Origin of the sequence: Petropleomorpha daqingensis (genome assembly GCF_013408985.1) — a bacterium.
Lineage (GTDB): Bacteria > Actinomycetota > Actinomycetes > Mycobacteriales > Geodermatophilaceae > Petropleomorpha > Petropleomorpha daqingensis.
This window is the reverse complement of sequence record NZ_JACBZT010000001.1, coordinates 4,845,995-4,960,283: the sequence shown is the minus strand read 5'-3', so window position 1 is coordinate 4,960,283 and position 114,289 is coordinate 4,845,995. Positions and strand designations below refer to the sequence as shown.

Below are 114,289 nucleotides of genomic sequence, written 5' to 3'. Positions count from 1 at the left end.
CGACGCCGAGGGTGCGGCCGCGGCGCCGCTCTGGGCGCTGCTGGTCGACGTCCACCTGGCCGCCGGCCGCGTCGAGGCCGCCGCCGACGCAGCCGAGCGGGTGGCCCGTTGCGCGGAGCGGGTGCCGCGGCCGCACCTCACGGCGCTGGCCGCGCTCGCCCGCGGGCAGCTCTGCGTGGCCGAGGGCACCGATCCGTCGGTCTGCCTGCGCGAGGCCCTGACCGGCTTCGCCGCGGCGGGGATGCCGATGGAGCTGGCCCGGGCCCGCCTCGCGCTCGCCCGCGCGGTGCACGCCGAGCGTCCGGCGGTCGCCCGCGCCGAGGCACGGGCGGCGCTGGAGGCGTTCCAGCGGCTGCCGGCGGCCCGGGACGCCGACGCGGCCGCGGCGTTCCTCCGCGAGCTGGGCGTGCGGGCACCGGTCGCCCGCCGGACCGAGGGCGTGCTCACCGCCCGTGAGGAGGAGGTGCTCGGGCTGCTCGGTGCGGGCCTGACCAACCCGGAGATCGCCGCCCGGCTGTTCATCAGCCGCAAGACCGTCGAGCACCACGTCGCCAACGTGCTGGCGAAGCTCGCCCTGCGCAGCCGCGCCGAGGCCGCCGGCTACGCGGCCCGCACCGGTTCAGCCGCCAGATAGGGGAGCTCACCGATCCCTCGGACGGTGGCGGGCGGGAGCGTGGCGCCGTCCACCCTCGGATCGGAGGAACCATGTACGACGCGATCGTCGTCGGCGCGCGGTGCGCCGGCGCCCCCACCGCGATGCTGCTCGCCCGCGCCGGCCACCGCGTGCTGCTGGTCGACCGCGCCGAGTTCCCCAGCGACACGCTGTCCACCCACGCGATCCACGCCCCCGGCATCGCCGCGCTGCGGCGCTGGGGTCTGCTCGACGCCGTCCTGGCCACCGGCTGCCCGCCGATCGACGTCTACTCCTTCGACTTCGGCCTGTTCACCCTGCGCGGGACACCCCGGCCGTGCGACGGCAGCTCCGCCGCCTACGCGCCGCGCCGGTACCTGCTCGACGCGATCCTGGTCGAGGCCGCCGCCGCGGCCGGCGCGGAGGTGCGCGAGCACTTCTCCGTCTCCGACCTGGTCGTCGAGGACGGCGCCGTCGTCGGCGTCCGCGGGCACGACGAGACGGGCGCAGCCGTGACCGAGCGGGCCCGGGTCGTGGTCGGCGCCGACGGCCGCAACTCGCGGGTGGCCCTGCTGGCCGGTGCCCAGGCGTATGCGGAGAAGCCGCGCCAGCAGTACGCGTACTACACCTACTGGCAGGACCTGCCCGTCGACACCTTCGCGACCTACATCCGCCCCGACCGCGGCTGGGGTGCCTTCCGCACCAACGACGACCTGACCCTGCTCGTCCTCGGCTGGCCGTACGCGGAGGCGGCCGCCTACAAGGCCGACGTGGAGGGCAACTACCTGGCCACCCTCGAGCTGGCACCGGAGTTCGCCGAGCGCGTGCGGTCAGCCACCCGCGTGGCCCCGTTCCTCGGCGGCGCGGTGCCGAACTTCCTGCGCACGCCGTTCGGCCCGGGGTGGGTGCTGGTCGGCGACGCCGGGCTGACCATGGACCCGATCACCGCGCAGGGCATGACCGACGCCTTCTTCGACGCCGAGCGCTGTGCGGCCGCCCTCGACCGGGTGTTCCGGGGCGAGACGCCGTTCGAGCAGGCGATGGCCGCCGTCCAGCAGGAGCGGGACGTGCGGGTGCGCCCGATGTGGGAGTTCACCTCGGACATGGCAGCCCTGGCACCCCCGCCGCCCGAGCTCGCCGGGCTGCTGTTCGCCGCGCAGGGCGACCAGGCGGCGATGGACGGCTTCGCCTCGGTGATCGCCGGCACGCTCGGCCCGGCCGAGTTCTTCGCCGGCGCGGCCACCCCCGCCTAGCGCTGGGGGAGGGACTCGATCGCGAACCCGGACACGCGCTCCTTGTCGCCGATGATCTCGATCCCGGTGACCAGGTCGTCGTCGATGGTGAACGCGAAGACCACCTGGGGCTCGCCGCGCAGCGACCACACCCAGCCGGGCGCGCCGTCGACGAGGACGAGCCGCGCGGCCCGCGCCTTGCCGGAGAGGAAGCGTGCGACCGCGTCGGCCCCGCGGAGGTCCTCCGCGGAGCCCATCTGCGCGGCCGCGGTGTCGTAGCGCAGCACCGCTTCGGGGTGCAGCAGCTCGAGCAGCGCACCGAAGTCGCCGTCCTTGGAGGCGGCCAGGAACGCGGTCACCACCTCCCGCTTGCGCGCGGTGTCGTCCTTGGGCTCGGCCCCGCGCACCCGGCGCCGCGCGCGGCTGGCGAGCTGCCGCGCGGCGGCGGGGGAGCGGTCGACGATCGGGGCGATCTCCTCGAACGGAACGTCGAACAGGTCGTGCAGCACGAACGCCAGCCGCTCGGCCGGGGTCAGGGTGTCCAGGACGGCGAGCAGCGCCAGCCCGACCGAGTCGGCCAGCACGGCCTCGTCGGCCGGATCCGGGACGGCGTGCAGGTGGGGTCCGTCGTCCAGCGGCTCCTCGCGGCGGGTGGTCCGGCTGCGCAGCTGGTTGAGCGAGACGCGGGCGACGATCGTGGTCAGCCAGCCGGCGAAGTTGTCGACCTCGCTGCTGTCGGCCCGGGACACCCGCAGCCAGGCCTCCTGGACCGCGTCCTCCGCCTCGGCCCGCGAACCCAGCAGCCGGTGCGCCACAGCGGTCAGCCGCTCGCGGTGCTCCTCGAACTCGGCGGCGAGCAGATCCTCTGCGTCCACGTCGTCACATCCCTCGGTCGGTGCGTGTCAGGAAGGTGAGGACCTGTCGCACACCCGCACACCGAGGAGCACATCATGACCGCAGGAATCCGCACCGTCATCTACCCGGTGGACGATCTCGACCGCGCCAGGCAGTTCTTCGCCGTCCTGACCGGCGGCGAGCCCGTCGTGGACGCGCCGTACTACGTGCAGTTCGACGCCGAAGGCCAGAACATCGGCCTCGACCCGCACGGGCACCGGTTCGGGCAGCACGGCCCGGTCGCCTACTGGCACGTCGACGACGTCGCCAAGAGCCTGGCCGCGCTGGTCGAGGCCGGCGCGGAGGTCGTGCAGGAGCCGACCGACGTCGGCGGCGGCATGCAGATCGCCGTCGCCAGGGACGCCGACGGCAACCTGATCGGCCTGCGCCCCGGCGCCTGAGGCGGCGCGTCGCGGCACTCTGGCGGTTTCGCGCGCCTAACCGCACGCGGTTAAGCACGCGAAACCGCAGGACGGCGCGCTTTATCGCGATACAGCGCGCCGGGTCGGGTCAGCGGACGGGGCGGCGGAGCAGGACGGCGGCGAGCTCGGCGTTGCGCTGGACGAACTCGCCCCACGTCCCGGCCGTGTTCCCGGCCGGGCGCGCTGCCTGCCGCTGCTCCCAGCCGCACAGCCGGCCGGCGCGGATGCTCAACCGGACGAGGACGTCGTCGGCCCACCCGGCGACGTCCTCGTCGTGCCCGGCCGCCGCCGTGACCCGCTGCGGGGCGACCACCCAGTCCAGCGCCGCGATCTCCTCCTGCAGCCGGGCGGCGGCCTCGAAGGCCAGCGCCTCGGCGGCCGCGTCCCGCCGGGCGGCGAGCGTGGCCCGCGCCGCCGCGACCGCCGACGGGTCGCGGTCGAGCACCGCGGTGATCGCACCCGACAGCTCCCGGACGTCGGCCCGCCCGGCACCGCGCAGCCGGGCCAGCTCCCGCTGGGCCGCGCTCGCCGAGGTCGCCGCGTACGGCAGCGGGTGCACCCGCTGCAGCCCCGAGACGGCGGCGCGCACCTTCCGGCTGCCCAGGTACGGGCCGAAGATCCGCGTTCCGGGCGACGGCCGCACCGAGTGGACGACGTCGAGCCTCGGTGCCGCCGCGGAGGTGTCCAGCCGGATCGACACCGGCACCTCGAGGCCGCCGGCGATCCGGTTCCACGGCGGCAGCGACCGCTCGAGCAGGTTGCGCTCGGCCCACGCCGCCTCGTGCACCGAGTCGCAGACCAGGGCCTCGATGCGGGCGATCCGCGGGATCATCCGCCGCAGGTGGCGGCGCTCGCGCAGGTCGCCCCAGTAGGAGCCGACCCGGCTGCGCAGCTCGGTCGCGCGGCCCAGGTAGAGCACTCGCCCACGGTCGTCCCGGAACCGGTAGATCCCGGGCTCCGCCGGCAGGGCGCGCACGGCGGCCGGTCGAGCTGGCACCTCGTCATCGTGCGCGCGGCGGCGGCCCGAGAGGCTGTGACACGCGGGAGGTCACGGTGGAACGCGCGACCGCACGCCCCGCAGCGGAAGGGACTTCCGGCCCTTTATCGTTCCGGACGGGCGCGTCACGGTTCGCTCATGAGTTCGGAAGCGGCTGATCGCTCGGCGGAGCAGCCCGGGCAGCCGGTGGGTCCGCCCGCGTGCGTGCACTGCCGCAGCGGCGGCTGGGCCGCCGGTGCGGAGGCCGTCGAGCCGGCGACCTGGGCCGGACGCGCCGTCGTCCTGCCGGTGGGACGGCTGCACGCCGTCGCGGACGACGGCGTCCTCACCGGGCAGGCGCGGTGCGGTGCGCCGGTCGCCCTGCTGGACCCGTCGGTGTTCGGCTGGCCCGACGCCGGGACGGTGCAGTGGCCGCTGTGCTGGAACTGCCTGGCGCTGACGCGCTGAGCCACTCGCCTCAGCGGAAGGCCAGCTCGACCGCCAGGCCCAGCCCGAGCGCGGCCACGGCCACCCGCACGACCGTCGCCGGCAGGTGCCGGACGACGACCGGCCCGAGGAGGGCGCCGGCGAACAGCCCCGCGGCCAGCGGCACCACCGCCGCCCAGTCGACCGGCCCGGCGACCACGAGCACCACCGCGGCGGCCACCGTCGCCGCCCCGTTGAGCATGTTCTTGACCGCGTTCGCCTCCGGCAGCCGCTCGTCGACGAGCACGAGCAGCGTCGCGAGCAGCAGCACGCCCGCGCCGGCGCCGAAGTAACCCGAGTAGACCGAGACGGCGGTGACGATCGGCAGCGCCAGCGCCTGGCCGCGGCGGGCGTGCCACCGCCGGGTCAGCACGGGCTGAGCGAGCAGTGCCAGCGAGCCGACCGCCAGCAGGAACGGGACCAGCCGCTCGAACAGCCCCGACGGCGTCGTGAGCAGCAGCACCGCCCCGCCGGCGGCCCCCACCGCGGCCAGCGGCAGCCCGCGGGCGAGCCACCGGCCGCTGCCGGCCAGCTCCCGCCGCGAGGTCAGCGCCGAACCCGGCCAGCACGCGACCAGCGCGACGAGGTTCGCGACGTCGGCGGTCAGCGGCGGCAGGCCGACCGCCAGCAGCGCCGGGTAGGAGACCAGCGAGGTGATGCCGCCGCCGGTGCCGAGCACCCCGGCGACCAGCCCCGCGACGACCAGGAACGCGAGTTCGGCGGCTGCCACCGTCAATCGACCGGCAGCAGGCCGTGCTGGACGGCGAACAGGCTCGCCGCGACCCGGTTGACCGCCCCGGTCTTCGCGTAGATGTGCTCGGTGTGGTTGCGGACGGTCTTGGGGGAGAGCACGAGCCGGTCGGCGATCTGCCGGCTGGACAGCCCCTGTGCCACCAGGCGCAGCACCTCGATCTCCCGCGCCGAGAGCCCGGCCGGGCGGCTGTGCCGGGCGGTCGCACGGTGCCCGGCGGCGGTGAGGGTCGCCTCGACCGCGTCGGCGTCGAGCCGCCCCTCGCGGGCGTCCCGGCTCAGCCGGACCGCCACGGCGTCGGCGGTGAGCGCCTCGCGGTGCGGCCGCGGTTCGCGCAGCGTCCGGTAGGTGTCGGCCACGGCAAGGAATCGTGCCTGCGGCGAGATCGCGCCGCCACGCAGGCCGCGCGGGTAGCCCGAGCCGTCGAGCCGCTCGTGGTGCTGGACGGCGACGGCGCCCAGCGGGGCCAGCGCGGGCGACTGGCAGAGGATCCGCTCGGTGAAGTAGGGGTGCAGCCGGATCCGCTCCCACTCCCCGGCGCCGAGCGGGCCCGGCTTGTCCCAGATGGCGTTGGACACCCCGAGCCGGCCGAGGTCGTGCACCAGCCCGGCGCGGCGCAGGTCGGTGACCTCGTCGTCCGCCATGCCCGCGAGGCGCGCGGCGTCGGCGGCGAGGTCGGCCACGGCGCGCGAGTGGCCCAGGGTGTACGGGGACTTGAGGTCGACGAAGTCCGCGACCGTCGCGAGGGCCTCGTCGACGGCGTCGCCGCGCAGGCGCCGGCGCAACGCCGGCTCGGCCTCGAGCACGACGTCCCAGGAGCGCGCGGTGTCCAGCCCGGCGAGCAGACCGTCGGGATCCCCGGTCAGCGTGGCGGCCAGGTGGGGGTCGAACTGCCGGCCGGCGCGCTCGCGGGCCAGCGCCGTCGCCGCCTCGGGGCCGCCCACGCGCTGCGCGACCTCGATGTACTCGGCGAACTGGGAGATCCGCGCCGCGAGCGGGATCTGGTCGCCGCGCAGCCCAGCGGGCCACCCGCGCCCGTCCCACCGCTCGTAGGAGGCCGCGACGGCCCGCTGGGTCGCGTCGTCGAGCCCGAGCTCGGCGGCCAGACCGCGGGCCAGCGCGGCGTGCCGCTCGATCATCGCGTCGACCTCGCGGAACCCGCCCAGCGCGAACTCCAGGCCGATCCGCAGCCGGTCCCACGGCGGGTGGCCGGCGCCGATCGTCCGGAGGCCCGCCGCGAGACCCCGCAGGCTCCGGCCGTCGTGCCGGTACTTCCCCGCCTTCATCGCGATGTCGTCGCCGAACCACTTGGCCTGCTCGTGGGCGTCCGAGTGGCAGGCGACGTTCACCATGAGCGCCGTGTAGTAGAGCGTCGAGCGCTCGTCCTCACCGAGCTGGAGGCGGTCGGCCAGCCGCAGCGAGATCACGCACTGGCGCAGCACGTGCTCCATCGGCTGGTCGAAGCCCAGGTCCACGCCGAGCGAGAGCGCGGCCACCAGCTCGGCCAGCCGCAGCTCCCGGCACGGGTTGCGAACTGTCACCGGTCACCCCCAGCGCGACCCCGTGCGCGCGGAGGCTACGCCGGGCGGCACGTGCTCAGGCGCCCTGCAGCGCCGCCAGGTTGCGCTTGATGGCCTCGTCGGTCGCCTGCACGTCCTCCGTCGGGCTGAACATGATCAGCTGGGTGCCGACCTCGAACGCGGGGACGTGCCCGGGCGGCATGTAGTAGACGTCGCCGGTGCGAGCGGTCTCCTCGTGGTCGGCGTAGCGGACCGTCATGGCGCCGCGGGTCACCACACCCCAGTGCGGGCAGTGGCACTGGTCGCCCGGCAGGCCCCTGAGCATGTCGGACATGTCGAACTGCTGCTTGATCGTCAGGAAGTCCACGGTGTAGCCGCCGAGCTCGGCCGTGCGGACCTCGACGATGCCCTCGTCGACCAGCTCCGGCGTGTCCGGAGAGATGCGTGCCATGGTGCGCTCCTCGCGTCCCTGTCCCCGTGCGGGAGCGACGCTAGGAAGAGCGGCACGCGCCGCGCGTGGGGCAATTGCCCCAACTTCACCGACGGTCGTAGCGTCAGCCCTCCCACGGGGGCCCGAAGCGCCGAGACGGCTGGAGGCTCGCCATGTTCGCTCAGGTCATCCAGGGCAGGACGTCGGACCTGGAGGGGATCAAGAGGGCCAGCGACCGGTGGGTGGCGGAGCTGGCGCCCGGCGCGACCGGCTGGCTCGGCAGCACGGCCGGGACGACCGACGACGGCCGGTTCGTCGTCGTCGCGCGGTTCGAGTCGGCCGAGGCGGCGCGGCGCAACTCCGACCGGCCCGAGCAGGGCCGGTGGTGGGAGGAGACCAGCCGCTCGCTGGAGGACGTCACCTTCATGGACAGCGAGGACGTCCTCGTCGAGCTGGCGGGCGACCCCGCGCAGGCAGGGTTCGTGCAGGTGATGCAGGGCCGGGTCACCGACGCCGACCGCGCCCGCAAGATCATGGCCGAGCTGCCGCCGGACCTGATGGCGAAGTACCGCCCGGACGTGCTCGGCTCGGTGATGATCGGCGCCCCCGACGGCCGGTGGACCCAGGTCGTCTACTTCACCTCCGAGGAGGAGGCGCGCGCCGCCGAGGGCCAGGAGCCGCCGGCGGAGTTCGCCGAGGCCATGCAGGAGATGGGCTCGCTCAGCGTGGGGGAGACCCAGTTCTTCGACCTGCGCCGGCCGGTGCTGCACTCACCCCGCTGAGCCCTCCCGGCCGTGGAGGGCCGTGAAGACGTCGAGCAACCTCTCCCGGGCCGCCGGAGGCAACGTCGGCTCCGGCAGGGTGCGCAGCGCCCGGGCGGTGCTGCGCACCTGTTCCAGGTAGACGACGCAGGGCTCGCACAGCTCGAGGTGCTCGGCGATCGCCTGCTCGACGGCGTCCGGCAGGGTGCCCTCGAGGTGCTCGGTGACCAGTTCGACGAACTCGCGGCAGGCGATGGTGAGGACGTCGTGGTCCCCGGGCCGGGGCGTCGGCAGGTCAGCCACGACGCGCTCCTTCCCCCGAGGCGCTGCGGTACACGTCCTCCAGCCGGGCCCGGAGCCGGGCACGTCCCCGGTGCAGGAGTATCCGCTGGTTGCCGGGACTGAGGCCCAGCGTCGCGCAGATCTCCTCGGACGACAGGCCGTGCACGTCGCGCAGCTCGACCACGGTGCGCTGACGCTCGGGCAGCTCGTCGAGGGCCGCCCGGAGCTCGCGGCGGATCTCGGCCGCCACGGCGGCGTCCTCCGGGGGCGGCTCCCAGCCGGCCGGTCGCCCCGCGGGCGTCCAGCCGCCGGGCCAGCGGTCGTCGGGGCCGCGGAAGCGCCGCGGGTCCACGGTGGGGCCGGTGTCCTCCGCCTGATCGGGGAAGGCCGACGACCACGGCACGGCCCGCGCCTCGCGGACCCCCCGCGTGCGGGCCTGGTTCTCCAGGATCCGGAAGACCCACGTCCGCAGGGAGGAGCGCCCTTCGAACCGGTCCAGCTGGCCGATCACGGCCAGCCACGTGTCCTGCACGACCTCTTCGGCGGAGGCGCGGGTCGAGACGTGCAGCAGGGCGACGCGGAGGAGCACCGGCGACCAGGCGTCCACCAGCTCGGCGAAGGCGGTGCGGTCCCCGGCGCGCAACCGCTCGAGCAGCACCGCCTGCCCGGGGCTACCGCCCTCGAGCAGGGCCGCGGCGACCGCCGGCGCACTCGGCTCGGGCTGCCGCATGCTGCTGCTCCTCGCCACGGAGGGGACGGCGGATGGCACCCGACATCCTGGGCGGTGGCACGAGGACGCGTCAGGGACCGAGGTCCCGGATCGGCGGTCATCGCCCGGACCGCTCGGCCTGGTCGATCGCCCACGCGGCGTTCACCAGCCCGATGTGGCTGAACGCCTGCGGGACGTTGCCCAGGAGCTCGCCGCTTTCCGGGTCGACCTCCTCGGACAGCAGGCCGAGATCGTTGGCGAAGGACGCCGCGCCCTCGAACACCGCGCGGGCGCGCTCGACCTGCCCGGCCAGCGCCAGCGCCTGGGCCAGCCAGAACGTGCAGAGCAGGAAGGTGCCCTCCTCGCCGGCCAGCCCGTCGACGCCCTCCTCGGTGCGGTAGCGGTAGACGAGGCCGCGCTCGTCGGTCAGCCGGTCGGCGATCGCGTCGATCGTGGCCAGCATCCGGGGGTCGTCGGCCGGCAGGAAGCCGACGATCGGCATCATCAGGTTCGACGCGTCCAGCGCCGTCGAGCCGAAGTACTGGGTGAAGGCGCCGGCCTCCTCGCTCCAGCCCTGCTGCAGGACGGCGTCGGCGATCTCCTCCCGGACCTTCTGCCACTCGTCGACCCGGTGCTCGCAGCGCAGCTGCGGGGCCAGCGCGATCGCCCGGTCCAGCGCCACCCAGCACATGACCTTGGAGTAGAGGAAGTGCTGCGGCTCGCCGCGCACCTCCCAGATGCCCTGGTCGCGGTCGCGCCAGCGGACAGCCGCGGTGTCGGCGCACGAGGCGAGGAACCAGCGGGTCTCCTCGTCCAGCGCGGGCAGCTGGTCGGCCAGCCGCGCGGCCGCGCCGAGCAGCTCGCCGTAGACGTCGACCTGCCGCTGGGCCCACGCGCCGTTGCCCACGCGGACCGGCCGGCTGTCCCGCCAGCCGCGCAGGTGGTCCAGGGTGCGCTCGCTCAGGTCATGCTCTCCGCCGACGCCGAACATGATCTGCAGCGACTCGTCCGGGCCGATGCCCCCGGCGCCGGCCGTCGTCATGAAGCCGAAGAAGTCCTCGGCCTCGTCCGGGCAGGCCGCCACCCAGAGCGCCTCCATCGTGAAGCTGGCGTCGCGCACCCAGGCGTAGCGGTAGTCCCAGTTCCGCTCGCCGCCGACGCCTTCGGGCAGGGACGTCGTCCCGGCGGCGACGACGGCGCCGCTGGGCTGGTACGACAGGCCCTGCAGCACCCGTCCGGAGAGGTGGACGAGGTCGGCCCAGGGCCCGTCGTAGGACTGGTGCAGGCTGCACCAGGACTCCCACGAGGCGAGCGTGCGGTCGAGCAGCGCGGCGAGCTCGTCCTGCGCCCACACGTGGGCGGGTACCGCGTCGCCGAGGGTGCTGCGCTGCAGCGCCAGGTGGACGACGTCGCCGGCCTCCAGGTGGATCCGCGCGGTGGCCCGGCCGTCGTGGAGATCCGCCGCCACGGGCAGGGTGAGGACCAGCCAGTCGGCGCCACCGCGGGCGGCGACTCCGCCGTCGAGGTGCGAGAGCAGAGGGACGATCAGCCCGTACTCGGGGCGCGGCCGGTAGTCGACCAGCACGTCGACCGCCCCGGACGTGCAGGACAGGCGGCGGACCAGCACGTGCGGCACGTCGGTGCCCAGGCGGTGGCCGTCGTTGTCCGGACCGAGGCCCAGGGCGTCGGTGAGCACGAACTCGCCCTCCGCGGTGCGGAACGTCGTCTCCAGCGCCAGCGAGCGCCCGGCGTAGCGGCGGGTCGTCGTCCCCTCGGCTTCCGGACGCACCGACCAGTGCCCGGCGTCGTCGTCCAGCAGGTGGGCGAACACGGCCGGGCCGTCGAAGCGGGGGAAGCAGAGCCACTCGACCGTGCCGGCCCGGTCGACCAGCGCGCAGGAGTGCCGGTCGGAGAGGAAGGCGAGGTCGGCGATGGGGGTGGCGCTCATGGGGACTCCCGGGGTCGGCGGTCGTGCCTCTGCAGTCGTCGCGGCGCGGCTGCCGTTACGCGCGTAACGCTGCTGCGGGCGGGGGGACAGCGGGAGCAGCGACTGCCGAGGAGGTCCCGTGTCCGCTTCCGAATCCGCCGAGCTCGAGGTCGACGTCGTCGTGGTCGGTGGTGGCCCCGCCGGGGAGGTGGCGGCCGGCCGCTGCGCCGATCGCGGGCTGTCCGTCGTCCTGGTGGAGGCGGAGCTGGTGGGCGGCGAGTGCTCCTACTGGGGCTGCATCCCCAGCAAGACCCTGCTGCGGCCCGGCGACGTGCTGGCCGCCGCCCGACGGGTCCCGGGCGCCGCCGCGGCGGCGGACGGACCCGTCGACGTCGCGGCCGCGTTCGCGCGGCGCGACTACATGACCTCCTCCTGGGACGACGGCGGGCAGGAGCGCTGGCTCGCCGAGCACGGGATCGGGCTGCTGCGCGGTTCCGGCCGGCTGGCCGGTCCGCGCCGCGCCGCGGTGGACGGCGGACCGGCGGTGAGCGCGCGCCGCGCGGTGGTGCTCGCCACCGGCTCGAGCGCGGTGCTGCCTCCGGTTCCGGGGCTGGCGGAGGTCCACCCGTGGGACAACCGGACGGCGACCGCGGCCAAGGAGGTGCCGGCGCGGCTGCTCGTCCTGGGCGGCGGTGCGGTGGGCCTCGAGCTGGCCCAGGCGTTCCGCCGGCTGGGCGCCGCGGAGGTGACGGTGGTCGAGGGCGCCCCCCGGCTGCTGGCCCGGGAGGAGCCCTTCGCCGGCGAGGAGGTGCTCGCCGCGTTCGAGCGGGAGGGCATCGCCGTCCGGCTGGGCACCCGGCTGGCCGCCGCCCGCCGGGACGGCACCGACGGTCCGGTGCGGGCGACGCTCGACAGCGGCGAGGAGGTGGTCGCCGACGAGGTGCTCGTCGCGGCCGGCCGCCGCCCCCGGACGGCGGACGTGGGGCTGGAGACGGTCGGGCTGGAGCCCGGACGGCCGGTCGCGGTGGACGACCGGCTGCGCGCGGTCGGCGTCCCCGACGGCTGGTTGTTCGCCGTCGGGGACTGCACCGGCCTCGCGCCCCTGACGCACATGGGCAAGTACCAGGCGCGGGTCGCCGCCGACGTGATCACCGGGCGCGACGTGCGCGACCGGGCCAGCCGGGACGTCGTCTCCCGCGTCACCTTCACCGATCCGCAGGTGTGCGCGGTCGGGCTCACCGCTTCCGAGGCCCGCGCGCGGGGCGTGGCCGTCCGGGTGATCGACGTCGGCACCGGCGACGTACCCGGGTCCTACGTGCTCGGCGAGGGGCTGGCCGGCACCACGCGGCTGGTCGTCGACGAGGACGCCGGGGTGCTGGTCGGCGCCACGATCACCGGCAGCGGCGTCCAGGAGCTGCTGCACTCGGCGACCGTTGCCGTGGCCGCCCGCGTGCCGCTCGACGAGCTGCGGCACGCCGTTCCCGCGTTCCCCACGGTCGCCGAGGTGTGGTTGCACGCCCTCGAGGCGGCCGGGCTCTGACAGGAGACCGCCGTGCCCCACGTGTCGTTCACGAACCTGCTGATCATCGCCGTCGTCGCCGCTGCCGTTCCGCTGGCACTGGGCTGGGCGCCGCGGCTGCGCATCCCGTCGGTGGTCCTGGAGATCATCGCCGGGGTGCTGCTCGGCCCGTCCGTGCTCGGGTGGGTGGAGGTCGACCTGCCGGTCCAGGTGCTCTCCCTGTTCGGCCTGGCGTTCCTGCTTCTGCTCGCCGGGCTGGAGATCGATCTACGGGGGCTGCGCGGGCACCTGCTCCGGTTGACCGGGCTCGGGTACGTGGCCAGCCTCGGCCTGGCGGTGCTCGCCGGGCTCGGCGCGCAGGCGGCCGGGTGGACGTCGGCGCCGCTGTTCCTCGCCGTGGCGCTGACCGCCACCTCGCTCGGCCTGGTGGTCCCGGTGCTCAAGGACGCCGGGCGGGCCGGGGACGGCGTCGGGCAGACCACGATCGCCGGGGCGTCGGTGGCCGACTTCGCCGCCATCGTGCTGCTGACCCTGCTCTTCTCGACCGCCGGCGGCGGTGCGGGGACCACCGCGGTGTTCCTCGTCCTGTTCGGCGTGCTCGTCGTGGTGCTGGCCGTGGGGCTGGGCCGCGCGCGGATGTCGATGCGGCTGGGGGAGGTGCTGGTGCGCCTGCAGGACACGACGGCGGAGATCCGCGTGCGGCTGGTCGTCCTGCTGCTGGTGGCGTTCGTGGCACTGGCCGAGCGCCTGGGGCTCGAGACGATCCTCGGCGCGTTCCTGGCCGGGGCGCTGGTGGGGCTGGTCGACCGCGACTCGGCCAGCCACCCGAGGTTCCGGGCCAAGCTCGACGCCATCGGCTACGGGTTCCTCATCCCGGTGTTCTTCGTCAGCAGCGGCGTCCGCCTGGACCTGCGCGGGCTGGTCGAGCAGCCGTCGGCGCTGGTGCAGGTACCGGTGTTCCTGGTGGCGCTGCTCGTCGTCCGTGGCGTCCCCGCTGTGCTCTACCGCCGGTCCCTGGGCACCGCCGGGGCCGTGGCGGCCGGGTTGCTGCAGGCGACGTCGCTGCCGTTCCTGGTCACCGCCGCGCAGATCGGCACGGTCACTGGCCGGCTCACGCCGACCACCGCGGCGGCGCTGGTCTGCGCCGGGCTGCTGTCCGTGCTGATCTTCCCCGCCACCGCACTCGGCGTCCTCGGCCGCGCGAAGACCGCGAAGCAGCCGGCGCAGGTGGTGCAGGTGCCCATCGAGTGACAGCCTCCACCGCACCGAAGGTCCTGCGGGACAGCCCTTGTGGAGCGGCGACGTCGACCTCGGACATGACGACGCCGAGCGCCGACTGTCGGATGGGACGGCATGACCTGACAGTCAGCGCACTCCGTCGCCGTGGAGCCTCGCGAGCGTCTGGCTCGTCGTGCGCACCCGCGTCCCTAAGGGCGGCCTTAGAGACATTCGCCTGGCTCAGGGCGCGCGCCCTCCGGCGGGCCCGCGCCATCGTCGGGGTCTTCAGCTCGCCAAGAGCGCGGATTGAGGATGAAGAGGGGGGTGCCGATGTAGACACGTCATACGCAGTCTGGGAGCAAGAGGCCCGGCCAGGGCGAGATGGGAGACACCAGGTTGGCTACGTCGATTCCAGAAGGCACCGCCTTCTTCGTCGAGGAGGAGGGCGAGCGTCTGGCCTTCGGTGTCGTCGCCCGCCGTCAGCCGCGGGGTCACTGCATCGCTCTGTACCTGTTTTGGCCACCTGCCATCGACCTAACGGAATGGCCCGATGACCTGCCCGATCCAGCGAGTGCCTCCTTCCGGGGCCGGTTCGCTGATCGCGCTCTCCGAGACGGCGTTTGGTCCTCCATGGGAGTCCATCCCGGATTCCGCCGGGAACAGTGGCCGTTCGACCGCATCCTGCATCGTGAATTCATTACCGGCCGTTGCACGTTGATCGCCCTCGACGACCGCAACCCCCTCAAGATGATCGGGAGCGAACCGGTTGAGTGCGACACGGCAACCGGTCTTCCTTCGGACACCCTGTATGCCGCCTACCACCTCAAGGAAGCGATCCTGGAGCGGGGTGGCAAGTGGTTGGCCTAGCACTGAACTGTCACTAAATGGGCCGCTCAGAGCGACTCCAAAAGCGGCTGCTTGGACCGTTGCCTGGCAACTACTCTGCCGACTGCAGCCACACCGTCAAGGGCCTATGGGAACGAAGGTACTGATTCTCCGCTAGGAGGCAGTAGCCCCTTAAGGGGACGAGCCGGTTCGAGTCCGGTAGTCGGTGTGGCTGCCTCATAGTTGGCGTCGTCGGGAAGTGCTTGCCTCAAGTCTCACCTGATGGTGCCGATGACGAGACGTGTCCGAGTACGCGCATGTGTGGCGAGCGCCCGTGGGCTATCGCTTCTTCTTCAGTCTGGTCGCCGCCGTGATGATCATCGGGGCCTTGCTGCCGTGGAACAACGGCGTACTGACATTTCCGTTGGACGGCTCCGGGGACTACCGACAGGACCTCGGGTATCGCCTCCTCGCGGTCGCCCTCGCCGGCGTCTTCCTGGCGTGGGTATTCCGGGCACGCATGGACCTTCGCCAGGACTTCATCGTCATGCGTTACATGCTGCGGAGCCGTCACATCTCCCTGGCAGAGGTCACAAGCGTGACGACGGGTCGAGAAGGTCTCAGCGTCGAGACTCGCGACGGCTCGAGGTACTCCTCGCCCATGTTCATCGGACAGAAGGCCCCTCTTGCTTCCTGGCTGCATCGCCGAACGCGAGCTGACGAGATCGCGGAAACGATCATGAAGGCTCGCCCGTAGGGCGCAATTTCGGAGTCGCCCTGAGTCGGCCGCTCTGGGACACCCGCCTGACCCCCTGCGGGTGGCCCGGCATCGCGACCTCGCAGCTCAGCGTCAAGTCGCGAAGTGATCTTGCATGACCGAAGCTGACGTCATGGCGGACGAGGGGCGACTGGTCATCGAGAGGTCTGGCGGCAAGTACCGGGACAGCCTGCGGTCCTACGAGATCCGTGTGGATGGTGTGCCCGTCGGGCAAGTCGGCCCTGGATCGTTACTCGACCTGCCCGTGACTGTTGGCGGTCATCAGGTCAGCGCACACATCGACTGGACAGGCAGCGACCCGGTGAACGTGGACATCGCCACGGGTCAGGCAGTTCGGCTTCGTGTCGAGCCGACCGGGGCATCCGGCCTTGCGACCCTGTTCAAGAAGAAGGCCTACCTCCGCCTGACTCCGACGAGAGGCGCGGCCCAGGCCTCGTGACGAGCTGTCCCTAGGTCGGCCGCTCAGGGACACACCCGTGACGGCCCTCGTGATCGGTTGCCGCCCGGCTCTGGGCTGCGCAAACTCCCAGGGTGAGCCGATTTCTGATCATCGCCCTCAGCGGCCTGGCGGTTGTGCTGGGCGTCATCGGCTTGCTGGAGGTTGCAGGTCCTGCCTTCGGTGACGGGCGGTGGATCAAGGGCGGTGCGGTCGGCGTCGCGTCGCTCGTCCTCATCTTCGGGGGATCGTTCATGGGTGCTCGCCAGGTCAAGCGCAGCGGATGGGTCCGCTGACCCGCCCTTCTGTCCCTTAGTGGGCCGCTCTGAGACACTTGCGGGCGCTCAGTCCACTGATGCGAACAGCGACGCAGCGAGCTCCGGACCCAGCCGAAGTTCTCGCCACTCCGTGACCTCTGCCAGCTCTCCATCGACGAACTTGCTCGCGCGGACGATCACCCCCGTGCTGGCGTCGACGGCGAGCCGGAACTCCTCCCCGCCGGTGATCATGCCGAACGGCTCTCCGGGCCAGTCCCAGCGCTCGTCATCGGAGACGTCCGTGCGGGGCCGGGCGGTCACCTCCACGCAGGTGCGACCGGCGAGCTGAGTGGTGCCGTGTGGCGTGAGCGAGAAGAGCGCCGGCACATAGCTCGGACACAGCAGTTGGTCGATGATCTCGGCACCGCCGTGGCTGTGGTCCGGGTTGCCGTGGTTGGTGAGGACGTCGCCGCCCGTCCGCGCCCAGAACGTGTCCCCGTCAAGCACCAGCAGATCCGCGCGAAGTTCGGCGCCACGGGCAGCCACGAGTTCGGCCCGTCGCCGCCGAAGCGGACGGTCGGCAGCAACGGCGAGCACCGTCTCGATCACCTCATCCGCCGGGTCGTCCGCCGCGTTGTCCGGGCTTCCGAGCGCTGTCAAGTGGGCCACCGAGCCGGCCGGGGCCTGCCGGCTCAGCTCCTCGAAGTAGCGATTGAACGCGCGGACGACCAGGTCCTGGCGACGCCAGTGCCGTGTCACGCCCTCGGCCGTCGTCCAAGAGGTAGCGGCTGCACGCATCAGCTTGGTCAATCCCGCCGTGGTCATCGCGCCGGCTATCACGTCGTCGCCGGGTTTCCCGTTCTCGATGGTCACCGGACCAGGATGCCGAGTCAGGCAACCCGTACACGCGGCTCGGACAGGGGCCTGACTCGCATGAGCGACCTGTCCCTAGGTGGGCCGCTCAAGGGCATTCGCCCACCGGCACCGGGACACGTTCCCGCGGGAACGTCGTCAAGCCAGGAACCTTGACCACGTTCCCGCGGGAACGTGACTTCCGGCTGGGAGATGGCCACAGTCGGCCGCTCGGGGCACGGGCAGCACGTCTCCGTGTCGACTCATCTCCGTGTCGACTCATCGACGGCGGCCACGGCCGCGGCGCCGGTGGAACAGGCGGTGCCGTGCGGTCAGCGGCGGGGCAGCCCCACCAGGAATCCGGTGCCGGGGACGCTGTCGTCGTCTTCGTCCGCGGGGGCCGAGCTGATCCGCCGGACGTCCCGCCAGTGGCCCGGTGCCCACGCCCGCAACAGCAGACCGTCGTCGGTCAGGGCGACCAGGGCCCCGCCCTCGGTCGCGACCAGCCCGGCCTCGATCGTCTCGTCAACGCCCTGGGTGTCCTGCACGCTCCAGATCGGCATCCCACGCTCCGTGGTCGCGGCACCGCCGCTCGGCGCCCGCACCCGCAGACAAACCGGGCGAGGGCGGAGGTGGCAAGCGGTCCACCCGACCGTCCGCGCGCGTCATCGCTCTATGTCAACGGAACGGTGTGGGCCGGAATCACCCGCCCGGTCAGACGACGGCCCGCACCCCGGGCTCGGGCCGGGGCTGCGGGATCTGCGCGGCAGGGGCGCCGAGGCGCTCGGCGACGGTGTCCGCGACTCGCAGGGCGTTGGCGATGATCGTCAGCGTCGGGTTCACCGCGGTGCTGGACACGAAGAAGCTCGAGTCGGCGACGTAGAGGTTGTCGACCTCGTGCATCCGGCAGTCCACGTCCAAGGGCGCCGTCGTCGGGTCCGGCCCGAACCGGATGGTGCCGTTCTGGTGAGCAACACCGCCGATGCCCAGCTGGCCGCCGGCGTACTGCCGCTGTAGGTCCTCGTAGACGTCCTGCTCGCAGCGGATGGCCTCGAGCAGGCCTTGCAGCCGCTGCCGCAGCCGGTCGTGCTCGGCGGCGTTGGTGCGGGTGTAGTGCAACGAGATGGCGCCGTCGCGATCGACGGTGACCCGGTTCTCGTCGAGCGGCAGGTCCTCGGTGGTCAGCCAGAAGTCGATGGAGTGACGCGCCAGGTCGGCCGGGTCGCGCGCCTCGGGGACGTCGAAGCCGATCAGCACCGACTCGCTCTTGCCGTTCATCTGGATCGACCCGACCGGGAACCCCCAGTCCGGGTCGAACGGGTCGGACCAGTAGAAGTCGTTGACCCCGAGGGTCTTCTGGAACTTCGTCGGGTTCGGCGTCTTGGAGAACGCGGTCAGCCCGGAGTTGTTGTGCAGCATGAGGTGCCGGCCGACGTGGCCCGAGCCGTTGCCCAGGCCGGCCGGGTGCCGCTCGCCTGCCGAGGCCAGCAGCAGGGCCGCGGAGTTGATCGCCCCGGCGGCCAGGACGACGACGTCGGCGGTGTACTCCTCGCGCTCGCCGTCCCGGTCCACCACGACCCGGCTCACGCTGCGCCCGGTCGGGTCGGTCTCCAGCCGCACCACCCGGGAACGGGTGCGCAGCGTCACGTTCGGGTACCGCAGCGCCGGCTCCACGCACATCACGGCGGAGTCGGCCTTGCCGTTGACCAGGCACGGGTAGCCGTCGCAGGTGGCGCACCGGACGCACGCGGACAGGTGCGGACGGCCCTCGTCGAGCAGGATCCCGTTGGGCAGGGAGAAGGGGTGCAGCCCGGCGGCGCGCAGGTCCTCGCGCAGCTGCGCGATCCGCGGCTCGTCGCTGATCGCCGGCCAGGGATACGGGCCGGAGGCCGGCGGTTCGTCGGGGTCCTCACCGCGGGTGCCGTGCACCTGGTAGAGCCGCTCGGCGCGGTCGTAGTAGGGCGCGAGGTCCGCGTAGCTGATCGGCCAGGCGGGGGCGGTGCCGTCGACGTGCTGCACGGGCCCGAAGTCGCGCTCCCGGAAGCGGTAGAGGATCGCGCCGTAGAACTTGGTGTTGCCGCCCACGTAGTAGTTCTGCTTGGGGGCGAAGCTGCTGCCGTCGGCGCCGTCGGTCCACTCGCCGCTGTTGTGGTAGCGGCCCTCGGCCCAGACGGCGGTCGGGCTCCAGTTCTCGATCTCCCGGGGCAGCCAGTCGCCGCGCTCGAGCAGCAGGATCTTCTTGCCGGTGGGCGCGAGGGCCCAGGTGACGGTGCCGCCCCCCGCGCCGGATCCGATGACGATGACGTCGACGTGCTCGGGCATGGTTGCTCCTGGTCAGGTGATGGCGAGCGGGGTGATCCAGGCGCCGGTGGCGCCGCGCAGCTTGGCGTGGCTGACGACGAGCAGGAACTCGCGCAGCCCGGCGTCGGCCGCCTCGGCCAGGCGGAGGTTCTCCAGCACGACGACGCCGTGGCGGACGTTGAGCGTCTGCGGGACGACGAACGGCTCGGCCGGGTCCTCGGCCGGAACGGGGCCGTAGCTCCAGGTGTCGCAGCCGGTGAGCGCCACCCGGTGATCGGCCAGCCAGGCGGCCAGCGCCAGGCCGGGGCCCGGCTCGCCGCCGGCGTACCGGTCGTCGTCGGCGCCCCACAGGCGGCCCCAGCCGGTGTGGAACAGGACGGCGTCGCCCGGTCGCACCGACAGCCCGCCGAGCGCGGCCTCGGTGTCGGCGACGGTGACGACGTCGCCGGGCTCGAGGCACGTGACGCCGCGGACCGCCGCCACGTCCAGCAGCAGCCCTCGCGTGACGACCTGCGGCAGGGTGTCCACGCCGAGCCGGTTGGTGCCGTGCTCCTCGGCGATGTCGGCCAGCCGGTGCCCGTTGTAGGTGCGGTCGCCGACCTGCAGGTGGTTGAGCGCGTCGAGGTGGGTGCCCATCTGCTGGGTGGCGGTGATCTGCTCGACCACCCAGTTCACGGCGTTGCGGCCCCAGCCGTCGGGGCCGGCGTCCGGACGGCGGCGGTTGACGTGGTGGGCGTTCGTGGTCAGGTACGAGCGGTACGTCCGCCCCGGGAAGGCCGGGACGTCGGCGTGCAGCACGTGCGCCAGGTCGAGCACCCGCCCGGTTCGCACCAGCGAGACCGCGGCCAGCACCGAGGCCGGCGTGATCTCGTTGAGCGCGCCCGCCTCGTCGTCCGGACCCCACCGCGAGGGGAACCACCCCGCCGTCCGCTCCAGGACGGACGGCGGGCTGTCGGTCTGCGTCACTCCGAGGACCACGTGGTCTCGAACGACGGGTACAGGGTCAGCCCGCCGTCGACGAAGAGCGTCTGGCCGGTGATGTAGGCGGCCTCGTCGGAGAGCAGGAACGCGGTGACCGCGGCCATCTCCTCGGCGTCGCCGGCCCGGCGCATGGGGATGTGGCTCTCGACCATCTCGCGCTTGACCGGGTCGTCGATCCACGAGCGGTTGATCGGGGTGACCGTGGCCCCGGGGCCGATGCCGTTGACCCGGATGCCCCGGGCGGCGTACTCGAGCGCCAGCGTGTGGGTGAGGTTCTGCATCCCGCCCTTGGAGACCGAGTAGCCGACGAACCGCGGCTTGGGGATCACCTGGTGCACGCTGGACACGTTCACCAGCGCCCCAGGGATCCCGGCGCCGAGCCAGTGCCGGATCGCCTGCTGCGCGCACAGGAAGGCGCCACGGAGGTTGACGGCGAGCACCTTGTCGAACGCGGCGACCGGTAGTTCCTCGGTGTCCGCGGCGATCTGGATGCCCGCGTTGTTGACCAGGAAGTCCACCCGGCCGTACTCGCCGAGCACCTGGTCGAACATCGCGCCGACCTGGTCCTCCTGGGAAACGTCCGCGCCGACCAGGATCGGGTGGGTCCCGGCGGCCGACATCTCCTTCATGCAGATCTCGACGCCGTGCTCGATGGCGTCCTTGGTCTCCTCGGCGCCCTCGGGCGGCCCGACGTAGTTGATGGCGACGTCGACGCCCTCCTCGCCCAGCCGGATGGCGATCGCCTGCCCGATCCCGGAGCTGCCGCCGGTGACCAGCGCCTTCTTGCCCTGCAGACCCTTCACGTCGTGCTCCTGTCGATGCGTATCCGGTTCCGCCCCTCCCAGCAGAAGGCGACGGCGTGGTCGGTGGTGGGGATCCGGTGGGCCGGTACGGCCGCGCCGAAGGGGGTGTTCCAGAAGTCGTGCATGGAGGTCGGCCCCTCGTGCGGGCCGACGTAGAAATACGGGTCGTCGAACGCGGAGTCGCCGGGCGAGGCGCCGTAGTTGGTCGCGTCGACGGTGATCCCGAGGTCGAAGTGCTCCGGCCAGAGGATCGGGTCCGCCGGTTCACCGAGGTCCTCGGCGAACCGGCGCAGCGCCGCGTCGGCGAGGGCGTACCAATCGGCCAGCACGCGGGCCGCGCCCCGGTCGATGCGCAGCGGTGCGTCGGGGTCTGCCGACGTCGCCGGGGGATAGGAGCCGCGCAGGCCCGGTTCGACGCCGGCGAACCGCGCGGCGTCGCCCACGGTGGTCAGCGGGTGGTACCGGGTCGTATCACCGTCGAGCACGGCGAGCTCGTCGCCCACCACGGCGATCTGGCGACCGTCGACGCCGTCGACGGTGGAGAACCCGCTGGGGTAGGGCCGCAGCCGGATCTCACCCGTGCTGGCGAACTGACCGGCGGCGAGGACGTGCTCGGCGACCCGGTGCCAGGCGGCCCGGGTCTCCAGCAGCGCCGGGGTCGTGCTGAGCGTCATGCCCTCGTGGTCTGCCGGGAGTCCCGGTCGTTACAGCCGAACCGGTCGCCGGATCACGCCTCTCCCGGGCGGGGCACGGCGCGGTCCAGCCACACCTGGTCGAGCAGCGGGATGCCGTCGACCTCCAGTCCGGGCGGGTAGCCGGCCGCCTCGGTGAACACGTCCCGCTCGACGGCGCGGAACCGGAAGCCCTGCCGCTGGTAGAAGCGCAGGTTGCCGACGTCGGCGGCGCCGGTGGCGACCAGCAGCAGGGTGGCGTCCTCGCTGGCGAGCAGCTCGACGGCGGCCTCGACCAGCCGCGCGCCCACACCCCGGCCGCGCAGGTCGGCGCGCACGGCCATGTTCTTCAGCTCGCGGACCGCGGGGTCCTCGGTCCCGACCAGCTGCAGGTGGCCGACGACGTCCCCGCCGCCGGTCACCGCCACCAGCACGAGACCGGCGTCGAGGTAGGAGTCGAGCTGCTCGGCCGAGTCCTCGGCGAGCTCGAAGGACCACCGCAGATCGGCCCGCGGACCGTCGTGGAGCTCGACGTGGAGCACGGACTCGGCGCGGTCGGCCGCGGCGAGCACCACCCGGTAGCCGTCGGGGTCCAGGAACGTGCGGCCCCAGCGGTCCCAGTACGGGTTGGCCGCCGGCACGGCCGTGACGCCCGCCGTCCCCAGGCGGTCGGCCGCCTCGCGGACGGCGTCGGCCGTGCCCAGGTAGAGGACGAGCAGGTCCTCCTCCGTGCCCGGCCGGGGCCGCGCCGGACCGGTGGTCAGCTCCAGCTCGGTGCCGCCGGGCAGCTCGAAGAAGACGCCGTCGTACCCGTCGTGGCCGGTGAACCCGCCGCGCCGGGGGAGCCCGAGCAGCTCGCCGTAGAACGCCGTGGACCGCTGCAGGTCGGCGACCGGGTGCGCCACGCGGGCCGCCGTCCAGCGCGCTGCCGACGTCATGGCCAGCACTCTGGCACCGGCTCGTGCCGGATGGCAGCGTGCCCGGCATGCCGAAGCAGATCGCGCCCTTCCTGATGTTCCAGGAGCGCAACGCCGAGGAGGCGATGACCTTCTACACGGCGCTGTTCGACGACGGCCGGGTGCTCGACGTGAGCCGCTACGGGCCGGACGGCCCCGGGCCGGAGGGGACCGTGCAGGTCGCCCGGTTCGCGCTGGCCGGGCAGGAGTTCTTCTGCTCCGACAGCTTCGTCCGGCACGGCTTCTCGTTCACCCCGTCGTTCTCGGTCTGGATCGAGACCGAGTCCGAGGACGAGCTCGAGCGCCTCTACGCGGCGCTAGCCGAGGGTGGCGGGGTGCTGATGCCCCTGGGCGACTACGGCTTCAGCCGCCGCTTCGGCTGGGTGAACGACCGCTTCGGCGTCTCCTGGCAGCTCAACCTCGGCTAGCCGCCGGGCTGCGCTCCTCGGCGACCGTGGTGGGCAGGGTGCCGCGGCCGGTGACGACGTCGAGCACCGCGTCGGCGTCGGCGTCCGCCGGCCCGCGCCAGGCCACGTGCTGGTCGGGGCGGACCAGCAGCAGGTCCGCGTCGTACCGGGCGCGCAGCTCCGGCAGGTGCACCAGGTCCAGCAGCCGGACCGGCACCCCGGCGCGGGCGGCCGCGTCGACGAAGGGACCGGCGTCGGCGGCCGGGGCCAGCCTGATCAAGGTGAAGCCGTCGCCGAGCAGGTCGTAGACCGACGTCCCGTCGGGCAGCCAGGCGTGCGGCAGCCGCGCGCCGGGGTGGGCGGACGGCGTGTACGTGACCACCTCGGGTGCCGGGCGCGACCCGGCGTCCGGGACGACGACCGGCGAGTCCGGGTAGTCGTAGCCGAGCACCAGACCGAGCGCGTGGAACTCCGGGTCCTTGGCCTGCAGCGCCCGGGCGACGTCGGCCCGCAGCGCCTCGCCGGCCGGGCTGTCCGCGTCCAGGTCGGCGGCGGCGAACGACGGAGCGAGGAACGCCTCCTGGCTGCCGGCCGCGTCGATGGTGCGCAGGGCGACCGGACGCCGTTCGGGCTCGTAGCTGTCCAGCAGCGACTCCGGCGCCCAGCCCTGCAGCACCGCGGCCAGCTTCCAGCCGAGGTTGACCGCGTCGCCGACGCAGGTGTTGAAGCCGTGCCCGCCCCACGGCGGGTTCAGGTGCGCGGCGTCGCCGACCAGGAAGACCCGCTCTCCGCGGTACTTGTTGGTCAGCAGCATCCGCGCCGACCACGGGTCGGTGGCCAGGACGTCGACGTCGATCTCGGTGCCGACCAGGTCGCGGACCAGCGCCTCCGGGTCGACGTCGCGGGTGTTCTCGTCGATCCCCTGGACGATCGCCCACCAGGTGCCGTCGAGGTCGAGCCGGCCCATGAGGCCGCCGCGCTTGGCGCCGATCACCCAGTAGTGGATGCCATCTGCGCACAGTGGGCGCTCCTCCAGCGCCTTGCTGCGGAAGGTGATCGACATGTTCGGCAGGGTTCCCGAGGAGCCCTCGTAGCGGGCGCCGATCGCGGCGCGGCTGATGCCCCCGCTGCCGTCGGCCCCGAGCAGGTACTCGGCGCTGACCTCGTGCCGGCCGCCGTCGGGCGCCTCGAGCCCGGCGCGGGCCTCGCGCGGCCCGTCGACCACCGACATCACCCGCCAGCCGACCAGCAGCGTGACGCTCGGCAGCTCGGCGGCGGCCTCGCGCAGCACCTCCTCGACCAGCGGCTGCGGCGCCTGCTGGCCGACCTCGGCGAGCTCCTCGACCCGCCCGGGGAACAGCGCGAAGGCGTTGCGGAAGCGGGTGATCTCGTGGCCGAACAGGCCCGTGCAGAAGACGACGTCCTGCGCGTACCCCACCGGCAGCGGGGCGGCCGCGCGCAGCCGGTCGGCGATGCCCCAGCGGCGCAGGTGCTCCATCGTCCGGGCGCTGGTCGTCTTCGCCCGGGGCCGCAGCGGGTCGAGCTCGGTGCGCGGTTCGACGACGAGCACCTCGACGCCGCGGCGGCCGAGCTCGATCGCGGCGGCGAGACCGCTCGGGCCGCCGCCGACGATCAGCACCGGCACGCGGGCGGGCACGTCGGTCATCGGTTCTCCTGTGTTCGGGGGAGGCTGCGCCGGGACCGGATCGGTCGCGCTCGACGCCTGTTCAGGATGGGTGGCCGGGCTCACCCTCCCGTAGGCCGTTGCCATTGGCCGGAAGGGGAACGAGGTCTTCTCGGACCGGCTGGTTCCGCTCCCGCCACTGCCGGACCCACGCCCGGCCGTAGTCGTTGCCGTGCGGGGTGCGCAGCACGGTGTGGACGTGGAAGGGCTGCGGGGTGTCGTAGTCGAGGAAGACGCCGCAGTGGTGGTCCAGCTCGGCGATCAGCACCGGCGACTGCAGCCGGTAGTAGAAGACGTCGCCGGGCCGCGAGCCGCCGATCCAGGAGAACCAGGTCTCGTCCAGGTGCGCCTCGATCTCGCGCATCCGCGCCTTCCGCGGACCCTCCGGCAGCAGCCGCACGAACGACTCGGCGATGCCACGCGCGGCCCGCTGTGCCGCCTCGGCGAGGCCGGTGACGCGGACGCCCTCGAACGGGATCACCCGGTTGTCCTGGAAGGCGCCGGCGAGGTGACGCTCGTCGCCGGGGTGCACGCGGCCCTCGGGCATGGCCGGGTCGACCATCTGCGCGTAGACCGTGGCTGCGGCCCGCTGCTCGTCGGTGAGGGCAGCCATCAGGTCGAGGCCGAGCTGCACGCGGTCGGCGAACAGGTCGCGCAGACCGGCGTGCGGGCCCGCGTCGATCTCGTCGGGCTCGGCGCCGAGGAAGACGGGGGAGAGGCTCATCCGGCCCTCGACGACCAGGCAGTTGAGCGCCGCGTGGTGGCCGTACAGCTGCCAGCCCCAGGGCGCCCGCAGGTCGGGCTCGCCGTAGAGGGCGATGTTGTAGGACCACTCGTTGAGCACGCTCTCGAGGTCGACGACCTCGCCGAGGAAGCCGTTGACCAGCATCATCGCGTGCGCCTGCGCGAACCCCTCGGGCGACAGCGAGGCGCGGACCAGGTCCAGCGCCTTCTCCCGCACGATCTCGGGCTGGCGGTCCAGGCGCAGGCCGGTGTCGAACTGCAGGAACTCCGGGTTGGCCCAGGTCTGCCACTCCACGGCGTCCACCGGGTGCAGAAGTCGCGACTTCTGCTGCTCGTCGAGCACGGACAGCAGGTCGGTGGCGGCCTCCACCATGGCGGCGACCGGCGCCTCCTCACCCGGCTCGGCGGGCGTCAGCTGGTAGAGCCCTTCGCGGAGGACGCCGTCCTCGGTGACCCCGCGGAAGTCGTTCCGGTACAGCGGCGTCCAGCCCTCGACCAGCCCGCCGGTGAACGTGCCGGGCTTCCGGGCGAACTCGCCGTAGCTGTAGGGGTCCAGGCCCCGGACCTCGGCCAGCCGCGGGTGGTCGTGGCCGAACAGGTACCGGCGGTACTCACCGGCCACGACGGGCCCCGTTCCCGACCACGGTGTTGGTCAGCACGCCGAGGCGCTCGACCTCGACCTCGACGGTGTCGCCGGGGTGCAGCAGCCACTGCGGGTCGCGGGCGTAGCCGACTCCGGACGGCGTGCCGGTGGCCAGCAGGTCGCCCGGGCGCAGCGTGAACGTGTGGCTGATCAGCGACAGCGTGTCGCCGACGGGATAGACCATCTCGTCGGTGCAGCCGTCCTGGACGATCTCGCCGTTGACGCGGGTCTGCACCCGCAGCCCGTCGCGCAGGTCGCCGACCTCGCCCGCCGGCACCAGCGGGCCGAGCGGGCCGGAGTCGTCCCCGTTCTTGCCGAGGATCCACTGGCTCGTGAGCTTCTGCGCCCGGCGCGAGGTCAGGTCGTTGAAGGTCGAGTAGCCGACGACGGCGGCCAGCGCCTCGTCCGGGGTGGCGTCGACCAGGGTGCTGCCGACGTAGGCCATGACCTCGCCCTCCCAGTCGATGCCGTCCTCGTTCGACGGCACCGGGACCTCCGCGCCGCCCACGGTGAGCGACTGGGTCCAGCGGGCGAACAGCGTCGGGTGCGGGGGCACGCCCTCGCCGGCGAACGACCCCTCGGCGACGTGCTTGAGGTAGTTCAGCCCGATGCAGATCACCCGGGCGCCGGGCAGCACCGGCGGCACGAACCGCACGTCGGCCGCGGCGACGGTCTCGCCGTCCGGGGTGCGCGCCAGGTGGCCGGCGGCGTCGGCCCAGAACTCCTCGAGCCCCGCGACCACGGTCACCGACGCGCCGTCGTCCGACAGCGACGCGACCTGCACCGGCCCGCCGTCCCGGCGGATGCCCACGAACCTCATGACTGCCCTCTCTTCAGGCCGAACCGGCGGCGCAGCACGTCGATCGTGCGGTCGAGCGCCTGCACCGGGGCCTCGGTCGAGCCGAACCACATGTGGTCGGCGCCTTCGTACAGATCGAGCTCCGCCTCGACGCCGCCCTCGACCAGCGCGCTGTAGAGCCGCTCGCTCTGCACGCACGGGATGAGCTGATCGGCCGCGCCGTGCAGCAGCAGGAACGGCGGGGCGTCGGGGGAGACGTGGGTGACCGGGCTGGCCTGCGCGGCGAGCTCCGGGACGTCGACCGCCGGGGCGCCGAGCAGCAGCGCCTCGCGGGTGGTCGCGTCGTGCGGGTCGACGCCGAGGTCGGCCGCGACGGCGGCGAGGTCGGTCGGCGGGTACCAGGCCGCGACGGCGGAGACGGCGCTCGACAGCCCGGTGATCCCGACGGCCCCTTCCAGCGACTCGTCGCGGACCAGCCCGAGCAGCGCGGCGAGGTGGCCGCCGGCCGACTCGCCCCACGCGGCGATGCGCTCGGGATCGATGCCGAGCTCGCCGGCGCGAGCGCGCAGCCAGCGGACCGCGGCCTTGGCGTCGTGCAGCTGGGCCGGGAACGTCGCCTCGCCGGAGAGCCGGTAGTCGACGCTGGCGACGGCGACGCCGGCCTGCGCGACCCGCTCGAACGGCGTCGGCGTCTGCCCGCGGTACGCCGGGCCGGCCAGGTGCCGGCTGCCGATCCGCCAGCCGCCGCCGTGCAGGAAGACGACGACCGGCACCGGGCCGTCGGACCCGGCCGGCAGGTACAGGTCCAGCTCGAGCGGCCGGAGACCCGGGATCGCGGCGTACGGCACGCCGAGCAGCCGGCGCACGCCGGCGGCGCCGTCGACCGGAGCCGGCAGCGGCTGCTCGTGCGCAGGCGGGGGCAGGGGGAGGGGCACGGTTCTCCTCGTGAACGGAGGCTGAGAGTGCAGGAATCCTGCGCTCTCAGCCTCCGTTCGGACGACGGGCTAGGCGTTCGGCCAGGTGTAGTCCGGCAGAAACTGCATGTTGTGCTGCTGCGCGGCGGCCTGCATGCGCGGGAAGTCCGGGATGAACGGCGGCTGGTCCGTGGTGGCGTGGTCGGTCGGCGTGCCCATGTGCTGGAAGAACCGCTCGAAGCCGCCGGAGAGGGTGCCCATCATCCGGGCGTCCTCGACGATCTGGTAGGCGTGCGCGAAGCCGGCCGGCACGAAGCCGAAGTCACCGGGAGCGAGCAGCGACGACTGCTTCTGCCCCTCCTCGTCCTCGAAGAACAGCCGGACCTTGCCCTCGATCACGTAGAAGGTCTCGTGCGTCTCGTTGTGCGAGTGCGTGGGGATGACGTCGCCGGCGGGGGAGTCGGCGGTGATGATGCCGAACTGGTTCTCGGTCTCGTCGCCGGAGAGCAGCACGGTGAACAGGTCGCCGAAGAGCATCGCGGTCTCACCCTCGCCACGGCGCAGCACGTACGGCTTGGGCGCGCCGGGCAGCCGGCCCGTCCACTGCGGGCCCTTCGCGGGGTCGATCAGGTACTCGAAGCTCATGCGCGTTCTCCCGGTGCGGGTCGACGGTGACGTCTCCGAAGCATCGGTGAGCGGCGTCACGGGTCCCACGCGGGTGCCATTGAGCGGCAACGATCCTGCTGGGACGGCGCCGCGCCCGACAGAGTCAGCGGTCGTGACTCCGCCGCAGCTGCGCCTCGCCGTCCAGAGCCGGGTGATCGTCGACAACGACTGGTCCGGAGACCCCGACGGGCTGGTCGCGCTGGCCCACCACCTGCTGTCGCCGACCAACCGGGTCGTCGCGGTGACCAGCTCGATGATCAACCCGGTGTTCGGCCAGCCGGAGGGCGCCGTCGCCGGCGCTGCGCTGGCCCGGGAGCTCGTCGACCTGGTCGCGCTGCCGGAGCCGCCGCCGGTGCACGCCGGCAGCAACGGCCCGTTCGGCGACTCCGCCTCGGTCGCGGCGGACGCGATCGTCGCCGAGGCCCTCCGGGACGACGAGCTGCCGCTGCTCCTCGTCTGCGGCGGCCCCCTGACCAACGTCGCGCAGGCCCTGCAGCAGGCTCCGGAGATCGCCTCCCGGCTGACCCTCGTCTGGATCGGCGGCGCGCTGGACCCCGCCGCGGACGAGTACAACCGCGACACCGACCCGGTGGCGGCCGAGTACGTCTTCGGCACGCCCGGACTGGCGATCTGGCAGTTCCCCCTCGAGACCTACCGCAGCTGCGCCTACTCGGTGGCCGAGCTCGAGGCCGACCTCGGGGGCAGCGGCCGGGTCGGGGAGTGGCTGTGGACCCGGTTCACCGAGCTGCCGCTGCCCGACTTCGTCCAGCTCGGAGGGGTCTGGCCGCTGGGCGACAGCCCGCCGGTGCTGGTCACCGCCCTGGCCGACGAGTCCAGCACCTACCGCGAGACCCCGAACGGGCGCGTCTACACCGCCGTCGACGTCCGGCTGCTGTTCGCCGACCTGCTGGCCCGGCTGCGCCTGCACGAGCGTCGCCGTTGACGGTCGCTCAGGGCAGGATGCGGGCATGCCCCTGTTCACCGGAGTCGGCGTCGCCCTGGTCACCCTCTTCCGCCCGGACGGCGCCCTCGACGCGCCGGCCACCGCGGACCTCGCCGCACAGCTCGCCGGCCTCGGCGTGCGCTGCATCCTCGCGGCGGGGACGACGGGGGAGGCCGCCACGCTCACCGCGGCGGAGCGCGACGAGCTGATCGCCGCCGTCCGCGCCGCCGTCCCCGCCGACGTCCCGGTGCTCGCCGGCACCGGCGCCGTCACCGGGCGGCAGGCCGCCGAGTTCACCGAGCGCGCCTTCGCCAACGGCGCCGACGCCGTCCTCGCGCTGTCGCCGCCCCGGGTCGCCGACCCGCGGGCCTACTTCGAGGTGATCGCCAAGGCGGCCACCGGCCCGCTGCTGGCCTACAACTTCCCGGGTGCGTCGCTGCCCGGCATCCCGGTCGACCTGCTGTCGGAGCTGCCGATCTCCGGGCTCAAGGACTCCTCGGGAGACGCCGCCCGGTTCCTGCACGAGCGCGAGATCTTCCGCGGCGACCTCTACACCGGAGCCGCCAGCCTGCTCGCCCTCGCCGGCCTGGTCGGCGCGGACGGTGGCCTGCTCGCGGTCGCCAACAGCCTCCCCGAGCACTGCATCGCCGCCCTGGCCGGCGACGTCGAGGCCCAGATCCGGATCGCGGCCGCCGACCGGACCGCGTCCGCCGACTTCCCGGCCGGGCACAAGCGCGCGACGGCGGCGCGCTTCGGCACCTCCCCGGTGACCCGGGTGGGCTCCTGACCACCATGCGGGCCGTCGTCCTGAGCGGCCCTGAGAGCTGCTCGGTCGAGGAGGTGCCGGTCCCGGAGGCGGCACCGGGCGAGGTCGTCGTCGAGGTCGAGCGGGTCGGCGTCTGCGGCACCGACGTCGAGCTGTTCACCGGCGAGCTGTCCTACCTGCAGACCGGGCACTCGACCTACCCCCTGCGGCCGGGCCACGAGTGGTGCGGCCGGGTCCGCGAGATCGGCGACGGCGTCGACCCCGCCTGGCTGGGCCGACGGGTCATGGGCGACACGATGCTGGGCGACCAGACGTGCCGGCGCTGCCGGCGGGGCCGCCAGCACGTGTGCGAGCACCGGCAGGAGGTCGGCATCCGCGGCGGCCGCGACGGCGCCCTGGCCGAGCGGCTCGCCGTCCCGGCGTGGTCGCTGCACGAGCTGCCCGACAGCGTGGACGAGGTGCTCGGCGCGCTGGTCGAGCCGGGTGGCAACGCGTGGCGCGCCGCGCAGGCCACCGGGCTGGAGGACGGCGACCGCGCCCTGGTGATCGGGCCGGGGACGATCGGGCTGCTCACGGCCATGTTCCTGCGCGCGGCCGGGGTCGAGGTGCACCTGCTGGGCGTCACCGACGCGTCGCTGGCGTTCGCCCGCGGGCTCGGCTTCGACTCCGCGTGGACCCGCGACTCCCTGCCCGAGCTGCCCTACGACGCCGTCGTGGACGCCTCGACGCACGTCGCCTCGCCCGCCTACGCCCTGGACCGGGTGGAACCCGGCGGCCGGGTCGTCTACATCGGGATCTCCGGCACCCCGAGCACGATCGACACCCGCACGCTGCTGCTCCGGGACGTCACGGCGGTCGGGATCCTGTCCGCCTCCCCGGGGCTGGCGGCGACGATCGCCGCCTACGCGAGCGGCGCGGTCGACCCGCGGCCCCTCGTGGCCGCGACGGTCGGGTTGGACCAGGTGGGGGGCGTGCTGGCGGGGCGGCGGCCGGAGGGCGGCGGGCCGAAGATCCACGTCGATCCGAGCGTCGTCCGCGGGGGATGAGGACGGCGCTCGTGTCCGGCGGGATCTTGCCGCCATGGTCGCGAACACGTCCGCCGCGCAGGGCATGCTCCAGCAGAAGGCCGCCCGGTGGTGGTGGGTACCGCTGATCGCCGCCGGCCTCTGGGTGGTCATCGCCTGGATGGTCCTGCGCGCCGACTACAAGTCGCTGGTCGCGGTCGGCGTGCTCGTCGGCGTCGCCTTCCTGGTCGCGGCGATCAACGAGGGGGCTCTGGCGGCCGCGGTCGGCGGCGGCTGGGCGGTGCTGCACATCGCGCTGGCGGTGTTCTTCGGGCTCGGCGCGATCTGGGCGTTCGTCCGGCCGGTCAACACCTTCTTCGCCCTCGCGTCGGTCCTCGGGCTGCTGCTGTTCCTCCAGGGGATCGTCACGCTCGCGAGGGGGATCGCGCTCAACGGCGAGACCCCGCACTGGTGGCTCGACCTGGTCACCGGCGGCCTGCTCATCCTGCTGGCGATCTGGGTCTCGTCCTCCGACCGCATCTGGGACCTCGCCGGCCGTGCGTCCTTCATCTTCCTGTGGGTCGGCTTCATGTCGGTCTTCCGGGCGATCTCCGACGTCATGCTGGCGTTCTCGCTGCGCCGGCTGCGCGACGGAGGGGTGCCCCCGCAGGCGCCGCCGGTCGTCCCGCGCCAGGAGCAGCGGACGGCCGACGTCCCGCAGACCGCGGCGCCGTAGCGATTCCTGTCGGACCCCGCCCGTACGGTGCGGGCGTGTCGAGCGAGCTGCGGTGGGCGGTCACCGACGGGCCGGCGGGCACGCATGCCGTCGAGCTGCCCGCCGACCCCGCCGGTGCGCGGCTGGTCGTCACGCACTACCGCGGCCGGTTCTGGTGCTCCACGCACGCCGGGGGGTGCGGCGAGCGGCTCGTCGCCGGTGCGCGCGGCTTCCGGCACGCCGACACGGCAGCCTGGTGCCGGTTCGCCGAGGCCGATGCCGGACCGGCGTACGAGCACCTGCGCTACGAGCCCGCTTTGACGGCGTGGCTCGCCGAGCAGGGGTTCGGTCCGCGGACGCGCACCCTGCAGGCGCCGGACGGCGCGGTCGACCTGCAGATCGTGGTCGACGAGGTCGACGCCGTCCTGGAGGTGCAGCTCGCGCCGCTGCCGGACGTCGCCTGGCGGGAGCGGGACGACGCCGACCGCGCCCAGCACCGGCACGTCACCTGGCTCTACGGCCCCGGCGCGGAATCGGCCGCGGTCACCGAGGCCGCCGTGCGCGGGCTCGCGCTGGAGCTGCGCCGGCAGAACCGGGGGCTGATCGTCGGCGTGCGCGACGTCGACGAGCGGGTCCGCTGGGTCCCGCTGAGCTCCTGCCGGCTGACCCCGGACGGGTTCGCGGCGCCGGGTGTCGAGCAGGCCCGCGCGGTGCACCGCCGGCGGACCACCGAGCGGCGGACGGCGGCGCGGCGGGTCGCGGGGCACGCGCCGACCGGGCCCGAGCAGCTGACCTTCCCGGTCTGACCTCGGTCTTCCTTACGATTCGGCGGTGCGCGTCCCGATCTTCCAGCTCGACGCCTTCGCCACCCGGCGCTTCACCGGCAACCCGGCCGCGGTGGTGGTGCTGGAGCGGTTCCCCGACGACGCGCTCCTGCAGGCCGTGGCCGCGGAGAACAACCTCGCCGAGACGGCGTTCCTCGTGCGGTCCACCGATGCGGACCGGCTGCGCTGGTTCACGCCCACGGTGGAGGTGCCGTTGTGCGGGCACGCCACGCTGGCTGCCGGCGCCGTCGTCCTCGAGCGCCTGGAGCCCGGCCGCGATCGCGTCGTCTTCGACACCGCCAGCGGGCCGCTGACCGTCGAGCGCGACGGCTCGGTCTACCGGATCGACCTGCCGGCCCGCACCGTGCGCAGCGTGCCGCTGCCACCGGCCCTCGCGCACGCGCTCGGCGTCACACCGGAGGAGACGGCGGTCGACGGGAGCAACTACCTCGCCCTGCTGCCCACCGCCGACGACGTCCGGTCGCTCGAACCGGATCTCGCGGCGATCGCCCGGCTCGACCGCACCGGGGTCGTGGTGACCGCCGCCGGGGACGGCGCCCACGACGTCGTCAGCCGGTACTTCGCGCCGGCGAAGGGGATCCCCGAGGACCCGGTGACCGGCGGAGCGCACTGCGCGCTCGTGCCGTTCTGGTCCGCCCGCACCGGCAAGGACACCTTCCTCGCCCACCAGGCGTCCCGGCGCGGGGGTGAGCTGAGCTGCCGGCTCGTCGGCGACCGGGTGCACCTGTCCGGCGGGTGCGCCTTCTACCTCGAGGGCTGCATCGAGCTCTGACGCCCGGTCAGCAGTCGAACGCGCCCCAGCAGATGTCGTTGCGCCGCCGCTGGTCGTCGAGCACGAGGTCCCGAACGGGATCGGGCAGCTGGTCCCGCTGCCACCGGCACTCGAGCCGCCCCGCGTCGTCCCCGTCGGCCGCCCGCACCGCCTTGATCGCGTAGGCGGCGGCCCCCAGGTCGTGCTCGGCGACGTGCGCCACCACCGCGGCCTGGCCGGCGGCGTAGGCGGCGAAGCGTGGGGCGCCGCGAAGGTCCCGGGCCGCGCCCATGGCATGGCCGCCCGCCGCGCGGGTCTGCATCATCGGCAGCTCGCCGCGCACCCAGGCGCGGGCGGCCTCGATCGCCTGCCGGGGGCGGTCGTCGTCCGGCCGGACCGCCTCGAACAGCGGCAGCACGTGCTCGGCGCACGCGGCCGCCCACAGCGCCAGGAGGTGGTGCTCGGCGTCGGTCAGGCTTCCGCCGCGCCGGACCGTGATCAGCCGCGGGTTCCGCTCCTTCGGCAGGATCACGGGGCGCGGTCCTCGTCGGCTCGGTCACGGGAGGCGTGCTCGCGGTCGGCGCGGTCGTGCTCGCGGTCCTGCTGCGCCGCGACGCGGTCCTGCTCCGCGGCGAGGCGGTCCTGCTCGGCGGCGAGGCGATCGGCCGCGTCGGCCGCCCGATCGGCCAGGGTCCGCGCACGGTCCTCGTCGGCCCAGGCCTGGTAGGTCTCGTCGACCTCGGCATCGATGGCCCCCTGCTGCTTCCCGTCGTCGGGCGGCCGGTCCGCCGACCGCGCGCGCTGTGCCGAGCGCTCGTCGGCCGCCGCGTCGCGCTGCCCCGCGGCCGTGGCCCGCTCGCCGGCCCGCCGGTCCCGTTCGGCGGCCGCCTCGTCGCGCAGCTGCGCGGCGATCTCACGGCTCAGGGCCGCCTCGTCCCGCCGGTGGCCGGCCTGCTCCCGCCGCCGGGCCGCGTCGTCCCGGGCGCGGTCGGCGGCGAGCCGCCGCCGCTCGATCCGTGCTGCTTCGGCGGGATCCGGGCCTGGCCAGAGATCCGCGCGGAGATGCTCGTGCTCGACGGCCCGGAGTGCCGTCGCCGCCTCGCGGAGCAGCCCCTGCGCGTCCTCGAGGCGGCCTTCCCGCAGGGCCCGCTCGGCCAGGGTGAGGTTGGTGGCGGCGACGCGGCCCTCGGTCGCGGCCACCGCCTCGGCGCCCCGGCTCAGGCGCTGCTGCAGTCGGCGGATGTCCTCCTGGAGGCGCTCGGACGTCTGCTCGGCGCGACGGCTCTGCTGCGCGCGTCGGTCATCGGACCCGTCCATGCGCCGAGCGTTCCCCTGCTGGAACTCCCGGACAAGGGCTGGTCAGGCAGGGGAGAGCCTCACACCAGGCCGTTGCGGCGGGCGACCTCGCCGAGCCAGGCGAGGCTGGGCTTCGGCGTCCGGGCGAACGTCGTCCGGTCGACCGAGACGAGACCGAAGGTGGGCCGGTAGCCGAGCATCCACTCGAAGTTGTCCAGCAGGCTCCAGTGCACGTAGCCCCGGACGTCGGCGCCGCCCTCGATCGCGGCGGCCAGGCCGGTCAGCGCATCGGTGGTGAACCGGATCCGGTCCTCGTCGTCCGCGGTGGCGATGCCGTTCTCGGTGACCAGGATCGGCGTGTTGCCGCCGAGCACCTCGGCCGCCCGGGTGACCGCCGCGCCCAGCGCCTCCGGCCGGCGCTCCATGCCGTGGGCCAGCGTGTGCAGCTCCGGCGCCGGCGCGACCAGGCCGTCCGGGCCGAAGCGGGCGCAGGTGTAGATCTGCTGCCCGACCCAGTCGTCGCCGCGCGCCACCTCGAGGAACTGGTCCTCGAACGCCGCCCGCTCGGCGCGCATCACGTCCTCGCCGCCGTCCTCGGCGATGTTCTCCCGGCCGATCAGCGTCCAGCCCACCGGCGGGCGCACGCCGCGCAGCGCGTCGGTCATCCGGCCGTGCAGGCCGATGAGCGCGTCGGCGACCTCCTGGTCGGGGCGCGGCAGACCCTTGATCTCCTGACCGCTCATGGCCATCCGGGCCATCACCGGCTGGGTGGCCATGAGGTTGGGCTCGTTGATGGTGGCGACGTACGCGGCGTCGTCCAGGATCGGCGCGACGAACTCGGTGTAGCGGGCGATCCGGTCGCCGGTCTTGGCGCCGGTCCAGCCGCCGTCGTGCAGCAGCCAGCGCGGCTGGGTGAAGTGCACCAGCGTGACCAGCGGGTTCAGACCCCGCTCGCGGCAGCCGTCGACCATCCGCCGGTAGTGGTCCAGCGCGGCGCGGGAGAACTCGCCCTCCTCCGGCTCGATCCGGCTCCACTCGAGGCTGAACCGGTAGGTGTTGAGCCCGGCGCCGGCCACGAGGTCGAGGTCCTCGCGCCAGCGGTGGTAGGAGTCGCAGGCGTCGCCGCTGGGCTCGACGAACGGCGTGTGCGGCGCGTGCTCCATCTCCCAGTGGTCGTTGTTGACGTTGCCGCCCTCGACCTGGTGCGCGGCGGTCGCGGCACCCCAGAGGAAGCCGTCGGGGAACGTGGTGCTCATCGGTGCATCTCCTGGGGGACGTCGTCGGTGCCGCGGTAGCGGAGGTCGGAGAAGGTCACGGTGCCCTCGGCGGCGTAGACGCCGAGCACCCGGCCGGTGAAGGACTTGGCCACCTCGAAGGACCAGTAGCGGCCGTCGAACTCGGCGAGCACGCGGTTCCCGGCGACGAGCCGCACGGTGCCGCCGCCCGCGGCGGCCGGGACGAAGCCGGTCGGCGGCCGCTGCAGCTCGATCCGCAGCTCGACCTCACCGGGCGGCACCTCGGCGGACCAGCTGCGCTCGAATCCGGCGAGCGAGGCGCGGGCGGTGACGATGCCGTCCTCCGCCTCGATGGCGAACCAGTGGACCTCGTCGTGCCGGGCGGCCAGGCCGCCGCGGCCGGCCGAGGCGTCGACGCGGGCGGACAGGGTGGCGGTCATGTGCCGCTGCCGGCGGCCGAGGAACCAGGGGCGCGGGTCGTCGAGGTCGCTGCCGTCGCCGGTGATCACCAGGCTCCCCGCGCGCACGTCGGCGACCTCGACCGGGGTGCGGCGGACGGACAGCCACGCCGGGTCGTGCAGGTCGGGGGTGAGGACGACGTCCTCGTCGGGCGTGCCGGTCGGCGTCACCAGATCGGCGCGCGGCCAGCCGTCGACCCACTGCACCGGGGCGAGGAAGGTCTCGCGGCCCAGCGGTGAGAAGGCGTGCCCGAAGCCCACCGGGCGCACGCCGAGCAGCACCAGGGCGGTGCCGCCGTCCGGCGTCTCGACCAGGTCGGCGTGGCCGAGGTTCTGCACCTCGTTCTCGGTGCCGGAGGCGGTGATCACCGGGTTGGCCGGGTTGGTCTCCCACGGGCCTTCAGGCGATGGCCCCCGGGCGATGCTCACCGCGTGCCCGCGGTCGGTGCCGCCCTCGGCGATCAGGAGGTACCAGTGCTCGCCGTGGCGGTACAGGTGCGGGCCTTCGGGGGCGAACCGGCCGCTGCCCGCCCACAGCGGGCGGACCTCCTCGAGCGCCTCACCGGTGGCCAGGTCGACCGTGACCTGCCGGATCGGGTGCGGGAAGCCGGCGAAGGTGACGTATGCGGTGCCATCGTCGTCCCACGTCAGGTCGGGGTCGATGCCGTCGACGGCCGGGATCGGGGTGCCGTCGCTCCACGGCCCGGCCGGGTCGGTCGCGGTGAAGACGACGCAGCCCCGGCCGCCGAGGAACACCGTGACGATCACGTAGAAGACGCCGTCGCGGTGGCGGATGGTCGGCGCCCAGACCCCACCCGGCGTCGGCACGTGCTCGAGGCCCAGCTGCTCCGGCCGCGTGGCGACGTTGCCGATCTGCTCCCAGGTCCGCAGGTCGGTGCTGCGGTGGACCGGCAGACCGGGCAGGTACTCGAAGGACGACGTCACCAGGTAGTAGGTGCCGTCGACGAGGACGACGCTCGGGTCCGGGTTGAACCCCGGGAGGATCGGGTTCACCCGCGAACGACCTGCGCCATCAGGTCGAGCGCCCGCCCGACCGGCTCGATGTCGGGGCGGGTGTTGAGGAAGCCGTGCAGCATGCCGACGGCGGTCACCTGCCGGACGTCGACACCCGCCAGGGCGCACTGCGCGACGAAGGCCTCGCCGGAGGAGCGCAGGTCGTCGTACTCGGCGTTGATCACCAGCGTCGGGCACAGCCCCTCGAGGACGGCGTGCGCGCCGAAGGCGTACCCGTCGGCGGTCGACAGCGGGCCGCCGAGGTAGTTCTCGTTGAGCCACCGCATCTGCGGCGGGAAGAACCGCAGCAGGTTCGGCACCTCGGCCATCCGCGCGGCCAGGGACGCCGACGCCGGCGGGACGACCGCGTGCGCGACGGGGTAGATCGGCAGCAGCGCCGCCGGCGGCCGCCCGTCCTCGTCACGGAGCTTGAGGGCCACGCCGATCGACAGGTTGCCGCCCGCGCTGGCGCCGCCGAGCGAGATGCGCTCGGGGTCGACGCCGAGCTCGTTCGCGCCGTCCCGCACCCAGCGGTAGGCGGCGAGGACGTCGTCGTGGGGGACCGGGTAGTGGATCCCGTCCAGGCAGAGCCGGTAGTCGACGCTGACGACGACGGCGCCGGCGCGCTCGCAGATCTGCCGGGCGGTCCAGTCGGCCTCGGGCATCTCGAGGTCGCCGCCGACGAACGCGCCTCCGTGCACCCAGACCAGGGCGGGGCGGTCGCCGGTGTCGCCGGCGGGGAGGTAGACGCGGACCGGCACCGGTCCGTGGGGACCGGGGGCCGTCTCGTCCCGGGTCTCGACCTGGGGCGGCAGCGGGGCGCCGGTGATCGACATGAACTCGTCGAGCAACGCCTTCTGCGCCGGGTCGGCCATGGCCTCCTCGAACGAGGTGACGCCCTCGAGCAGGGAGAGCCTCTCGGCGATGCGCGGGTGGATCGGCACGGCGCGATGGTCACGGAATCCCCGTGCACCGTCCCAGGGGCGTGCCATTGAGCGGCACGGTGAAGTCAGGACGCCGAGGCAGAGGCCCCGATCGAGCGGCGGGCACCGAGGCCTCGGGAGATGGAGCGGGCCGCCGTCCGCACGGCCGGCCCGAGCAGTCGCGGCTCGGCGTTCTCGCGAGGGACCACCACCGACAGCGCCGCGACGGCCGTGTCGTCTGCCCCGAAGATCGGCGCGGCCACGCTCACCAGCGGCTGCGGCGCGCGGCGGCGGATGGTCACCAGGCCCTCGCGGCGGGCCTCGGCCAGGGTGCGGCGCAGCGCGGCGGGGGAGACGGCGACGTTCTCCGGCTGGTGCATGAGCGGCTGGGCGAGCATGTGCTCCTGGAAGGCCGACTCGGCGAAGGCGAGCAGCACCAGCCCGACGCCGGTGGAGTGCAGCGGTAGCCGCCCGCCGACCCGGTAGAGCACCGGCATCGCCTGGTGCGCCGAGAGCCGCTCGACCAGCAGCGCGTCCTCGCCGTCGCGGACGGCGAGCAGCACGTGCTGGCGGGTGACCTCTTCCAGGTCGCCCATGAACGGCAGGGCGACCTGCTTGAGCCCCTGGCTGCGCGGGGCGAGCGAGGCGACCTCCCACAGCCGCAGCCCGACGGTGAACCGCCCGTCCGTGCCGCGTTCGAGCGCGCCCCAGGCCTGCAGCCGCCCCGCCAGCCGCAGGGTCGAGCTGGTCGGGATGCCGCTGCGCCGGCTCAGTTCGCCCAGGGTCAGCGACCGGTGGCCGGCGTCGAAGGCGGCCAGGAGGGCGAACGCCCGGTCGACGACCGGGTCCCCCTGGGGAGGACGGCGACCGCGGACCCGGGACGGCGCAGGAGACGGCTCGGTCACGGTTCGGTCACCCCCTGTTCACGATGAGGCGGGGACCACAGTTGTTTTCCATTGAGCGGCATTGTGCCTGACGCCCTTGTGACGCCGACCGCATCGTTGCCACTCAAGTCGGGCCGCGCGCCTCGACCCGGCCGTCCGGCCCTCACACGACCCCTCCGTTTCAGGCGAAGGAGCCAGAACCGACATGAATCGATTCACGACCCGCACCGGCGTGGCGGTGACCGCGGCGCTCGCGCTCGGCTCGCTCGCCGCGTGCAGTGGGGGCAGCGGCGGCAGCAGCAGCCAGAGCGCCAGCGACACCGTGACCATCGCCCTGAACGCCGACGCCGCGCCGAACGGCTACGACGCGCTGCTCTACTCGCAGGGCCAGTACACGTTCTTCGGCGCCCTCTACGACGCGCTGTTCGTCACGGACAAGGACGGCAAGGCGCAGCCCGACCTGGTCAGCGACTTCTCCAACAGCGCCGACAACCTCACGACGACGCTGCACCTGAAGAGCGACATCACCTTCACCGACGGCAAGAAGCTCGACTCGAGCGTCGTCAAGGCCAACCTCGACCGGCGCAGCGACAGCGATCTGGTCGCCTACGGCTCGATCGCGCCCGGCGGCGCCAGCGAGATCACCGACGTCGCGGCGCCCGACGCGCAGACCGTCGTCATCACCTGGAAGTCCGCGCAGGCGACGCCGGAGAACAACCTGGCCGACACCGCGGGCATCATCGTGGGGCCCGACGGCATCGCGAACCCGGACTCGCTGCAGACCACGCCCGACGGCTCGGGCGCCTACGAGATCAACGACGGCAAGACCACCAAGGCCAGCACGTACACGCTGGACAAGCAGTCCGACGCCCACGACGCCGACCAGTGGTCCTACGACCACATCGTCTTCAAGGTCATCCTCGACGCGCAGTCGCTGGCCAACGCCGTCATCTCCGGCCAGGCCGACGTCGGCGGCACCCTCGACCCGAGCGTCATCGACCAGGTGAACTCGCGGCAGGCGACGGTCAAGGTCGGCGGCACGATCGTCGGCTTCCCGGTCTTCGACAAGACCGGCGCGACCAACCCGGCGTTCGGCGACCCGAACGTCCGGCTCGCGCTGCTGTACGCGATCGACGACGAGACGATCGTGAAGACGCTGCACCAGGGCTCCCAGGGCACCAAGCAGCTGTTCCCGGCCGACGCCCAGGGCTTCGATGCGACGCTGAACGACACCTACGCCTACGACCAGGCCAAGGCCAAGCAGCTGCTGGCCGACGCCGGCTACGCGAACGGCTTCTCGTTCGACATCACCATCGGCGGTCAGCCCACCGAGGACATGCTCGCGGTGCAGAAGCAGTGGTCGGAGATCGGCGTGACGATGAACATCGTGACGGCGACCTCGACGGACCAGATCTTCGCCGCGGCCGCGACCCAGCCGCTCGGGTTCGGGCCGTTCTCGATCGGCAGCAACCCGGCAGGCTTCGTGGCCGGCGTCGTCTACGGCGGCTTCATGAACCTGCAGAAGGCGACCAACCCGGACATCGAGCAGTCGCTCGGTGCCGCCCTCGGTGCCACCGGCGACGCCCAGAACCAGGCGCTGACCGCTCTCAACGCGGCGATCACCAACGACGGCTGGTACCTGCCGATCTACGAGGACTACACGTACTTCGGCTACAACACGAGCAAGGTGGCCGAGCCGGCCTTCGCCGGCACGAACAACTTCCTCGTGCTGTCCAGCATCACCCCGGCGAGCTGACGCTCCGTCGCTGATCGGCCGGTGGCCGCGGCACCGCCCGCGGCCACCGGCCCCGCACCCATCCCACTTCGGTACCGAGGGACCTTCAGATGCTCGCCTACGTCGCGAAGCGGCTGGCCCTGGCGGTCGGCACGGTGTTCGCCGCCGTCCTGATCACCTTCCTGCTGGTCCACGCCGGCGGCGGCAGCCCCGGCGCCGTCAAGGCGGGCCCGGGCGGCACCGCGGCCGAGATCGCTGCCTACAACCACCAGCTGGGCTGGGACCGCCCGCTCTGGGTCCAGTTCGGCGACACGCTGGGACAGCTCGTGCGCCTCGACTTCGGGACGTCGCTCATCGACGGCCGCGACCTGGGCGCCGACCTGTCGTCGCGGCTCCCCGTGACCGGCTCGATCGCGCTGCTGGCGACGCTGCTCTCCGGCGTCCTGGGCGTCCTGCTCGGCGTGACCGCCGCTGTCCGCGGCGGCCGGCTGGGCCGGTTCATCAACTCCGGCGCGGGCATCGCGCTCTCCCTCCCGGCCTTCTGGGTCGGTGTGCTGCTGGTCTACGTGCTCTCCATCCAGACCGGGTGGCTGCCGGCGACCGGCTACGTGAACGTCACCGACGACCCGGTCGGCTGGCTGCAGAGCCTGCTCATCCCGATCCTCACGCTGACCGTGGGCGGCGCGGCGATCATCGCCCGCACCGCCTCGGCCGGGATGCGGGAGGCGCTGGGGCAGGAGCACATCCGCACGCTGCGCGCCATGGGCACCCCGGCCTGGCGGATCCGCTACGTGCACGCGCTGCGCTTCGCCAGCGTCCCGGTGGTCTCGGTGCTCGGCATCCAGTTCATCGCGCTGTTCGGCGGCTCGGTGATCATCGAGAACCTGTTCGCGCTGCCCGGGCTCGGGCAGGCCGGCCAGGCCGCCGCCTCCTCGCACGACATCCCGGCGCTGATCAGCGTCGTCGTCGTCGCGACCGTGGTCGTCGTCGTCGTCAACCTGGTGCTCGACCTCGTGGTCGCCGCCCTGGACCCGAAGGTGCGCACCGCATGAGCGTGCTTCCTCTCGACGCGGCCGACCAGGTCGCGACGACCGAGCCCGTCCCGCCGACCCGGCGCCGCCGTGGCCTGCCCTACTTCCTCCGCCGGCCGGGCGGCGTGTTCGGCGCCGTCTGGCTGGTCTTCGTCCTGGTCGCCTCGCTGACCGCCGCGCTCTGGCGGCCCTACGCGGTCGACGAGCAGGACCTCGCCAACCGGCTCCAGGGACCGTCGAGCGCGCACCTGCTGGGCACCGACCCGCTCGGCCGCGACATCCTCAGCCGGATCTTCACCGCCGGCGCCCTGCCGCTGCTCTCGTCGCTGCTCATGCTGGTCGTGGCGTTCGGCATCGGTCTGCCGCTCGCGCTCATCGCCGCCGAGCGCGGCCGCCGGACCGAGCAGGTGATCAGCCGGCTCACCGAGATCCTCATGGCGCTGCCGCTGATCATCCTGCTGCTGGCGGTCATCGGGGTGATCGGCAACAAGCTCTACCCGGTCATGGCGATCCTCGGCGTGCTGATCTCCGCCGCCGTCTACCGCGTGATGCTCGGGGTCGCCCAGTCGGTGCGCCAGCGGCTCTACGTCGATGCCGCGCGGGTGAACGGGCTCGGCTCGCTGCGGGTCAACCTGATGCACGTGCTGCCGTCGATGGCCACGGTCGTCGCGGTGCAGGCCGCTCAGCTGTTCGGCATCGGCCTGCTGATCAACGCCGGCCTCGCGTTCCTGGGCTTCGGCCCGGCGGAGCCGAACCCCAGCTGGGGCTTCATGATCCAGGACGCCTCGAAGCACCTGTTCGACGATCCCTGGCTGATGGTGCCGACCGGTCTGATGCTCGCGATCACCGTCGTCGCGGCCAACGAGCTGGCCGACGCGATCGCGTCCAAGGGCAAGGCCGAGAAGCGGGGACGGCGGCGTCGTCCGCTGGCCCGCGCCGTCGCCGCAGCCACCACTTCTGCTCGGCTGGCCACCCCCGGCGCCGTCCTCGAGGTGCGCGACCTGACCATCTCCGTCGACGACGGCCCGGACCTGGTCACCGGAGTGGGCTTCGCGCTGCGGCCGGGCACCGTGCTCGGCCTGGTCGGCGAGTCCGGCTGCGGCAAGACGATGACGGCGCGGTCGCTCATGGGTCTGCTCCCGGACGGCGTCGCGATCTCCGGCGGCTCGATCCGCTGGACCGACCGCGAGCTGGTCGGGCTCTCCGAGACGCAGCTCAACGAGGTCCGCGGCCGGGAGATCGCGATGATCTCCCAGGAGCCGATGGTGGCGCTGGACCCGATGTTCTCGATCGCCTACCAGCTGATCCAGCCGATCAAGCGGTTCCGCAAGGTCTCGCGGCCGGTCGCCCGGCAGATCGCCGCCGAGCTCCTGCGCAGCGTCGGCATCGTCGACGCCGAGCGGGTGCTGAAGAGCTACCCGCACCAGCTCTCGGGTGGGATGGCGCAGCGCGTCTGCATCGCCCTGGCGCTGACCGGCGAGCCGAAGCTGCTCATCGCCGACGAGCCGACCACCGCCCTCGACGTGACCGTGCAGGCCGAGATCCTGTCGCTGCTGCGGTCGCTGGTGAAGGACACCGGCCTCTCGGTGGTCATCGTGTCCCACGACCTGGGCGTGGTCGCCGACCTGTGCGACGACGTCGCCGTCATGTATGCCGGCGAGGTCGTCGAGTCCGGCGCGGCCGCGGCCGTGCTGGACGACCCGTCGCACCCGTACACGATGGCGCTGCTGGGTGCGAACCCGCACGTGCCCGAGGGCGAGCCGGTGCCGCTGCGGCTGGCCTCGATCGCCGGAACCGTGCCGCCGCCCGGTTCGTGGCCGACCGGCTGCCGGTTCGCGACCCGCTGCCAGTTCGCCCAGGAGCAGTGCACCGTCCCGTTCGGATCGCTGCCCGCGCACGGCGACGGGTCGGTGCTGTGCATCCGCGTCGACGAGCTGGCCCGGGCGAACGTGGCCTGGGAGGTCGACGAGGTCGGCGCCGAGACCGCAGTCGAACCCGCCCCGACCGCTGGAGTGTCCTCATGACCGCCCCTGCTGACACCGTTCCCGCGTCGCAGACCACCACCCCGGCGCTCGAGGTCCGCGACCTCGTCGTCCGCTACGGCTCCGGCCGCAAGGCGCGCAACGCCCCGCCGGCCGTGGACGGCGTCAGCTTCGACATCGCGCCGGGGGAGACCCTCGGCCTGGTCGGCGAGTCCGGCTCGGGCAAGTCGACGATCGGCAAGGCCGTGCTCGGCCTGCAGCTGCCGTCGGCCGGCGCCGTGCGCGTGCACGGGCAGGACATCACCTCGATGTCGCTGAAGAAGCGCAGCACGCAGGTGGCCGACCTGCGGGTCGTGTTCCAGGACCCGTACTCCTCGCTCAACCCAGCGCGGACGATCGGCCAGACGCTGGTCGAGCCGCTGCGGCTGATGGGGATCAAGGGTTCCGAGGCTCTGCTGAAGGCCCGGAGCGGCCTCGAGTCCGTCGGTCTGCCGGGCGACGCGATCGACCGCTACCCGGCGCAGTTCTCCGGCGGTCAGCGGCAGCGGATCGCCATCGCGCGGGCGCTGGTGTGTGACCCGAAGGTCGTCGTCCTCGACGAGCCGGTGTCGGCGCTGGACCTGTCCACCCAGGCCCAGGTGCTCAACCTGCTCGCCGACCTGCGCGACCAGCGCGGGCTGTCGTTCCTGTTCATCGCGCACGACCTCGGCGTCGTGCGGTTCCTGTCGCAGCGCACCGTGGTGCTCTACCGCGGCCAGATCATGGAGACCGGCCCGGTCGAGGCGGTGAACTCCACGCCCCGGCACCCGTACACGGTGGCGCTGACCGCCGCCGCACCGGTGCCGCGACCGGCCGAGCAGGCCGCCCGCCGCGCCGCGCGCGAGGCCGCCGGCTTCGGGACCGCGGGCGCGGCGGCGCCGTCGGCGACCGGGTGCCCGTTCGTGCCCCGCTGCCCGCTGGCCACCGACGTCTGCGTGGAGCAGCGCCCGCCCCTGCGGCTGGTCGGGGACACCCGCACCGCCTGCCACCACGCCGAGCAGGTCCGCGCCCTCTAGCACCGTCCCCTCTTATGTGGTTTCGCGTGCTTAACCGCGCGCGGTTAAGCACGCGAAACCACCTCTCGTGAACTGGAGAACTGTGGCCTCGCACCTGGACGTCGATCTGGACGGACTGCTCGGCAAGCTGGATCTCGAGACGAAGGTGCGCCTGCTGTCCGGCGCCGGGGCCTGGACGCTCGAGGCGGTCCCGGAGATCGGTCTGCGCTCGATCACCGTCTCCGACGGCCCGGTCGGCGTTCGCGGCGGAACCGACACCGAGCTCGAGCCCTCCGCGGCGCTGCCGTCCGGATCGGGCATGGCGGCGAGCTGGGACGAGGACCTGCTGCGGCGGATCGGCGGGCTGCTGGCCGGCGAGGCCGTGCGCAAGGGCGTCGACGTCGTCCTCGGCCCGACGATCAACCTGCACCGGACGCCGCTCGGCGGGCGGCACTTCGAGTGCATGTCCGAGGACCCGCTGCTGTCCGGTCGGCTGGCCACCGCCTACGTGCGCGGCGTTCAGGAGCACGGGATCGGTGCCTGCCCCAAGCACTACGTGGCCAACGACGCCGAGACCGACCGGATGAGCGTCGACAACCGGGTCGACGAGCGCACGCTGCGCGAGCTGTACCTCGCGCCGTTCGAGCAGGTGGTCGAGGACGCCGACCCGTGGATGGTCATGGCGGCCTACAACGGCGTCAACGGTGCGCCGTTGACCGAGAACGACCTGCTCACCGAGCCGCTCAAGGGGGAGTGGGGCTTCGACGGCGTCGTCGTCTCCGACTGGGGCGCCACGTATCACGGCGAGCCCGCTGCCCGTGCCGCTCTCGACCTGACCATGCCCGGCCCCGAGCCGCAGTGGCGCGAGCCGCTCGTCGAGGCGGTGCGCGCCGGCCGGGTGCCGGAGGCGGCGATCGACGCCAAGGTCCGCCGGCTACTCCTGCTGGCCGCCCGTACCGGTGCGCTGGAGGGCTTCGAGACGACGAAGCCGGAGACCGGCCGGATCGAGGACGCCGCCCCGCTCGCCCGGGAGGCCGCCGCCTCGGCCGCCGTCCTGCTGCGCAACGACGGCGTGCTGCCGCTCGCGGCGGACACGCTGCACAAGGTCGCCGTGCTCGGCCCCGGCGCCAAGGACGCCCGCGCGCTCGGCGGCGGGTCGGCCAGCGTTCCGCTGCCGTACGTCGTCACCCCGTTCGCCGGCCTCCGCGACGCCCTCGCCGGGCGGGCAGAGGTGGTCACCGCCGTCGGCACCCTGCTGTCGGACAAGCTGCGCCCGGTGCGGGCCGACGAGCTGACCGGGCCCGTGCTGCTCCGCTGGGTGGACGCCGAGGGGACGACGCTCGCCGAGCAGGCGGTCGGCACCGCGATGATCATCCGGCTGCTGCACGACGTCCCCGAGGGCGCCGCAGGCCTGGAGATCCGCACCGCGTTCACGCCCGACGAGGACGGTGAGTGGCGGGTCGGCGTGGCCGGCCCCGGCCGCTGCGCCCTCGAGCTCGACGGCGTCCCGGTGCTGGACGAGACCGTCGAGCCCGCGGAGTTCGACATCCACCAGGTGTTCGCCCAGCCGCCGCAGCACGCCACCTCGCGGGAGCTGCGTGCCGGGCGGCGGGTCGACGTGGTGCTCCGCTACCGCTGGCCGGCGAACGGCTTCATCTTCCGGGTCGGCCTGGTGGTGGGCCCGCCGGTCGCCGGCCCGGACGAGGAGCTGGCCCGCGCCGTCGAGCTCGCCCGCAGCAGTGACGTCGCCGTCGTCGTGGTCGGCACCAGCGAGGACGTCGAGAGCGAAGGATTCGACCGGACGTCGCTGGCGCTGCCCGGCCGGCAGGACGAGCTGGTCCGTGCCGTCGCCGCGGTCAACCCGCGCACCGTTGTCGTGGTCAACGCCGGAGCCCCGGTCGAGCTGCCGTGGCGCGACGAGGTCGCGGCGGTGCTGGTGAGCTGGTTCCCGGGGATGGAGTTCGGCAACGCCCTGGCCGACGTGCTGCTCGGCGTGGTCGAGCCCGGCGGCCGGCTGCCCACCACCTGGCCGACCGCGCTGGCCGCCGCCCCGGTCACCACGACCACCCCGACCGAGGGCCGGCTCGAGTACACCGAGGGCCTGCACATCGGCCACCGCGCCTACCTGCGCGACGGCGCAACGCCGGCGTTCTGGTTCGGCCACGGCCTCGGCTACACCACCTGGGAATGGCAGTCGATCGAGGCCGACGCCACCACGGCCACCGTCCGGGTGAAGAACACCGGCGACCGCCGCGGCAAGCAGGTCGTGCAGGTCTACGCGTCCCGACCCGGCTCGGCGGTCGAGCGGCCGGTGCAGTGGCTGGCCGGATTCGCCGTCGTCACGGCCGACGCCGGCGAGACCGTCGACGTCCCGGTCGAGATCGCCACCCGCACCATGCGGCACTGGACGGACGACGGCTGGGCCGTCGAGCGCGGCCCGTTCGTCCTCTCGTCCGGCCCGTCAGCCGGCGAGCTGCCCGTCTCGACGACGTTCGAAGGAGAACAGGCGTGAGCACAGCGCCGTCCGGCCTGCGGGTCGAGCACCTCGACACCGCCCTCGGCATCCGGACGACGGCCCCGCGCCTGTCGTGGCGGCTGCCCGACGGCGCCGCCGAGCAGACCGCCTACCGGATCACCGCCGACAACGGCTGGGACTCCGGCTGGGTCGACAGCGACCAGAGCGTCCTCGTGGCCTACGCCGGGCCGCCGCTGACGTCGTCCGAGCGGGTCGAGTGGCGGGTGCAGGTGCGCACCGACCTCGGCGAGAGCCCGGTCTCCGAGCCGTGCTGGTTCGAGACCGGTCTGCTCTGGACCGACGACTGGCGCGCCTCCTGGGTCGAGCCCGGCACCATGCCCGAGGGCGCGAAGGGCTCCCGGCCGGCCGCGCTGCTGCGCTTCGAGTTCGACGTCGACCGCCCGGTCGTGGCCGCCCGGCTGCACGCCACCGCGCAGGGGCTCTACGAGGCGTTCCTCAACGCCGAGCGGGTCGGCGACGCCGAGCTGACCCCGGGCTACACGCAGTACGACGCCCGCCTGCAGGTGCAGGCGTTCGACGTCACCGCCTCGGTCCGCGAGGGCCGCAACGCGCTCGGGGTGGTCCTCGCCGACGGGTGGTTCCGCGGGCAGGTCGGGATCACGCGGGCAGACGAGCAGTGGGGGAGCCGGCTCGCCGTGCTCGCCCAGCTGCACCTGGTGCACGCCGACGGCGAGGTCACCGTCGTCGGCACCGGCCCCGGCTGGCGCAGCGGGTTCGGCCACGTCGTCGCCGCCGACCTCATCGAGGGGGAGCGCTGGGACCTGACCCGGCTGCCGCGCGGGTGGGACGCCCCCGGCTTCGACGACGCGAGCTGGGACGACGTCGCCGTCGTCGAGCACGGCTACGCCGGCCTGGTCGACTCGCCGGCGCCGCCGGTGCGCCGGGTCGAGGAGCTCGTCCCGCGCTCGGTCACGCAGCTGCCGGGCGGTGCGTTCCTCGTCGACCTCGGCCAGAACATCAACGGCTGGATCCGGCTCGTCGACCTCGGGCCGGCCGGGACCACGATCACGCTGACCCACGGCGAGTGGCTCGGCCCGGACGGCGACCTCACCGTCGCCAACCTCGAGCCGGACCTGCCGTTCCTGCCGCACCCGCTCGCGGCCGGCCAGGTCGACTCGGTCGTCTCCGCCGGGGTGCCCGGCGACGTCTTCGAGCCCCGCCGGACGACGCACGGCTTCCAGTACGTGCGCATCGAGGGGCACCCCGGTCCGCTGACCGCCGACGACGTCCGCGGCGTCGTCGTGCACACCGACATGCGCCGCACCGGCTGGTTCTCCTCCAGCGACGAGCGGCTCGACCGCTTCCACGAGGCCGCCGTCTGGAGCTTCCGCGACAACGCCTGCGACCTCCCCACCGACTGCCCGCACCGCGAGCGGCACGGCTGGACCGGCGACTGGCAGCTCTACGTCCCGACCGCGGCGTTCCTCTACGACGTCGCCGGGCTGTCCACCAAGTGGCTGCGCGACGTCGCCGCCGACCAGTGGCCCGACGGCACGATCGCCAACGTCAGCCCGAGCCCGCGCCACGAGGGGCGAGAAGGGCCGATCGCCTTCCTGAACGGCTCGGCCGGCTGGGGCGACGCCGCGGTGATCGTGCCGTGGCAGCTCTACCGTGCCTACGGCGACGTGCAGATCCTCGACGAGCTGTGGCCGACGATGGTCCGCTGGCTCGACCGCGCCGAGCGGATGGCGCGCGAACAGCGGCACCCGGCCCGCGCCGAGCGCCGTCCCGACCCGGCCCCGCACGAGCAGTTCCTGTGGGACAGCGGCTTCCACTGGGGCGAGTGGCTCGTGCCCGGGGAGGCCCCGAACGCCGACTTCCAGGCGTTCGTGCAGTCCGACGAGGGCGACGTCGCCACCGCGTACTTCGCGCACAGCGCCGGTCTCATGGCCCGGATCGCCCGGCTGCTCGGCAGGGACGACGACGCCGCGCGGTACGCGCTGCTCGCCGAGGACGTCCGGACGGCGTGGCAGGCGGAGTACCTCGACGCCGACGGCACGCTGACCCCGGACACCCAGGCCAACCACGTCCGCGCGCTGGCCTTCGACCTGGTGCCGGCCGAGCTGCGGCCGACCGTCGCCGAGCGGCTGGTCGAGCTGATCCGCAAGGCCGACACCCACCTGGGCACCGGCTTCCTCGCCACGCCGGACCTGCTGCCGGTGCTCGCCGACACCGGTCACCTCGACGTCGCCTACGAGCTGCTGCTCACCGACACCGAGCCCGGCTGGCTGGTCATGGTCGACCGCGGGGCCACGACCGTGTGGGAGCACTGGAACGGGGTGGACGCCGACGGCGTGCCGCACGACTCGCTCAACCACTACTCCAAGGGCGCGGTCATCTCGTTCCTGCACCGTCACACCGCCGGGATCCAACCGGTCGAGCCCGCCTACCGCCGCTTCCGCGTCGCCCCCCGCCCCGGCGGCGGGCTGACCCGCGCCGAGGCCGCCCACGAGTCGCCCTACGGGCGGGTCGAGTCCGCCTGGCGGATCGAGGACGACGTCCTGCACCTGCGCGTCGTCGTCCCCGCCGGCACGTCGGCCGAGGTCGTCCTGCCCAGCGGCACCACCGTCGCCGCCGGTCCCGGCACGCACACCTTCGAGGAGAGCGCATGACCGAGTGGGCCGGCCCCGCCCGCTACCTGCCGCCGCACGAGCCGACGACGCGGGACGACGGCGCGCTGCACTACAGCGGCCTGACCTACGCCGTCGCCTTCGGCTACCGCCCGCTGCAGCTGGACCTCTGGGTGCCGGCCGGTGACCGACCCGCGCCGCTGGTGGTGTGGGTGCACGGCGGCGGGTTCATGTTCGGCGACCGGCGGATCCTGCCCGAGACGTTCCGGCCGAACCAGGTGTTCGACGCGCTGCTCGACGCCGGCCTCGCGGTCGCCACCATCGACTACCGGCACGCGCTGGAGGCGCCGTTCCCGGCGCAGTTGCAGGACGCGAAGGCGGCGGTCCGCTACCTGCGGGAGTTCGCCGACCGGCTCGGCATCTCCACCGAGAAGATCGGCGCGATCGGCGAGTCCGCCGGCGGTCACATCGTCGCCGCGCTCGGGCTCACCGCGCACCGCGCCGACCTCGAGGGCACGCACGGCGTCGTCGGCCCGTCGTCCGCGGTGGACGCCGTCGTCGACTGGTACGGCGTGGCCGACCTGTCGGCCATGCCCCGTCAGGCGCCCCCACCGCACATCGCGGAGAAGCTCCCGCCGGAGCTGCTGGTCGCTCCCGAAGACCAGCTCACCCGGGGGCTGGAGGGTGCCGCCCTGGCCGACGCCAGCCCGATCACCCACGTCACCCCCGACGCGCCGCCGTTCCTGCTGGTGCACGGCACCGCCGACTTCCTGGTGCCCTTCTCCCAGAGCGAGGCGCTGGCCGCCGCGCTCACCGCTGCGGGAGTCGAGGCCCGGCTCGTGCCGGTCGAGGGCGCCGCCCACATCTTCGACGGTCACGACGACATCGACGGTCTCGTGCAGCTCTCCGTCGCCTACCTTCAGGAGGCCCTCCGATGAGCCACGTTCAGGTCGCCCCGGTCACGTTCGAGCACCACCGCAAGGCGCTCGGCATCGGGGAATCGACCCCGCGCCTGTCGTGGGTCGTGCGGACCGAGCTGCCGGACTGGCGGCAGGCGGCGTACGAGCTCGAGATCGGCGAGTGGTCCTCCGGCCGGGTCGACTCGGCCGGGTCGGTGCTGGTCGCCTGGGACGCCCCGCCGCTGGTCAGCCGGGAGCGGCGCAGCGTGCGGGTGCGCGTCTGGGGCGAGGCGGCGGCCGAGCCGTCGGCGTGGAGCGAGGTCGCGGTCGTCGAGGCCGGACTGCTGTCACCGGGGGACTGGACGGCGCAGCTCGCGCGGCCGGCGCTGCCCGACGACGAGGAGGAGCCGGTCGTCCTGCTCCGCCGCGAGTTCACCCTCGACAAGCCCGTCGCCCGCGCCCGCCTCTACGCGACCGCGCAGGGCGTGTACGAGGCCGAGCTCAACGGCAGCCGCGTCGGCGACCACGTGCTCGCGCCGGGCTGGACCAGCTACTCCCACCGGCTGCGCTACCAGACCTACGACGTCACCGACCTGCTCACCGAGGGAGTCAACGCGCTCGGCGCGCAGCTGGCCGACGGCTGGTTCCGCGGCTACATCGGGTTCACCGGCGGGCGCGCCTACTACGGCGAGCGCACCGGCCTGTTCGCCCAATTGGAGGTCGAGCACCCCGACGGCAGCCGGACGACGGTGACCACGGACGGCGAGTGGCGCTCGACCGCTGCCCCCACCACCCGGGCCGGGATCTACAGCGGCGAGACCTTCGACGCCCGCCGCGAGCTGCCCGGCTGGTCGTCGCCCGGCCTCGACGACGCCGCGTGGATGCCTGTCGAGCTCGGCTCGCTCGACGTGGGCACGCTGGTCGCTCCCGACGGCCCGCCGGTGCGCCGCACCCAGGTCGTGCCGGCGCAGGCGGTCACCCGCTCGCCGTCGGGCAGGGTGCTCGTCGACTTCGGGCAGAACCTGGTCGGCCGCATCCGCTTCGCGCTGCCCGACGCCCCCGCCGGCACGGAGATCACCGTCCGGCACGCCGAGGTGCTCGAGCACGGCGAGCTCGGCACCCGTCCGCTGCGCAAGGCCCGCGCCACCGATGTCGTCGTCCTCGACGGCACCGGGCCGCGGGAGTGGGAGCCGCGGTTCACCTTCCACGGCTTCCGCTACGCCGAGGTCGAGGGCTGGCCGGGGGAGCTGACGACGGCGGACCTGGAGGCGGTCGTCGTCCACACCGACCTGCGCCCGACCGGCACCTTCACCTGCTCCGACCCCGACGTGACCAAGCTCCACGAGAACGTCGTGTGGGGCATGCGCGGCAACTTCGTCGACGTCCCGACCGACTGCCCGCAGCGCGACGAGCGGCTGGGCTGGACCGGTGACCTGGAGGCGTTCGTCCCGACGGCTGCCTACCTCTACGACACCGCGGGCATGCTGCGCGGCTGGCTGGCCGACCTCGCCGTCGAGCAGCTGGAGGACTTCGACGGCATCCCGCCGCTGTACGTGCCGTTCCTGAAGCTGCTGCCGTTCCCGGTCTCGGCCGAGGCCGGCTGGGGGGATGCCGCGGTCGTCGTCCCGTGGACGCTGTACGAGCGGCACGGGGACGCGCAGCTGCTGGCCGACCAGTGGCCGTCGATGACCGCGTGGCTCGACGCGTTCACGTCCGCGGCAGGGCCGGACCTGGACTTCGCCGGGGTGCCGTTCATGCTCGGCGACTGGCTCGACCCGATCGCGCCGCCGGACGCGCCCGGGGCCGCGCGCACGCCATGGCCGCTGGTGGCCACCGCCTACCTGGCGCGCAGCGCCCGGATCATGGCGCGGGCCGCGGCGGTGCTCGGCCGCGACGGCGGTGAGTACGCCGCGCTCGCGGAGCGGGTCGCCGAGCGCTTCCGCGCCGAGTACGTGACCGCACACGGACGCGTCGCCTACCCGGCGCAGACGGCGTACGCGCTGGCGCTGGAGTGCGACCTGCTGCTGCCCGAGCAGCGCGCCCACGCGGGCCGGCTGCTGGCCGAGCAGGTGGCGGCCGACGGCTGGCACATCGCCACCGGCTTCCTCGGCACGCCGTTCGTCGCCGACGCGCTGGTGAACGCCGGCGCGGTGGCCGGCGCCTACGAGCTGCTGCTGCAGCGGGAGAACCCATCGTGGCTCTACCCGGTGACCATGGGCGCGACGACGGTCTGGGAGCGCTGGGACTCCATGCTCCCGGACGGGTCGATCAACCCCGGCGAGATGACCTCGTTCAACCACTACGCCTACGGCGCGGTGGCCGACTGGCTGCACCGGACCGTCGCCGGCCTCGCGCCCGCGGGGCCGGGCTACCGGACGCTGCGCGTCGCCCCGCGTCCCGGCCCGGGCATCACGTCGGCGGCGACCACGCACGAGACGCCGTACGGGACGGCGTCGGTGTCCTGGACGCTGGAGGGCTCGGCGTTCGCGCTCGACCTGGTCGTGCCGGCCAACTCGACGGCCCAGGTGGCGCTGCCCGACGGCAGCGAGGCGTTCGAGGTCGGCTCGGGCCGGCACCGCTTCGAGCGGACCGTCACCCCCGTTGCGCCCGTCGAGAAGCCGCAGGGCTTCAACTGGCACCCGGACGAGGACTGAGCCGATGCGCCGCACGCCGCTGATCGACGGCTGGCAGACCCGCCGGCACGCCAGCTTCTTCCTCGAGATGATCGGCGCCGCCCAGCCGTGGCAACCGGTCACGTTGCCGCACGACGCCACGCTGGCCGAGCCGCGCTCGGCGTCCTCGACGTCGCTGTCGGGCTACCACCCCGGTGGTGTGCACGAGTACCGGACGACGCTTCCCGCGCCGGCCGAGTGGCGGGACCGGGTCGTCGCCTTGGAGTTCGAGGGCGTCTACCGCTCGGCCCAGGTCTACGTGAACCAGCAGCTGGCCGGGCAGTGGGCCACCGGCTACACGCAGTTCACCGTCCCGCTCGACACGTTCCTCCGCTACGGCGAGGACAACGAGGTGCGGGTGGTCTGCCGGTCGCACGTCGATTCGCGCTGGTACGCCGGGGCAGGCATCCACCGGCCGGTGCACCTCGTCGTCGGCCCGCCGGTGCACCTGGCGCTGGACGGCGTCGTCGTCACCACCGAGCAGGTGGACGGTGACCTCGCCCTGGTGCTGGTGACGACGACCGTCGAGAACGCGAGCCGGGGGCTGGCGCAGCGGCAGCTGGTCACCGAGCTGCGCGACGCCGACGGCCGGGTCGTGGGGACGGCGAGCTCGCCGGTGACCGTGCTGCCCGGCGAGCCGGCGGTCGTCCGGCAGCGGATCGTCGTCCGCGACCCTGCGTTGTGGAGCGTCGACTCCCCGGCGCTCCACACCGCCGACGTCGTCCTCACCGACGGAGACGAGACGACCGACGGGGACACGGTGACCTTCGGGATCCGCACCCTCTCGGTCGACCCCGAGCGAGGCCTGCGGATCAACGGCGAGCCGGTGGTGCTGCGTGGCGCCTGCCTCCACGCCGACAACGGCGTGCTCGGCGCGGTCTCGATCGCGCGGGCCGAGGAGCGGCGGGTCGAGCGGCTCAAGGCGGCCGGGTTCAACGCGTTGCGGATGGCGCACCACCCGATGAGCACGGCGCTGCTCGACGCGTGCGACCGGCTCGGCGTGCTGGTCATGGACGAGCTCTCCGACATCTGGACCGAGGGCAAGACCGACTTCGACGCCGCGCTGGACTTCCCGATCTGGTGGGAGCGCGACGTCGAGGCGATGGTCCGCAAGGACCGCAACCACCCCAGCGTGATCCTCTATTCGATCGGCAACGAGATCCCCGAGCTGGCGCGGCCGCACGGGGCAGTGTGGTCGCGCCGGCTGGCGGAGAAGGTGCGCTCGCTCGACGGCACCCGGTTCGTGACCAACGGCGTCAACGCGATGCTCGCCGTGCTCGACGAGGCCCGGGCCGAGGAGGAGCGGGCCGGCATCAACACGATGCTCGCCGACATGGGCGCCTTCATGGACGAGCTGGCCGGGTCGCGGCTGGTCGCCGAGCGGACGGCGGAGTCCTTCGACGTCCTCGACGTCGCCGGCATGAACTACATGGAGGCCCGCTACGAGATCGACCGCGAGCTGTTCCCGCGGCGGGTGATCGTCGGCTCGGAGACCTTCCCGGGTCGGATCGACCTGCTCTGGCGGCTCGTGCAGGACCACCCGCACGTGATCGGCGACTTCATCTGGACCGGCTGGGACTACCTCGGTGAGGCCGGCGTCGGCCGGGTCGCCTTCGCCGATGAGCCGACGGCGGGGCAGTTCGGCGCGCCCTTTCCGTGGCTGCTGGCCCACGTCGGCGATCTCGACATCACCGGGCACCGGCGGCCGGCGTCGTACTACCGGGAGATCGTCTTCGGTCTGCGCTCGGACCCGTACGTCGCGGTGCAGCGGCCGGAGCGGCACGGGCGCGAGCTGGCCACGACGCCGTGGGCGTGGTCGGACTCGGTCGGCAGCTGGAGCTTCGCCGGTGCGGAGGGCCGGCCGGTGACCGTCGAGGTGTACAGCGACGCCGACGAGGTGGAGCTGCTGCTCGACGGGCGCTCGCTGGGGGTGGCACCGGTCGGGGAGAGAAACCGCTTCCGCGCCGAGTTCGAGGTGACGTACCAGCCCGGCGAGCTGACCGCGGTTGCGCGGACCGGCGGGGAGGAGACCGGCCGCTTCTCGCTGCGCTCGGCGGCCGGCGACATGCGGCTGACCGCCGTCCCCGACCGATCCGCAGTCCGTGCGGACGGCACCGACCTGATCTACGTCGACCTGACGCTGGCCGACGCCGACGGCACCGTGTTCCTCGGCCTCGACCGGCCGGTGACCGTCACCGTCGAGGGTCCCGGCGCGCTCGCCGGGTTCGGCAGCGCCGTGCCGGCCACCGAGGAGTCCTTCCTCGACGACGTGCACACCACCTTCGACGGCCGGGTGCTCGCCGTCGTCCGCCCCACCGGGTCGGGGGCCGTGACGGTGACCGCGACGGCCGAGGATTGCCGGCCCGTGTCGGTCAGCGTCGACGTCGGGTGACCTCTCAGGCCATGCGGTAGGAACGCTCCCATGGCGAGTGCGTACGACGAGTCGGTGTCCGCTGTCCGCTCCGGCACGGAGCCCGAGGTGGCCGCCGCCGAGCTGTACGCGCAGCTCACCGACGACGAACGGCTGGACCTGCTCGACGGCGACGACGACTTCTGGCCCGGCATGCGGGAGATGTTCGAGGAGGGCTACAACCTCCGCCCGATCGTCCACGGCGCCGTGCCGCGGCTCGGCATCCCGGGCCTGCGCTTCAGCGACGGGCCGCGCGGGGTCGTCATGGGCCGCTCGACGGCGTTCCCCGTCTCGATGGCCCGGGGCGCGACCTGGGACGTCGAGCTCGAGGAGCGCATCGGACAGGTGATCGGCGCCGAGGCCCGGGCGCAGGGCGCGAACTTCTTCGGCGGCGTGTGCATCAACCTGCCCCGCCACCCCGCGTGGGGCCGGGCGCAGGAGACCTACGGCGAGGACCCGGTCCTGCTCGGCGAGATGGGGGCGGCGCTGACCCGGGGCACCCAGCGCCACATCATGGCCTGCGCCAAGCACTACGCGCTCAACTCGATGGAGAACGCCCGCTTCACCGTCGACGTCACCTGCGACGACGCCACGCTGCACGAGGTGTTCCTGCCGCACTTCCGCCGGGTCGTCGAGGAGGGCGCGTCGGCGATCATGAGCGCCTACAACTCGGTCAACGGCGAGTGGTGCGGCCAGAACGAGCCGCTGCTCACCGGCGTGCTGCGCGAGGAGTGGGGCTTCCGCGGCGTCGTCGTCTCCGACTTCATCTGGGGCCTGCGCGACCCGGTGCTCTCGCTGCGCGCCGGGCTCGACGTGGAGGAGCCGTTCCGCCAGCAGCGGGGCGCCGTCCTGCCGCAGGCGCTCGCCGAGGGCCGGGCGAGCTGGGCCGACGTCGAGCGCGCCGGGATCCGCATCCTCGCCACCCAGCTGCGGCAGGAGGCCTCCCTCGACGGACCGGCCCCCTCGACCGACGTCGTCGCCTCGGCCGAGCACCGGGCGCTGGCACGGGAGGCGGCGGCCCTGTCCATGGTGCTGCTCCGCAACGAGCCGGTCGACGGCACGCCGGTGCTGCCGCTGCCGGGCACGGTGCGGTCCCTCGCGGTGATCGGCCGGCTGGCCGACGAGCCGGGCACCGGCGACCACGGCTCCTCCGACGTGCGCGCCCCGGAGGTGGTCACCGCGCTGGCCGGGCTGCGGGCCGCGCTGCCCGAGGTGGAGATCCGGTACAGCGGCGACGACGACCCGCAGGCCGCTGCGGCCGCCGCGGCCGGCTGCGACGCGGCCGTCGTGATCGCCGGGTTCACCGCCGAGGACGAGGGCGAGTACGTCGACCCGGTCGCGTTCGCCGCCCCCGCGCTGCGCGCGCTGTACCCGCCGCCGCCCGACCCGGCGCTCGCCGAGCGGCTGTTCGGCGAGGACGCCGCGGTGCCCGCCGGCCAGGCGGTCGGCGGCGACCGGGGCCGGCTGACCCTGCGGCCGGTGGACGAGGAGATCATCCGCGCGGTGGCGGCCGCGAACCCGCGCACGGTGGTCGCCGTCCGGGCGGCCGGCGCGGTGCTGATGGAGGGCTGGCGGACGTCGGTGCCCGCCGTGCTGATGTCCTGGTACTCCGGCATGGAGGGCGGGCACGCACTGGCCGACGTCCTGCTCGGCCGGGTGGACGCGACGGGGCGGCTGCCGTTCTCCGTCCCCACCGACGAGGCGCACCTGCCGGCCTTCGACCGGGACGCCACCGCGATCACCTACGACCGCTGGTTCGGCCAGCGGCTGCTCGACCGCCTCGGCGTGCCGGCCGCCTACCCCCTCGGTTTCGGGCTGTCGTACACCGCGTTCGCGCTCGACGGCTGCGCCGCGTCGCCGACGGGCCCGGAGTCCCTCGAGGTCCGGACGACGGTGCGCAACGGCGGGGACCGGGACGGCCGGCACGTCGTCCAGGTCTACGGCGTGCGCCTCGACGGCGACCGCGCGGGTGAGCGGGTGCTGCTCGGCTTCGCACCGGTCCGGGTGCCGGCGGGGGGCTCGGCCGACGTGACGGTGCACGCGTCGCTGCGCCCGCTGGGACGGTGGGACGCCGGTGCGCGGCAGCTGCGCGTCCCGAGCGGACCGCTGCGGGTCGAGGTGGCCGCCTGGTCCGGCGACCCCGAGCGGCAGGAGACCGAGCTGGACCTGCCGTGAGCCTCCCGCGCTGGGCGATCGTCGGCACCGGCGGCATCAGCCGGACGGTCGTCGGCGACCTGCACCTCGCCGAGAACGTCGAGCTGGTCGCGGTCGCCTCGCGGACGGCGGAGGCGGCCGAGCAGTTCGCCACCGCGCACGAGGTCCCGCGCTGGCACGGCTCCTACGAGGCGCTGTTCGCCGACGAGGACGTCGACGTCGTCTACATCGGGACGCCGATCGGCACGCACCTCGAGGTCGCCAGCGCCGCGCTGCTGGCGGGCAAGCACGTGCTGCTGGAGAAGGCGTTCGCCACCACCGCCGACGAGGCGCGCGAGCTCGCCGCGCTGGCCGCCGAGCGGGGCCGCTTCCTCATGGAGGCGATGTGGATGCGGTTCAACCCGACGATCCGCCGGCTGCTCGACGAGGTCCGCGGCGGCGCGATCGGCGAGGTGCGCACCGTCCAGGCGAGCTTCGGCTTCCCGCCGCCCCCCGACGCGATCCACTGGCGCCGGGACCTCGGCGGGGGCGCGCTGCTCGACATGGGCGTCTACCCGCTGACCTTCGCCCAGCTCCTGCTCGGCGAGCCGTCGTCGATCGAGGCGACCGGGGAGCTGCGCGAGGACGGCCTGGACCTCACCGCGTCGGTGCACCTGCGCTACGGCGACGGCCGGTTCGCCTCGCTGCTCACGTCGTTGCGCGGGTTCATCAGCCCGGCGGGGAGCGTGGGCGGCACCGACGGGCTGATCTCCGTCGGCCCGCTCTTCCTCGCCGCGGAGTCGTTCACCGTCGTTCGGCCGCCGTCCGGCGAGCCGCGCACGGTCGCCGAGTCGAGAGAGGGCCGCGGGTACGTGCCGATGTTCCGGGCGGTCGGTCAGGCGGTCGCCGACGGGCTGCTCGAGCACCCCGACCGCCCGCTGCGCGACACCATCGCCGTCCTGGAGGTCGTCGACGAGGTCCGCCGGCAGCTCTCGTCGAGCTAACCGGTGACGGCGTGCTCGGCCTTCTCGCGCGCCGTCTTCCCGGCCTTGCGCACGCGCCGGTGCCCCCGTTTCACCGCGCGCTCGGTCTTGTGCTTCATGCGCCAGAACTTCCACGCCCCGACGACGAGCAGCACCACCGCCCCCACCGGGAGCAGCACGGGGGAGAGGACGAGGCCGAGCAGCAGCAGAACCACCGCCAGGACGACGCCGACGGTCCCCACGAGGGAACGAACAGCGTTCATCGCCCGAGCATGCGCCGGGACCGCCGGGTCCGCCGGACGGCTCAGCGCCCGAGCAGCCGCCGGTGGATCCCGGCATCGGGGCTGAGCGCGAGCAGCCCGTCGGTGAGGGCGTCGGCCGCGGCGTGCGCGGCGTCGTCGGTCACCGGGTCGAGCACGTCGAGGATGAACACGGCGCTGGTGGTGCCGGTGGTCAGGCGGGTGCGCACGCCCTGGCGCCAGTTCCAGCGGCGGCAGGTGACGCCGACGTCGTCCCGCCAGACGACCTCGCCCGGCTCGGGGTGCTCGACGACGGGCTCGCCGCTCGCGGTGGTGTCGAACGGTTCGCCGCCGTCGGCGCGGACCAGCCGTGGCGGGCCGGCGTAGGCGGCGCGGTCCTCGCCGCCCAGCGGCAGCAGGTGGGCGATCGAGATCGCGTTGTAGACGTCGGTGATCCGGTCGATGCGCGGCAGCCCCTCGGGGTCGAGACGGCGGAGCAGCGCCTCGACGCTGGGGCGGGTGCGCTGCGGCTTGGCCCCGAACGCCCGGTACGCCTCCCGCCAGGCGCCGAGGTGCGGCAGCTGCTCGGGCGGCTGCCCGTCCAGGTGCGCGCGGGCGGTCGCCTCGGCGTCGGCCAGGATGCGCTCGCTGGTCTCGTCGCTGGGGCCGCCGTGCAGGCCGTCGGCGGTGACGAGCAGCGCCCGGTAGTCCGGTCGCAGCGCGAACACGGCGGCGTCGACGGTGGCGGCGGCCAGCCACTCCTGCGGATCGGTCACCCGGAGATCATCCCCACGCCGTGGCCGACGCGATTCCCGGCAGACTGGTCGGCATGAAGCTGGGTCTGACCTTGGGGTACTGGGGCGCGCGGCAGCCGGAGGGCCAGCCGGAGCTGGTCGCCCTCGCCGAACAGCTCGGCTTCGACTCCGTGTGGACCGCCGAGGCCTACGGGTCGGACGCGCTGACCCCGCTGGCCTGGCTGGGCAGCCGGACCTCCCGGCTGCGGCTCGGGACGTCGGTGGTGCAGATGTCGGCGCGCACGCCGGCCGCCACCGCGATGGCCGCGATGACGATGGACCACCTGACCGGCGGCCGGTTCGTCCTGGGCATCGGCGCCTCCGGGCCCCAGGTCGTCGAGGGCTGGTACGGCCAGCCCTATCCGAAGCCGCTGGCCCGGACCCGCGAGTACGTGACGATCCTCCGGCAGGCCTTCGCCCGCGAGGTCGTCGCCTTCGACGGGGAGCACTACCGGCTGCCCTTCCCGGGTGGCACCGGCCTGGGCAAGCCCCTGCGGTCGACGATCCACCCGGTCCGCCCCGACATCCCGATCCTGCTCGCCGCGGAGGGCCCGAAGAACGTGGCCCTGGCCGCGGAGATCGCCGACGGCTGGATCCCGCTCTTCTACTCGCCGACCGACGACGAGCACTACCGCGCGGCGCTGCAGGAGGGGTTCGCCCGGGACGGCGCGCGGCGCTCCGCGGAGGACTTCGAGGTCGCCTGCATGGTCCCCGTCGTGATCGGGGACGACGCCGACACCGCGGCCGACCAGGTGCGTCCGATGCTCGCCCTGTACATCGGGGGCATGGGCGCGCGCGGGGTCAACTTCCACTACGAGGTGTTCGCCCGGATGGGCTTCGAGGCCGAGTGCGCCGGGATCCAGGACCTCTACCTGGACGGCCGCCGCGACGAGGCGGCCGCGGCCGTGCCGCTCGCCATGGTGGAGAAGATCGCCCTGGTCGGGCCGCGGGAGAAGATCGCCGACGACCTGGCCGCCTGGAAGGGCTCGCTGCTCACCACGATGATGATCGGCGGGGACGCGAACACGCTGCGTCTGATGGCCGAGCTCGTCGCGTGAACGCCCGGGCATGGTCCGACGGCGCCTGGACGACGCCGCCGTCCGCGGTCGACCAGGACGGCGCGGATCTGCTGGTCACGGCCGTCGAGGGCAGCGACGCCTGGCGGCACACCGCCTACGGCTTCGTCCACGACGACGCGCACGCGCTGCTCGCGCCGCTGGACGATCCGGGCGCCGTCGAGGTCACCTTCGACGCCGGCTACGACCAGCAGTTCGACCAGGCCGGGCTGATGATCCGCGCGGACGGCGAGACGTGGGTCAAGACCGGGGTCGAGTTCTCCGACGGCGTGCCGCAGCTCGGCGCCGTCGTCACCCTGGGGCGGTCGGACTGGTCGGTCGCCCCGGTGCCGGAGTGGGCCGGCCGGCGGGTCACGGTGCGGGCGAGCCGGTCCGGTGACGCGGTGACCGTCCGGGCGCGGGTGGACGACGAGCCGTTCCGCCTGGTGCGGGTCTGCCCGTTCCCGGCCGAGGTCGCGGCGAGCGCCGGGCCCTACTGCTGCGCGCCGACCCGTGCCGGGCTCGTCGTCCGCTTCCGCCGCTGGGCGACCGGCCCGGCCGACACCGCCCTCCACTGACTCACAGCCGGCGCACAAGCCCGACCACGTTCCTGAGCAGGTAGGTCACCGAGGGTGGCGGCATGAGCCTCTCCGCCCCGGTCCGACCGCCGACCGCCGCGCCCGCGGCCGACGACCGCCCGGGGGAGGAGCGCCCCGCCTGGGCGCGGCCGGCGCTGGTCGCCCTGCTGCTCGGCACCGCCGCTCTCTACCTCTGGGGACTGTCGGCCAACGGCTACGCCAACGAGTTCTACGCGGCCGCCGCGCAGGCGGGCTCGCAGAGCTGGAAGGCGTGGTTCTTCGGCTCCCTGGACGCCGGCAACGCGATCACCGTCGACAAGACGCCCGCCTCGCTGTGGGTGATGGGCCTGTCGATCCGGTTGTTCGGGCTGTCGAGCTGGGCGCTGCTGGTGCCGCAGGCGCTGATGGGTGTCGGCACGGTGGCGCTCGTCGTCGCCGCGGTGCGGCGGACCGTCCGCCGTCCCGGCCCGGCGCTGCTGGCCGGCCTGGTCATGGCGCTGACGCCGGTCGCCGTCGTCATGTTCCGGTTCGACAACCCCGACGCGCTGCTCACCCTGCTGCTGACCGCGGCGGCGTACGCGGTGGTGCGGGCGCTGGAGGGTCGGCGCGCGCTGCGCTGGCTGGTGCTCGCCGGGGCGCTGGTCGGCTTCGCGTTCCTGGCCAAGATGCTGCAGGCGTTCCTCGTGCTGCCCGGCTTCGCGGTGGCCTACCTGCTCGTCGCGCACGGCCGGATCGGCCGCCGGCTGCTGCACCTTCTCGCGGCCGGGGCGGCGATGGTGGTCGCCGGCGGCTGGTGGGTGGCGATCGTGCAGCTGTGGCCGGCGTCCTCGCGGCCCTACATCGGGGGCTCCACGAACAACTCGGTGCTCGAGCTGGCGTTGGGCTACAACGGCCTGTCGCGGCTGACCGGCAGCGAGAACGGTCCGCAGTCGGGAACCCCGGGGCTGTGGCGGCTGTTCGGCTCGGAGCTCGGCGGGCAGATCGCCTGGCTGCTCCCGGCCGCCCTGATCGCGCTGGTCGCCGGGCTCGTGCTCACCGCGCGGGCGCCGCGCACCGACCCGGTCCGCGCCGGGCTGGCGGTGTGGGGCGGCTGGCTGGTCGTCACCGCGCTGACGTTCAGCCTGATGGCCGGCATCTTCCACGCCTACTACACCGTCGCGCTCGCCCCGGCCGTCGCCGCGCTGGTCGGCATCGGCGTCGGGCTGGTCTGGCCGCGCCGGGACACCCTGTCCGGCTCGGTGCTGCTCGCCTCGGCGACGCTGCTGACGACGGCGGTCTCGTTCGCGCTGCTCAGCTCCACGCCCGCGTTCCTGCCGGCGCTGCGGTGGGTCGTGGTCGTCGGCGGCCTCGTCGCCACGGTGGGGCTGACGGTGGCCGGAGCGGCCGGTCCGGCGGTGCAGCGGGCGACGGCCGCGCTCGCGATCGTCGTCGCGCTCGCCGGGCCGGCCGCGTACTCGGTCGAGAGCGTGACGACGGCGCAGAACGGCTCGATGCCGACCGCGGGCCCGGCCGTCGCCGGTTTCGGTGCCCGCGGGGGCGGGTTCGCCGGTGGCGCGCCGTCAGCCGCGGGGACGACGTCGACCGGCGACCTCGAGGCGCTGCTCGAGGAGAACGCCGCCGACTACACGTGGGTCGCGGCGACGACGGGTTCGCAGAGCGCCGCCGGCTACCAGCTGGCCACCGGCGATCCGGTGATGGCGATCGGCGGGTTCAACGGCGGCGACGACAGCCCGACGCTGGCGCAGTTCCAGCGGTACGTGGCCGAGGGGAGGATCCACTACTACCTCGCCGGCGGCGGCATGGGCGGGGGTGGCCGGGACGGGGGCCAGGGCAGCGCCGCTCAGATCGCCGAGTGGGTCGCGGCGCACTACACCGCCTCCACCGTCGGCGGGGTGACGGTCTACGACCTGACCTCCTGACCTCACCTCCGGCGCCGTGACCTCCGCCGCCGCCGGCGCACCGCCCCGACCACCACGGCAGCGAGCAGCACCACGCCGGTGACCCAGCCGGCGGCCTCGGCGCCGGTGTTCCCGACCACCGCCGACCAGAGCTCGTAGCCCGCGGCGTATCCGCCCAGGACGACGAGGAGGGCCGGGACCGCCAGCGCGAACACGAACACACCGTCCTTCCGCGGCGCTCGCCGGGCCGGATGCGCCGATTGCGCCCTTTTCGCATCGCGAAAAGGGCGCAATCGGCGGAACCGGGGGTGGTGCTACGCGGGGACGGGTGCCTCGCGCGGGTCGTCGTCCCGGTCCTCGTCGGTCAGGACGACGGGCCGGTCGAGCAGCGCCTCGGCGTCGGCCCGGGCCGCGGTGAGCCGGGCCAGCTCCTCCTCGGACTCCACGGCCTCGCCGCGGGCGACCATGCCGGCGACCTCGGCGAGCGGGATCTCCTTGAGGAACAGCGCCAGCACCAGCGCGACCGCGAGGATCGGCACGAGGTACCAGAACACCGGCGCGAGGGAGTTGGCGTAGGCGTCGACGATCGCCGTCCTCAGCGGGTCGCCGGCCGCCTTGACCGCCGCCGGGGTGAGGCTGTCCGGCGAGGTGATGCCGGCCGCCACCGCCTGCTGCCCGTGCGTGCTCACCGCGGTGAACAGGTTCTCGGCCAGCCGGCTGGTGAACAGCGTCCCGAAGATCGCGACGCCGAGGGTGGCGCCGACCTCGCGGAAGTAGTTGTTCGTCGACGTCGCCGTCCCGATCTGCTCGGCCGGCACCGCGTTCTGCGCGGCCAGGACGACGTTCTGCATGATCAGGCCGAGCCCGGCGCCGAGCACGAAGAACATCGCGCCGACCGTCCACAGCGAGGTACCGCCGGACAGCGAGGTCATCCAGACCAGCGCCGCGAGGATCACCGCGACACCGGCGACGGTGAAGATCTTGTAGCGACCGGTCCGCTGGATGAACCCGGCCGAGCTCTGGATCGTCGAGATGATGCCGGCCGTCATCGGCAGCATGAGCAGCCCGGAGGTGGTGGCCGACAGGCCCGAGCTCATCTGCAGGTAGGTCGGCATGAACGCGATCGCCGAGAACATGCCGAGCCCGACGGCCAGGCCGAGCGACGTGGCGACGACGAAGGTCGGGTTGCGGAACAGGCTCAGCGGGACGATCGGCTCGACCGCCTTGCGCTCGACGAGCACGAACGCGATCACCGAGACGACGAACGCCGCGGCCATCCACAGCGTCCTCGCCGCGCCCCAGCCGTCGCTGCCACCGAAGTCGGTGAACAGGATCAGCGAGGTCGTGGTCGCCGACAGCGTGACGATGCCGGCGTAGTCCAGCGGCGTGGTGCTGCGCTTGCGGGGCAGGGTGAGGGTGAACCAGCCGATGACGAACGCGGCGAGGCCGACCGGCACGTTGACCCAGAAGCACCACTGCCAGCCCAGCGACGAGTCGGTGAAGAAGCCGCCGACCAGCGGCCCGACGACGGCGGACAGGCCGAACAGGGCACCGATCGGCGCCATGTACTTGGCCCGCTCCCGGGCCGGGACGACGTCGGCGATGATCGCCTGCGACAGGATCATCAGCCCGCCGCCGCCGAGACCCTGCACGCCGCGGGACACGACGAACCAGGTGAAGTTCGGCGACAGCGCGGCCCCGATGCTGGCGAGGGTGAACAGGCCGATCGCGATCAGGAACAGGTTGCGGCGGCCCCACAGGTCGCCGAACTTGCCGTAGACCGGCATGACCAGGGTGGTCGCGAGCAGGTAGGCGGTGGTCACCCACGCCATGTGCGAGACGCCGCCGAGGTCACCGACGATCGTCGGCATCGAGGTCGAGACGATCGTCTGGTCGAGGCTGGCCATGAGCATCCCGGCGAGCAACGCCGAGAAGATGAGCTTGACCCGGCGCGGGGTCAGGACGATCAGCGGGGCAGAGGGATCTGCGGGCGGGGCCTGCACGAGTTCTCCATCGGTCGTACGTCGGTGCCGCGGGTGCGCGGCACCGGGGGACGGCAGAAGTCGCGACTTCTGCCGGAGGTTCAGCGGGGCGGGGCGGGCAGGCCCCTGGTCAGCACGTCCCAGGCCTCGTCGACGAGGTCGGGCAGCGACGCGGTGAAGTCGCCGGCCAGCCAGCGGTGCAGCGCGCTGCGCATCGCCGCGGCGGCGACGCCGGCGAGCAGCAGCGGGTAGAGGTCGTGCGCCGTCCCGCCGGTGCGCTCGGCGATCGCGGCTGCCATGGCCTGCTCGGCCTGCCCGAACGAGGCGGCCAGTCGCGCCAGCAGCGCCGGGTGCGCGTCGATCACCCGCAGCCGCAGCGGCCACAGCTCGGTCTCCTCGGCCATCTGCTCGGCCTGGGCCCGGGCCACCGCGCGCATCGCCTGCACCGGCGTCTCGCCTACCGGTCGGGCACGCAGCGACCCGGCCATCGCGTCGGTGGTCGCCGGGTCGAGGCCGAGGACGGCGTCGTCCTTGGTCGGGAAGTAGTTGAAGAACGTGCGGGGGGAGACGTCGGCGCGCTCGGCGATGTCGTCGACGGAGACGTGCTCCAGCCCGCGCTCGGCCACGAGCCGCAGGGCGGCCTCGTGCAGCGCGAGCCGGGTGGCGAGCTTCTTGCGCTCGCGCAGTCCTGACGTCACCGGACCATGATCGCACAAAGTTGCAGTCTCTGCAAGTTTGCAGAGACTGCACGGCGTGTCGCCGCCACTCCAGGGGAGCAGAGCGGTACGGCGGCGCCGCCATCCCCGATGCTGGACCGGTGATCGTTCCTGCCCGCGGCCTGCTGTTCGACGCCGACGGCGTCCTCGTCGACTCCGACGAGAGCATCGAGCGGGCCTGGGTCCGCTGGGCGCACCGCTGGGACCACGACCCGGCGGCGGTGCTGGCCGGCATCCACGGCCGGCGGTCCGACGACACGGTGGCGCTGCTGGTCGACCACGCCGACCGCGCCCGGGCGCTGGCCGACATCGACCGCTACGAGCTCGAGGACGTCGCCGCGGTGACCGCCTGCCCCGGCGCGGCCGAGCTGCTGGCCGCGCTGCCCGCGGGGGCCTGGGCCGTCGTCACCTCGGGCAAGCGCGGCCTCGCCTCGGCCCGGCTGACCGCCGCCGGCCTGCCGCTGCCCTCGGTGCTCGTCCCGGCCGACGAGGTGCCGCGCGGCAAGCCCGACCCGGCCGGCTACCTCGCGGGCGCGGCGGGGCTCGGGCTACCCGCCGCGGACTGTGTCGTCCTGGAGGACAGCCTGGCCGGCATCGCCGCGGGAACCGCCGCCGGCGCCGCCGTCATCGGGGTGAGCGAGCGCGCCCTGGACAGCCACGTGCCGGTCGTCGTCCGCGATCTGCGCGGGCTCACCTGGGACGGCGCCGCGCTGCACATCCCGGCCGAGGTCCTGCTCCGGGGCTGACTCCTTGCCACCGGGCGACGGCCCCGAGGACACTCGCCTACCGCTCGGTCCGCGGATCTCCCGGAAGGGGCGCTGCCATGGCGTCGGTCTCCGATTTCAAGGTCCTGGTCGACTGGTGCACCACGGTCGAGAACCCCTTCCACGGTCTGCGCCGGACCGTCGCCGTGGAGATCCTCGAGCGCGGCGGCGGCGGGACGGCGGACATCGCCACCTCGGTCGGCACCCTCGAGTTCTCGACCCGCCCGCACGGCTTCGTGGCGCTGTCGGGGGAGGTCGTCCACCAGAGCGCGACCTCCGGGAACCCGCGGGCGACCTTCGACCTCGCCATGCGCGAGGACGGCGCGCACGTCGGGTTCGTGGGCGCCCGGATCCCGGCGGAGTTCAAGGAGGACGTGCCGATCTCCGACGTCGTCGGCCAGGAGATCGGCACGCCGCTGTTCCTCCTGTTCAGCCCACCGGCGCGGGACCACTACGAGGTGCGGCTCTGGCCGACGTTCACGCCGGTGACGCCCCTGCTCTAGTGACCCAGCGGCGGACCGAGGGTCTCCTCCTCGTCGGGCACGACCTCGTTGACCATGTGCTCGATCTCCGCGGTCGGTAGCGCGACGGCCATCGCCCAGTAGTAGATGACCAGGCTGAAGACGGCGACGGTGGCGATGTCCCACCACAGCGGGATGGCCGGCTTCGCCATCGGCCCGTACGGGCTCAGGTAGGTGATCAGGCCGAGCCCGACCAGGTACACCGGCAACCACACCGCGGCCCGCCACTGCATCACCGGGTTGTGCGTGTTCAGGTGGAAGACCCGGGTCAGGCCGAGGATCACGTAGCCCAGCAGGATCGCGACGCCCAGCTTCCAGTCGGTGTCCCAGCCCGACCACAGGATGATCAGCCCCGAGACGATGAACGCCAGAGGCGAGAGGACCTCCGCCGCGGGCAGCCGGTAGGGGCGGTCGGCGTTCGGCAGCCGTCGCCGGAAGACGCCCAGGGCCAGCGGCGCGCCCGCGTACATCAGCACGCTGGCGCTCGTGATCAGCCCCACCAGCGACTGCCAGCTCGGGAACGGCAGGAAGCAGATGCAGCCCACGACGAACGAGGTGATCACACCGATCCACGGGACGGCGCGGTCGTTGAGCCGCTCGTACCAGTTGGGGAAGTAGCCGTTGCGCGACAGTCCGAAGGAGACCCGCGAGGTCGCCGCCGTGTAGATCAGGCCCGTGCCGGCCGGCGAGATGAGCGCGTCGATGTAGAGGATCGTCGCGAGCCAGCCGAGGCCGACAAGCGCCGCCAGCTGCGCCCAGGGCCCGGTGAAGGCCGTGTAGAAGGCGCTGCTCGCCGTCGACGCCCAGGTCGGGCCGATCGCGCTGCCGGGCAGCGCCATCAGGAACACCACCTGCAGCGCGATGTAGATGACCAGCCCGATCACCACCGAGCCGATGACGGCGAAGGGGATGTCCCGCTTGGGGTTCTTGCTCTCCCCGGCCAGCTGGTCGGCCTGCTCGAAGCCGAGGTAGGCGAAGATGATCCCGCTGGTCGCGACCGCGGCGAGGATGCCCTTCGCGCCGTCGGGGGAGAACCCGTCGGCGGCGGTGAAGTTTCCGGGGTGCAGGCCGCCGGCGATCGCGACGGCGAAGATCGTCAGCAGCGGGACGCCGACCTTCCACCACGTGGCGGTGCTGTTCGTGGCCGCGAGCGCGCGCACGCCGAGGAAGTTGACCGACGAGATGATCGCCATGAGGACGATCGCCACGATCAGCCCGCTGGTGGTCAGCGTCTGGTCCTTGTTCAGCCAGCCCTGCGCGAACGAGTAGTGCGTCGCGTAGTTGATCACCGCAGACACCTCGATGGGCGCCACGGTCGCCGCCTGCAGGAAGGAGAACCAGCCGAACGACGCACCGGCCGCTCCGCCGAAGGCGTAGTGGGGGAACCGCGCCGACCCGCCGGACACCGGGTACATCCCGCCGAGCTCGGCGTGCACCAGCGCGAGGAAGAGGATCGCCACCCCGCCGATGACCCAGGAGATGACCGCCGCGGGGCCCGCGGTGACCAGCCCCTTCTGGGCGCCGAAGAGCCATCCGGAGCCGATGATCGAGCCGGTCGAGGCCCACAGCAGGCCGATCAGGCCGATCTCCCGTTTGAGCGAGACGGGACGACGGACCGGCCGATCCTCACCGGTGACGGTGGCCATGGCGACCTCCAGAGACGACGGCTGCCCCCCGATTCCGCCGAGAGTGTGCGTCCGCCGCGGCCCGCGGGACCCGCCTCCGATGGAACTGGCAGCCCACTCACAGCTCACTGCCAGGTGCCTTGTCAGCGGCGCAGCGAGCCGTGCGAGAGTGCGACCGTGACGACGCGTGCGCTGGTGCTGGGAGGCGGCGGGATCGCCGGGATCGCCTGGGAGATCGGCCTGCTCGCGGGCCTGGCCGAGGAAGGCGTCGACGTCCGCGATGCCGACCTGGTGGTCGGGACGTCGGCCGGCTCGATCGTGGGCACGCTGCTGCGGACCGGCTCCGACCTCGCCGAGCTGTACGAGCGCCAGCTCGGGCCGGTGCCGCCGACCGAGAAGCGGACGGACTTCGACGCGACGGCGATGATGACGGCCATCGGCACGGCGCTGGCCGGGGTGAGCGACCAGCAGGAGGCCCGCGCCCGGGTCGGCGCCCTCGCACTGCGGGCGTCGACCGTGCCCGAGGAGGAGCGGCGGACGACGATCCGCGCCCGCATCGGCGAGCCGGCGTGGCCGGACCGCCGCCTCGTGGTGACCGCGGTGGACGCGCACGACGGCGCGTTCGCCGCCTTCGACGCCGACTCCGGCGTGCCCCTGCTGGACGCGGTCGCCGCGAGCTGCGCCGTCCCGCTGGTCTACCCGCCGATCACGATCGGCGAGCGCCGCTTCATCGACGGCGGCATGCGGTCGATCACCAACGCCGACCTGGCGGCGGGGTACGAGAAGGTGCTGATCGTCGCGCCGTTCCCCGGCACCCCGGGCAGCCCGCTCGGCCCGAGCCACGACGACGAGGTCGCGGGCCTGCGCGAGAAGGCGGAGGTGCGCGTCGTCCTCGCCGACGAGGTCGCCCTGCGGGCCTTCGGGACGAACCCGCTGGACCCGGCCACGCGCAAGCCGTCGGCGCTGGCCGGCCGGGCGCAGGTGCCGGCCGTGGTGGAGCACCTGCGCGCCTTCTGGCGCTGACCTCGACGTGCCGCGCCCCGGCACCCCGTGAGTTGAGGGAGTAAGGCAGGCTTCCGGCGTGATCCACGTCTCTCCCGACGATCTCGACGGCCTGACCCTGGAGGAGAAGGCGGCGCTGCTGTCCGGCCGCGACTTCTGGTCGACCAAGCCGGTGGACGGCCTGCCCGCGGTGGTGCTCACCGACGGCCCCCACGGCGTGCGGCGGCAGGCCGGCGACTTCGACGCCCTCGGGATCTTCGAGAACCTGCCGGCGACCTGCTTCCCGCCGGCGGTGGCGGTCGGGTCGAGCTGGGACCCGTCGGTCGCCGAGCGGATCGGGACGGCGATCGCCGTCGAGGCCCGCGCGCTCGGGGTGCACGTCGTCCTCGGGCCGGGGGTGAACATCAAGCGGTCACCGCTGTGCGGCCGCAACTTCGAGTACTACGCGGAGGACCCGCTGCTGGCCGGCGTGCTCGGCGCGGCGCACGTCCGCGGCCAGGAGGGCGGCGGCGTCGGCGCCTCGGTCAAGCACTTCGCCGCCAACAACCAGGAGACCGAGCGCATGCAGGTCTCCGCGGACGTCGACGAGCGGACGCTGCGCGAGATCTACCTCCCGGCGTTCGAGCGGGTGGTCACCGAGGCGCGGCCGGCCACGGTGATGTGCGCCTACAACAAGCTCAACGGCGTCTACGCCTCGCAGCACCGCTGGCTGCTCACCGACGTGCTGCGCACCGAGTGGGGCTTCGGCGGTGTCGTCGTCTCCGACTGGGGCGCGGTCGACGACCGGGTGGCCGCGGTCGCCGCCGGCCTGGACCTGCAGATGCCGGGCAACCACGGGGCCTCCGACCGGCAGGTGGTCGACGCGGTGCGCTCCGGCGAGCTGGACGAGTCGTTCGTCGACGTCAGCGCCGGCCGCGTCGCCGCGCTGACCCGCTACGTGACCGAGCCGACCGACGGCTTCGACGCCGAGGCGCACTCCGCGCTGGCCCGTGAGCTGGCCGCCGAGTGCGCGGTGCTGCTCAAGAACGACGGCGGCGTGCTGCCGCTGGCGCCGGGAGACCGGATCGCCGTGGTGGGGGAATTCGCCCGCACGCCGCGGTTCCAGGGCGGCGGCAGCTCCAACGTCAACGCCACGAGCGTGACCTCCGCGCTGGACGCCCTGCCGGACGACGTCGTCTTCGCCCCCGGTTTCACCCTCGACGGCTCCGGCGACGCCGCCGCGCTGCGCGAGGAGGCGGTGCGCGCGGCGTCGGGCGCGGACGTGGCGGTGGTGTTCGCCGGGCTGAGCGACCGCGAGGAGTCCGAGGGCTTCGACCGGACGACGCTCGACCTCCCGGCGGTGCAGGTGGAGCTGATCCGCGCGGTCGCCGCGGCGGCTGCGCGCACCGTCGTCGTCCTCTCCCACGGCGGCGTCGTGTCGCTGGAGCGCTGGCACGACGACGTCGACGCGATCCTCGACGGGTTCCTGCTCGGCCAGGCCGGCGGCGCCGCGCTGGCCGACCTGCTGCTCGGTGTCGCCAACCCGTCGGGTCACCTGGCCGAGACGATCCCGCTGCGGCTCGAGGACAACCCCAGCTACCTGAACTTCCCCGGCGAGCAGGGGCACGTCCGCTACGGCGAGGGCGTGATGGTCGGCTACCGGCACTACGCCACCGCCGGGGTGCCGGTCCGCTACCCGTTCGGGCACGGCCTGTCGTACACGACGTTCACCACGTCGGACCTCGCCGTCGAGGTGACCGGGGACGACGCCGCGCGGGTCACGCAGACCGTCACCAACACCGGCGAGCGGGCCGGCAAGCACGTCGTCCAGGTGTACGTGGCCACCGAGGCCGGGCCGGTGCGCCGTCCGGCCCGGGAGCTGCGCGCATTCACCAAGGTGGCGCTGGAGCCGGGGGAGTCGCAACCGGTCACCCTCGACCTCGACCGCCGGGCGTTCGCCTACTGGGACGTCCGCGAGGGCGGCTGGGTCGTGGCGGCCGGCACCTACACCGTGCAGATCGGCGCGGACTCGCTGGACGTGGTCGCCGAGGCGGCCGTCGTCCTAGCCGGCGACGGCGTCGTCCCGGAGCTGACCATGCAGTCGTCGGTGGTCGAGTGGTTCGGCCACCCGGTCGTCGGCGCGGAGTGCGTGCAGCTGTTCCTGGCCGGCATGCCGGCCGACCTCCGCGACGCCGACGCCGACGAGCAGGCCGGGATGCTGCAGATGATCGGCTCGATGCCGATGCACCGGTTCGTCACCGACTTCGGGGCGAGCATCCCGCCCGAGGAGCTCGAGCGGCTGGCCAAGGAGACCCGCGCGGCCCGCGGCTGATCAGACGCGCAGCGGCTCGGGCTCAGGCGTCGTCCGGATCCGCAGGACGGCGCGGCGACCGACCAGCGCCACCGACGGGATGCTCAGCACCACGCAGGCGACCATCGTCGGCCGGAGATCGAGCGCCTCGCCGACCAGCCCGCCGACCGCGGCGCCGAGCGGGATGGTGCCGAAGCCGATCAACCGGACCGCGGCGTTGACCCGCCCGAGGACGGCGGCCGGGGTCGGCGGGCTGTTCGTGGCGGTCAGCGCGAGCGGTCTGACCCTCTCGGGCGCCAGCGCGTGGGTCAGCCCGGTGTTCAACGGCGCCGCGCTGCTCATCGCCGTCGGGCTGTCGCACTACCTCGGCCGCAGCCGCGGCGCCCGCACCGGCTGACCCGAAGGGTCCCCGACCCCCGTGATCATGAAGTTCGGGGAGGGACACCCCGTCGACGGACGGCGTGTCCCTCCCCGAACTTCATGATCACCGCGGAAGGCGGTGGCGGTCAGGTCAGCCAGCGGCCGGGGTCGGTGAGGACGTCGGCCAGCGCGCGGAGCGCCGCCCCGGTGGCGCCCGCGGCGGGCCCGTTGCCGGCCGGTTCGATCGTCGGGCGCCGCCAGCGGGCCGACAGCACGCGGCGGGCGAGGTGCTCCTCGACCCGCGGGCCGAGCAGGTCGGCCAGCTCGCCGAGCGAACCGCCAAGCACGACGGCCGGGATGTCCAGCACGTTGACGACGCCGGCCAGCGCGACCCCGAGCGCCCACGCGGCGGTGTCGACGGCGGCGCCCGCTGCGGCGTCGCCGTCCGCCTCCCGGGCGGCCAGCTCGCGCGGACCGGCGTCCAGCGGCAACCCGGCCGCGGTGAGCAGCGCGTGCCGGCCGGCGTACTGCTCGAGGCAGCCGGTCGACCCGCAGGGGCAGGCCGGGCCGTGGGGGTCGACGCAGACGTGGCCCATCTCCCCGGCCCAGCCGTCGCTGCCGGCCATCACCCGCCCGCCGAGCACGGCTGCCCCGCCGACCCCGATCTGCCCGGACAGGTAGACGAAGTCGCGGTGCGGACCGGGCCGGCCGGGCGCCACCTCCGCGACGGTGCGGGCGGCGAGGTCGGCCTCGTTGCCCAGGACGGGGTCCAGCCCGGGCAGGAGATCGGCCGGCCGCACGTCGGACCAGCCGAGGTTGGGCGCGCGCAGGAGGAGGTCGCCGTCGACGATGCCGGGCAGCGCCAGGCCCGTGCCGACGAGCCGCAGCGTGCTCGGCAGGCCGAGGTCGGCCACCAGCGCGCCCAGCCGGACCAGCGTCGCCGCCGGGTCGCTGTCGCGGAAGTCGCCGTCCTCGACCTTCTCGGCGACGATCCGCCCCCGCAGGTCGAGCACCCGCGCAGCGAGCAGACCCGCGTCGACCTGGAGGCCCAGTGCGGCGAACCCGGAGCCGGGCAGCAGGGGGGTGGCCGGGCGGCCGCGGCGGGGCGGGGCGAGCCGCTCGCCCTGGTCCAGCAGGCCGCCGGCGACCAGCTCGTCGACCAACCGGGAGGCGGTCGCCCGGCTCATCCCCAGCGCCGAGGCGACGTCGGCCCGGGAGATCGGCGCGGCGGCCGCGCAGACCGTGCGCAGCACGAGGCCGAGGTTGCTCGCGCGCAGCGTCGACTGGCGCGCCCCGGCCGGTTCCACCTCTTGAGGCTAGCTGTGACCCACGTTATTGTTCCAGAGCAAAACAAAATCACCTCGCCCTCCTGGAGGAGCCCTCGTGAGCACGCCCCAGCCCACCCGCGACGACAAGTTCACCTTCGGCCTGTGGACCGTCGGCTGGCCCGCTCGCGACCCGTTCGGCGACGCCACCCGCCCCGACCTCGACCCGGTCGAGAGCGTGCACCGGCTCGCCGAGCTCGGCGCCTACGGCGTCACCTTCCACGACGACGACCTCATCCCGTTCGGCAGCGACGACGCCGCCCGGGAGAACCACATCAAGCGCTTCCGCGCCGCGCTGGAGGAGACCGGCCTCGTCGTCCCCATGGTGACGACGAACCTGTTCACCCACCCGGTGTTCAAGGAGGGCGCGCTCACCGCCAACGACCGCGGCGTGCGCCGGTACGCGATGCGCAAGGTCATGCGCAACATGGACCTCGCCGCCGAGCTCGGCGCGCAGACCTACGTGCTGTGGGGCGGCCGCGAGGGCTCCGAGGTCGACTCCGCCAAGGACCTCAAGGCCGCCCTCGACCGCTACCGCGAGGGGATCGACACGCTCGCCCAGTACTCGATCGACCGCGGCTACGGCCTGCGCCTGGCGCTGGAGCCCAAGCCGAACGAGCCGCGCGGCGACATCTTCCTGCCCACCATCGGCCACGCCCTCGGGTTCATCTCCAGCCTCGAGCACGCCGACATGGTCGGCCTCAACCCCGAGGTCGGGCACGAGCAGATGGCCGGCCTGAACTACACGCACGGCATCGCCCAGGCGCTGTGGCAGGGCAAGCTGTTCCACCTCGACCTCAACGGCCAGAAGGGCCCCCGGTACGACCAGGACTTCGTCTTCGGCCACGGCGACCTGCTCTCGGCGTTCGCCACCGTCGACCTGCTGGAGAACGGCTTCCCGTCGGGTGGCCCGCGCTACGAGGGCCCGCGGCACTTCGACTACAAGCCGCTGCGCACCGAGGAGATCCGGGGCGTCTGGGACTCCGCTGCGGCCAACATGCGCAGCTACCTGCTGCTCAAGGAGCGGGCGCTCGCCTTCCGCGCCGACCCCGAGGTGCAGGAGGCCCTGGCCGAGGCGGGCGTGCCCGAGTCCGCGCAGCCGACCCTGGCCGAGGGCGAGACCTACGAGGACCTGCTGCGCGACCGCTCGGCGTTCGAGGACTTCGACGCCGTGGCCGCCGGCAACCGCCGCATCGGCGCCGTCCGCCTGTCCCAGCTGGCCCTGGAGCACCTGCTCGGGGCGCGATGACCCTCGTCGCGGGGGTCGACTCGTCGACCCAGGCGTGCAAGGTCGTCGTCCGCGACGCCGACACCGGGGAGCTCGTCCGTTCCGGGCGGGCTCCCCACCCGCCGGGCACCGAGGTGGACCCGGCGGCGTGGGAGGAGGCGCTGTCGACCGCGCTGGCGGAGGCCGGCGGTCTGGACGACGTCGCCGCGATCGCCGTCGGCGGCCAGCAGCACGGGATGGTCTGCCTCGACGAGGACGGCGCCGTCGTCCGCCCGGCGCTGCTGTGGAATGACACCCGCTCCGCGCAGGCCGCCGAGGACCTCACCGCCGAGCTGGGCGGGGGAGCGGCGTGGGCCGAGGCGGTCGGGCTGGTGCCGGTCGCCTCGTTCACCGTGACCAAGCTGCGCTGGTTGGCCGAGCACGAGCCGGACAACGCGGCCCGGACGGCGGCGGTCTGCCTGCCGCACGACTGGCTGACCTGGCTGCTGGCGGGAAAGCCCGGCCTGGACGGGCTGGTCACCGACCGCGGGGACGCGTCCGGCACCGGCTACTGGTCGGCGGCGTCGGGGGAGTACCGGGCCGACCTGCTGGAGCGCGCGCTCGGGCACGGCGCGGTCGTCCCGCGGGTGCTCGGACCGGCCGAGCGGGCCGGGACCACGACCGGCGGCGCGCTGCTCGGCCCGGGGTCGGGCGACAACGCCGCCGCGGCGCTGGGCCTGGCCGCCGAGCCCGGTGACGTCGTCTGCTCGGTCGGCACCTCCGGCGTGGTGGACATGGTGACCCGCGAGCCGGTGGCCGACCCGAGCGGCACCGTCGCCGGGTTCGCCGACGCGACCGGGCACTTCCTGCCGCTGATCGCCACTCTCAACGCCGCCCAGGTGCTCGATGCGACCGCGCGGCTGCTGGGCGTCGACCACGACGAGCTGTCCCGGTTGGCGCTGTCGGCGCCGGCGGGTGCGGGTGGCCTCGTGCTCGTCCCGTACCTGGAGGGGGAGCGGACGCCGAACCGTCCCGACGCCACCGGCGCCCTGCACGGTCTGACCCAGGCGACCGCCGACCGCGCCTCCCTGGCGCGGGCCGCGGTCGAGGGCCTCCTGTGCGGTCTGGCCGACGGGCTGGACGCCGTCGCCGCCGGGGGGACGCCGGTGCGCCGGGTGTTCCTCATCGGTGGCGGAGCGCAGTCGGAGGCGGTCCGCCGGATCGCGCCGGCCGTGCTCGGCGTGCCCGTGCTCGTGCCGCCGGCCTCGGAGTACGTCGCCGACGGCGCCGCCCGGCAGGCCGCCTGGGTGCTCGCCGGCAGCGAGGCGGCCCCGGCCTGGCCGGCTCCGGGCACCGAGGTCTACGAGGCCGACCCCACGCCCGACGTCCGGAACCGGTACGCCGAGGTGCGGGAGCTGACCGCGACACGCCAGACGTCCTAGACATCTCTTGCGTGTCGCATTCCTGCGACGCATGCTGTCGCCGGACGGGGCCCCGGGGCGCCCCTCGGGTGCGCCCCGTCCGCCAACGTCCGGGACTTTGGTCCCGGTGTCGTTTCGACATGCCGGGGTCGGGCACCCCTGACGGTGACCGGCCCCGGCGTGGTCGTCGAACCCCCTCGCCGGGGCCGTGGCGTGTCCGGGCTCAGCTCTCCGCGGGCGCCGCGGCGGCCATCGCCGTCCGGACGACGTCGGCCAGCCGCCCCTTCGGGTGCTCGATCCAGTGCTGGGTGGCCACCCGCACGGTCGCCAGGAACGCCGCCGCGAGCAGGCGCGCGCGCAGCTCGACGTCCCGGCCGGACAGCCGCGGCGCGAGCGCGGCGGCCAGCTCGCCCTCGACCGCGGTGTAGGCCGCGACCTGGTGCGCGAGCAGCCCCGGGTGTCCGCGCAGCTGCCGGCGGTGGGCCAGCCACGCGGGGTCGATGTCGGAGGCCATCTGCCCGGCGACCCGGGTCAGCGCCGTCCACGGCAGCTCGTCGGCGGGCTGCTCGGCGAGCAGCTCCAGCATCCGGCGCAGCCGTTCGGCGTCGCCGTGGAAGAGCGCCTCCTCCTTGCCGGAGAAGTAGTTGGAGAACGTCCGGCGGGAGACGTTGGCGGCATCGGCGATCGCCTCGACGGTGACGTGCTCGAGCCCGTGCTCGGCGGCCAGCCGCAGCGCCGCCTCGTGCAGCGCGTGCCGGGTGGCCGCCTTCTTGCGCTCGCGCAGGCCCGTGGTCTCGTCCACGGCCCGACGGTACGGCGCGACACAGAATTTCTCAACGGGCAAACTTGCGCATCGGGCACGTTCACAGGAAGATGTGTTCCGCAACCAAATCCACAGGGGGGAGGCGACGGTGACGAATCCGACGGGCGAGCTGGCCCTGCGGCTGCGCGACCTCGGGCGGAGCATCCGGCTGCTCAAGCAGTGCCGGCCGACCGGTGCCACCGCCGTCCCGGCGGGCCTGCTCGGCGTGCTCACGCACGTCGGTGAGCACTCCGCGGGCTGCTACGCCCGCGAGCTCGCCGTCCGCGCAGGGCTCGATCCGTCCACGGTCAGCCGTGCCGTCGCCGCGCTGGTGACCCAGGGACTCGTCGAGCGGCGCGCCGACCAGAACGACGGCCGCGCCAGCGTCCTCGCGCTCACCCCGGCAGGGGAGGTCGCGCTGGACGACGCCCACCGCCGCTACGGCGAGCTGCTCGACCGAGCGCTCGCCGAGTGGACCCCCGACGAGGTCGCGGCGCTGGCCGCGGCCCTGGGCCGCTTCGTCGACGACGTCGACCGGACCCTCCGTTCCCCCGATCTCCGAACCGCATCCCTGGAGGCCGCGCGATGAGCGCACCCACACCCACCGCCGGCGCCGCGCCGATGACCCACCGGCAGACGCTCGAGGCGCTCAGCGGCCTGCTGCTGGTGCTCTTCGTGGCGCTGCTGAGCAGCACCGTCGTCTCGGTCGCGCTGCCGCAGATCATCGGCGCGCTCGACGGCTCGCAGACCCAGTACACCTGGGTGGTCACGGCCACCCTGCTCACCGCCACGGCCAGCACGCCGATCTGGGGCAAGCTCGCCGACCTGTTCAACAAGAAGGTCCTGATCCAGATCGCGATCGTGATCTTCGTGCTCGCCTCGGCGGCGGCCGGCCTGAGCCAGAGCGCCGGCCAGCTGATCGCCGCGCGCGCCGTCCAGGGCATCGGCGTCGGTGGCCTCCAGGCCCTCGTGCAGGTGGCGATCGCGGCGATGATCCCGCCGCGCGAGCGCGGCCGGTACAACGGCTACCTCGGCGGCGTGATGGCGCTGGCCACCGTCGGCGGCCCGCTGCTCGGCGGCCTGATCGTCGACACGTCGTGGCTCGGCTGGCGCTGGTGCTTCTACGTCGGCGTCCCGTTTGCCGTCGTCGCGCTGGTGCTGCTGCAGCTCACCCTGCGCCTGGTGACCTTCCGGCGGGACGACGTGAAGATCGACTACGCGGGGGCCGCGCTGATCGCGGCCGGCGTGAGCGTGCTGCTCATCTGGATCTCCTTCGTCGACAGCTCCTTCGACTGGATCTCCTGGCAGACCTTCGTGATGGTCGGCGCCTCGGTCGTCCTGCTGGCGCTGGCCGTGTGGGTCGAGTCGCGGGCCAAGGAGCCGGTCGTGCCGCTGGAGATCGTGCGCGAGCGGACCACCGCCCTGGCGATCCTCGGCAGCCTCGCGGTCGGCATGGCGATGTTCGGCGGTGCGGTCTTCCTCGGCCAGTACTTCCAGATCGGCCGCGGCTACAGCCCCACGCAGGCCGGGCTGCTGACCATCCCGATGATGGCCGGCGTCCTGCTCTCCTCGATCGTCGCCGGCCGGCTGATCACCAAGAGCGGGAAGATCAAGCCCTACATCGTGGCCGGGTCGATCGTCCTGGTCGCCGGGTTCGGCCTGCTCGCCACCATCGACCACCAGACGTCGCTGGCCTTCGTCGGCGTCGCGATGTTCCTCGTCGGCGTGGGCGTCGGCATGGTCATGCAGAACCTGGTGCTCGCGGTGCAGAACACCGTCGCGCTCAAGGACATCGGCGCGGCCAGCTCCTCGGTGGCGTTCTTCCGGTCGCTGGGCGGCACGATCGGCGTCTCGGTGCTGGGCGCCGTCCTGGCCCGGCAGGTCGCGAGCAAGATCACCGAGGGTCTGACGGCGGCCGGCATCCCCACATCGGGGAGCGGCGGCGGCAGCCTCGACCTGAACTCGCTGCCCCCGGTGGTGGTCGACATCGTGCGGGCCGCCTACGGCGACGCCACGGGCCACATCTTCCTGATCTCGGCGATCATCGCCGTCGTCGGGATCGTCGCGGCCGTGCTGCTCAAGCCGGTCACCCTGCGCACCAGCCTCGACCTGCCCGACGAGCTCAAGGCCGCCGCGGTCGCGGCCGACGCGGTCGACGGCGCGCCGGCCTTCGACGAGGTGCAGCCCGACCTCGACGACCGGGAGGCCACCGCCCGCCGGTAGACCGCCCGCTCGCTGAGAAGGCACTCCGTGCACGCGACACGCGGCAACCCGCCGCAGGGCCGTGCACGGAGTGCCTTCTCGCGTCAGTCAGTCCTCGATCAATGCGAGCTGCTTGTTGATCTCGCGGGGGTTGGAGTCGCCTGCCATCTTCTGCAGGAACGGCGTGTGGTCGAAGACGAAGTCGCGCACCGGCCGCAGCGGCGCCGGGGCGTGGTGGAAGATCTTCCCCAGCATCCGCGCCATCTGGACCTGCTGCGCCGTGTGCGGCTTGCGCGGGTCCTCGTAGGACTGCAGCGCCTGCCGGACGGCGGCGAGGTCTGTGAGGTCGACCCCGCGGAGAGCACGGCCGAAGAAGTAGCCGTCCTCGATCGACATGCCGGCGCCGTAGGCCGCGTAGGGCGAGGTGGCATGGGCGGCGTCCCCGCTGAGCGTGATCCGGCCCTTCGACCACTGCTTCAGGGGCGGGCGGTCGCGCAGCACCCAGCGCTGCACGTTCCCCGGCTCGGTCGCGGCGATGAGCCCGGGGAGCGGTGCCGGGAAGCCGGCGGCCAGGTCCGCGGCAGATGCCTTGAGGTCGGTCGGCGCCGGGGCGTCCGGATCGGTCGCGGTGAGCACCCACCACTGGTGCCCGTCACGGCCGTGGTAGCGGATGGAGCTCCAGCTGCCCTGGACCGTGCGGCTGTGGGTCAGGATGCACTTGTTCGAGACGGTGCCGTCGACCTCGGCGAAGGTGAAGCCGCCGAAGATGTGCAGCCGGTGCTCCCGCTTGGGCTCGTCCCCCCACAGCGTGCGCCGCACGAGGGAGTCGATGCCGTCGGCGCCGATCAGCACGTCGTGCTCGGCGGTGCTGCCATCGGCGAAGTGCAGCGTGACGGCGCGGTCGTCCTGCTCGATCCGGTCCACCTGGGTGTCGAAGCGGATGACGCCCTCGGACAGCGCGGCCAGCATCCGCTCGTAGAGCTCCGGGCGCAGCAGCCCGATGAACCCGCCCCCGTAGGCCTGCTTCACGTCCTCGTCGAGCTTGACGTGCACCCGCACCCGGCCGTGGACGTTGCGGAACTCCCCGTCGGTCGGCGCACCGAGGTCGTGGGTGTCGACACCGAGCGCCCGCAGCGCCTTCAGCGGCGGCGGCCACAGGTTGAGGATGTTCCCGGCCGGCCGGGCCTCGCGGTACCGCTCGTAGACGACGACGTCGTGCCCGGCCTTGAGCGCGCCGAGCGCGGCGGCCATCCCGGCGGGTCCGGCACCGAGGACGGCGACGCGGCCGCGGGGTGAGGAAAGGGTCACGGGGCACCTCGTCGGGCTCGAGCAGAACCGTAGTGAGCACTACAGTTGACGCGGAACTGTAGTGCCCGTTCCTGTTCTGTCAAGCCGCGTCGGGGAGGATGAGGCCGTGGATGCCGATCTCGAGGTGCGACCGCCCAAGCAGCGGCGCAGCCGCGAGGCGTGGAACCGCGTCCTCGACGCCGGGGTCGCGATCCTCGAGGACGGCGGCTACGACGCGTTCACGATCGCCGCCGTCTGCGAACGCGCGCAGGTGGCGCCGCCGGCCATCTACGCGCGCACGACCGGCAAGGACGCGCTGTTCCTCGCCGTCTACGAGCACGGCATCGCGGCGCTCCGCGACGAGCAGGAGGTCTTCGCCGACGACGCCCGGTGGGCCGGGCTCGCCCCGGCGGAGCTGGTGCGCGGTGCGGTCGCCGAGATGATCGGCGGCTCGCTGCGGCACGAGCGGTTCCTGCGCGCCGTCGTCCTCATCTCCGCCGCGCACCCCGAGGTGCGCCGGCGCGGCTCCCGCTACAGCCAGGAGCTGGGGGAGGGCTTCGGCCGTGTGGTGCTGCGGGCGGCCGACGCCATCCGGCACGACGACCCGGAGGCCGCCGTCCGCACCTGCTTCGGCACCGTGTTCGCCACGACGATCATCCGCGTGGCCTACGGGCCCGGCTTCGCCACACCGACGCCGGTGGACGACGACCGGTTCGTCGAGGACCTGGGGGAGACCGCGGTGCGCTACCTGCTCGCGGGCTGAGCGCGGAGGCGCCGCACGAGCGACACCACCGCCACGACGGCGGCGCCGACGACGAGGCCGAGCAGCGCGCTGCCCAGCGTGTTGACCAGCCAACCGACCAGCCCGCCGAGTGCCCCGGTCGCCTCGTGCGCCGCCTGCTCGAGGGAGTGCACCGCGCCGTACAGGGCGTGCAGGCCCAGCTCGTCGCTGCCCACCAGCAGGATGTGGCCACCGACCCAGAGCATCGCGGCGGTCCCGACCACGGTGAGGACGGCGAGCAGCCGCGGCATGGCCTTGACCAGCCCGCGGCCGAGCGCGGCGACCGCACGCGCCGGCTTCGTGGACAGGTGCAGCCCGACGTCGTCCATCTTCACGATGAGGCCGACGACGCCGTACACGAGCACGGTGATGGCCACCGCGACGACCGCGAGGATCACCGCCCGCGACCAGAAGCCCTGGTCGACCACCTCGTTCAGCGCGATCACCATGATCTCCGCCGACAGGATGAAGTCGGTCCGGACGGCGCCGGCGACGACGGTGTCCTCGTCCGGTAGCGCCTCCTCGCCCGCCGCGTGCTCCTCGTGGGACGGGCGCAGCCTGTGCCAGACCTTCTCCGCGCCCTCGTAGCAGAGGTAGGCGCCACCGACCATCAGGATCGGGGTGAGCAGCACCGGCAGGAACTGGCTGAGCAGCAGCACGGCCGGCAGCAGGACCAGCAGCTTGTTGCGCACCGAGCCGAGGGCGATCCGCCGGATGATCGGCAGCTCGCGCTCGGCGGCCAGGCCGTGCACGTACTGCGGCGTGACGGCGGTGTCGTCGACCACGACGCCGGCGGCCTTCACACCTGCCCGGCCGGCCGCCGCGCCGACGTCGTCCAGGGAGGCCGCGGCGGCCTTGGCCAGTGCCGCGACGTCGTCGAACAGAGCCACCAGTCCACCCGCCACGGGACTACCACGTCCCGACCCCGGCTGTGCGTTCCCAGGGAACGCACAGCCGCTCACCCGTCGGCGGCGATCCGTCCGGCGATCAGCGCGGCGACGTCGTCGGGCCGGGTGGCGGCCGGGCTGTGCCCGCAGGGCCACTCGACGGTGCGCGTCGCGCGGGAGGCCATCGCCCGCTGCAGTTCCGGGTGCACGGCCCGGTCGTCGGCGCAGACGGCGTAGGTCGACGGCACCGACCGCCAGGCGATCGACTCGGGAATCCCGCGGAACACGGCGCGTCCGACCGGCCGCAGCCGGGCGACGCACGCCGCGGCGATCGACGGCTCGGTGTCCCCGTACAGCAGCTCGAGGCCCAGCGACGGGTCGAGGGCGACCTCGCCGCCGGAGACGCGCATCGCCTCGGGGAGCCGGGTGTCCGGCAGCGCCCGGTCCGGCAGCGTGCGGCTCACCGACTCGCCGTCGTCGAGCTGGAACGCGGCCAGGTAGACCAGCTCGCGCACGAGCGGATGTGCGCCGGCCGCCGTGATCACCGCTCCGCCGTAGGAGTGCCCGACCAGCACGGCCGGGCGCCCGAACGCGTCGAGGGCGTCGCGCGTCACCCGGACGTCGTCGGCGAGGTCGGTCAGCGGCAGCTCGACCGCGACGCTGTCGACCCCGCGCGCGGCCAGGGCCGCGCGGACGTCGTCCCAGCACCACGCGCCGTGCCAGAGGCCGTGCACCAGCACCGCACCGGGAGCGCTCATCACCGCAGGATGGCCCTCTCGGAACGGTCAGGGAACGGCGACCGGCTCCTTGTCCGCCGGCGCGATCGAGGCCTTCTCCAGCGCGGCGCCCTCGACGTCGAGCACCGGCAGCCAGCGCAGCCAGCGGGGCAGCCACCAGGCCGCCCGCCCCATCAGCGCCAGCGCCGCCGGCACCAGCACCATCCGGACGACGAAGGCGTCGAAGAGGATGCCCGCCGCCAGCGCGAACGCGATCGACTTGATCGTCGCCTCACCGGCCGGCACGAACCCGGCGAACACCGAGAACATGATCAGCGCGGCCGCGACCACGACCGGGGCCGCCTGCCGGAAGCCGGTGCGGATCGCCTCGCGCGGCGCGGCGCCGTGGCTGTGCGCCTCGTGCATCCGGCTGACCAGGAAGATCTGGTAGTCCATCGCCAGGCCGAACAGGATCCCGATCACCAGGATCGGGGTGAGGCTGATCAGCGGTCCGGTGGTGTCGAGGTTGACGACGTCGGCCAGCCAGCCCCACTGGAACACCGCGACCGTCGCGCCCAGCGACGCCCCGATGGTGAGCAGGAACCCGAGCACGCCGGCGAGCGGCACCAGCAGCGAGCGGAAGACCAGGATCAGCAGGACCAGGGCCAGGCCGACCACCAGCGCGAGGTAGACCGGCAGCGCGTCGTCCAGGCTCTTGGCCACGTCGACGCTGACCGCGGTCTGCCCGGTCACCGACGCCGTGACGCCGCCCAGGCCGGCGAAGTCGGCCCGCAGATCGGCGACCAGCTGCTCGGTGGCGGCGTCGGTCGGGCCGGACTTCGGGATCACGGTGAGCAGCGCGGCGGTGTCGTCGCGGTTCGGGATCGGCTGGGTGACCAGCGCGACGTCGTCCAGGTTCGCCAGCGAGGCGCTGGTCTGCGCCGCCGCCTCGGCGGCGCCCTGGCCCTCGAACAGCACGGTGATCGGGCCGAGGAAGCCTGGGCCGAAGCCGTCGGACAGCAGCTGGGTCGCGCGGGCCTGCGTGCTGTCGTCGGGCGCGGACTGCACCAGCGTGGTCCGCATCGAGAAGAACGGGACGGCGATCGTCCCGAGCGCCACGACCGCCAGCAGCAGCGCGGTCACGCGGTGGCGGGTGACCACGCCGATCCAGCCGGCGAGGAAGCCGCGGCCCCGCGCGGGGACCTCCGTGCCGGCGGCCAGGGCGGCCCGCTGCTTCTTGGGCAGGGCGCGCATCCCGAAGAAGCCGAGCACGGCGGGCACGAGGGTGAGCGCGACCAGGACGGCGACGACGATCGTCGCGGCCGCCGCGATGCCCATCTGGGTCAGGAACGGGATGCCGACGACGAACAGGCCGGCGAGCGCGATGACCACCGTGAGACCGGCGGTCACCACGGCCGACCCTGCGGTGCCGACGGCGGTCGCGATCGCGGCGGCGGGTGCCGCGCCGTGGCGCAGCTCCTGCCGGTACCGGTTGACGATGAACAGCGCGTAGTCGATGCCGACGGCGAGGCCGAGCATCGCGGCCAGCGTCGGGGTGGTGGAGGACAGGTCGACGAACCCGGTGGCGACCGTGACACCGAGGACGCCGATGCCGACCCCGATCACCGCCGTCAGCAGGTTCATGCCGGCCAGCGCCAGCGAGCCGTAGGTGATCGCGAGGACGACGAGCGCGATGACGACACCGATCGCCTCGGTGGGCCCGCCGACGTGCGGCGCCGCCTGGGTGGCCTCGCCGGTCGCCTCGACGGTGAGCCCGCTGTCCCGCCCGTCGGCGAGAGCCTTCAGGAGGGCGTCCTGCTCCTCCGGCGTCACCTCGCCGGGCTTGGCCGAGTAGTTGACCGTGCTGTACGCGGTCGTCTGCTCCCGGTTGACCGTGGGCGCGTTCGGGTCCAGCGGGTTGCTGGCCGACGCGACACCGGGCAGGCCGCCGAGCTCGTCGACGAGCTTCGTCACCGCCGCGGCGTTCTCCGGCGTGGTCAGCGTCTGGCCCTCGGGGGCCTGGATGACCACCCGCGCGGTGGCACCGCCGCCGGCGCCGAACTCCTCACCGATCCGCTGCAGCGCGACGGTCGACTCCTGGCCGGGGATCGAGAAGCTGTTCGTCGTCTCCCCGGACAAGGTGACCGCACCGACGGCGCCGCCGACGAGCACGACCAGCCAGACGAGGACGACGACCCACCGCCGCCGGTGCGCCAGGGCACCGAGACGGGACAACAGCACTGCCATGGGGGATCAGGCCTCCACCTTGTCGGATCCAGGAAGGTCGGCTGCGGGAAGAACGGCGACGGGCCGGTGGTGGCCGAGCGCGTCGAAGCAGGTGGCGACGATGGCGCGCCGCCACGCGGTGGTCTGGTCCGCGGCGTGCGCGGCGAGGGTGAGGACGGCCAGCGCCGTCAGCGCGCCGGTGACCCGGACGGTCCGCTCCGTGACGGGCGCGGCCGGATCGATCCCGAAGGCGGCCAGCGCGGCCGCGCCGGCGACGTCGAGCTCCGGTGCGCCGGGCAGTCCCTGGGTCAGCGGGGCCAGCAGCAGCGCGACCAGGCCGGGATGGGCCAGCGCGACGTCGACCAGGACCTCCAGGGCCAGCCGGTCGCGCTCGGGGCCGGCCGGCTGCTCGCGGGTCAGGTCCAGCACCTGCTGCCCGAGGACGGCGGCCTGCGCGACCACGGCCTCCCACAGCGCGTCCTTGCTGGGGAAGTGGTGCAGCAGACCGGCCTTGGACAGCCCCACGGCGTCGGCGATGTCCTGCACGGAGGTCTTCGCGAGACCGCTGCGGGCGAACAGCGCCGCCGCCCGGTCGACGATGCCCTCGTCGATCTGCTGCCGGAACGGACGTGCCACGACGACGACGGTAACCCCGCGACCGACCAATCTGGTCGGTTTACCGCCCAGAAAGGTTCGTGAGCCCGCTCACCCCACGGCGGAGAGGACGGCGCTGCGGCGGAGGTCGACGGCCAGCACGCTGGGCAGCCGGTCCAGCCGGGCCTCGAGCAGCCCGGCGTCGTCGGCGTCGACGACGGTGTCGATGCTGACCCGCCAGCACCCCGCGCCGGCCTCCTCGGCCTCGAAGCGGGTGAGCGGGTAGCGGCGGCCGGTCAGCAGCGTGAGCACGCGCTGGACACCGGCCAGGTCGGGAACGGTGACGTGGACCTTGACGGGGGTCATGGGGATTCCTCGGCGGACGGGGAGGGGCTCGCTCTCGACGCCATGCCTCGGACCCGCCGGCGGAGAGTCAGGCGCCGGCGGGCCCGCAGGGAATCTGCCGGATCGCCACGAGTGGAAGGCTACGGCGTAGGCGCCCCGCGGACCAGGGTGAGGCGCACGCCACGCCGGAGGTCGGTTGTGCGCAACAACTTCGGGTAGGGCGACCTCCCGTGACGGACGTGCGGCGGCAGCAGCAGGAGGGGACGGCGGAGGCGCCGGACCCACGGCGGTGGAAGGCCCTGGCCGTCTGCCTGGTCGGCGGCTTCATGGTGCTGCTCGACGTCTCGATCGTGAACGTCGCGCTGCCCTCGATCCGCACCGGGCTGGACGCCTCGCAGAGCGAGCTGCAGTGGGTGGTCTCCGGCTACGCGCTGACGTTCGGCCTGCTGCTGGTGCCCGCCGGCCGGGTCGGTGACGTCCGCGGCCGCCGGACCATGTTCGTCGTCGCCCTCGGGCTGTTCACGCTGTCCTCGCTGGCCTGCGGGCTCGCGCCCACCGCGCTCTTCCTCGTCGTCGCCCGTCTGGTGCAGGGCCTGGCCGGCGGCCTGCTCACACCGCAGATCAGCGCGCTGATCCAGCAGCTGTTCAGCGGCCGCGAGCGCGGCACCGCCTTCGGGCTGTTCGGCACCGTCATCGGCATCTCGACCGCGATCGGCCCGCTGCTGGGCGGCGCGCTGATCCAGGCGTTCGGCACCGACACCGGCTGGCGCTGGGTCTTCTTCATCAACCTGCCGATCGGCCTGATCGCGATGCCGCTGGCCTGGCGGCTGCTGCCGGCACCGGAGAAGGGGGAGCGGCGCCGGCACGACTACGACCCGGTCGGGGTGGGTCTGCTCGGCGTCGGCATCGTGGTCCTGCTGCTCCCGCTGGTGAACGAGCAGCAGTGGAAGGGCCACGCCAAGTGGCTGCTGATCCCTGCCGCCGTCATGCTGCTGGCCGCGTTCGTCGCCTGGGAGTTCCGCTACACGCGGCGCGGCAAGGAGCCGCTGGTCGACCTCGCGCTGTTCCGGCTGCGGTCGTGGTCGTTCGGCAGCTCGATGATCACGCTGTTCTTCGCCGGGTTCACCCCGCTGTTCTTCGTCTTCACGCTCTACCTGCAGACCGGGCTGCACTACACGGCGCTGCAGGCCGGGCTGGCGATCACCCCGTTCGCGGTCGGCTCGGCGGCCTCCGCCGCGCTCGGCGGCCGGATCGTGCACCGGTTCGGCCGGGCGCTGGTCGCCGTCGGCCTGCTGCTCGTGGCGGTGGGCTTCCTTGGCGCGCTGATCGCCGTCCACGAGGTCCCCGAGAACGGCACCGGCTGGGCGACCCTCGCCCCGCTGCTGGTCGGTGGCCTGGGCGCGGGCCTGGTCATCTCGCCCAACCAGACCCTGACGCTGTCCCAGGTGCCGGTGCAGCGGGCCGGCACCGCGGGCGGGCTGCTGCAGGTGGGCCAGCGGATCGGCGCTGCGGTCGGCATCGCCGCGGTCGGCTCGGTCTTCTTCGCCCGGGTCGCCTCCAGCCACGGCGACTTCGCCGGCGCCTTCCAGCACGGCATCCTCGTCGCAGCGGCGTTCATCGTCGCCGCCTTCGTCCTCGCGGTCGTCGACGTCCTCGTCGACCGCCGCGTCCACTCCCGCCGCTGAGGGTGGTTTCGCGCGCTTAACCGCGCACGGTTAAGCGCGCGAAACCACATTCGGGGCTAGGCCGCCCAGAGGCGCACGACGTCGGCCTGGTGGCGGCGCAGCTGCTCCATGGCGTCGAGGTCGTCGTCCCAGAGGAAGCCCTCGAACTCGCTGTGGATCCGTCCGGCGTAGCCGCCGTCGCGCAGGATCGCGATGAGCTCCGCGTGGGGCACGCAGGGCTCGGTACCGGCCCCGTCGAGGGCGAAGAACTTCGCCTGCACGTGCCGCAGGTGGGGCAGGACGTCGGCCAGGCCGGCCGCCTCGCCGCGCGGGAACAGGGCGTAGGTGATGTGCGCGGCCTGCACCGCCTGGCCCCGTTCGGCGGGGGAGAGGTCCAGCGACAGGACGGCGTCCACCGCGGCGTCCACGGGCTGCCCGGCCGCCCAGGCCCCGGTCACCGCCTCCAGGGCGGCGACCGGCGCGCCGCCGGCGGCCGCGTCGGCGAGGAACGGCTGCGGCACCCGCCGCACGAAGGCGCTGAAGTCCTGGATCACCCCCAGCGCGGGGCAGGCCAGCCGGTCGAGCTCCTCGAGCAGCTCCGCCGTCCCGGGGTCGGTGCGCGGTTCCTTCGACAGCTCGACGACCAGCTCGACGCCGGTCCGGTCGGCGAGCGGGGCGAGTGCGCGCAGCACCTCCGGGGTCGCGGTGTTGAGCCGCACCATCGGGAAGCCGAGCGCGCGGGCGGTCGCGATCTCCTGCTCGAGCAGCTCGAGCGCCGCCACCGGCGACAGCGCGCGGGACCGGGAGCGCGCCCGCTCCAGGTAGGCGCAGTACGAGACCGGGACGACGCCGGTCCGCTCGACCGCTTCCCGGAAGTCCCGCACCTCGGCGGCGGAGACGTCCGGGTAGGAGCGCAGGCTCTGCGCGCCGATCAGCTCGATGCCCTGGTCGGGGCCGAGCGAGGCGACGGCCTCCAGGCACCCGGACAGCGACATCCGCCGCCGGTAGAACTCGCCGCCGAGGCTGAACAGCATCACGCCGAGGCCGGGCGCGCTCATCGGGCCACCTCGGCACGGGCGCTGTCGGCGATGACCGCGGCGGAGCCGTCCGGGGCCACCAGGTACGGGATCCGGCTGCCGAGGACGAACTCGACCTCGTGCCGGCCCGCCCCCGGCGTCCGCTCCAGCGGCACCCGGACCAGGGCGGAGTCGAGGACGTGCCACCACCTGTCGTCGGCGGCCGCCAGGTCTGCGACGCCGTAGCGGACGCCGTCGACCTCCAGCGTGGCCGGGGCGAGGGCCTCGCCGTCCAGCCGCACCCCGAGCTGCTCGACGCAGGACAGCGGCAGGCTGCGGTACCAGTTCAGCCGGACGGACAGCTCGAGCGCGTCGTCGGTCAGGGTGGCCGACTCGACGAGGTGGCGGGCGAACACCCGGTCGTTCTACACCACACTTCTTCCGATCACCAGCAAAAGATGGGGGGCTCAGCGGCAGAGTCCAGCGGCATCAGCCGGACCGATGACCGGCATCAGGATTCTTGTTCTTCCCGTGCGTTGACTTCCTCCGTTCGCGAGCAGAAGTATGTGGTTGCGCTCACGTGGTCGTGCCGTCGAGGCCGACCATCCATCCCCGCTGGAGGTCCGGTGTCCCCTCGCGTCCGTGCCGGCGTGGTCGGAGTGCGGTTCATGGGCGAGGTCCACTCCCGGGCCATCCGGCGGGCCGGCGGCACGGTGGTCGCCGCCGTGGGCTCGACGCCGGAGTCCTCCCGCGCCGCGGCCGAGACGCTCGGCGCCGAGCGGATCGCGGAGTCGGTCGAGGACCTGCTCGCCGCCGACGACGTCGACGTCGTGCACATCTGCACCCCCAACGCCACCCACGCCCCGCTCGTGCGGGCCGCGATCGCCGCCGGCAAGCACGTCGTCTGCGAGAAACCGCTGGCCGTCGACGCGGGCGAGGCCGCGGAGCTGCTGCGGCTGGCCGAGGACGCCGGCGTCACCGCCACCGTGCCGTTCGTCTACCGCTTCTACCCGACGGTCCGCGAGGCCCGCGCCCGCGTCGCCGACGGCACGACCGGTCCGCTGCGGCTGCTGCACGGCAGCTACCTGCAGGACTGGCTCGCCGGCGCCGACGACGACAACTGGCGGGTCGACGCCGCGGCCGGAGGTCCCTCTCGCGCGTTCGCCGACATCGGCGTGCACTGGTGCGACCTGGTCGAGTTCGTCTCCGGCCACCGCATCGTGCGGCTGGCCGCGCAGACGGTCATCGCCGTCCCGTCCCGGGGCGGCCGCCGGGTGGAGACCGAGGACGCCGCCGTCGTGCTGTTCGAGACCGATCGGGGCGCCTTCGGCAACGTGACGGTCAGCCAGATCACGCCCGGCCGCAAGAACCGGCTCTGGTTCTCCGTCGACGGCGCCGAGGAGAGCCTGACCTTCGACCAGGAGAACCCCGACTCGCTCTGGATCGGCGGTCGCGAGGTCAACCGGCAGCTGCTGCGCGGCACGAGCGAGGGGCCGGCCGCCGCCCGCTACACCGTGCTCCCGGCCGGGCACCCGCAGGGCTACCAGGACTGCTTCGACGCGTTCGTCGCCGACACCTACGCCGCCCTCACCGGGGAGGCCCCGGACGGGCTGCCGACGTTCGCCGACGGGCTGCGGGCGGCACGGATCACCGACGCGGTCCTGGAGTCCGCGGCGAAGCAGGCATGGGTGGAGGTGGGCTGACATGACCGGACGTCTGGCGGTGGGGGATCGCGCCCCGCTGTTCGAGCTGCCCGACGCGCACGGGGTCCCCGTCGCGCTGCGGCCGGACGAGCACGCGGCGAGCGTCGTCGTCTTCACCTCGAACGGGTGTCCCTACGCCCGCGCCTGGCACGACCGCGTCCAGCAGGTCGCCCGCGACCTCGCCGAGCGCGACGTCGTCGTCCTGCAGGTGGTGAGCAACGACGACGCCGAACACCCCGAGGACTCCGTCGACGGGATGCGCGCCCGGGTCGACGCCGGCGAGCTGGCCGGGCCGTTCCTGCGCGACGCCGACCAGGACGTGGTCCGCGCCTACGGTGCGACCGCGACCCCCGAGGTGTTCGTGATCGACCGCGACGGTGTCGTGCGCTACCACGGCGCCCCCGACGCCGACTACGACGACCCGGGCCTGGACGCCGTCTGGGTGCGCGAGGCCCTCGACGACGTGCTGGCCGGCAGCGAGGTCCGCCGGCCGACGACGCCGGCCGCCGGCTGCTCGATCAAGTGGCGGGTCGAGCTGCTGTGGTGGCAGGGTTGCCCGTCCCACGGCCAGGCCGCCGACCTGCTCCGGGAGACCCTCGCCGAGCTCGGCCGGGAGGACGTCCACGTCGTCCTGCGCGAGGTGCGCACCCGCGACGACGCGCAGCGGCTCGGCTTCCCCGGTTCGCCGACCTTCTCCGTCGGCCGCCAGGACCTGTTCCCGAGCGAGGCGCCGACCGGCCTGACCTGCCGGCTCTACGAGCGCGACGGGCGCACCTCGCCGCTGCCGTCCGCGGCCGACCTCTCCGAGCGCCTCCGCGAGGCGCTCGCCCGCCCCTGGGAGCTGCCCGGCTGGGTCGACTTCCGCAAGCCGTCCGACAAGTAGGAGCTCTCGAGATCCATGGCGTCGATCACGTACGACCAGATCGTCAAGCGGTACCCCGACGGCACCCAGGCCGTCTCCGACCTCGACCTGTCGATCCGCGACGGCGAGTTCCTCGTGCTCGTCGGCCCGTCGGGCTGTGGCAAGACGACGGCGCTGCGCATGGCGGCCGGCCTGGAGGACATCTCCGGCGGTCAGCTGCTCATCGGCGACCGCGTGGTGAACACCGTGGCGCCGGCCGACCGCGACATCGCGATGGTCTTCCAGAACTACGCGCTCTACCCGCACATGACGGTGCGGGAGAACATCGCCTTCCCGCTGGCCTGCACCGGCGTGGCCAAGCCGGAGATCAAGAGGCGCGTCGAGCGGGCCGCCGAGGCGCTCGGGCTGACCGAGTACCTGCACCGCAAGCCCAAGGCGCTCTCCGGCGGTCAGCGGCAGCGCGTGGCGATGGGCCGGGCGATCGTCCGCAAGCCGCAGGCGTTCCTCATGGACGAGCCGCTGTCCAACCTCGACGCCAAGCTCCGCGGTCAGATGCGCGCCGAGATCCGCTCGCTGCAGCGCGAGTACGAGACCACGACGCTCTACGTCACCCACGACCAGGTCGAGGCGATGACGATGGGCGACCGCATCGCCGTCCTGCGCAAGGGCGTGCTGCAGCAGCTCGGCACCCCCGAGGAGCTGTACGACTCCCCGGCCAACCTGTTCGTCGCCGAGTTCATCGGCTCGCCGCCGATGAACGTGCTGTCCGCGACCGTCGTCCGCGGCTCGGAGCTCGTCGTCGGGTCGCAGCGGATCACGCTGCCGGCCGGCACCCTCGACGCCTACCCGGAGCTGGCCGGGGCCGACGGCCGCGCCGTCGCCCTCGGCCTGCGCCCGGAGAGCCTCCGCGACGCCGCCGACGCCGACCCGTCGTGGCCGCGGCTGCGCGCCGATGTCGAACTGGTCGAGAACATCCCGCCGGAGAAGCTGGTGCACGTGCGGGTGGACGCCGAGCCGGTCGTCACCGAGGCCACGGTGGAGATCGCCAAGGACATGGACGCAGACGACCTGCAGACGCTCGGCAAGGGCACGGTGCTCAACGCCCGGCTGCACGGGACCGCCACCGTCCGCGAGGGCACGCAGGCGGAGTTCGCGATCGCGCCGTCCGCGCTGCACTTCTTCGACCCCGCCACCGGGAGCGCGCACGTCCGGGTGGGGCGATGACCATCGAGCGGGGCGTCAGCCTCTACTCGTACCAGGAGGAGTACTTCCTCCGGCAGATGTCGCTCGAGGACTGCATCGCCGCCTCGGCGAAGTTCGGTGCCAACGGCATCGAACTGATCCCCGAGCAGATGATCCCCGGCTTCCCGCACCTGTCCGACGCCTTCGTCGACGACTGGTTCTCGTGGATGGAGCAGTACGGGACGACGCCGGTCGCCACCGACCTGTTCCTCGACACCAAGCGCCACCCCGGCCGCTGGCTGACCCTCGAGGAGCAGGTCGCCTCGGTGCACCGCGACATCGACATCGCTGTGCGGCTGGGCGCCCGCATCATCCGGGCGATCATCAACACCCCGCCCGAGGTCATGGAGGGCGCGGCGCCCTACGCCGAGGAGAAGGGCGTCCGGCTTCTGCTGGAGGTGCACGCGCCCTTCCACTACGAGCACCCGTGGATCCTCGAGCACCTCGAGGTCATGCACCGGACCGGTTCGCCGGCCCTGGGCCTGATGCCCGACATGGGCACGTTCGTGAAGCGCTTCCCGCGGGTGGTCAGCGAGCGGGCCCTGCGCGAGGGCGCGGACCCGACGCTGGTGGACTACATCGTCAAGACCTACGACGACCACGGCGACACCCACGCGCTGGCCGACATCGTGAACTACCGGCACGGCGGCCCGGTGGAGTTCGGTCTCGCCCGCCAGGCCACCCACTACATCTGGTCCGACCCGCGGACGATGCTCCCGCACATGCCGCTGATCGGGCACATCCAGGCGAAGTTCTACGAGATGACCGACGACGGCACCGAGTTCTCGATCCCCTACGACGAGATCGTCCCGGTGCTCGTGGAGGGCGGCTTCGACGGCTACCTGTCCAGCGAGTACGAGGGCAACCGGCACATCCAGGACGCGTTCCCGGTCGACAGCGTCGAGCAGGTCCGCCGTCAGCACGCCCTGTTCGCCCGGCTCCTGGGGGAGGACGCCTGATGTTCGACAAGTACATCGTCTGCGAGGAGGGCTTCCGGGCCAGGGACGACGGCCGCCCCGGCGGCGTGGTCGAGGTCCGGATGCCGTACTACCGCGGCCTGGGCCTGTCGATGGTCGAGGCCGTCGACCTCACCCTCGACGGGGTCCCCGTCCCATCGTCGCGCACCACGTTCACCGTGCACGGCAACACCTATCCCTTCGACCGGCTCCCGGAGGTCTTCGACGACCGCTGGGAGATGGGGGAGCGTGCCGAGCTCGCCTTCGAGACCGACGAGCCGCTCGCCCCGGGCGAGCACGACGTCGCCGTCTCGGTGCGGCTGCGCATCTCCTACATGCCGGTGCCCGGCGGCGGCCGTGATCGCAAACTGCTCATCCTCGCAGGGAGGAACTGACCGTGGGTCCCCTCGACGACCAGGTGGTGCGCGAGGACTCGCTCACCGCCACCCCCGATGGCCTGGATGTGGCGATCTACACGCACTGGTACCGGGCGCTGCCGCTGCCCTCGTTGGCCAAGGTCGACCTGACCGTGGACGGCGAGCGGATCGACCCCGCCTCGCTGGCCGTGACGGTGAACGGCCGGCGCTTCTGCTTCGCCGAACTGGCCGTGCGGGGCGAGGAGTACTGGTTCACCACCGACCCCGCCGTCCTGCACGTCCCGGTCGAGACCGCGCCGGGCCGCACCCACCGGGTGCAGCTGCTGCTGGGCTTGTCGATCCCCTACATCCTCACCGGCCCGGACCGGGTCCCGCTCGTGGCGCCGTCCTGGACCGACAAGACCCTCACCGCCGCGGGAGCCTGACCATGACCGACACCGCACCCGGCCTGCCGCGCCTGGGCACCACCCTGTTCAGCCTCACCCTCGAGCAGCGCAAGCCCGGCCGCGACCTCGCCTACCTGGTGAAGGAGGTCGCCGCCCGCGACCTCGGCCCCGGCCTGGAGATGGTTGCGTTCCAGAGCCTGCGCGGCTGGCCCCGGCCCACCGCCGAGCAGGTCCGCGAGGTCCGCGAGGTGATCGAGTCCTCCGGGCTGACGCCGTCCTGCCTGGCGATCAACAACGACCTCGGCCTGTACCCGGGCCGGCTGCTGACCGACGACGAGTCCTACGAGTACGTCGCCGTCCAGGTCCGCGGCGCCGCGGCGCTCGGCTTCCCGGTCACCCGCGTCGGCGTGGAGACCTCCCCAGGCACCCTGGAACGGCTGCTGCCGCTGGCCGAGGAGCTCGGCGTCAAGATCGGGGTGGAGATCCACGCCCCGCTGACCATCGACGCCCCGCCGGTCGCCGCGCTCAAGGAGACCTTCACCCGGCTGGACACCCCGTGGCTGGGCTTCATCCCGGACATGAGCGCGAGCATGCGGGCCGTACCGGAGGCGGTGCACGACGCGCACCGCGCCGCCGGCATCGCTCCCGAGCTCACCGCGCTGACCGAGGAGCTGTGGGCCTCGCCCGGCCTGACCGCGGAGAAGTTCCCCGAGCTGGAGGCCCGGGCCGCCGAGGCCGGCGCGACGCCGCCGCAGATCGGCAACCTCAAGATGCTGTTCACGATGCACGGCCGGATGGATCCGGAGCGCTGGGCCGAGTTCTTCCCGCACGTGGTGCACGTGCACGGCAAGTTCTACGGCATCGTCGACGGGGAGGATCCCTCCATCGACTGGCCCGCGGTCGCCCGCGTCCTGGTCGAGCAGCGCTACGAGGGGTTCATCTCCAGCGAGTACGAGGCGCACGCCTACAGCGACCGCTGGAACGTCTTCGACCAGATCCGGGCGCAGCACGACATGCTCAAGCGGCTGCTCGAGTCCCAGCCCGCGGTCGTGCGATGAGCCGCGTCCTGATCATCGGCAGCGGGCCCACGGGCGCCACCTACGCCCGGCTGCTGATCGAGCAGACCTCCGACGTCGACGTGCTCATGGTCGAGGCCGGCCCGGTCGTCTCCACCCCGCCCGGGATGAACGCCAAGAACATCGCCGACCCGGCCGAGCAGTACCGCGCCCGAGCGGCCTCGCAGGGCCGGGGCGAGCACACCGCGGGCGCCGCGGCGCTGCCCGGCGGTACCGCCGCCGAGGGCACGATCACCGCCCGGTTCGGCACCTACCTGATCGGCCGGCCGGCAGAAGGCTCGACCGGTCTCCCCGCCGCCGCGGTCTCCGCCAACGTCGGTGGCCAGGGGGTGCACTGGACCTGCGCGACGCCGCGGCCGGTCGCCAGCGAGCGGATCGACTTCCTCGACGACCTCGACGAGCTGCTCGACGAGGCCTCGCGGCTGCTGCACGTCACCGGCAGCGCGTTCGGCGACTCGCCGCAGGCCGGCGCGATCCTCGAGCGGGTCGGTGCGGAGTTCGCCGGCGACGGGGTCACCGTGCGTCCGCTGCCGGTGGCGGCCGACCCGCGCGCCGACGGCACGCTGCGGTGGAGCGGCACCGACGTCGTCCTCGGCCCGCTGGCCGAGGGCGCGCACGCCGACCGCTTCGAGCTGCGCCCCGAGACGCTCGCCGTCCGGCTGCTCCGCGAGGACGACCGGGTCGTCGGCGCGGTGCTCCGGGACCAGCGGACCGGGGCCGAGGAGGAGGTGCGCGCCGACGCGGTCGTCGTCGCCGCCAACGCCTTCGGCACCCCGCAGCTGCTCTGGAACTCCGGCATCCGCCCGGAGGCGCTCGGCCGGTACCTGACCGAGCACCCGCTGGTGTTCGGCATCGTCGCCGTCCGCGAGGGCGTGCTGCCGCCGCCGGACCGCGACAGCCGGCTGCAGACCGACCCGATCCGCGGTGTGGTGTCGATCGCGTTCGGCGAGGGGCACCCCTTCCACGCGCAGCTGATGTACTCCCCGGTCTGCCCGGTGCCGCTGCCCGAGGGCAGCCCGTACCGGGACAACCCGGCCGGCTACGCGATGGTCGGCTACGGGGTGCGCAAGTTCCCGCGGCCGGAGGACCGGGTGACGTTCGACGAGGGCACCCCCGACGAGAACGGCCTGCCCGGCGTGGTCATCGCCTACGACCTCACCGAGCGTGAGGAGGCCGAGATCGAGGCGGCGAAGAAGTTCCAGGCCCGGGCCGCCGGCGTGCTGGGTCAGTTCGTCGAGGACCAGCCCCGGGTGATGCCCCCGGGCACCTCTCTGCACTTCATGGGCACGTTCCGGATGGGGCCCGCCGACGACGGCACGAGCGTCTGCGACGCCGACTCGCGGGTCTGGGGCGTGCCCGGCCTCGTCCTCGCGGGCAACGGCCTGATCCCCACCGCGAACTCGTGCAACCCGACCCTCACCAGCGTCGCCCTCGCCGTGCGCGGGGCGCGGGCGCTGGCCACCGACCTCGGAGCGACCCGATGAGCAGGACCTTCCCCACCCACGTCGACGTCGCCATCGTCGGCAGCGGGCCGACCGGCGCGGCCTACGCGCGGATCCTCACCGAGCAGGCGCGCGGCGCCACGATCGCGCTGTTCGAGGCCGGTCCGGTGCTCACCGACCCGCCCGGCATGCACGTGAAGAACATCGCCGACCTCGACGAGCGGCTGGTCGCGCAGCGCCGCTCCGAGGGCGTGCGGCCGCACACCGCGACCAAGGAGGAGGCGGCCTACTCCGACCCGTCCAAGCGGGTCGTCCGGCCGGGCACCTCGCTGCTGCCCGAGGGGTTCCAGGAGCCGGGGGAGGACGGCATCCCGGCGATCGCCATGTCGACCAACGTCGGCGGGATGGGCGCGCACTGGACCTGCGCCTGCCCGCGGCCGGGCGACGCCGAGCGGATCGACTTCGTGCCCGACCTGGACGAGCTGATCGGGGAGGGCGAGCGGCTGCTCGGCGTCGACCGGCACCCGTTCGACGACGCGCCCTACGCCGACGTGGTGCGGGAGCGGCTGGCCGCGGAGTTCGACCGCGGACGGCCCGAGGAGCGGCGGGTGCAGCCCATGCCGCTCGCCGTGCACCGGCGGGACGACGGCGCGCTCGTCTGGAGCGGCGCCGACATCGTCTTCGGCGACGTCACCCGGTCGAACCCGAACTTCGCGCTGTTCGCCTCGGCGCCGGTGCGGCGGGTGCTGGTCGAGGACGGCCGCGCGGTCGGCGTCGTCGTCCGCGACCTGACCGACGGCGCCGAGCACGAGGTGCGCGCCCGGTACGTCGTCGTGGCCGCGGACGCCCTGCGCACCCCGCAGGTGCTGTTCGCCTCCGGCATCCGCCCGAAGGCGCTGGGGCGCTACCTCAACGACCAGCCGCAGATGGTGTTCGCCGTCCGGCTGACCGACGTCGCCCACACCGCCGAGGAGCAGCACGACCCCCGGGGCGACACCGCGATCACCGAGCAGAGCGGTGTGCAGTGGGTGCCCTACACCGACGCCGACCCGTTCCACGGCCAGGTCATGCAGCTCGACGCCTCGCCGATCCCGCTCGTCGGCGACGACGTCCCGGCGCCGGGCAGCATCGTGGGCCTGGGCTGGTTCTGCGGCAAGGACCTGCAGGAGAGCGACCGCGTCGAGTTCTCCGACACCGAGACCGACGACTACGGGATGCCCAAGCCGCGGATCCGCTACCGGCTGACCGAGCGCGACCACGAGACGATCGCCCGGGCGCGCGAGTCGATCCTGCGCGCGGCCCGGTCGCTGGGCGAGTTCATCGGGGACGAGCCGCTGATGCTCTCGGGTGGCGCGTCGCTGCACTACCAGGGCACCACCCGGATGGGCCCGGCGGACGACGGCACCTCGGTGTGCGGCCCGACCAGCGAGGTCTGGGGCGTCGCCGGCCTGTACGTCGCCGGCAACAACGTGATCCCGACGCCGATCGCCTGCAACCCCACGCTCACCTCGGTCGCGCTCGCCGTCGGCGGCGCCCGGGACATCGCCCGGCGCCTGGCCACCGGGTCGGACACCGCGCTCGTCGCGGCCTCGGAAAGGGAGTGACAGTGCTCGAGTTCCCGGTCATACAGGGGCAGGGCTTCCGCAACGTCGTCGAGGACGGCCGGGTGACCGGCTTCTCCTTCCGGCTGCGCAACCCCAACTACCGCGGCGGCCCGGGCAGCATGCTCGACGGCGTCGAGGTCGTCGTCGACGGCGAGCGCATCCCCGACCACGTGCCGCTGTGGACGCTGCAGGGCCGCACCTTCACCCTCGACGAGCTGCGCGCCTCGACCGACGTGCGCTGGCAGCTCGACGAGCCGGCCACGATCACCGTGCCCAAGCCCGGAGGCCTGAGCACGGGCGTGCACCACATCGAGGTGACGATCTTCCTGCGCCGCTCGTACATCCCGCCGCTGATCGCCCGGACCCGCTTCCGTGCCGAGGCCCAGCGCGTGATCGTCCCGCCGGCGCCCGAGGGCGGCATCAAGTACGGCGTCTCGACCTACAGCTACACCGGCGACGTCAACACCTCGATGACGCTCGAGGACGTCTTCGCCGAGATCGCCGACCTCGGCGCGACCGGCATCGAGATCCTCGGCGAGGGCAACATCGCGAACTACCCGTCGCCGGACCCGGCGTGGGTCGACGCCTGGCACGGCCTGGTGCAGAAGTACGGGCTGACGCCGACCAACTTCGGCTCCTGGGTGGACACCACCCGGTACAACGGCCGGGACCTGACCGCGGAGGAGGGCGCCGAGCAGCTGCAGCTGGACCTGCGGCTGGCCAAGGAGCTCGGCTTCACCTCGGTCCGGCCGAAGTTCGGCGTCATCTCCTGGGACCTCGACCCGCACCCGATCTGGCAGGAGACCGTCGAGCGCTCGCTGGACCTCGCCGCCGAGCTCGACGTCGTCATCTGCCCGGAGATCCACACGCCGACGCCGATCAAGCACCCGGTGACCCAGGGCTATGTCGAGTTCATCGAGAAGAGCGGCACCGAGCACTTCAAGCTGCTCATCGACACCGGCATCTTCAACACCGAGGTCATCGTCGACACCTCCGAGGAGGTCGACGGCGACGGCGAGGAGATCCCCCCGCACCTGCGGCCGCTCGCCGTGCCGATGTCGGACTTCGTCGAGGTGCTGCCGTACACGCACTTCATCCAGGCCAAGTTCGTGGAGATCGACGACGACCTGCACGACCTGCACGTGCCGTGGGCGCAGATCATCCCGACGCTGCTGGACAACGGCTGGTCCGGCTACCTCTCCAGCGAGTACGAGGGCCGCCGAGAGCCGGGCCGCGGCCGCGACCAGGTGCGCCGCCAGCACGCCCTGATCCGCTCGCTGGTCCAGGGGAGCTGAGCGGTGCCGGTCCACCCCGACGTCGCCGCCCGGTTCCCCTTGCTCGACGGGCTGGTCTCGATGCGCGAGGCGTACTCCACGCCCGACGGGCTGGCGCAGATCCAGCGGTACGAGACCTGGGGGTCGGAGCCGCCCGAGGTGCCCACCCGGGATGACGCCGCGCCCGGGCCGCACGGCCCGGTGCCGGTGCGCATCTACGAGCCATCCGTCGACGGCGGATCGCGGCCCTGCCTGGTGTGGGCGCACGGCGGCGGCTTCGTCGGCGGCGACCTCGACATGCGCGAGGCCGACTGGACCGCCCGGGAGGTCTGCAGCCGGGCCGGCGCGGTCGTCGTCAGCGTCGACTACCGGCTCGCCGTCGACGGCGTGCACTACCCGGTGCCGCACGACGACGTGGTCGCCGCTGTCGCCTGGACCCGGGACAACGCAGCGGCCCTCGGCATCGACCCGGTCCGGATCTCGATCGGCGGCGCGAGTGCCGGCGGCAACCTGACCGCGGGCGCCGCGCTGAGGCTGCGCGACCGGGACGGCTGGGCGCCCGCCGCGCTGCTGCTGGCCTATCCGGCGCTGCACGCGGCGGTCCCCGCGCCGTCCTCGGCACTGGTGGCGAAGCTCGCCGAGCTGCCGCCGCTGTTCCGGCCGCAGGCCGGGGCGGGCCACCCGCTCTCGGAGAACTATCTCGGCGGGCCCCTGTCGACGGCGGACGGGTACGCGTTCCCGGCGAACGCCGTCCTCGAGGGGCTCGGCCCGACGGTCGTGATCAACGCCGAGTACGACGACCTGCGCGCCTCTGGCGAGGCGTTCACCGCGGCGCTCGCCCTCGCCGGGGTCGACGTCCGCCAGGTCACCGTGCCCGGTCTGCTGCACGGCTTCCTCAACCAGCCCGCCGAGCTCGAGCCGGTCGGCCGCTGCCTCGACCTGATGGCCGGCGTGGTCGCCGAGGCCGGCCGCCACCTCGCACCAGAGACGATCGGAGTCCGTTCGTGAGCGAACCAGAGCACCGCATCAAGCGCGGCGTCAGCTGCTACTCGTTCCAGGAGGAGGTCTTCCTCCGCACGCTGTCGCTCGAGGACTGCGTCCGGGTGTGCAGCGAGCTCGGCGCCTACGGGGTGGAGATCATCCCCGAGCAGTCGCTGCCCCATTTCACCGACCTGTCCGACGAGTTCGTCGCCACCTGGTTCGGCTGGATGGAGAAGTACGGGACGACGCCGACCGCCACGAACTCCTACCTCGACACGTGGCTCCACCGCGGTCGCTGGATGAGCCTCGAGGACCAGATCGCCTCCATCCGCACCGACATCGACGTGGCTGTCCGCCTCGGCTTCCCGATCGTCAAGGCCACGGTCAACACCTCGCCGGCGGTCATGGAGGGCGCCGCGCCCTACGCCGAGGAGAAGGGCGTCCAACTGCTCATCGAGGTGCACGCGCCGTTCCACTACGAGCACCCGTGGATCCTGCAGCACCTCGAGGTGATGCACCGGACGCAGTCGCCGGCGCTGGGCCTGATGCCCGACATGATGACCTTCGTCGAGCGGTTCCCGCGGGTGGTCAGCGAGCGGGCGCTGCGCGACGGGGCGAACCCGCAGATCGTCGACTACATCGTCAAGACCTACGACGACCACGGCGACACCCACGCCCTCATGGACATCACGAACTACATGGGCGGCGGCCCGCGCGAGTTCGAGCTGGCCCGGGTGGCCGCGCACTACATCTGGACGGACCCGCGGAAGATGCTCGACCACATGCCGCTCATCCGGCACATCCAGGCGAAGTTCTACGAGATGGTCGTCGACGAGACGGGCGCGGACGTCGAGTACTCGATCCCCTACGACCGGATCATCCCGATCCTGGTCGAGGGCGGGTTCGACGGCTACCTGTCGAGCGAGTACGAGGGCAACCGGCACATCCAGGACGCCTACCCGGTCGACAGCGTCGACCAGGTCCGCCGCCAGCACGCCATGTTCCGCAGGCTCCTCGGCGATCCCGTCGAGTCGACCCTCGTTCCCGCCTGAGGAGGCCCCGGTGTTCGACCAGTACATCGTCTGCGAGGAGAACTTCCGGACCCGCGACGACGGCCGCCCCGGCGGTGTCGTCGAGGTGCGGATGCCCTATTACCGCGGCCTGCGGCTGTCGATGGTCGAGGCCGTCGACCTGACCCTCGACGGGACGCCGATCCCTGCCGAGCGGACCACGTTCACCGTGCACGGCAACACCTACACGTTCGACCGGATGCCGGGCGTCGTCGACGACCGGTGGGAGTTCGGCGAGCGGGCGGAGCTGGCGTTCGAGACCGACGAGCCGCTCCCCGCAGGGGAGCACGAGGTCACCGTCGCCGTCCGGCTGCGGTTGTCCTACATGCCGGTGCCCGGCGGCGGCCGCGGCACGAAGACGCTCACTCTCGCCGCCGTCTGACCCGCCCCCGCCCACCAGAAGGGACCCCGCGATGCCGCGCCCGATCACCCTGTTCACCGGCCAGTGGGCCGACCTGCCCTTCGAGGAGGTCGCCCGGCTGGCGTCGTCCTGGGGCTACGACGGTCTGGAGATCGCCTGCTGGGGCGACCACCTCGACCCCAACCGCGGGGCGACTGACGACGCGTACCTGGACGAGAAGCGCGCCGTGCTCGACAAGTACGGGCTGAAGGTCTACGCGATCTCCAACCACCTCAAGGGTCAGGCGGTCTGCGACGACCCGATCGACGGCCGGCACCGCGACATCCTGCCCGACGAGATCTGGGGCGACGGCGACCCCGAGGGCGTGCGGCAGCGAGCGGCCGAGGAGATGAAGAACACCGCCCGCACCGCCGCCCGGCTCGGCGTGGACACGGTGGTCGGCTTCACCGGCTCGGCGATCTGGAAGTACGTGGCGATGTTCCCGCCGGTCGGCCAGGACGTGATCGACGCCGGCTACCAGGACTTCGCCGACCGGTGGAACCCGATCCTCGACGTGTTCGACGAGGTCGGCGTCCGGTTCGCGCACGAGGTGCACCCGAGCGAGATCGCCTACGACTACTGGACGACGCAGCGCACGCTGGAGGCGATCGGCCACCGCGAGGCATTCGGGCTGAACTGGGACCCGAGCCACTTCGTGTGGCAGGACCTGGACCCGGTCGCGTTCATCCTCGACTTCGCCGACCGGATCTACCACGTGGACTGCAAGGACGCGAAGAGGCAGGTCGGCAACGGCCGCAACGGCCGGCTCGGCTCGCACCTGGCGTGGGCCGACCCGCGGCGCGGCTGGGACTTCGTCTCCACCGGCCACGGCGACGTGCCCTGGGAGGCCTGCTTCCGCGCGCTGAACTCGATCGGCTACACAGGCCCCATCTCGGTCGAGTGGGAGGACGCCGGCATGGACCGGCTCGTCGGGGCTCCCGACGCGCTGGCCTTCGTCCGCTCGAAGCTGTTCGACAAGCCGGAGGCCGCCTTCGACGCCGCCTTCAGCACCCGCAGCGAGTGAGCGCGCAGCGCCCGGTCCTGCCCGGTTTCCACCCCGACCCGTCGATCTGCCGGGTCGGCAGCACCTACTACCTGGTGACCTCGAGCTTCGAGTACGCCCCGGGCGTGCCGATCTTCCGCTCGGGCGACCTGCGGTCGTGGGAGCAGATCGGAAGCGTGCTGGACCGGCCGTCGCAGCTCGACGTCTCGACGGCCGGCCCGTCGGGCGGGATCTTCGCGCCCACGCTGCGGCACCACGACGGCCGGTTCTGGATGATCACCACGAACTGGTCCGACGACGGCGGACAGCTGATCGTGCACGCCGACGACCCGGCCGGTCCGTGGTCGGAGACGGTACGGATCCCGGTCATGGGCATCGACCCCGACCTGGCCTGGGACGACGACGGCACCTGCCTCATGACGTGGACCAGCCCGGCCGAGGACGGCGTGCCGTCCGGCATCCGGTCGGCGCCGATCGACCCGTTGACCGGCGAGATCCTCGGCGAGACGCGCTGGCTGTGGGCCGGCACCGGCGGCAAGTTCCCGGAGGGCCCGCACCTCTACCGGATCGGCGAGTGGTGGTACCTGCTCATCGCCGAGGGCGGCACCGAGCGCGGGCACGCGGTCACGATCGCTCGCAGCCGGTCGGTGTCCGGCCCGTTCGAGGGCAACCCGGCCAACCCGGTCCTCACGCACCGGGGAACGGACCTGCCGGTGCAGAACACCGGGCACGCCGACCTGGTGCAGCGTCCCGACGGCAGCTGGGCGATCGTCTACCACGGCGTCCGCGCGCGGGGGTCGAGCCCGGAGTGGCACGTGCTCGGTCGCGAGACGTTCGCCGACGAGGTGAGCTGGGACGACGGCTGGCCGGTGCTCACCGCCCACCTCGAGCCCAACGCTGCGGCCGACGTCGCCGTCCGCGAGGAGCTCGCGGGGGAATCGCTGCCGTTCTCGTGGGTGGCCGCGTCCCGGTTCCCGGCCGAGATCGCCGTCCGCGAGGACGACGGCTGGCGGATCACCGCCAAGGACGGTGACCCCGTGTTCCTGGGCCGCCGCCAGGAGCACCTGTTCGCGCGGGTGCGGGCCCGGCTCGACGTGGACGGCGTCGGCGGTCTCTCGGTCCGCATCGATCCCCGGCACGCCGTCGACCTGGAGGTCTCCGGCGGCACCGTCCGCGCGGTGTGGGGGATCGGCGACGTCCGGCACGTCCTGGGCGAACGGGCGCTCGGCGCGGACGACGTCCTCGAACTGCGGTTGGAGCCGGCACCCGGCGGCGGTTGGGACCCCCGCGGACCCGACCGGATCGCGGCCGGCGTCGCCGACGGCACCGGCTTCACCGAGCTGGGCGCGGTCGACGGCCGCTATCTGTCGACGGAGGTGGCCGGCGGCATGACCGGCCGGTTGGTCGGCGTCGTCAGCGCGAGCGGCAGCGTGCTGGTCCGGTCGTTCGAGTACGTGGGTGCCGACGACCCCGAGGTGGAGGAGCTCACCCGATGACGACGAACGGACGACCCCTGCGCGTGGCGATGATCGGCCACGGGTTCATGGGTGCGGCGCACTCCCAGGCCTGGCGGACCGCGCCGCGGTTCTTCGACCTGCCCCGGCCGGTCGAGATGGCCGTGGTCACCGGGCGCAACGAGGAGACGACGCGCGCGGCCGCCGAGAAGTACGGCTGGGCCGAGACCGACACCGACTGGCGCCGGGTGGTCGAGCGCGACGACATCGACCTGGTCGACGTCGTCGCCCCCGGCAACGCCCACGCCGAGATCGCGATCGCTGCGCTCGAGGCCGGCAAGCACGTGCTCTGCGAGAAGCCGCTGGCCAACACCGTCGCCGAGGCGGAGGCCATGGCGAAGGCAGCGGCGGCGGCCGCCGAGCGCGGCGTGCTCGCCATGGTCGGGTTCACCTACCGCCGCGTGCCGGCCGTGACGCTCGCGTCGCAGCTGGTCGCCGACGGCGCGATCGGCGAGGTGCGCCAGGCGCGCGCGGTGTACCTCCAGGACTGGCTGTCCGACGCCGACGCCCCGCTGACCTGGCGGCTGGACAAGGAGCTGGCCGGCTCCGGCGCGCTCGGCGACCTCGGCGCGCACATCGTCGACGCCGTCCAGTTCGTGACGGGGGAGACGGTCACCTCGGTCAGCGGCACGCTGCGCACCTTCGTGACCGAGCGGCCGGTGATGGAGTCCTCCGTGGGCCTGTCCGGGACGGCGTCGTCGACGCAGCGCGGCCCGGTCACCGTGGACGACGCTGCGCTCTTCACCGGCACGCTCAGCGGGGGAGGGCTGGCCACGTTCGAGGCCACCCGCGTGGCTCCCGGGCGCAAGAACGCGCTGCGCTTCGAGATCAGCGGGACGACCGGCGCGGTCGCCTTCGACCTCGAGGAGCTCAACAGCCTCCAGTACTTCCGCTTCGAGGACGGGCCCACCGCCGGGTTCCGGCGCGTGATCGTCACCGAGCCCGACCACCCGTACGCCGGTGCCTGGTGGCCGGCGGGCCACATGCTCGGCTACGAGCACGGCTTCAGCCACCAGGTCGTCGACCTGGTCACCGCGATCGACGCCGGCGTGCAGCCTCGCCCTTCCTTCGAGGAGGGCCTGCACGTGCAGCGGGTGCTCGACGCGGTCGAGCGCAGCGCTGCGGCGAACGGCTGCTGGACCTCGCTCGACCGTGCCGGCGCCTGAGGAGGCCGCCCAAGCCGTCGCACATGCGCCGGCGGCGGCTCCGTCGGGCGGGCTGCCGCAGCGACCGGGCGTCGTTCTCGGGATCGCCTGCGCCGCGCAGTTCATCTGCGTGCTGGACACGTCGGTCGTCAACGTGGCCCTGGCGCCGATGCAGGAGAGCCTGGGGCTGTCGCCCACCGGCCTGCAGTGGGTGGTGAGCAGCTACACGCTCACCTTCGCCGGCTTCCTGCTGCTCGGCGGTCGCGTCGGCGACCTGTTCGGCCGCAAGCGCGCCTTCGTCGGCGGGCTGCTGGTCTTCGCCCTGTCCAGCCTGGCCGCCGGCCTCGCCCAGGAGGGCTGGCAGGTCGTCGTGGCCCGGTTCGCCCAGGGGCTCGGCGGCGCGGTGCTGGTGCCGACGACGTTGAGCCTGGTCACCACCGGGTTCCTCGAGCCTCGGGCGAGGGCCAAGGCGCTCAGCCTGCTCACCGCGGCGGCGGCGTCGGGGAGTGCGCTCGGCGGCGTCATCGGCGGGCTGCTCACCGGCCTGCTGAGCTGGCGCTGGGTGTTCTTCGTGAACGTGCCGCTGGCCGCCGTGCTCGTGGTCGCCGCGGTCTGGGCGCTGCCCGGGCGGCCGCCCGGCCACGTCCGCGGCCGGCTCGACCTGCCCGGCTCGATCTCGGTGACCGCCGGGACCGCGGCGCTGGTCGGCGCGGTGATCCTCGGCGAGGAGCGCGGCTGGCTGGCCGGCTCGACGCTGGCGGCGCTCGCGCTCGCGGTGGCGTCGTTCGCCGTCTTCGTGGTCGTGGAGCGGCACGCGGCCGATCCCGTCGTCCCGCTCGAGGTCTTCCGCGTCCGGCCGGTCACCGTCGCCAACGGGTTGTCCTTCCTGGTGAGCGGGGCGATGCCGGCGATGTTCTTCTTCCTGGCGCTGTACCTGCAGCGGGTGCTGGGCATGAACCCCCTGCAGGCCGGCCTGGCGCTGATCCCGGGGGCCCTCGGCATCGCCCTCGGGGCGCGCGGGGCCTCCCGCTGGATCGCGCGGCTCGGGCCGCGCGCGAGCTTCGCGGCCGGCACGCTGCTGGCTGCCGGCTCGCTGCTCTGGCTGTCGGGCATCGACGTCCAGGGCCGGTACGCGGTCGACGTGCTGGTCCCGCTGACGCTGGCGATGGTCGGCTTCGGGGCCGGCGGGCTGCCGCTGACCCTGACGGCCACCTCGGGCCTCGGCCCCGAGCGGGCCGGGCTGGCCTCCGGGCTGCTGAGCACGACGCGCCAGGTGGGCAGCGCGGTCAACTTCGCGGTGCTCGTCGCGATCGCCACCGCGTGGGCGGCGGGGCACGGTGGCTCGGACACGGCGGACGGGCTGACGCAGGGCTTCGGTGTCGGGTTCCTCGTGGCGGCCGGGCTGCTCGTCGTCGCGAGCGCCCTTGCCGTCCTGCTCCCGGGTCGGCGTCAGCTCGATCAGTCCGGCTGATGCCGGCCATCCAGCGGATGTGCTTGTGCGCCGAGCACGCCCGGACTACTTTTGCACGAAACCAGCAAAATTAACGAGGGAGGGCCCGTGACCTGGACGAAGTGGTCGTACATGGACCACTGGGTGACGGAGACGCCGCAGGGGCCGCAGCCCCCGTCGTTCAACCGCGCCTACATGGACCGGTACGTCAAGCAGCTGTCGGCGCTCGGCTTCACGGGCTTCGACACCTTCTTCTTCTACCTGCACCTGCTCGCCGGGATGTACGGCTCGGTGCCCGGCTTCGAGCGCTTCCTGCAGGACAACGGCTTCGAGAAGATCACCGGGATCTTCTCGGCCTATCCCTCTGCCACGAAGTGGACGGCGCCGCACGTGCGCGAGACGCACGACCGGATCGTCGCCGACTGCACCAACACGCTGCGGATGTGCGAGGGGCTGACCGGCGTCGAGAACTTCATCGTCATGCCGACGTCGACCTACTACCAGACCGAGCCGGTCACCGACGACACGATCAAGGTCGTCGCCGACCTGTGGAACCGGGTCGGCAGGCTGACCCTCGAGCACGGCATGAAGACGACGTGCCACTTCGAGTTCTGGGGCGCGATCCGCACCCGCGAGCAGCTCGACACGTTCTTCCGCTACACCGACCCCGAGTACGTCTACTTCTTCTGCGATACCGCGCAGCACACCATCGCCGGCGTCGACCCGATCCAGATGTTCCGCGACTACCGCGACCGCTGCACCGGGTTCCACTTCAAGGACACCAAGAACGTCGACCACCACGAGGCCTACCGGACCCCGCCGGACCCCGAGCTGATGGCGCCGCAGGTGACCCGCTGGTTCTACGAGATGGGGGAGGGCGGCCTCGTCGACTTCCCCGCCCTGATGAAGGAGATCGTGCGGTCGGGCTACGACGGCTGGCTGACCGTCGAGCACGACAAGGCCGAGCTGGGCGGCGGTAGCTACGCCGAGGCGACCGCCGTCGCCAAGTGGTACATCGACAACGTCCTGGCCGAGGCCCAGGCGGAGGCCGAAGCGGAGGTGGCCGCGCGATGAAGGACTCGCTGCGCTGGTCGTACGCGCTCAACCAGTGGAACCTGCGGCTCGACGCCTTCGTCCGGCACGAGGACCAGCAGCGGGCGCTGAAGACCGTCTCCGCCTGCGGCTTCGACCACATCGAGCTCGCCTCGGGCACCGGCCGCTGGGACAACATCAGCCGGCCCGAGGTCATCCTGCTCAACCACGGCTCGCACCAGGGCTTCCTCGACTTCCTGCGCACGGCGAAGGTCCAGGGCGTCTCCAGCATGTTCTGGGACCCGCAGGCCCCCGCCGAGGAGGAGGAGGGCTACGCGTTCCGGTCGACGGCGAACCCGGCCGACTCCGACGCGATCGTGGAGTGGGCGAAGCCGTTCGTCGACTTCGTCGCCGGCGTCGGGGCCGAGCAGCTCGTCGTCCGCCCGGTCGGCTCGGCCTGGATGAGCCCGCCGCTGGGCGAGGACGGCATCAAGCTCGTCGGCGAGGTGTGGAACCGGATCGGTGAGCTGACGTCGGCCGCAGGCATCGGGCTCGCCCTGCACTACGACTGCCTCGGTGCCGTGCACACGGCCGACGAGCTGCGCGGCCTGCTGTCCGCGACCGACCCGGCGACCGTCGGGTTCGCGCTGGACACCGCCGAGCTGACCGTCGGCGGCATCGACCCGGTGGCCTTCTACCGCGAGAACGCCGAGCGGGTCACCCACGTGCACCTCAAGGACACCCGCTACGCCGACACCGGCGAGGAGTACCGGATGCCGGGTGCCGAGGCGACGATGCTCAAGGGCGGCGCCGGGCGGCGGATCGAGCGCTGGTTCTTCGAGCTCGGCACCGAGGGCGGCCTGGTCGACGTCCCGGCCTTCGTGGCCGCCCTGCGCGAGAACGACTACCCGGGCTGGGTCGTGGTCGAGAGCGACCACGGCGGCAACCCGGCCGAGCTGGCCATGCTCAACAGCTGGTACCTGCAGCGCGTCCTAGGAGTGACCAAGTGAGCGAGCGGAAGATCAAGTGGTCCTACATGGACCACTGGCGCAGCAACGGCCCGTCCGGCCCGGTCGACCAGTGGCACTCGCACAAGACAATGTCGGCGTTCCTCAAGCAGGTCAAGGCCGTCGGGTTCGACGCGATCGACACCTTCGACTTCCGCATCTGGCAGATGTACGGCGATTACGGCGGCCCGGCCAAGTACCAGGAGATGGTGCAGGACCACGGGCTCGAGCGGATCGTGAACACGTTCCACGCGGCCGACTACGACCCCCGGAACTACGCGCCGCACATCCCGGAGACGCACGAGAACATCCTCGAGGACTTCCGGGTCACGATGGGCCGCTGGTCGGAGATCGAGCTGGACAACATCATCGTGATGCCGGCGACGCTCTACTACGACATGGAGCCGATCACCGAGGACAAGCTCAAGCACACCGCCGAGCTGTGGAACAAGGTCGGTGAGATCACCGCGGGCTACGGCGTGCGGCTGACCTGCCACCACGAGTTCTTCTGCGGCATCCAGAGCGAACCCGACATCGACACCTTCTACTCGTACACCGACCCGGAGGTCGTCTCGCTGTTCGTCGACACCGCGCAGCACTGCATCGCCGGTCTCGACCCGGTGGCGCTGTACAACCGGCACGCCCACCGGGTGAGCGGCTTCCACTTCAAGGACACGCACAACCGCGCGACCGGCGACGACCACCGGCACCGGCCGGACTCCGAGATCATGGCGCCGACCACCGGCAAGTGGTTCTACGAGATGGGCACCGACCAGGGCCTGGTCGACTTCCGGGCGACGATGACGGCGGTCCGCGACAACGGCTACACGGGGTGGATCTCCGTCGAGCACGACAAGGCCAACAAGGAGGGCGGCGACTACTCCGAGAGCACCGCGATCTCCCGCTGGTACGCCAAGAACGTCCTCGAGGAGATCTACCGGTGAGCATCCGTTGGGCCTACGCCATCAACCAGTGGAAGCCGCAGTTCGACGACTTCGTCCGCCGTGAGCAGCACGAGCGGGCGCTGAAGACGATCTCCATCGCGGGCTTCGAGGGCGTCGAGCTGACCGCCGGCACCGGCCGGTGGGAGCCGCTGGGCAACCCGCAGCAGCTGGCGGCCAACTTCGGCTCGGTGGCCGGCTTCGGGGAGTTCGTGCGGTCCTGCGCCCTGCAGGCCGTCTCGAGCTGGTTCTGGGACCCGCACGAGCGGTCGATGGAGCACCTGACCGGCCCGCTGTCGGGCGACGACCTCCCGGCGCTCGTCGAGCGGGCGCGCTGGTTCGCCGGCGCGCTGGCCGAGCTAGGCGGCTCGGTGCTGGTCGTCCCGGCTGCCCCGGCCGCCGGGGACGCCGAGCTGGACGACGCCGCGCTGGACCGGCTGGGCGCCACGTGGTCCGCGGTGGGAGAGGCCGTGCGGCAGGACGGCGTCCGGCTGGCCCTGCACATCGACTTCCTCTCCGCGCTGCGCCGTCCCGGCGCCCTGGACGCCCTGCTCGACCGCACGGACGTCGGGCTCGCGCTCGACACCGGTGAGCTGACCGTGGCCGGCATCGATCCGCTGGGCGTGATCGAGCGCCACGGCGACCGGATCGCGCACGTGCAGCTCAAGGACGCCCTCGCCGTCGACACCGACGAGGAGTACCTGCAGCCGGCCGCGCACTGGACCGTGCGGGTGCGCGGGGGAGCGCGCGAGGTGCCGCGCTGGTTCGCCGAGCCGGGGGCCGACGGCGGGCTGGTCGACGTCCCGGCCGTCGTCCGGGCGCTGCTGGGCACCGGCTACGACGGCTGGATCGTCGTGGAGAGCGAGCAGAGCCCGCACCCGGCGCAGAGCTGCCTGGTCAGCGGCTACCTGCTGCAGCGCGAGCTGCAGCCGCTGGTCGAGGGATCGGTCACCGTCGTCCCCTGACGGCGTGCGAGTGAGTTCTGCGATCTCGTGGCATTCCGGCACCGGATAGCCACGAGATCGCAGAACTCACGCGTCCGTCACGTGGCAGCCACCATCGAGATGCGTCTCAGGTACCGATCCCGCGGTCCTTTCCAGCACTGATGCGAATCTCGGCGGCACTCCGGCGAACGCCGGAGGCCCGCTGCTCGGCCCGTGCCAGGGCTTGTGCGGCTGGAGCTCAGGTGTGCTGCTTGATGTGCTGCCAGGCCGGTGGCGCGTGTGCTGCGAGTAGCTCATGTCGGACGAACCGCACTCGGACGACGACGTCGCGTCCGTCAGGAGACGGCTGCTGTGACCAGCTCGGCGATCCTCTTCTCCATCTCGGGCGTCCACGCGGTCAGGGCGAACCCGACCGGCCACATCTCGCCGTCGTCGAGGCGCGCCGAGTCCTGGAACTCCAGGGTCGAGTAGCGCTGGCCGAACTTGCCCGAGTTCTTGAGCGAGAGCACGACCTTGCCGTCGGCGTTCGCGTAGGCGGGCATGCCGTACCAGGTCTTGGCCGTGAGATCGGGCGCGGCGGCGGTCACCGTCACGTGGACGCGCTCGGCCAGGGCGCGGTCCTCGGGCGTCATCTTCGCGATGCTCTCGAGGAGCGCCTCCAGCCCGTCGGCCTTCTGCGCACCCTTCTTGCCTTCCGCGCGCAGTTCGGCGGCGCGCGCCTTCATCGCGGCCCGCTCGTCGGCGCTGAATCCCTGCTCGGTCATCGTCGGATGTCCTTTCGTCCTCGGTGGTCTGGGAGAACGCTAGGACGGACCCCACGGGGAGAGCTTCTCGATTCCTGACCGCTTCGACAGGAGGCCGGCCATGCAGGCAACGCTCAACTCGCTGACCGAGGCGGAGCTGCTGATCGCGCGCAGCACCGAGCCCGAGGCGCTCGCCGAGCTCGACGAGGACGCCCTGCTCGAGCTGCACGACCGGGTGCGCCGGGCCCGCAAGAAGTACCTCGGGCAGTACCGGCGCCGGGCCGCGGCCGCGGTCGAGGACGTCGGCGGCCGCGGTAAGGCCTACGCGCAGAACCAGCGGGCCCGCGACAAGGCCGAGGTGTTCGAGGACGCGTTGGCCCGGGTGAGCACGGCGGTGGCGAAGGCCGCGCGACGGTCGGCCGCGGCGCTCAAGACCGAACGCCTGGCCGCAGCCCGCACAGCCGTGCCTGCCCCGCGCTCCGCGCCCGAGCTCGCGGCCGTCGACACCTCCGCCGACCCCCGACCGCCGCGCAAGTCCAGCGGACGGGTCAAGCGCGACGCCTCGGACATCGCCGTCGGCCGGCGCAACCAGGCCCGCCGCGACAGCCGCTGACGCGGGGTCAGGCGGCCTGGAGCTCCGCGGCCGAGGCGATGGGGGAGCCGTCCCCGAGCCAGATCCGCAGCGCGGCCGGCCGGAGCAGGTTCTCGGCGGCCAGCAGGGCGGCACCCGTCGTCCCCTCGGTGTCACCCAGCGACGCGGGGCGGATGGTCAGGTTCTGGGTCGCCAGCTCGATGCCGGCGTCGAGCACGGCCTGCCGGAACTCCTCGAAGAACAGGCCGGCGCGCAGCACACCGCCACCGAGCACGAGCGTGCCGGGGTTGGCGAAGTTGACGACACCGGCGATCGTGGTGCCGGTCACCCGTGCCGACGTCGTGACCGCCGAGCGCACGATCTCGTCACCGGCCGCCGCCGCGGCGCCGACGTCCTCGGCGGTGAGGTGTCCCTGGGTGGCGAGCCGCTCGGCGAGGAACGGGACGTCGCCGGCCCGCGCCCGCTCGGTCAGCGTGCGCACCAGCGACCAGCCGCCGGCGAGCACCTCGAGACAACCGGTCTTGCCGCACCGGCACAGCGCATCCGGGTCGTCGGTGACGCGCACGTGGCCGATGTCGCCGGCCGCTCCGCTGTCGCCGCGGTGCAGCCGCCCGTCGGTCACCAGGCCGCTGCTGATCCCGGTGGCCACCTTCACGTAGAGCAGGTCCCGGCGCTCCTGCGGCTCCCCGCGCTCCCACTCTCCGAGCGCCCGGAGGTTGACCTCGTTGTCGACCCAGACGGGGGCCTCGTAGCGGGCGGCGAACCAGGACCGGACGTCGAAGCCGGCCCAACCCGGGATCGTCGGCGGCGTGACGACCCGGCCGGTGGCGTAGTCCGTCGGGCTCGGCAGCCCCACCCCGATGGCCCAGACCGGCGCCGGGCTCCCGAGCTTCTTGACCAGCCGGCGGAAGGACGCGTGGACGGCGGCCAGCACCTCCTCCGGCCCGTCCTGCA

109 protein-coding genes (2 of these 109 cut by a window edge) are annotated in these 114,289 nt (G+C 73.4%); 64 read left to right on the top strand and 45 right to left on the bottom strand.

What is annotated here, in order from left to right:
* Window positions 1–634 carry the 3' portion of a LuxR C-terminal-related transcriptional regulator gene (locus GGQ55_RS28660; RefSeq protein WP_179721285.1) on the top strand. The gene continues 1,013 nt to the left of window position 1, outside the view, so only the last 634 of its 1,647 coding nucleotides appear in the window; its start codon lies off the left edge, out of view; the stop codon is at window positions 632–634.
* Window positions 635–705: 71 nt separating this feature from the next.
* Window positions 706–1,884 (top strand): FAD-dependent oxidoreductase, encoded by a 1,179-nt coding sequence (locus GGQ55_RS24430; RefSeq protein ID WP_179721283.1) that lies wholly within the window; start codon window positions 706–708, stop codon window positions 1,882–1,884.
* Here GGQ55_RS24430 and GGQ55_RS24425 read toward each other — a convergent pair.
* Window positions 1,881–2,738 (bottom strand): sigma-70 family RNA polymerase sigma factor, encoded by an 858-nt coding sequence (locus tag GGQ55_RS24425; protein WP_179721281.1) that lies wholly within the window; start codon window positions 2,736–2,738, stop codon window positions 1,881–1,883. The two genes, GGQ55_RS24430 and GGQ55_RS24425, sit on opposite strands and share 4 nt — an antisense overlap.
* 75 nt (window positions 2,739–2,813) lie before the next feature.
* Between GGQ55_RS24425 and GGQ55_RS24420 the strand changes: the two genes are divergently transcribed.
* Window positions 2,814–3,158, top strand: coding sequence for a VOC family protein (locus GGQ55_RS24420; RefSeq protein ID WP_179721279.1), 345 nt, complete (start codon window positions 2,814–2,816; stop codon window positions 3,156–3,158).
* Window positions 3,159–3,267: 109 nt separating this feature from the next.
* Here the strand turns inward: GGQ55_RS24420 and GGQ55_RS24415 are convergent, their stop codons facing one another.
* Window positions 3,268–4,176, bottom strand: a complete 909-nt coding sequence (locus GGQ55_RS24415; RefSeq protein WP_179721277.1) for a hypothetical protein — start codon at window positions 4,174–4,176, stop codon at window positions 3,268–3,270.
* 138 nt (window positions 4,177–4,314) lie between these two features.
* Here GGQ55_RS24415 and GGQ55_RS24410 point away from each other — a divergent pair, with 138 nt between their 5' ends.
* Window positions 4,315–4,623, top strand: coding sequence for a hypothetical protein (locus tag GGQ55_RS24410; protein ID WP_218861163.1), 309 nt, complete (start codon window positions 4,315–4,317; stop codon window positions 4,621–4,623).
* A gap of 10 nt (window positions 4,624–4,633) precedes the next feature.
* On the opposite strand, the gene GGQ55_RS24405 is transcribed toward GGQ55_RS24410, so the two are convergent.
* From GGQ55_RS24405 to GGQ55_RS24395, 3 genes are read right to left on the bottom strand one after another with little or no spacing between them, the layout of a single operon-like run.
* Window positions 4,634–5,371, bottom strand: a complete 738-nt coding sequence (locus GGQ55_RS24405; RefSeq protein WP_179721275.1) for a sulfite exporter TauE/SafE family protein — start codon at window positions 5,369–5,371, stop codon at window positions 4,634–4,636.
* A 2-nt stretch (window positions 5,372–5,373) separates the two neighbouring features.
* Window positions 5,374–6,933: an HD domain-containing phosphohydrolase gene (locus GGQ55_RS28055; RefSeq protein WP_218859429.1), complete on the bottom strand. Its 1,560-nt coding sequence runs from the start codon at window positions 6,931–6,933 to the stop codon at window positions 5,374–5,376.
* A gap of 55 nt (window positions 6,934–6,988) precedes the next feature.
* Window positions 6,989–7,363: an AraC family ligand binding domain-containing protein gene (locus tag GGQ55_RS24395; RefSeq protein ID WP_179721273.1), complete on the bottom strand. Its 375-nt coding sequence runs from the start codon at window positions 7,361–7,363 to the stop codon at window positions 6,989–6,991.
* A 152-nt stretch (window positions 7,364–7,515) separates the two neighbouring features.
* On the opposite strand from GGQ55_RS24395, the gene GGQ55_RS24390 reads away from it, so the two are divergent.
* Window positions 7,516–8,124 carry a hypothetical protein gene (locus tag GGQ55_RS24390; protein WP_179721271.1) on the top strand — a complete coding sequence of 203 codons (609 nt, stop codon included), beginning with the start codon at window positions 7,516–7,518 and terminating at the stop codon, window positions 8,122–8,124.
* On the opposite strand, the gene GGQ55_RS24385 is transcribed toward GGQ55_RS24390, so the two are convergent.
* From GGQ55_RS24385 to GGQ55_RS24375, 3 genes are all read right to left on the bottom strand, one after another.
* A complete protein-coding gene (locus GGQ55_RS24385; RefSeq protein ID WP_218859428.1) occupies window positions 8,113–8,406 on the bottom strand; it encodes an anti-sigma factor family protein in 294 nt (97 codons plus the stop codon). The genes GGQ55_RS24390 and GGQ55_RS24385 overlap by 12 nt on opposite strands.
* On the bottom strand, window positions 8,399–9,115 hold the full coding sequence (locus GGQ55_RS24380; RefSeq protein WP_179721269.1) for an RNA polymerase sigma factor: 717 nt from the start codon (window positions 9,113–9,115) through the stop codon (window positions 8,399–8,401). Before GGQ55_RS24380 ends, GGQ55_RS24385 begins: the two co-directional genes overlap by 8 nt.
* Window positions 9,116–9,212: 97 nt before the next feature.
* Complete coding sequence (locus GGQ55_RS24375; protein WP_179721267.1) at window positions 9,213–11,042, bottom strand: glycoside hydrolase family 15 protein; 1,830 nt, start codon at window positions 11,040–11,042, stop codon at window positions 9,213–9,215.
* A 118-nt stretch (window positions 11,043–11,160) separates the two neighbouring features.
* Between GGQ55_RS24375 and GGQ55_RS28655 the strand changes: the two genes are divergently transcribed.
* The 6 genes from GGQ55_RS28655 to GGQ55_RS24345 all read left to right on the top strand — a co-directional run bounded on the left by GGQ55_RS28655 (window position 11,161) and on the right by GGQ55_RS24345 (window position 16,093).
* Entirely contained in the window at window positions 11,161–12,561 is a 1,401-nt protein-coding gene (locus GGQ55_RS28655; protein ID WP_179721265.1) for a dihydrolipoyl dehydrogenase family protein, read from the top strand.
* A gap of 12 nt (window positions 12,562–12,573) precedes the next feature.
* A complete protein-coding gene (locus tag GGQ55_RS24365; protein ID WP_179721263.1) occupies window positions 12,574–13,791 on the top strand; it encodes a cation:proton antiporter in 1,218 nt (405 codons plus the stop codon).
* Between the two features lie 348 nt (window positions 13,792–14,139).
* Window positions 14,140–14,625: a hypothetical protein gene (locus tag GGQ55_RS24360; protein ID WP_179721261.1), complete on the top strand. Its 486-nt coding sequence runs from the start codon at window positions 14,140–14,142 to the stop codon at window positions 14,623–14,625.
* Between the two features lie 259 nt (window positions 14,626–14,884).
* The gene (locus GGQ55_RS24355; RefSeq protein WP_179721259.1) at window positions 14,885–15,340 is read left to right on the top strand and encodes a hypothetical protein; all 456 of its coding nucleotides are present in this window, start codon (window positions 14,885–14,887) and stop codon (window positions 15,338–15,340) included.
* Window positions 15,341–15,455: 115 nt separating this feature from the next.
* Window positions 15,456–15,800: a hypothetical protein gene (locus GGQ55_RS24350; protein ID WP_179721258.1), complete on the top strand. Its 345-nt coding sequence runs from the start codon at window positions 15,456–15,458 to the stop codon at window positions 15,798–15,800.
* Window positions 15,801–15,892: 92 nt separating this feature from the next.
* Window positions 15,893–16,093, top strand: coding sequence for a hypothetical protein (locus GGQ55_RS24345; protein WP_179721257.1), 201 nt, complete (start codon window positions 15,893–15,895; stop codon window positions 16,091–16,093).
* 48 nt (window positions 16,094–16,141) lie between these two features.
* Here the strand turns inward: GGQ55_RS24345 and GGQ55_RS24340 are convergent, their stop codons facing one another.
* The 7 genes from GGQ55_RS24340 to GGQ55_RS24310 form a co-directional block, all read right to left on the bottom strand.
* Window positions 16,142–16,927: a hypothetical protein gene (locus GGQ55_RS24340; protein WP_179721256.1), complete on the bottom strand. Its 786-nt coding sequence runs from the start codon at window positions 16,925–16,927 to the stop codon at window positions 16,142–16,144.
* Between the two features lie 311 nt (window positions 16,928–17,238).
* Window positions 17,239–17,469, bottom strand: a complete 231-nt coding sequence (locus GGQ55_RS24335; protein WP_179721255.1) for a hypothetical protein — start codon at window positions 17,467–17,469, stop codon at window positions 17,239–17,241.
* A 151-nt stretch (window positions 17,470–17,620) separates the two neighbouring features.
* Window positions 17,621–19,228 carry a GMC oxidoreductase gene (locus GGQ55_RS24330; RefSeq protein ID WP_179721254.1) on the bottom strand — a complete coding sequence of 536 codons (1,608 nt, stop codon included), beginning with the start codon at window positions 19,226–19,228 and terminating at the stop codon, window positions 17,621–17,623.
* 12 nt (window positions 19,229–19,240) lie between these two features.
* Window positions 19,241–20,173, bottom strand: a complete 933-nt coding sequence (locus tag GGQ55_RS24325; protein ID WP_179721253.1) for a cyclase family protein — start codon at window positions 20,171–20,173, stop codon at window positions 19,241–19,243.
* Window positions 20,170–20,991: a glucose 1-dehydrogenase gene (locus tag GGQ55_RS24320; RefSeq protein ID WP_179721251.1), complete on the bottom strand. Its 822-nt coding sequence runs from the start codon at window positions 20,989–20,991 to the stop codon at window positions 20,170–20,172. The genes GGQ55_RS24325 and GGQ55_RS24320 overlap by 4 nt, the downstream gene beginning before the upstream one ends.
* Entirely contained in the window at window positions 20,988–21,665 is a 678-nt protein-coding gene (locus tag GGQ55_RS24315) for a hypothetical protein (RefSeq protein WP_179721249.1), read from the bottom strand. The genes GGQ55_RS24320 and GGQ55_RS24315 overlap by 4 nt, the downstream gene beginning before the upstream one ends.
* A 53-nt stretch (window positions 21,666–21,718) precedes the next feature.
* Window positions 21,719–22,600, bottom strand: a complete 882-nt coding sequence (locus GGQ55_RS24310) for a GNAT family N-acetyltransferase (protein ID WP_179721247.1) — start codon at window positions 22,598–22,600, stop codon at window positions 21,719–21,721.
* A 47-nt stretch (window positions 22,601–22,647) separates the two neighbouring features.
* Between GGQ55_RS24310 and GGQ55_RS24305 the strand changes: the two genes are divergently transcribed.
* Window positions 22,648–23,046: a VOC family protein gene (locus GGQ55_RS24305; RefSeq protein ID WP_179721245.1), complete on the top strand. Its 399-nt coding sequence runs from the start codon at window positions 22,648–22,650 to the stop codon at window positions 23,044–23,046.
* Here GGQ55_RS24305 and GGQ55_RS24300 read toward each other — a convergent pair.
* The 5 genes from GGQ55_RS24300 to GGQ55_RS24280 form a co-directional block, all read right to left on the bottom strand.
* On the bottom strand, window positions 23,033–24,691 hold the full coding sequence (locus tag GGQ55_RS24300) for an FAD-dependent monooxygenase (protein ID WP_179721243.1): 1,659 nt from the start codon (window positions 24,689–24,691) through the stop codon (window positions 23,033–23,035). The two genes, GGQ55_RS24305 and GGQ55_RS24300, sit on opposite strands and share 14 nt — an antisense overlap.
* Before the next feature lie 61 nt (window positions 24,692–24,752).
* Window positions 24,753–26,075, bottom strand: a complete 1,323-nt coding sequence (locus GGQ55_RS24295; protein ID WP_179721241.1) for a DUF3500 domain-containing protein — start codon at window positions 26,073–26,075, stop codon at window positions 24,753–24,755.
* A complete protein-coding gene (locus tag GGQ55_RS24290) occupies window positions 26,065–26,916 on the bottom strand; it encodes a fumarylacetoacetate hydrolase family protein (RefSeq protein ID WP_179721239.1) in 852 nt (283 codons plus the stop codon). The genes GGQ55_RS24295 and GGQ55_RS24290 overlap by 11 nt, the downstream gene beginning before the upstream one ends.
* The gene (locus tag GGQ55_RS24285; protein ID WP_179721237.1) at window positions 26,913–27,830 is read right to left on the bottom strand and encodes an alpha/beta hydrolase fold domain-containing protein; all 918 of its coding nucleotides are present in this window, start codon (window positions 27,828–27,830) and stop codon (window positions 26,913–26,915) included. The genes GGQ55_RS24290 and GGQ55_RS24285 overlap by 4 nt, the downstream gene beginning before the upstream one ends.
* Before the next feature lie 69 nt (window positions 27,831–27,899).
* Window positions 27,900–28,454 carry a quercetin 2,3-dioxygenase gene (locus GGQ55_RS24280; protein ID WP_179721235.1) on the bottom strand — a complete coding sequence of 185 codons (555 nt, stop codon included), beginning with the start codon at window positions 28,452–28,454 and terminating at the stop codon, window positions 27,900–27,902.
* 133 nt (window positions 28,455–28,587) lie between these two features.
* On the opposite strand from GGQ55_RS24280, the gene GGQ55_RS24275 reads away from it, so the two are divergent.
* Genes GGQ55_RS24275 through GGQ55_RS24250 form a run of 6 tightly spaced genes read left to right on the top strand, consistent with a single transcriptional unit; the run spans window position 28,588 to window position 33,520 of the window.
* A complete protein-coding gene (locus tag GGQ55_RS24275; RefSeq protein ID WP_366490158.1) occupies window positions 28,588–29,418 on the top strand; it encodes a nucleoside hydrolase in 831 nt (276 codons plus the stop codon).
* Between the two features lie 25 nt (window positions 29,419–29,443).
* Window positions 29,444–30,205, top strand: coding sequence for a dihydrodipicolinate synthase family protein (locus tag GGQ55_RS24270; RefSeq protein WP_179721231.1), 762 nt, complete (start codon window positions 29,444–29,446; stop codon window positions 30,203–30,205).
* A 5-nt stretch (window positions 30,206–30,210) separates the two neighbouring features.
* The gene (locus tag GGQ55_RS24265; protein ID WP_179721229.1) at window positions 30,211–31,230 is read left to right on the top strand and encodes a zinc-dependent alcohol dehydrogenase; all 1,020 of its coding nucleotides are present in this window, start codon (window positions 30,211–30,213) and stop codon (window positions 31,228–31,230) included.
* A gap of 34 nt (window positions 31,231–31,264) precedes the next feature.
* The gene (locus GGQ55_RS24260) at window positions 31,265–31,924 is read left to right on the top strand and encodes a DUF308 domain-containing protein (protein ID WP_179721227.1); all 660 of its coding nucleotides are present in this window, start codon (window positions 31,265–31,267) and stop codon (window positions 31,922–31,924) included.
* A gap of 35 nt (window positions 31,925–31,959) precedes the next feature.
* The gene (locus GGQ55_RS24255; protein WP_179721225.1) at window positions 31,960–32,709 is read left to right on the top strand and encodes a hypothetical protein; all 750 of its coding nucleotides are present in this window, start codon (window positions 31,960–31,962) and stop codon (window positions 32,707–32,709) included.
* 25 nt (window positions 32,710–32,734) lie between these two features.
* Complete coding sequence (locus tag GGQ55_RS24250; RefSeq protein WP_179721223.1) at window positions 32,735–33,520, top strand: PhzF family phenazine biosynthesis protein; 786 nt, start codon at window positions 32,735–32,737, stop codon at window positions 33,518–33,520.
* A 7-nt stretch (window positions 33,521–33,527) separates the two neighbouring features.
* Here the strand turns inward: GGQ55_RS24250 and GGQ55_RS24245 are convergent, their stop codons facing one another.
* The 6 genes from GGQ55_RS24245 to GGQ55_RS28645 form a co-directional block, all read right to left on the bottom strand.
* Window positions 33,528–34,031 carry a putative immunity protein gene (locus tag GGQ55_RS24245; protein WP_179721221.1) on the bottom strand — a complete coding sequence of 168 codons (504 nt, stop codon included), beginning with the start codon at window positions 34,029–34,031 and terminating at the stop codon, window positions 33,528–33,530.
* Window positions 34,028–34,816 (bottom strand): hypothetical protein, encoded by a 789-nt coding sequence (locus GGQ55_RS24240; RefSeq protein WP_179721219.1) that lies wholly within the window; start codon window positions 34,814–34,816, stop codon window positions 34,028–34,030. The genes GGQ55_RS24245 and GGQ55_RS24240 overlap by 4 nt, the downstream gene beginning before the upstream one ends.
* Before the next feature lie 59 nt (window positions 34,817–34,875).
* The gene (locus tag GGQ55_RS24235) at window positions 34,876–36,051 is read right to left on the bottom strand and encodes a glycoside hydrolase family 1 protein (protein ID WP_179721217.1); all 1,176 of its coding nucleotides are present in this window, start codon (window positions 36,049–36,051) and stop codon (window positions 34,876–34,878) included.
* The gene (locus tag GGQ55_RS28650; RefSeq protein ID WP_179721215.1) at window positions 36,048–37,502 is read right to left on the bottom strand and encodes a glycoside hydrolase family 43 protein; all 1,455 of its coding nucleotides are present in this window, start codon (window positions 37,500–37,502) and stop codon (window positions 36,048–36,050) included. The genes GGQ55_RS24235 and GGQ55_RS28650 overlap by 4 nt, the downstream gene beginning before the upstream one ends.
* A complete protein-coding gene (locus GGQ55_RS24225) occupies window positions 37,499–38,446 on the bottom strand; it encodes an alpha/beta hydrolase (protein ID WP_179721213.1) in 948 nt (315 codons plus the stop codon). Before GGQ55_RS24225 ends, GGQ55_RS28650 begins: the two co-directional genes overlap by 4 nt.
* A 65-nt stretch (window positions 38,447–38,511) precedes the next feature.
* Complete coding sequence (locus tag GGQ55_RS28645; protein ID WP_179721211.1) at window positions 38,512–39,330, bottom strand: IclR family transcriptional regulator; 819 nt, start codon at window positions 39,328–39,330, stop codon at window positions 38,512–38,514.
* 184 nt (window positions 39,331–39,514) lie between these two features.
* On the opposite strand from GGQ55_RS28645, the gene GGQ55_RS24215 reads away from it, so the two are divergent.
* From GGQ55_RS24215 to GGQ55_RS24165, 11 genes are all read left to right on the top strand, one after another.
* A complete protein-coding gene (locus GGQ55_RS24215) occupies window positions 39,515–41,065 on the top strand; it encodes an ABC transporter substrate-binding protein (protein WP_179721209.1) in 1,551 nt (516 codons plus the stop codon).
* Between the two features lie 89 nt (window positions 41,066–41,154).
* Window positions 41,155–42,096, top strand: a complete 942-nt coding sequence (locus GGQ55_RS24210) for an ABC transporter permease (RefSeq protein ID WP_179721207.1) — start codon at window positions 41,155–41,157, stop codon at window positions 42,094–42,096.
* Entirely contained in the window at window positions 42,093–44,099 is a 2,007-nt protein-coding gene (locus GGQ55_RS24205; protein ID WP_179721205.1) for a dipeptide/oligopeptide/nickel ABC transporter permease/ATP-binding protein, read from the top strand. The genes GGQ55_RS24210 and GGQ55_RS24205 overlap by 4 nt, the downstream gene beginning before the upstream one ends.
* Complete coding sequence (locus GGQ55_RS24200; RefSeq protein ID WP_179721203.1) at window positions 44,096–45,112, top strand: oligopeptide/dipeptide ABC transporter ATP-binding protein; 1,017 nt, start codon at window positions 44,096–44,098, stop codon at window positions 45,110–45,112. The genes GGQ55_RS24205 and GGQ55_RS24200 overlap by 4 nt, the downstream gene beginning before the upstream one ends.
* 82 nt (window positions 45,113–45,194) lie before the next feature.
* Window positions 45,195–47,603 (top strand): glycoside hydrolase family 3 C-terminal domain-containing protein, encoded by a 2,409-nt coding sequence (locus GGQ55_RS24195; RefSeq protein ID WP_218859426.1) that lies wholly within the window; start codon window positions 45,195–45,197, stop codon window positions 47,601–47,603.
* Window positions 47,600–50,239: a family 78 glycoside hydrolase catalytic domain gene (locus tag GGQ55_RS24190; protein ID WP_179721201.1), complete on the top strand. Its 2,640-nt coding sequence runs from the start codon at window positions 47,600–47,602 to the stop codon at window positions 50,237–50,239. The genes GGQ55_RS24195 and GGQ55_RS24190 overlap by 4 nt, the downstream gene beginning before the upstream one ends.
* Window positions 50,236–51,135, top strand: a complete 900-nt coding sequence (locus tag GGQ55_RS24185) for an alpha/beta hydrolase (RefSeq protein ID WP_179721199.1) — start codon at window positions 50,236–50,238, stop codon at window positions 51,133–51,135. The genes GGQ55_RS24190 and GGQ55_RS24185 overlap by 4 nt, the downstream gene beginning before the upstream one ends.
* Window positions 51,132–53,750, top strand: a complete 2,619-nt coding sequence (locus GGQ55_RS24180) for a glycoside hydrolase family 78 protein (protein ID WP_179721198.1) — start codon at window positions 51,132–51,134, stop codon at window positions 53,748–53,750. The genes GGQ55_RS24185 and GGQ55_RS24180 overlap by 4 nt, the downstream gene beginning before the upstream one ends.
* Before the next feature lie 4 nt (window positions 53,751–53,754).
* Entirely contained in the window at window positions 53,755–56,160 is a 2,406-nt protein-coding gene (locus tag GGQ55_RS24175; protein WP_179721196.1) for a glycoside hydrolase family 2 TIM barrel-domain containing protein, read from the top strand.
* A 30-nt stretch (window positions 56,161–56,190) separates the two neighbouring features.
* Window positions 56,191–58,353, top strand: coding sequence for a beta-glucosidase (locus GGQ55_RS24170; protein WP_179721194.1), 2,163 nt, complete (start codon window positions 56,191–56,193; stop codon window positions 58,351–58,353).
* Window positions 58,350–59,315, top strand: coding sequence for a Gfo/Idh/MocA family protein (locus tag GGQ55_RS24165; protein ID WP_179721192.1), 966 nt, complete (start codon window positions 58,350–58,352; stop codon window positions 59,313–59,315). The genes GGQ55_RS24170 and GGQ55_RS24165 overlap by 4 nt, the downstream gene beginning before the upstream one ends.
* Here the strand turns inward: GGQ55_RS24165 and GGQ55_RS24160 are convergent.
* Together GGQ55_RS24160 and GGQ55_RS24155 are read right to left on the bottom strand one after the other, a co-directional pair.
* Window positions 59,312–59,557 (bottom strand): hypothetical protein, encoded by a 246-nt coding sequence (locus GGQ55_RS24160; RefSeq protein ID WP_179721190.1) that lies wholly within the window; start codon window positions 59,555–59,557, stop codon window positions 59,312–59,314. The genes GGQ55_RS24165 and GGQ55_RS24160 overlap by 4 nt on opposite strands.
* 41 nt (window positions 59,558–59,598) lie before the next feature.
* Entirely contained in the window at window positions 59,599–60,309 is a 711-nt protein-coding gene (locus GGQ55_RS24155; RefSeq protein WP_179721188.1) for a B3/B4 domain-containing protein, read from the bottom strand.
* Window positions 60,310–60,362: 53 nt separating this feature from the next.
* Between GGQ55_RS24155 and GGQ55_RS24150 the strand changes: the two genes are divergently transcribed.
* The 3 genes from GGQ55_RS24150 (at window position 60,363) to GGQ55_RS24140 (ending at window position 63,879) form a co-directional block, all read left to right on the top strand.
* Window positions 60,363–61,385, top strand: a complete 1,023-nt coding sequence (locus GGQ55_RS24150) for an LLM class F420-dependent oxidoreductase (protein ID WP_179721186.1) — start codon at window positions 60,363–60,365, stop codon at window positions 61,383–61,385.
* Window positions 61,382–61,960, top strand: a complete 579-nt coding sequence (locus GGQ55_RS24145) for a DUF1349 domain-containing protein (RefSeq protein ID WP_179721184.1) — start codon at window positions 61,382–61,384, stop codon at window positions 61,958–61,960. The genes GGQ55_RS24150 and GGQ55_RS24145 overlap by 4 nt, the downstream gene beginning before the upstream one ends.
* 62 nt (window positions 61,961–62,022) lie before the next feature.
* Window positions 62,023–63,879: an ArnT family glycosyltransferase gene (locus GGQ55_RS24140; protein ID WP_179721182.1), complete on the top strand. Its 1,857-nt coding sequence runs from the start codon at window positions 62,023–62,025 to the stop codon at window positions 63,877–63,879.
* Window positions 63,880–63,881: 2 nt separating this feature from the next.
* Here the strand turns inward: GGQ55_RS24140 and GGQ55_RS24135 are convergent, their stop codons facing one another.
* From GGQ55_RS24135 to GGQ55_RS24125, 3 genes are all read right to left on the bottom strand, one after another.
* Window positions 63,882–64,073, bottom strand: coding sequence for a hypothetical protein (locus tag GGQ55_RS24135; protein WP_366490150.1), 192 nt, complete (start codon window positions 64,071–64,073; stop codon window positions 63,882–63,884).
* Window positions 64,074–64,172: 99 nt separating this feature from the next.
* Entirely contained in the window at window positions 64,173–65,861 is a 1,689-nt protein-coding gene (locus GGQ55_RS24130) for an MDR family MFS transporter (RefSeq protein ID WP_179721178.1), read from the bottom strand.
* A gap of 80 nt (window positions 65,862–65,941) precedes the next feature.
* A complete protein-coding gene (locus GGQ55_RS24125) occupies window positions 65,942–66,538 on the bottom strand; it encodes an acyl-CoA-like ligand-binding transcription factor (protein ID WP_179721176.1) in 597 nt (198 codons plus the stop codon).
* A 119-nt stretch (window positions 66,539–66,657) separates the two neighbouring features.
* On the opposite strand from GGQ55_RS24125, the gene GGQ55_RS24120 reads away from it, so the two are divergent.
* On the top strand, window positions 66,658–67,302 hold the full coding sequence (locus GGQ55_RS24120) for an HAD-IA family hydrolase (protein ID WP_218859425.1): 645 nt from the start codon (window positions 66,658–66,660) through the stop codon (window positions 67,300–67,302).
* A 77-nt stretch (window positions 67,303–67,379) separates the two neighbouring features.
* A complete protein-coding gene (locus GGQ55_RS24115) occupies window positions 67,380–67,823 on the top strand; it encodes a hypothetical protein (protein ID WP_179721174.1) in 444 nt (147 codons plus the stop codon).
* Here GGQ55_RS24115 and GGQ55_RS24110 read toward each other — a convergent pair.
* Window positions 67,820–69,487 (bottom strand): APC family permease, encoded by a 1,668-nt coding sequence (locus tag GGQ55_RS24110; protein WP_179721172.1) that lies wholly within the window; start codon window positions 69,485–69,487, stop codon window positions 67,820–67,822. The two genes, GGQ55_RS24115 and GGQ55_RS24110, sit on opposite strands and share 4 nt — an antisense overlap.
* Window positions 69,488–69,643: 156 nt before the next feature.
* Between GGQ55_RS24110 and GGQ55_RS24105 the strand changes: the two genes are divergently transcribed.
* Window positions 69,644–70,489, top strand: coding sequence for a patatin-like phospholipase family protein (locus tag GGQ55_RS24105; RefSeq protein WP_179721169.1), 846 nt, complete (start codon window positions 69,644–69,646; stop codon window positions 70,487–70,489).
* Between the two features lie 58 nt (window positions 70,490–70,547).
* Window positions 70,548–72,779 carry a glycoside hydrolase family 3 C-terminal domain-containing protein gene (locus GGQ55_RS24100; RefSeq protein WP_366490146.1) on the top strand — a complete coding sequence of 744 codons (2,232 nt, stop codon included), beginning with the start codon at window positions 70,548–70,550 and terminating at the stop codon, window positions 72,777–72,779.
* Here GGQ55_RS24100 and GGQ55_RS24095 read toward each other — a convergent pair whose 3' ends face one another.
* Complete coding sequence (locus tag GGQ55_RS24095; RefSeq protein ID WP_179721168.1) at window positions 72,780–73,100, bottom strand: hypothetical protein; 321 nt, start codon at window positions 73,098–73,100, stop codon at window positions 72,780–72,782. It lies immediately after the preceding gene.
* Window positions 73,101–73,264: 164 nt separating this feature from the next.
* Window positions 73,265–74,425 (bottom strand): ROK family protein, encoded by a 1,161-nt coding sequence (locus GGQ55_RS24090; protein ID WP_179721166.1) that lies wholly within the window; start codon window positions 74,423–74,425, stop codon window positions 73,265–73,267.
* Between the two features lie 76 nt (window positions 74,426–74,501).
* Here GGQ55_RS24090 and xylA point away from each other — a divergent pair, with 76 nt between their 5' ends.
* Both xylA and xylB read left to right on the top strand, forming a co-directional pair.
* The gene (gene xylA / locus GGQ55_RS24085) at window positions 74,502–75,692 is read left to right on the top strand and encodes a xylose isomerase (RefSeq protein WP_179721164.1); all 1,191 of its coding nucleotides are present in this window, start codon (window positions 74,502–74,504) and stop codon (window positions 75,690–75,692) included.
* Window positions 75,689–77,092, top strand: coding sequence for a xylulokinase (gene xylB, locus GGQ55_RS24080; protein ID WP_179721162.1), 1,404 nt, complete (start codon window positions 75,689–75,691; stop codon window positions 77,090–77,092). The genes xylA and xylB overlap by 4 nt, the downstream gene beginning before the upstream one ends.
* Window positions 77,093–77,294: 202 nt before the next feature.
* Here the strand turns inward: xylB and GGQ55_RS24075 are convergent, their stop codons facing one another.
* Window positions 77,295–77,873 (bottom strand): TetR/AcrR family transcriptional regulator, encoded by a 579-nt coding sequence (locus GGQ55_RS24075; RefSeq protein ID WP_179721160.1) that lies wholly within the window; start codon window positions 77,871–77,873, stop codon window positions 77,295–77,297.
* Window positions 77,874–77,982: 109 nt separating this feature from the next.
* On the opposite strand from GGQ55_RS24075, the gene GGQ55_RS24070 reads away from it, so the two are divergent.
* Window positions 77,983–78,462, top strand: a complete 480-nt coding sequence (locus GGQ55_RS24070; RefSeq protein ID WP_366490142.1) for a MarR family winged helix-turn-helix transcriptional regulator — start codon at window positions 77,983–77,985, stop codon at window positions 78,460–78,462.
* Window positions 78,459–80,096: an MDR family MFS transporter gene (locus tag GGQ55_RS24065; RefSeq protein WP_179721158.1), complete on the top strand. Its 1,638-nt coding sequence runs from the start codon at window positions 78,459–78,461 to the stop codon at window positions 80,094–80,096. Before GGQ55_RS24070 ends, GGQ55_RS24065 begins: the two co-directional genes overlap by 4 nt.
* An 87-nt stretch (window positions 80,097–80,183) precedes the next feature.
* Here GGQ55_RS24065 and GGQ55_RS24060 read toward each other — a convergent pair whose 3' ends face one another.
* A complete protein-coding gene (locus tag GGQ55_RS24060) occupies window positions 80,184–81,383 on the bottom strand; it encodes an FAD-dependent oxidoreductase (RefSeq protein WP_366490140.1) in 1,200 nt (399 codons plus the stop codon).
* Between the two features lie 106 nt (window positions 81,384–81,489).
* On the opposite strand from GGQ55_RS24060, the gene GGQ55_RS24055 reads away from it, so the two are divergent.
* Window positions 81,490–82,125 (top strand): TetR/AcrR family transcriptional regulator, encoded by a 636-nt coding sequence (locus GGQ55_RS24055; RefSeq protein WP_179721156.1) that lies wholly within the window; start codon window positions 81,490–81,492, stop codon window positions 82,123–82,125.
* Here the strand turns inward: GGQ55_RS24055 and GGQ55_RS24050 are convergent.
* The 5 genes from GGQ55_RS24050 to GGQ55_RS24030 form a co-directional block, all read right to left on the bottom strand.
* Window positions 82,107–83,033, bottom strand: coding sequence for a DUF808 domain-containing protein (locus GGQ55_RS24050; RefSeq protein WP_366490138.1), 927 nt, complete (start codon window positions 83,031–83,033; stop codon window positions 82,107–82,109). The two genes, GGQ55_RS24055 and GGQ55_RS24050, sit on opposite strands and share 19 nt — an antisense overlap.
* 68 nt (window positions 83,034–83,101) lie before the next feature.
* Window positions 83,102–83,788, bottom strand: a complete 687-nt coding sequence (locus GGQ55_RS24045) for an alpha/beta fold hydrolase (protein WP_179721152.1) — start codon at window positions 83,786–83,788, stop codon at window positions 83,102–83,104.
* A gap of 27 nt (window positions 83,789–83,815) precedes the next feature.
* Window positions 83,816–85,993 (bottom strand): MMPL family transporter, encoded by a 2,178-nt coding sequence (locus GGQ55_RS24040; protein ID WP_179721149.1) that lies wholly within the window; start codon window positions 85,991–85,993, stop codon window positions 83,816–83,818.
* 6 nt (window positions 85,994–85,999) lie between these two features.
* Complete coding sequence (locus tag GGQ55_RS24035; RefSeq protein WP_179721147.1) at window positions 86,000–86,608, bottom strand: TetR/AcrR family transcriptional regulator; 609 nt, start codon at window positions 86,606–86,608, stop codon at window positions 86,000–86,002.
* Window positions 86,609–86,677: 69 nt separating this feature from the next.
* Window positions 86,678–86,932 carry a hypothetical protein gene (locus GGQ55_RS24030; protein WP_179721145.1) on the bottom strand — a complete coding sequence of 85 codons (255 nt, stop codon included), beginning with the start codon at window positions 86,930–86,932 and terminating at the stop codon, window positions 86,678–86,680.
* A gap of 209 nt (window positions 86,933–87,141) precedes the next feature.
* Between GGQ55_RS24030 and GGQ55_RS24025 the strand changes: the two genes are divergently transcribed.
* A complete protein-coding gene (locus GGQ55_RS24025) occupies window positions 87,142–88,596 on the top strand; it encodes an MFS transporter (RefSeq protein WP_218859422.1) in 1,455 nt (484 codons plus the stop codon).
* A 56-nt stretch (window positions 88,597–88,652) separates the two neighbouring features.
* Here GGQ55_RS24025 and GGQ55_RS24020 read toward each other — a convergent pair whose 3' ends face one another.
* Complete coding sequence (locus GGQ55_RS24020) at window positions 88,653–89,633, bottom strand: sugar phosphate isomerase/epimerase family protein (RefSeq protein WP_179721143.1); 981 nt, start codon at window positions 89,631–89,633, stop codon at window positions 88,653–88,655.
* A complete protein-coding gene (locus tag GGQ55_RS24015) occupies window positions 89,630–90,007 on the bottom strand; it encodes a C-glycoside deglycosidase beta subunit domain-containing protein (protein ID WP_179721141.1) in 378 nt (125 codons plus the stop codon). The genes GGQ55_RS24020 and GGQ55_RS24015 overlap by 4 nt, the downstream gene beginning before the upstream one ends.
* 234 nt (window positions 90,008–90,241) lie before the next feature.
* Between GGQ55_RS24015 and GGQ55_RS24010 the strand changes: the two genes are divergently transcribed.
* From GGQ55_RS24010 to GGQ55_RS23910, 21 genes are all read left to right on the top strand, one after another.
* Complete coding sequence (locus GGQ55_RS24010) at window positions 90,242–91,294, top strand: Gfo/Idh/MocA family protein (protein WP_366490134.1); 1,053 nt, start codon at window positions 90,242–90,244, stop codon at window positions 91,292–91,294.
* Between the two features lies 1 nt (window position 91,295).
* Window positions 91,296–92,177 (top strand): thioredoxin family protein, encoded by an 882-nt coding sequence (locus GGQ55_RS24005; protein WP_179721137.1) that lies wholly within the window; start codon window positions 91,296–91,298, stop codon window positions 92,175–92,177.
* Window positions 92,178–92,192: 15 nt separating this feature from the next.
* Entirely contained in the window at window positions 92,193–93,380 is a 1,188-nt protein-coding gene (locus tag GGQ55_RS24000; RefSeq protein ID WP_179721135.1) for an ABC transporter ATP-binding protein, read from the top strand.
* Entirely contained in the window at window positions 93,377–94,357 is a 981-nt protein-coding gene (locus GGQ55_RS23995; protein WP_179721133.1) for a sugar phosphate isomerase/epimerase family protein, read from the top strand. Before GGQ55_RS24000 ends, GGQ55_RS23995 begins: the two co-directional genes overlap by 4 nt.
* Window positions 94,357–94,749, top strand: a complete 393-nt coding sequence (locus GGQ55_RS23990; RefSeq protein ID WP_179721131.1) for a C-glycoside deglycosidase beta subunit domain-containing protein — start codon at window positions 94,357–94,359, stop codon at window positions 94,747–94,749. Before GGQ55_RS23995 ends, GGQ55_RS23990 begins: the two co-directional genes overlap by 1 nt.
* Window positions 94,750–94,751: 2 nt before the next feature.
* Window positions 94,752–95,156 carry a C-glycoside deglycosidase beta subunit domain-containing protein gene (locus GGQ55_RS23985; protein ID WP_179721128.1) on the top strand — a complete coding sequence of 135 codons (405 nt, stop codon included), beginning with the start codon at window positions 94,752–94,754 and terminating at the stop codon, window positions 95,154–95,156.
* A gap of 2 nt (window positions 95,157–95,158) precedes the next feature.
* On the top strand, window positions 95,159–96,175 hold the full coding sequence (locus GGQ55_RS23980) for a sugar phosphate isomerase/epimerase family protein (protein WP_179721126.1): 1,017 nt from the start codon (window positions 95,159–95,161) through the stop codon (window positions 96,173–96,175).
* Window positions 96,172–97,677 (top strand): GMC oxidoreductase, encoded by a 1,506-nt coding sequence (locus GGQ55_RS23975; protein ID WP_179721124.1) that lies wholly within the window; start codon window positions 96,172–96,174, stop codon window positions 97,675–97,677. The genes GGQ55_RS23980 and GGQ55_RS23975 overlap by 4 nt, the downstream gene beginning before the upstream one ends.
* The gene (locus tag GGQ55_RS23970) at window positions 97,674–99,239 is read left to right on the top strand and encodes a GMC oxidoreductase (protein WP_179721122.1); all 1,566 of its coding nucleotides are present in this window, start codon (window positions 97,674–97,676) and stop codon (window positions 99,237–99,239) included. Before GGQ55_RS23975 ends, GGQ55_RS23970 begins: the two co-directional genes overlap by 4 nt.
* A 2-nt stretch (window positions 99,240–99,241) precedes the next feature.
* Window positions 99,242–100,534: a C-glycoside deglycosidase beta subunit domain-containing protein gene (locus GGQ55_RS23965; protein ID WP_218859420.1), complete on the top strand. Its 1,293-nt coding sequence runs from the start codon at window positions 99,242–99,244 to the stop codon at window positions 100,532–100,534.
* A 3-nt stretch (window positions 100,535–100,537) separates the two neighbouring features.
* Complete coding sequence (locus tag GGQ55_RS23960; protein WP_179721118.1) at window positions 100,538–101,521, top strand: alpha/beta hydrolase; 984 nt, start codon at window positions 100,538–100,540, stop codon at window positions 101,519–101,521.
* Window positions 101,518–102,546 (top strand): sugar phosphate isomerase/epimerase family protein, encoded by a 1,029-nt coding sequence (locus GGQ55_RS23955; protein WP_179721116.1) that lies wholly within the window; start codon window positions 101,518–101,520, stop codon window positions 102,544–102,546. Before GGQ55_RS23960 ends, GGQ55_RS23955 begins: the two co-directional genes overlap by 4 nt.
* Window positions 102,547–102,556: 10 nt before the next feature.
* Window positions 102,557–102,946 carry a C-glycoside deglycosidase beta subunit domain-containing protein gene (locus tag GGQ55_RS23950; protein ID WP_179721114.1) on the top strand — a complete coding sequence of 130 codons (390 nt, stop codon included), beginning with the start codon at window positions 102,557–102,559 and terminating at the stop codon, window positions 102,944–102,946.
* Window positions 102,947–102,977: 31 nt separating this feature from the next.
* Complete coding sequence (locus tag GGQ55_RS23945) at window positions 102,978–103,988, top strand: sugar phosphate isomerase/epimerase family protein (protein ID WP_179721112.1); 1,011 nt, start codon at window positions 102,978–102,980, stop codon at window positions 103,986–103,988.
* Window positions 103,985–105,463: a glycoside hydrolase family 43 protein gene (locus GGQ55_RS23940; RefSeq protein ID WP_179721110.1), complete on the top strand. Its 1,479-nt coding sequence runs from the start codon at window positions 103,985–103,987 to the stop codon at window positions 105,461–105,463. The genes GGQ55_RS23945 and GGQ55_RS23940 overlap by 4 nt, the downstream gene beginning before the upstream one ends.
* Window positions 105,460–106,647: a Gfo/Idh/MocA family protein gene (locus tag GGQ55_RS23935; RefSeq protein ID WP_218859419.1), complete on the top strand. Its 1,188-nt coding sequence runs from the start codon at window positions 105,460–105,462 to the stop codon at window positions 106,645–106,647. Before GGQ55_RS23940 ends, GGQ55_RS23935 begins: the two co-directional genes overlap by 4 nt.
* Entirely contained in the window at window positions 106,634–108,097 is a 1,464-nt protein-coding gene (locus GGQ55_RS23930; protein WP_366490128.1) for an MFS transporter, read from the top strand. Before GGQ55_RS23935 ends, GGQ55_RS23930 begins: the two co-directional genes overlap by 14 nt.
* An 87-nt stretch (window positions 108,098–108,184) precedes the next feature.
* Window positions 108,185–109,150, top strand: coding sequence for a sugar phosphate isomerase/epimerase family protein (locus tag GGQ55_RS23925; RefSeq protein WP_218859418.1), 966 nt, complete (start codon window positions 108,185–108,187; stop codon window positions 109,148–109,150).
* Window positions 109,147–110,118, top strand: a complete 972-nt coding sequence (locus GGQ55_RS23920) for a sugar phosphate isomerase/epimerase family protein (RefSeq protein WP_179721108.1) — start codon at window positions 109,147–109,149, stop codon at window positions 110,116–110,118. The genes GGQ55_RS23925 and GGQ55_RS23920 overlap by 4 nt, the downstream gene beginning before the upstream one ends.
* The gene (locus GGQ55_RS23915) at window positions 110,115–111,059 is read left to right on the top strand and encodes a sugar phosphate isomerase/epimerase family protein (RefSeq protein WP_366490126.1); all 945 of its coding nucleotides are present in this window, start codon (window positions 110,115–110,117) and stop codon (window positions 111,057–111,059) included. The genes GGQ55_RS23920 and GGQ55_RS23915 overlap by 4 nt, the downstream gene beginning before the upstream one ends.
* Entirely contained in the window at window positions 111,056–112,021 is a 966-nt protein-coding gene (locus GGQ55_RS23910) for a sugar phosphate isomerase/epimerase family protein (protein WP_179721106.1), read from the top strand. The genes GGQ55_RS23915 and GGQ55_RS23910 overlap by 4 nt, the downstream gene beginning before the upstream one ends.
* A gap of 314 nt (window positions 112,022–112,335) precedes the next feature.
* Here the strand turns inward: GGQ55_RS23910 and GGQ55_RS23905 are convergent, their stop codons facing one another.
* The gene (locus GGQ55_RS23905) at window positions 112,336–112,764 is read right to left on the bottom strand and encodes an iron chaperone (protein WP_179721104.1); all 429 of its coding nucleotides are present in this window, start codon (window positions 112,762–112,764) and stop codon (window positions 112,336–112,338) included.
* 100 nt (window positions 112,765–112,864) lie between these two features.
* Between GGQ55_RS23905 and GGQ55_RS23900 the strand changes: the two genes are divergently transcribed.
* Window positions 112,865–113,356: a hypothetical protein gene (locus GGQ55_RS23900; protein ID WP_179721102.1), complete on the top strand. Its 492-nt coding sequence runs from the start codon at window positions 112,865–112,867 to the stop codon at window positions 113,354–113,356.
* 7 nt (window positions 113,357–113,363) lie between these two features.
* Here GGQ55_RS23900 and GGQ55_RS23895 read toward each other — a convergent pair whose 3' ends face one another.
* Window positions 113,364–114,289, bottom strand: the 3' portion of a protein-coding gene (locus GGQ55_RS23895) for an ROK family protein (protein WP_179721099.1). It continues 340 nt past the right edge of the window; 926 of the gene's 1,266 nt are visible here — the last part of the coding sequence; its start codon lies off the right edge, out of view; its stop codon occupies window positions 113,364–113,366.

Coding starts and splice junctions, on each gene's coding strand:
- GGQ55_RS24305 (WP_179721245.1), top strand. CDS start 22,648: ATGCCGAAGCAGATCGCGCCCTTCCTGATGTTCCAGGAGCGCAACGCC.
- GGQ55_RS24030 (WP_179721145.1), bottom strand. CDS start 86,932: ATGACCCCCGTCAAGGTCCACGTCACCGTTCCCGACCTGGCCGGTGTC.
- GGQ55_RS24180 (WP_179721198.1), top strand. CDS start 51,132: ATGAGCCACGTTCAGGTCGCCCCGGTCACGTTCGAGCACCACCGCAAG.
- GGQ55_RS23975 (WP_179721124.1), top strand. CDS start 96,172: ATGAGCCGCGTCCTGATCATCGGCAGCGGGCCCACGGGCGCCACCTAC.
- GGQ55_RS24280 (WP_179721235.1), bottom strand. CDS start 28,454: ATGAGCTTCGAGTACCTGATCGACCCCGCGAAGGGCCCGCAGTGGACG.
- GGQ55_RS23970 (WP_179721122.1), top strand. CDS start 97,674: ATGAGCAGGACCTTCCCCACCCACGTCGACGTCGCCATCGTCGGCAGC.
- GGQ55_RS24150 (WP_179721186.1), top strand. CDS start 60,363: ATGAAGCTGGGTCTGACCTTGGGGTACTGGGGCGCGCGGCAGCCGGAG.
- GGQ55_RS24270 (WP_179721231.1), top strand. CDS start 29,444: ATGCCCCTGTTCACCGGAGTCGGCGTCGCCCTGGTCACCCTCTTCCGC.
- GGQ55_RS24065 (WP_179721158.1), top strand. CDS start 78,459: ATGAGCGCACCCACACCCACCGCCGGCGCCGCGCCGATGACCCACCGG.
- GGQ55_RS24310 (WP_179721247.1), bottom strand. CDS start 22,600: ATGACGTCGGCAGCGCGCTGGACGGCGGCCCGCGTGGCGCACCCGGTC.
- GGQ55_RS24395 (WP_179721273.1), bottom strand. CDS start 7,363: ATGGCACGCATCTCTCCGGACACGCCGGAGCTGGTCGACGAGGGCATC.
- GGQ55_RS24335 (WP_179721255.1), bottom strand. CDS start 17,469: ATGCCGATCTGGAGCGTGCAGGACACCCAGGGCGTTGACGAGACGATC.
- GGQ55_RS23900 (WP_179721102.1), top strand. CDS start 112,865: ATGCAGGCAACGCTCAACTCGCTGACCGAGGCGGAGCTGCTGATCGCG.
- GGQ55_RS24430 (WP_179721283.1), top strand. CDS start 706: ATGTACGACGCGATCGTCGTCGGCGCGCGGTGCGCCGGCGCCCCCACC.
- GGQ55_RS24260 (WP_179721227.1), top strand. CDS start 31,265: ATGGTCGCGAACACGTCCGCCGCGCAGGGCATGCTCCAGCAGAAGGCC.
- GGQ55_RS24390 (WP_179721271.1), top strand. CDS start 7,516: ATGTTCGCTCAGGTCATCCAGGGCAGGACGTCGGACCTGGAGGGGATC.
- GGQ55_RS24005 (WP_179721137.1), top strand. CDS start 91,296: ATGACCGGACGTCTGGCGGTGGGGGATCGCGCCCCGCTGTTCGAGCTG.
- GGQ55_RS24110 (WP_179721172.1), bottom strand. CDS start 69,487: ATGGCCACCGTCACCGGTGAGGATCGGCCGGTCCGTCGTCCCGTCTCG.
- GGQ55_RS24350 (WP_179721258.1), top strand. CDS start 15,456: ATGACCGAAGCTGACGTCATGGCGGACGAGGGGCGACTGGTCATCGAG.
- GGQ55_RS24185 (WP_179721199.1), top strand. CDS start 50,236: ATGACCGAGTGGGCCGGCCCCGCCCGCTACCTGCCGCCGCACGAGCCG.
- GGQ55_RS24330 (WP_179721254.1), bottom strand. CDS start 19,228: ATGCCCGAGCACGTCGACGTCATCGTCATCGGATCCGGCGCGGGGGGC.
- GGQ55_RS24375 (WP_179721267.1), bottom strand. CDS start 11,042: ATGAGCGCCACCCCCATCGCCGACCTCGCCTTCCTCTCCGACCGGCAC.
- GGQ55_RS24140 (WP_179721182.1), top strand. CDS start 62,023: ATGAGCCTCTCCGCCCCGGTCCGACCGCCGACCGCCGCGCCCGCGGCC.
- xylB (WP_179721162.1), top strand. CDS start 75,689: ATGACCCTCGTCGCGGGGGTCGACTCGTCGACCCAGGCGTGCAAGGTC.
- GGQ55_RS24290 (WP_179721239.1), bottom strand. CDS start 26,916: ATGAGGTTCGTGGGCATCCGCCGGGACGGCGGGCCGGTGCAGGTCGCG.
- GGQ55_RS24000 (WP_179721135.1), top strand. CDS start 92,193: ATGGCGTCGATCACGTACGACCAGATCGTCAAGCGGTACCCCGACGGC.
- GGQ55_RS24380 (WP_179721269.1), bottom strand. CDS start 9,115: ATGCGGCAGCCCGAGCCGAGTGCGCCGGCGGTCGCCGCGGCCCTGCTC.
- GGQ55_RS24360 (WP_179721261.1), top strand. CDS start 14,140: ATGGGAGACACCAGGTTGGCTACGTCGATTCCAGAAGGCACCGCCTTC.
- GGQ55_RS23920 (WP_179721108.1), top strand. CDS start 109,147: ATGAAGGACTCGCTGCGCTGGTCGTACGCGCTCAACCAGTGGAACCTG.
- GGQ55_RS24265 (WP_179721229.1), top strand. CDS start 30,211: ATGCGGGCCGTCGTCCTGAGCGGCCCTGAGAGCTGCTCGGTCGAGGAG.
- GGQ55_RS24300 (WP_179721243.1), bottom strand. CDS start 24,691: ATGACCGACGTGCCCGCCCGCGTGCCGGTGCTGATCGTCGGCGGCGGC.
- GGQ55_RS23995 (WP_179721133.1), top strand. CDS start 93,377: ATGACCATCGAGCGGGGCGTCAGCCTCTACTCGTACCAGGAGGAGTAC.
- GGQ55_RS23905 (WP_179721104.1), bottom strand. CDS start 112,764: ATGACCGAGCAGGGATTCAGCGCCGACGAGCGGGCCGCGATGAAGGCG.
- GGQ55_RS24045 (WP_179721152.1), bottom strand. CDS start 83,788: ATGAGCGCTCCCGGTGCGGTGCTGGTGCACGGCCTCTGGCACGGCGCG.
- GGQ55_RS24235 (WP_179721217.1), bottom strand. CDS start 36,051: ATGAGCACCACGTTCCCCGACGGCTTCCTCTGGGGTGCCGCGACCGCC.
- GGQ55_RS24210 (WP_179721207.1), top strand. CDS start 41,155: ATGCTCGCCTACGTCGCGAAGCGGCTGGCCCTGGCGGTCGGCACGGTG.
- GGQ55_RS24200 (WP_179721203.1), top strand. CDS start 44,096: ATGACCGCCCCTGCTGACACCGTTCCCGCGTCGCAGACCACCACCCCG.
- GGQ55_RS23980 (WP_179721126.1), top strand. CDS start 95,159: ATGACCGACACCGCACCCGGCCTGCCGCGCCTGGGCACCACCCTGTTC.
- GGQ55_RS24160 (WP_179721190.1), bottom strand. CDS start 59,557: ATGAACGCTGTTCGTTCCCTCGTGGGGACCGTCGGCGTCGTCCTGGCG.
- GGQ55_RS23935 (WP_218859419.1), top strand. CDS start 105,460: ATGACGACGAACGGACGACCCCTGCGCGTGGCGATGATCGGCCACGGG.
- GGQ55_RS24410 (WP_218861163.1), top strand. CDS start 4,315: ATGAGTTCGGAAGCGGCTGATCGCTCGGCGGAGCAGCCCGGGCAGCCG.
- GGQ55_RS24215 (WP_179721209.1), top strand. CDS start 39,515: ATGAATCGATTCACGACCCGCACCGGCGTGGCGGTGACCGCGGCGCTC.
- GGQ55_RS24095 (WP_179721168.1), bottom strand. CDS start 73,100: ATGAGCAGCGCGGCGCCGTTGAACACCGGGCTGACCCACGCGCTGGCG.
- GGQ55_RS24175 (WP_179721196.1), top strand. CDS start 53,755: ATGCGCCGCACGCCGCTGATCGACGGCTGGCAGACCCGCCGGCACGCC.
- GGQ55_RS24170 (WP_179721194.1), top strand. CDS start 56,191: ATGGCGAGTGCGTACGACGAGTCGGTGTCCGCTGTCCGCTCCGGCACG.
- GGQ55_RS24315 (WP_179721249.1), bottom strand. CDS start 21,665: ATGACGCTCAGCACGACCCCGGCGCTGCTGGAGACCCGGGCCGCCTGG.
- GGQ55_RS23945 (WP_179721112.1), top strand. CDS start 102,978: ATGCCGCGCCCGATCACCCTGTTCACCGGCCAGTGGGCCGACCTGCCC.
- GGQ55_RS24420 (WP_179721279.1), top strand. CDS start 2,814: ATGACCGCAGGAATCCGCACCGTCATCTACCCGGTGGACGATCTCGAC.
- GGQ55_RS24205 (WP_179721205.1), top strand. CDS start 42,093: ATGAGCGTGCTTCCTCTCGACGCGGCCGACCAGGTCGCGACGACCGAG.
- GGQ55_RS24240 (WP_179721219.1), bottom strand. CDS start 34,816: ATGGACGGGTCCGATGACCGACGCGCGCAGCAGAGCCGTCGCGCCGAG.
- GGQ55_RS24040 (WP_179721149.1), bottom strand. CDS start 85,993: ATGGCAGTGCTGTTGTCCCGTCTCGGTGCCCTGGCGCACCGGCGGCGG.
- GGQ55_RS24115 (WP_179721174.1), top strand. CDS start 67,380: ATGGCGTCGGTCTCCGATTTCAAGGTCCTGGTCGACTGGTGCACCACG.
- GGQ55_RS23990 (WP_179721131.1), top strand. CDS start 94,357: ATGTTCGACAAGTACATCGTCTGCGAGGAGGGCTTCCGGGCCAGGGAC.
- GGQ55_RS24020 (WP_179721143.1), bottom strand. CDS start 89,633: ATGAGCGCGCCCGGCCTCGGCGTGATGCTGTTCAGCCTCGGCGGCGAG.